Genomic DNA, 102,569 nt, shown 5'->3' on the forward strand with positions numbered 1-102,569 from the left:
TTGTTAAGGGTGACGGTGTTCATGGGGTTTCCTTTTCGTGGGATTATCGGTTGGCTTGGGCGTGCGCGGTTTCGTAGTCTTGGTCGCTGACGGGTTCAAGCCACGTGGCGCTCTCCCCGTTGTCGTGCTCCACCAAAGCCAGGTGGCACATCATGTTGTCTTGGGTGGCTCCGTGCCAGTGTTCCTCGCCTGGCGGCGTGTGGACCGTGTCTCCTGCGCGCATGTGGATCACGCTGCCGTCCCGGCTAGCAACGAATCCGTTGCCGTCGGTGCAGTGCAGGGTCTGGCCAAGGGGGTGGGAATGCCAGTTCGTACGGGCGCCGGGGGTGAAGCGGACCATCGCCGCCACGAGACGCGAGGGCGCCTCGCCGTTGTGGAGGGAGTTGAGGTAGACGTCTCCCGTGAACCGCTCCTGCGGGGCCTTGGCCGTGGGGGTAGGGGGTACGAGTTTCATGGTGGCCTTCCAAACGGAGAAACGGGGACTGATTCAAGAGAACCAGTCCCCGCGTCCGCGTGGGAGTGCCTGTTATACCGTGTACTGTCAGTGCCTGTTTCAGCTGCCCTGGACGCCTTGGATGGTGATCGCGATTTTCCCCCGCACTTTGCCGGCGTCGAAATAGCGCATGGCATCCGGAACCTGCTCCAGCGGATAGCTGCGGTCGACAGTCGGGGTGAGGGTCCCGGAGTCGATGAGCCCGGCTAGGTATTCGAGGTCTGCAGCGCCTTGGGTCGCCATGACCATCGTCAGCCGCTGGCTGATGAACGGGGACAGCGCCAGGGCCCTGAATTGCCTGTCGATACTGCCCGTCCAAGAGCCGCCTTCTTCGCCGCCGGTGATAACGGCCGTGCCGGTAGGGGTGAGTGCCCGGCGGAGGCGTGCCAGGGTGGGGTTCCCGGCGATATCCAGGATCATATCGTAGTGTTCCGTGCCGTCGGCGAAGTCCCGCGTGGTGTAGTCGAGGACGCGGTCAGCGCCGAGCGAACGCACCAGGTCCAATTTGGCTGTACTGCAAACGCCTGTGACATAGGCCCCGGCTGCTTTGGCGAGCTGAACAGCGTAACTGCCCACTCCTCCTGAGGCACCAAGGATCAGCACCTTGTGTCCCGGCGCTATCTGGCCCGCAGCGCGCAGGGCCTGCAGCGCGGTGCAAGCGGAAACGGGGACCACCGAGGCCTGTTCAAAACTGATGTTCGCCGGTTTGAGCGCGAGCTGGCTTTCGCGGGCCGTCGCGTACTCAGCGAAAGAGCCCTTCCCGACGCCGAAGACGTCGTCCCCGACGGCGAACCGGGTCACCGCCGCTCCGACCGCCATGACCGTGCCGGCCAGGTCCAGCCCGGGGACGGGGTTTTTCGGGGCTCGGATGCCGAAGGCCAGGCGCAACGCGTAGGGCAGGCCCCTGGTTACGTGCCAGGTCCCCCGGTCCAGGCCTGCAGCATGGACCCGAACCAGCACCTCGTTTTCGGCAATCTCCGGCGTGGGGATCTGCGCCACGTGCAGGACGTCGGCGGAACCGTAAGCCTCCTGCACGATGGCCCGCATCGTGACCGACGCATGCGGCTGCGCCGCGGGCGAGCCGCCCGAAATCGGAGTCTCCGCAGCATGCTGGGCAGAGGTCATGGCCGTTCCTTTCCACACAATTGGGGTGCGCAGCTTTTCGTACGCTGTACTAAAAAGATTATCGTACAATGTACTAAATCGCTAGAGGCCAAGGAGTCACGATGCCCGACACTGCACAGCCCCTCCCCCAGCGGCGCCTTCCGCTGAGCCGCGAAAGGGTGCTCGGCTGCGCTGTGGATCTCGCCGACGAGTCCGGAATCGCGGCGCTGACCATCCGCTCGCTCGCCCAGAGCATGGGAACCAAGCCCATGTCGCTCTATTACTATGTGGCCAATAAGGATGAGATTCTGGACGGCATCGTGGACATGGTCTTCAGCGAAATCGAATCACCCTCTCCCGCGGGCGACTGGCGGGAGGAAATGTACCGACGGGCGCACGCAGTGCGCAGCGCGCTCAAACGCCATCCGTGGGCGGTCGGTCTGTTGGAGAGCCGTTCATCCCCGGGCGAAGCGAACCTGCGCCATCACGAAGCGACGCTGGCGACTTTGAGGGCAGCAGGCTTTTCCGTTCAGATGACAGCCCATGCCTACGCCCTGCTCGACAGTTACATCTACGGATTCGCGCTACAGGAAGCCGCCCTGCCATTTGACGGCCGGGACACCGCCTCGGAGATCACAGCGCCGATCGTTGAACGCTTTTCGACTGGGCAGTACCCCCACATGATCGAGATTGCCACCGAACACGTCCTCAAGCCCGGCTACGACTTCGGGGACGAATTCGACTTCGGGCTAAACCTCATCCTTGACGGCCTCAGCCGGTCGATGAGGTGAGCTAGAGATGCCCCGCGAAACCGCTCCCGCTCCCGGCCGCGGTCCACGATCTTGGGAAACCCGTTGTTGTGTGGTAGGTGGTGGACCGGCCGGCATGATGCTCGGCTACCTGCTCGCCCGCGCCGGGGTCGAGGTGACCGTACTGGAGAAGCACGCCGACTTCTTCCGTGACTTCCGGGGCGACACCATCCATCCGGCGACCACCGACGTACTGGCCGAGCTGGGTTTGTTGGAAGAGTTCCTGCGATTGCCGCACACAGAGATACCAGAACTGCGCCTCGGCATTGACGGGCAGACCTTCGGGCTGGTGGACTTCCGGCACCTGCCCACCCGGTGCAAGTTCATGGCGTTCATGCCGCAGTGGGACTTCTTGAACTTCCTGGCCGCCCAGGCCAGGAAGTTCCCTGGCTTCCGACTCGAAATGAGCACCGAGGCCACCGGCCTGCTCCGCCGCGGCGAGCAAGTGATCGGCGTACGGGCGCACACGAACGACGGCGAAGTAGAGATCCGCGCGGATCTCACGGTGGCGTGTGACGGCCGGTTCTCCCTTATCCGGGATCACACGGCCTTGCCGCTAAGGGAGTTTGCGATGCCGATCGACGTGCTGTGGTTCCGCGTGCCACGCAGCCAGGATGCGCCGCCGACGCTGGGCTACCTCGGCGGCGGGCAGATAGTCCTCGCGATCGACCGCGGCGACTACTGGCAGTGCGGCACGATCATCGGGAAAGGAGCACTCCTGCAGGTTCAGGCCGCGGGCCTGCCCGCCTTCCGAGATCGGGTGGCACATGCCGCACCATTCCTGGCCACCGGACTGGCCGAGCTGACCGACTGGGACCAGATCAAGCTGCTCTCGGTGCGCTCCAATCGGCTCCGCCGCTGGTACCAGCTCGGGCTGTTATGTATCGGCGACGCAGCGCACGCCATGTCACCGGCCGGAGCCGCCGGCGTGAATTATGCGATCGCCGACGCCGTCGCCACGGCCAATCACCTCGCAGTACCGCTGCGAAGCGGCACCGTCGCCGTTGCGGACCTCCAGCGCCTGCAACGGCGACGCGAACCCGCGGTACGTCTTGCACAGGCCTTGCAACGACAGCAGACCCGCCAACTCGCACGCCTCGCCCAAACAAGCCCCCCGATCCAACTCATGCGGCTCATCAGCCACATGCCACCGATCAAACGCCTCCTGGGCCGCATCGTCGGCCTCGGCTTCCGTCGCGAACATATCCGCAGCCCCCATCACGCGAACCACCGGTAATCCAACAGGGAATCCCCGCTCCGCAGGGGCTCATGAAACCACGGGGGTGGATGTGACGTGGGTGACAAGAGTGGTGTTTGGTGCGAAGCTTGGCACGCCGAGTTGACTGTTGTGTCAACTCGGATCTTATTGATCCTCAGGGAGGTTTCGTGAAGAAGATTCTTAGCGTTTCCGGGACGTTGGTGCTAATGCTGAGTGCGGTCTCAGCCACGGCGCCGGCCGCAGTCGCCCAACCATCTCCGTCCGCCAATTGGCATGCGGAGAGGGTCTGCGCCGATGTCCCAAGCGGCGCTGCGTCGTGTTTTGCCCTCAAATACGTCGATGATTCAACGGCCTCCGCCACGGCGCTGGCGCAAGGAGGACAAGCCAAGCCCGCTTCGAGCACGCCGCCCGCCACCGGCAAGACCCCTGCGGATATACAGAGCGCCTACAACATCACAGGCCTCACGTCCGGCGGCCGAACCGTCGCAATCGTAGATGCCTATGGGTATCCGAACCTAGAACGCGATCTCGGCGTTTACCGCTCACAGTTCGGCCTTCCCGCGTGCACGGTCAGCAACGGCTGCCTCACTATCAAGGACCAAAACGGCGGCAACAAGCTTCCCAGATTCAATTCCGGATGGGCCGACGAAACCGCCCTCGACGTCGACGCCGTCTCGGCAGCCTGCCCGGACTGCAAGATCCTCGTGGTGCAAGCGACAACAGCCAGCATCACCAATCTTGGTACAGCCGTGGCAACGGCCGCCAAACAGCCGGGGGTCGTCGCGATTTCCAACAGTTACGGCGGCGGGGATTCCGCAGACTCCAGCTACGGAGCGTACTACAACCACCCGGGCATCGCCGTGACAGCGTCAACCGGTGACAACGGCTACTCCGGCTCGTCCTACCCCGCTTCCTCGAGTTATGTCACCGCGGTGGGAGGCACATCGTTGGTCAAGAACACCAGCACACGCGGATGGGGCGAGTCTGCCTGGTCCGGCTCGGGATCCGGATGCTCAAGTGTCAATGCCGCCTTGCCGGCTGCTGCCACGTTCGGCACAGGGTGCGGCAAGCGCGCCTCTGCAGACGTCGCCGCCGTCGCAGATCCGCAGACCGGATTGGCAGTGTACGCGCCGAGTAGCAGCACCACTTCGTCATGGGCGCAGTATGGAGGCACTAGCCTGTCCTCACCCCTGGTCGCAGCCATGTATGCGCTTTCCGGGAACTCCGGCAGTTCCACGGCGCTGGCCAACTCCCTCCCGTACACAAACCCCGGGGGATTCAATGACGTCGCCTCGGGTTCAACAGGCAGCTGTTCCACGAGCCAATGGTGCCTCTCCGGCACCGGATGGGACGGCCCTACAGGCGTCGGCACTCCGAACGGGGTCGCCGGACTCTAACGTGCAGTAATTGCCTGGAGGGTGGCCGGCGTCCAGGACGGCCGGCCACCCCGCAACTCTGAATGGGCAGCGTCACGCCGAGCAGGTTTTCAGCGTCCCGAACGGACCGCAAGCCCGGGATTCCGGGGCCGGGGAGGAGTCCGGGCGACAAAAAAGTGCGTGGCGTGACGCGGGCCCCCAAGCGCTAGTGCTTCAGGTTCGTCAGCTCCTGCAGAACCTCGTCCGACGTGGTGATGATGCGGGCGTTCGCCTGGAAGCCGCGCTGGGCCACGATGAGGTTGGTGAATTCCTGGGAGAGGTCCACGTTGGACATTTCGAGGGCCCCGGCAGTCAAAGTTCCGAGTCCGGCGTCGCCCGGGGCGCCCAACTGGGCCGCGCCGGAGTTGGCGGTGGCCACGTATGTCGAGCTACCTGCTTTCTCAAGGCCACCGGGGTTGGTGAAGCGCGCAAGGGCCACGCGTGCCAGAACCTGCTTGGCACCGTTGCTGAACGAGCCGATGAGTGAGCCGTCCCCGCCGAGGGTGAAGGACTCCAGCTTGCCTGCCTCGGATCCGTTCTGGCTGCCGACCGTGAGTGTGCTCATGGCGGCGAAGCCGGTAACAGTGGACATGTCCACCGTGATGCCGCCGACGGTCATGGCGCCGCCCGAGGTCAGCGCACCATTCGCGAACGTGAGCGTCGAGTTGCCTGTGGCGCCGTTGGCGTCTGTCCCGGCCACATCCCAGCCGCCCGCAGAGCGGCTGAACGTCAGGGTCAGGCTGCGGGAGGCGCCGTCGGCGTCGTAGACCTTGACCTGGCGCTCGACACTTGTCCCCACGGCCGCGTCGGACGGGAGGTTGCCGTCAAGCGAGGCCTTGGTGGTGGCAACGGCTGCCGACGTCGTGTTGGGCGAGAGGGCAATCGGGCCAACGGGACCTCCCAGGTTCACCGCGCCGTTGGCCGCGGACCAGCCCTGCAGGATGCCGCCGTCGGGGCTCACGAGGCGGCCGGCCGCGTCCATGTCGAAGGCACCGGCGCGGGTATAGAGCTGCTGGCCGGCCTTGCTGGTGATGAAGAACCCGTCGCCGGAGATCATCATGTCAGTGGCTCGCCCGGTGTTCTGCGATGAACCTTGGCTGAAGTTGGTGCTGACTCCCGCCACGCGCACGCCGAGGCCGATCTGGGCGGGGTTGGTGCCACCGGTTTCGGCTTGCGGGGCGCCGGCACCCTGGGTCATCTGCGAGAGCGTGTCCTGGAACTGGGTCGAGGAGGCCTTGAAGCCGGCCGTGTTCACGTTGGCGATGTTGTTTCCCGTGACGTCCAGCATGGCCTGGTGGGCACGGAGGCCGGAGATTCCGGAGTACAGCGAACGAAGCATGGTGTTGCCTTTCTTCGGGTGGTTCGGGGGGTGGAGCGTCAGGCGGTGGGCGTAGCAGTGGCGGGCGATGGCGCGGCCGTCATCCCGCTGATCGAATCGAGCGGAACGCTCACTCCGCCGACCGCCACCGTGGGGGTTCCGGCCGCAAACGAAACCGAGCTCGCGACGCCGGAGCCCTTCGTCCCGTCCGCGAGCGCGTAGCTGACGTTGTGGCCGATGATCTGCGCCGCGGCGCTGCGCATCTGGAGCGAAAAGCTCTCCTTGGCGTCGGCCGTGAGCTCCGTCATTTTCTCCATCATGGACAGCTGGACGGTCTGGCTCATCATCTGGTTGGTGTCCATGGGTGCGCTCGGGTCCTGGTTTTTCAGTTGTGTCACCAGCAAGCTCATGAACATGCTCGAGTCCATGGTCTGCGCGGGTCTGGGCGCGGTGGTGCCAGCGGTGGTTCCAGGCTGGACTCCGCTGCTTGCCGCGATGGCTTGGATGGTCACTATTTGCTCTCCTTCATCAGACGAGAATGTCCAGGCTGCTGGTACTGCTTCGGGGAAGTACGACGGCGGTCCGCGGCAGGCGGACCGGCTCGCCGTCGCTGCCCCATGGGAAGGCGGGGCTCTCCATCGGGCGCCGGTCCCGGGGGTCCGAGCCGCCCCCACCAGCATCGGCCGGAGCGTTGTGTTCGGACAGGTGGAGGCTGGCGCCGAAGCCTGATTCGCCGAGGTCCCGACGCAGTTCCGGCAGGATGCTGCGCACTGCCTCACGGCCGGCGTCTCCGGGGGCGAACAATTCGATCCGCACCCCTGCGCCTTCGATATGCGCCCGGACAGTCAGCGGACCGAGGTCTTCCGGGGACAGCTTCAAGGTCATCACGTGCGCGCCGGGCGCCGCCGATGCCAGGGAGAACAGGGGTCCAGACACTTGGGGCAGCAGTTTCGCCGGGTCTGCCTGGGGTGTGGGTGTTGCCATGCCGAGAGGGGCTGCCGAAGGGGCTTGCTGGAGTGGCGACCCTGCCTGCACCACCACCGGAACTCCGGCCTGAATCCCCGCGGGAAGCCCGGGTGCCGCGGCGATGGGTGCGTCCTGCCTGAGGATCCGCTGCGGGTCCTGCTGCGTCGAGGGTCTCCCGGCGGGAAGTACGACGGCGGTGCCGGACTCGCGGGACCGGGCTGCGGTCGGGTTGACCCCGCGTTCGAGGCCAACGGGCAGGGGGCTGGTGGGCCGGGCGGCGGCGGGCAGCGGGCCGGTGGGCGGGGCGGCGGCCGGCTGGTTGGAAGACGGTTTGCCGGGCAGCGGGCCGGTGGGCGGGGCAGCGGCCGGCTGGTTGGAAGACGGTTTGCCGGGCAGTGGGCTGGTGGGCAGGGTGCCGGACGGTGGACTGGTGGGCAGGGCGGCGGCCGGCTGCGGGCCGGTGGGCAGGGTGCCAGTGGGCTGCGGGCTGTTCGGAATCGGACCAGGCTGGGTTGAGCTTTGACCAGGGCTCCCGAGCGGCAGAGCTGCTGACACAGCAGCGCCCACCCGCGTTCCAGCCGGCGTCGCCTGAGTGTTGCCCGCAGGCATGATCGGCACAGCAACGCCCGACCCCTGCGGAGCCGTGTCCCCCGTAGCGACTCCGGCCATCGCGAGCCCGCCCGCGACAGCGGCCACCGCACCCGCTGCGCCCATCGCATCGGGCAGACCCGCCGCACTCGCCGCATCCGCCGCATCAACCGTGTCCTTGGCGACCTTCGAAGCTTCCGGCTTGTCGGCTCGGGTGACCGTCCGGGGACCGTCGGCGGCAGGCTTTCCCTGCGCGCCGCCGTCGGGCGCTTGCTGTGCGGTCCCGTCGGAGGTCTCCGAGTCGGACGCCAGCACGCCGTTCATCACGGCCTCAAAACCGGCGGCGGCGCCAGGCTGCGGCACAGGCGAGGAGCCGGGAGCGGCGAGACGGGGTGAGGCCGCACCGGCGGGGGGCAACTGCATCACGAGCCTCCCGCGGGAACAATCCGGCGGATTGCCGTCAGGTTGGACTGCTGTTCCCACGCATCGCGGATCTGGATGGTCTGGCCGGGCACGGGCGCGTCGATCGCTTTGCCGTTGCCGAGGTAGATGGAGATGTGTTCGCCGCCGAAACTGACAAGCAGGTCGCCTGGCTTGGCCTGGGCCAAGGACGCTACGGGGGTGCCTTGCCGCATCTGGTCGCTGACGACGCGCGGCAGGTCGACACCGAGATCCTTGAAGACTCGCTGCACGAAGCCGGAGCAATCCATGCCCACGGCCGGGTTGGTGCCGCCCCAGACGTAGGGCACACCTACGTATTTCTTGGCGTCGGCAACCACTGCATCGCCGGTGACAGCGCCGGTGGCTGTGCCAGCAGCACTGCTGAGGCCCGCAATGCCGGAGAGGGCGCCCGTGCCATCGAGCCCCAAGGAAGAAGCAAGCTGGCTCACGTCCGGCGTCGTCGAGCCCCCGACGGCGGTGCTCAGGGCTTGCGCGAAGGACGCCGCGTCCGCGGAAGTGGCTGTGCCCGCGGAAGGGTCCGCTGTCCCGGCGGCGGTGGCCTGCGGACGGACCCCTTGGCTCAATTGCCGCAGCATCGATTCGATGCTCTGGATGCGCCCGATGGCCTCGGTCATGCTCATGAGGTGGCCTTTCGGTGCCACGCGGAGGACGCGATCTCGTCCAGGACCCCTTGCTCGGCGTGCAGCTCGAAAGCCTCGAAGGCGGCCCCGTGTCGAGTTTCGAGCTTCTCGAGCCCGACGGCGCGACGCTTTGCTTCTGTGTATTCCGCGCGGGCCTCTGCGGCTTCAGCCTCCGCGCCGGCGGCCAAGGCGTCAAGTTCTGCCAACATGCTTTGCGCGGAAGCGCGGGAAGCCGCGATGGCCAAGAGCGACGCGGAGCTTCCAGCAGCTCCGGCGGACTCTGCCAGCTCCTCCCGGGCCGTAGCCCGGCGGGATCGCAAGGATGCGGTCCGGGAGTTGGCGCGGGCCAGTCCACTGGCGGCGGCGTCCTGCTGTGTCTGGCGCAGGCGCAACAGCCCGGCCAGGGAGAATTGACGGTTCACGCAGCTCCTTCGAGGCTTGCTGAAAGGCGGAAGAGTTCCGGCCAGGACTCGCTGTACGGGGTGGATTCGTCGATGCTTTGCCGTAGGAATCCGTTGATGGCGGCTTCGTGGTCCAGTGCCGCGTCGACCAAGGGATTGCTGCCACGATGGTAGGCGCCAACGTCGATCAGGTCTTGGGCGCTGCGCCGCGCGGCGAGGACCCTGCGCAGGGAAGCCGCGAGCGCCGTGCGATCGGCGGAATTGACCTTGGAGGCCACGCGGGACACCGAGCCCAGCACCTCCACCGAGGGAAAGTGCCCCGTGACGGCGAGCCTCCGGTCCAGGACCACGTGTCCGTCAAGGATCGAGCGGGCGGCGTCGGCGATCGGTTCGTTGTGGTCGTCGCCGTCCACCAGCACCGTGTAGATACCGGTCACGGATCCGGTTTCGGCGGTCCCGGCGCGTTCCAGGAGCCGAGCCAGCACGGAAAAGGTCGACGGCGGGTAGCCGCGGGTGGCGGGTGGCTCACCGGCGGACAGGCCTATTTCGCGCTGGGCCATGGCCACGCGGGTGAGCGAATCCATCATGAGCACCACATCCTGCCCGGCTTCGCGGAACGATTCGGCAATCCGGGTGGCCGTGACGGCCGCGCGCAGGCGCATGAGTGCAGGCTCATCGGACGTGGCAACAACCACCACGGAGCGGGACAGGCCTTCGGGGCCGAGGTCGTCTTCGAGGAACTCGCGCACTTCACGCCCGCGCTCCCCCACCAAGGCGATCACGGACACTTCGGCATCCGTGCCGCGGGCAATCATGGACAGCAGCGAGGACTTTCCGACCCCCGAGCCTGCGAACAAGCCCATGCGCTGGCCGCGGCCCAGAGTGGCCATGGTGTCCAGGACGCGGACGCCGGTCTGCAGCGGGGTGTCCACCCGGGCGCGGTGCATGGCCGACGGCGCTTCGTTGTCCAGGGGGACCATGGGGCTGGCAGGCAACGGGCCTTTGCCGTCGATCGGACGTCCGAGCGCATCCAATACCCGTCCGAAGAGGCCGCGGCCGGTAGGGACCAGGATGGGAGCGCCCTTCGAACGTGCCGGATCTCCCGCGGCCACCCCGGTCAACCGTCCGAGCGGCATGCACCGCACGGCGCCACTGACCGAGGCGACCACTTCGACGTCGAGCCCGGGTGCCTGGCCTACGGTCACCAGATCCCCCACCGCGCAGTCCAACCCGGAGACCTCCAGGCCAAGGCCGAGCACGGACGTCACGGTACCCACGCGCTGCGGTGCCGCGGCCGCGAGGGCTGCGCGGAAACGGCCGGCGTGCGGCCTGTATACGGTAGTGCTCATGCGTCGTTCCCCAGCAGGGCTGCCTTGGCCCTGTCCACAGCGGTCCTGAGCCGGGCGTCGAGCCAACCTTGCGGATATTCCGCGATCGCATCGCCGGGGTCCAGTGCGGGATCGGCCTTGAGTTCGACGCCGGCCACGTTCCCGACGTCGACTGCGGCCAGCGCGGCAAGGTCCGCCGGGTGAAGGCGGACGGCGGTTACCGTTTGCACGTCGGAGACCGTTGCCAGGGCTCGGGCCAACGCGGCGCGGGCGGTGTTCCCGCCGTCGTTGAGTTCGTAGCCCAGGATGGCTTCGGCAAGCTCCATTGCGCTGGCCGCCAACACGTCCTGCGCTTCCTCCAACACAGCGCCGCGGCGCTGCCGGGACGCGGCAGCGGCGGCTTCGAGCACGCCGACGGCTTGCGCGACAGCCAGGCGCCCGGCGTCGAGCATTGCGCGGTGTTCGGCTTGAAACTGTTCGCGAAGACGCAACTGTTCCGCGGCCGCGGCCCGGGTGCCGGCCGCGTAGCCTGCCGCGTGCCCCTGGGTGTACCCCCGGTCTTCCATGCGTGTCCTCGCGGCCGGCTGGATGTCCGGGAAGACCACCCTCTGGAGTTCAGCCTCAGTAGACATAATCGTCTTCTTCCCCGCGCCGGACCACGATGGCGCCTTCGGCTTCCAGCTCACGGATGGAACGGACGATCTCTGCCCGGGCCTCTTCGACCTGGGAGGCGCGCACCGGCCCGGCAGAAGCCATCTCGGCTTCCAGGATTTCGAGGTTCCGGCCGGACACGTTGGTGCGTACGGCCTCAAGCACGGCGGCAGGGGCACCTTTCATGGCGACAGCGAGCACTTCGGCATTGACGCCGCGCAGGATCTGCTGGATGTCGCGGCGTTCCAATTTCACGATGTCCACGAAGGTCAGCATCCGGGCGCGCACTTCCGTGGCCAGCTCCGGATCGAGGGACTCCAAGCCCTCCAGCACGGAGCGTTCGGTGTTGATGTCGGAGCGGTTGATGATGTCAACGAGGGGCTGGATCCCGCCGACAATTTCGCTCGACTTCCTTTGCGACATGACGGCCCCAGCGCGAACCTTGAGGGTCTCGGCCACGATGCCCACGGCTTCCGGCGAAGCCATTCCCATCGTGGCGATGCAACGGGCCACCTCACTCCGCTGCACGTCGCCCAGGCCCGCCATGACCGCGGAAGCCTTGCCCGGCCGCAAATGCGCCAGGATCAAGGCAATGGTCTGTGGCATCTCGCTGTCGATGAGGGCCAGGAGCTGGCCGGAATCCATCATTTCCAGGAATTCGAAGGACTTCCCGGCCATGGTGGACGCGAGACGGTCCATGAAACCGGCCGCTTTGTCCGCGCCGAAGGACGCTTCCAGGAGCCCGACGGCGAATTCCTGGCCGCCGCGGGCCGTGCGGCGTCCGCTGACTGCAAGGTCGTGGAACTCGGTCATGACGTCGTCCGCAACGGATGAGGAAACGCGGCGCAAGCGTACGATCTCGGCGGCGATGTCCTCGGCCTCGGACTCGGAGAACTGGGTCATGACGGAAGCCGCGCTGCCAGGGCTCATCTGCATCAGCACCACGGCCACCTTCTGGGCACCGGTCAAGCCGCTTACGTCCAACTCCCCGGCCCTCATACCGATTGCCTTTCATCCATGAGCCCACGCAGGTAATCGGCGGTCCGGGCCGGGTTCTCGGCAACCATTGCCTCAATCCGGGCCCGCCGCCGCTCGCCGTCGAGGGCCTCGGCGCCTGGTATCGGCAAGCCGGAGATCGGCAACGCCGGAACGGGATGCGCAGGCGGCAGTTCGATCGCCGTCGTGGCGGGCGGTCCTTCGAGCGCCGGGGTGGAAACGGCTTGGGGCAGCATCTCGTAGTCAATCCGTTCGCCAAGGTCAACCGGTTCGCGGCTCTGCCGGCGCCGCAGGAGGATCAGCACAACCACAATCAGCGCTACCACTGCCAGCAGGATGCTGCCGGCCAGGATGAGCGTATTCATTAAGTCCGACTGTTGCTTGGCGTCGGCTTGTGCTTTCGCCGCGCCCAATGCCTGAGCTGCCGCGTCTGCAGCCGAGGTACTGAAGGGCAGCACTTCGACCGTCACTACGTCGCCGCGGGTGGGATCGACGCCGGCCGCGGAAGTGACGAGTGCCTTGACCGAGTTCACGTTGAGTCCGGCCGCCGCCGACTGGTTGATGGCGACTGAGATGGTCTGGCGTTTCACGGCGCCTTGCGGAATGGTGCGGTCTTCCGTGACCTTGTTGACGGCGTTGTTCTTGGTGGTGTCGCTGGAGTCGAAGGTTCCATTGCCATTGGTTCCGCCCGGCACGGCAATGTTGTCCGGACCAAGGACACCGGAGGCGCCGCCGCCGGTTCCCGTGTACTTCTCGGTTTTGGTGGTCTCGCTGAGCGGAGCGGCATCCTTGGCTGTGGAGAACGTCTCGCTGCGCTGTTGCGCGGACTCGGCGGTCACGTCGGCGGCGACGGCGACGGTGGCGTTGCCCGGTCCCACTACCCTGTCCAGCACGGCCTTCACCGAATCGGACGTGCGCTGTTGGTAGTCGGCGGCTTGCTTGGACGAGGAACCCGTGGCTCCCCCTCCCACCGTGGAGAGGACGTTGCCTTGGGAATCCACCACGGTCACGTTCGTTGGCTTCAGGTTTTCGATCGCCGCGGACGTCAAGTGCACGATCGCCTGGACCTTATCGGCGGACAGGGTGATGCCGGGCTGCGTTTCCACGAACACGGATGCCGTGGCGTCCGGAGCCTTGTCCACGAAGACTGTCTTGGCCGGAATGGCCAACTGCACGGCGGCTGTCTTCACGCCGTCCATGGCCTGGATGGTAGTGGCGAGTTCGCCCTCAAGCGCGCGCTTGTAAGTCACGGACTGCTGGAACTCGGACGAGGTCACCCCAAGCTTGTCGAGCAGTGAATAGCCGGTGGCCGCAGCCGCCGGAAGGCCCGCGGCGGCCGCTTTCAGCCGTTCATCGTTGACCTTGTCATCGGGAACCAGGATGGTGGAGCCGCCGTTGCTGAGCTCGTACGGGACGTTGTCCTTGCGCAGCTGCTCCACGATGCCGTTGGCGTCCGTGTCCTTCAATCCGGAAAACAGCGGCGAGTAGGACGGCTTGCCCAACCATGCGGACAGGGCCACCCCGCCGAGCACCAGAACGGCGATGCCGATGATGGCGATGGTGCGCTGCCCGGCGGTGAACCCCTTGAATCCATCGCCCATCTTGCGGAAGAAGGCGGCAATCTGTGGAGGCATCAGGCCTGCATCCTCATGATCTCGTTGAACGCGTCAACGCCCTTGTTCCGTACCGTGGAGACAAGCTCCATGGTGATCTGGGCGCGGGTGGCAGCGATCGTCGCTTTGTGGATGTCGTCAAGGTTGCCCGTCACCGCCGATACTGCCAGCTGGTTCGACGTCGATTGCAGGGACTGGAGGTTGTCCACGGCACCTGTCAGCGCCGTAGCAAAGCTGTTGCTTCCCGCCGCCCCAGCAGTTCCGCCTACGTTGTCAGTGCCGCCCAGGTAGCCGGTGCCGGTGACGCCCTGCACGGAAAGCCCCCCGCCTCCTTGAATTGCGCCGATCGGGTCCAAAGCCATCAGGATTTTCCTATCTCAAGCGCTGCCTGGTAAGTCTCACGGGCACGGTCCACCACTTGGGCGTTGGCCTGGTAGCCGCGTTGCGCCACAATCAGGGCACCCATCTGTTCGGCGAGGTCGATGTCCGGGTAACGGACATAGCCTTGGGCGTCAGCAAGCGGATGGTCAGGTTGGTACACGAGCCTGCCGGTGGCGCTGCCTTGGGGGGTGCTCTTGACGTACACGCCGTTTCCGTCCCTGCCCTCGGCTGCTTCGATGTAGCGGGCCTGGAAGACCTTGCCGCTGGTGCGCGTGACGGTATTCATGTTTGCCAGGTTGTCAGAAACGGCGTCGAGCCATTTGCGGTGGACAGTCAGCGCGGAGCCGGCAATCCCGATCGCGTCGAAAGTCATCAGCTGGTCCTCATGGCCGTGCGGAGTGCAGTGAATTGCTCGCCGATGGCGCGGGAGGCGAACTGGTAGCGCAAGACAGTGTCCACATTCGAGAGGGTTTCGGTGTCCAGGTTCACGTTGTTGCCGTTGAGCTGGGTGGGTTCCTCGGAGGTAGTCACGGTAGCCGCGGCCTGCCCGTCTCCGGCGCTCACCGAGGCCGCAAGTGCGTCTTCGAACTGGACCCTTTTGGCGTGGTAGTTCGGCGTGTTGATGTTGGCGATGTTGTTGGCGATGGTGCGCTGGCGCAATGAGAGCCCATCCAGGGCGCTGCCAAGGGCAACAGAAGTCACTGACTCGAACACGACGGCCTGCCTTCGCGAATAGTATGAAGAGGCCGATCCGTGGCCGTGCATCGAGCATCCCTGCTCAACTTCCACCATCGGCAAGCACGGGGCATCCGTTAGCCGATTAGGGGATTGTTTTCGATACTTTCGCTTCAGCCCTGGACGTCGAGGAACAGCGGGCGCGCTGAACTTTGGCTGTCCGGGACGGCACTGAGGACGTCCAGGTGCGCGAGAGCGTCGTTGCGGACCTTGCCGAGCATGGCCATGGACTCCAGCTGCGCGTCCAGGATCCGGCGTGCCCGGTTCGCCAGCTCTTCAGGAAGTGGTCCGGTCCCGGCCTCGGCAGGCGGATTCCATGGCTCGGGCTCGCCGCCGGAGACTGCCAAGGCGATGTCTGCTTCAAGCCGGTCCAGGATTCCGGACCATTCCTGAACCCGATCAGCCGACACCGAGAGTGCCGCTCGTCCTTGCCGTGCCGGATACCGTGGCCTGGACAGGCAGCTGCGAAGCGGCGTCGTGCCAGCCTTGCCGGAGCGGTTCCAAGAGCACAATGCATTCCGTGGTCCGGTTGACGTCACGGTAGATGTTTGCGCCGATCATGGCTTCCATCGCGTACTGGTAGATGCTCAGCAGCCCGGATGCCCCGTCCCACACATCGGTCTTCAGGGTGGAGGACAGCTCCGTGACGATCGACTGGGCATGCAGCAGGTTTTCGCTGGCGACACCCCAGTTGGCGTTCTCCTGCGCGAACTGGGCGCGGTTCAAGTCGAGGAGCAGCCGGTCATAGAGCATCGTGAGGAGCCTGGCCGGCGGGGCCGAAAGGACGGCGTCGTCGTTGTAGCGGGAAAGCTGGCTGGCGCGGAGGGCTGTGGAGGTCATGCTTTACGCTCCTTACTTCGTCGAGGTCGAAAGGCCGGCAATCTGGCCGGTGAGCCATGATTGCTGGGCGTTGAGTTGGCCAAGGGCCACTTCCATGGCGTTGTACGTGGTTTGCAGGGTCTGCCGTCTGGTGGCCAAGCGCTGGTCCCAGTCCGAGATCTGGCTGCCCAGGTCAGCCACTTCGGATTGTTGCCCCTTGATCAGGGCGGTTAGCGAACCAGTGAACGGATCGGTAGCGCTCGTGGCAGCGTCGGACACCCGGGACGCAATCGTCTGGAGCGCTGACTGCGTCCCGGCGGGATCCGAGGCCAAGGACGATTGGAGCTTGGCCGCGTCAAAGGTGAAGTTGCCGTCCCTCGTGACGTTGATTCCGTATTCGGAGGGAGACTTCCCGTTCACGGGCATCGACATGGCGGAGAAGACTTGGTCGTTGACCGAGCGGACACCACTGTTGCCGCTGAAGATCCCGCCGCTGGCCGCTGAGGCGCCATTGGAGTCGGTCGTCTGGGTCACCGCACTGTAGATCGACACGAAGCCGAGGACGTCGTTGACCGCGTTCACCAAATCCCCTGCCTTTTTGGTGATTCCTGCGGAGTCGCTCGCAATGTTGACGCTCACCGGTGTGGCAGTGACGGCGGAGGCCGTCACTGCCACACCGGGAAGCAAATCGGTGAAGGTGTTGGTTCCGGACGTGATTGTCTGTGCTGCCGGGGTCCCCGCATACAGCGTCGCTTTGGCATCCTGGGCGCCTTTGACGACGGCGGCGGAAGGGTCAGCCATCAGGTCGGTCGCGGTGCCGCCGCTCACCTGCGCTGCCGTACCCTGGTAGACGCTGAAGGCTCCAGCCGCACCTGAGGTGGTTGCGGTCAGTTGAAGGCGATAGGCTCCGTTGCCTGCCGGGACCTTCACGGCGCGAGCCGGGCCGGACGTCGCGTTGATTGCCGTCACAACGTCGTCAAGGGAGGTGGATGCGGGCGTGATCTCGGTCTGGTTTCCCGTGGAGTCGACAAGTGTCAGGTGTGCGGGAGCACCCGAGCCGTCGGTGGGCCAGCTGCTCATGGCGGCGGTGACGTCCACTTGGCTCTGGGCCAGCTGGGTGACTGTGACGTCGATGGAGCCCGCGGTCGCAGAGGTGGTCGCCGTCGCACTGAGCGACGGCGAACTCGTGGTGGCGCTAAACAAGTTCAACGCGTTCACAGCCGAATCGCCGCTCGCGAGGTCCTTCAGTGAAGACAATTTCGAATTGAGCGACTGAAGCGTCGAAATCATTGTCTGGTCTGACGCAAGCTTCGTCTTCAGTTGTGTCTGCGGTTGTGCTTCCACAGCCATGAGCGAATCAATGATGGAGGTGGTGTTCAAGCCGCTGGCGAGGCCGTCGATCGAGCTTCCCACGTTGGTCCTTCCGGATGTGTTGGTTATGTCAGCGGGATCCGGACGCGAATGGCGGCCAAGGGGTATTCCCGCCTGGCCGCCATTCGCTTATTGCCGGTCTGTTGCCGGAAGGTCCTAGCGCAGGAGCGAGAGAACGCCCTGGCCGGACTGGTTGGCCTGCGCCAGCATTGCGGTGCCGGCCTGGGACATGATGTTGGCCTTGGTGTACTTGACCATTTCCGAAGCCATGTCCGTGTCCGTGATGCGGGACTCGGCTGCCTGCAGGTTTTCGCCGGAGACCTGGAGGGTCTTCGTGGCGTGCTCCAAACGGTTCTGGGTTGCACCCAGGTCGGCGCGCTGAGCCGAAACTGCCGCGATGGCGGTGTCAACGGCGGCGATGGTGAGCTGGGCGTTGGCGCTCGTGTCCACCTTGAAGCCTGCAGCACCTGCGGCGCCGGAGAGGCCCGTGGCGCCGGTTCCGACGGCGGTTGCGACGTCACCGAGGTTGACGGCGATTTTGTCGTTGGCGCTGCCGCCGGTGCCGACCTGGATGTTCAGGGCCGCGCCGCTGTTTCCCGCAGCACCCTTGAGCAGATCGATACCGTTGAACTGGGTGGACTGCGTGAGGCGGTCCAGTTCCTTGCCGAGCGAGTCACCTTCACCCTTGATCGCCGAGCGGGATGCGGCGTTGTTGGTGTCGTTCGAGCCTTGGACAGCGAGGTCACGCATGCGCTGGAGGATCGAGTGGACTTCAGTCAGTGCGCCTTCAGTGGTCTGGATGACCGAGATGCCGTCCTGGGCGTTACGGGCAGCCACTGCCGAACCGCTCACCTGGGACTTCAGGCCTTCCGAAATTGCCAAGCCTGCCGCGTCGTCAGCTGCGCGGTTGATGCGCAGGCCGCTGGAGAGCTTCTCCATCGACTTCGACACGTCGTTCTGCGTGCGGTTGAGGTTGCCGTAAGCGTTGTTCGCCATCAGGTTTGTGTTGATTGCCATACCCATGTTGTATTCCTCCGTGATTGGGTCTGCTGGTACTCCCAGGCCGTCCGTGGCCTGTCACTTCTGGTTATCGGAACAACGGTCCCCTTTGGTTAGCAAAAGGCCGCAGGAAAATTTGCCACGGACCACAAGATCCACCCCACGTCGCTTGACTGGACAAAGCGAACAAATCATGCATAAACAACGCCTAACGCATCGGCCGCGGCGGCCGATAGTTGTTTTCAGCGCGGCGAAGGCACAGGGGAAGTGCTTTCCCGCGGCGACGCACCCGAGAAACAAACCCGGAACTGGAGTTGACCCGACATGGCCATCCATGAACTGTCGGCCCTGCTGTGGCGAGAACGTGAGCTACTGGATCTCTTGACATTCAAGCTGGAGGAAGAGCAACTGCTCCTGACGGCGGGCAAATCCCGGTGGTTGCCGCATGGCACCCGGGAAGTGGAACAGGTCCTGGGACACTTGTCCAAGGCCGGGCTTGCAAGGGCGGTGGAAGTGGCGGCGGTGGCCGAGCAATGGGGCTTGCCTGCCAAGTCTTCACTGGGCGAGCTGGCCTCGTCCGCCCCGGAAGAAGCCTGGGCTGATGTCCTGTCCTCGCACCTGAACGCGATGCAGCAACAGACCGCCACCATCAAGGAACTGCGTGATTCAAACGAGCACTTCCTTCGCGCTGCCGTCCGTTCCACCCAGGAAACGATGGCGGACCTGAAGCCGGCGGCCGGGACCTACGACTCCCACGGGCGGACGGGTTCCCAGGGCAGGACCGCAGGCGCAACCCCGTCCCGCCTTTTCGACCAGCAATTCTGACCGGAACACGGCCGGACACCCAAAGTCCGGACCACCAAGGGCCCGGACCACCAGGGCCCGACCACCAAAAGGACAAAGCAGTGAGCACATTCGGCGGACTCAACACGGCCTACCTGGGCCTCACCGCGGCGCAGCAAGGCATCAACGTTGCCGGACAGAACATCGCCAACGCCGGCACTGACGGGTACACCAGGCAGCGGATCGAGCAATCGGCCGTCGGCGCACCGGCTCGCACCGGCCTCTTCTCAGCGGGCGCCCAGGCCGGTCAAGGCGTGTCGGTGGACGGGATCGCCCGCCTGGGCAACAGCTTCCTCGATGCCGGGGTGCGCTCCGGCGCCGCCCAGGCCGGTTACGCCGGGTACCGCTCCACCGAACTCCAGCAACTCGAAGGCTCCCTCAACGAGCCCGGGCCTGCCGGAATATCGACGGCGCTCCAGACTTTCTGGTCCTCGTGGCAGGGAGTCTCCAACCACCCGGGCGAAGCAGCCCCTGCCGGCGTGCTGCTGCAAGCCGGTACAAGCCTCGCCAATACCGTGTCGGCTGGCTACAAGGCGTTGGATTCACAGTGGACGCGGATTCGCGGAGAAGCCCAAACTACCGTCGCCACCCTGAATGATGCCGCAGCCCGGGTGGCCGGTTTCAACGCAACCATCCGTTCCGTCACAGCCTCAGGTGGCTCCGCCAATGAGATCATCGACGCACGTAACAAGGTGAGTGAAAGCATCGCCTCCCTGGCTGGTGGAACTGTCCGGGACAACGCCGACGGCACGGTGGATGTCTTCGTGGGCGGCAACGCCATCGTCTCGGGTACTTCCCACCGCGACCTCACCTTGAGCGGCCAGGCAAGTATGGGCGGGCCGGGCTACGCGGTGCAGTTGGAATGGGCCGATCGCCCCGGCGTGGCGGTTCCTGTCGACGGCGGAAAGCTCGCCGGCGCCGTATCCCTCCTTGCTCCCGCCGCGGCCGGAGGCGCGGGGGGCACCATCTCCGAGGCCGCCGATTCCTACAACGCCTTCGCCGCCAAACTCATGAACGACGTCAATGCCGTGCATCGCACCGGGCAGTCCACCGCGGGCGCCTCAAACCTCGATTTCTTCGCAACCACCCCTGGTGCCCCAGCAGCCCTGTCCCTCAGCGTTGTCCCGACGAGCGCCGCGGGAATCGCGACCGGCAACCCCGGCTCCGGCGCCCTCGACGGCAAAATCGCGGACGCAGTTGCCCAAATCGGCATCGGGCAAGGATCCCCTGACGCCTTGTGGTCCGGAATCGTCACAAGAATCGGCACCGCGTCCCAGTCGGCACAGCAGCACCAGCAGCTCGCCGACGCGGCGAGCACTGCCGCCGTCGGGCAGCGTTCCTCCGGCGCGTCCGTCAGCCTCGACGAGGAGAACATCAGCCTCCTGAGCAACCAGCACGCTTACCAAGCGGCTGCACGGGCCATGACGGCCGTGGATGAAGCCCTCGACGTCCTGATCAACCACACCGGATTGGTGGGAAGGTAAGCCATGCTGAACCGTGTCACGAACCAAACGATGGCCGCGGCCGCGCAACTGAACCTGCAGGCGGGGCAGGCCAAGCTCGCCGCACTGCAGGACAAGGCCAGCAACCTCAAGAACATCACCAGGCCCTCGGACGATCCCGCGGCCACGGCGAACCTCCTCGCCACGAAGAGCCAGCTCAGCGCCGCCGGACAGTATTCGAACAACATCAACGACGGCAATGGCTGGCTGACGACCGCGGACGCGGCCCTCGGTCAAGCCACCAACATCCTCAACCGGGTCCGAGACCTCACAGTCCAAGCTGCCAACGGTTCGCTGAACAGCACCGCCAAGGAGGCGATCGCCGTCGAAATCGAAGGCCTCAACAAGGACCTTCTCGCCCAGGCGAACACCCAGTACCTGGGCCGCAACGTCTTCGCTGGAAGTTCCGATTCAGCCGGCGCGTTCAGCAGCGCCACGCCGCCTGCGTACAACGGAACACAGGGCAGCACGGTAGAACGGCGGATTGACGCAACGCAGACAGTGCGGGTAGACGCCGACGGCGGTGCGATCTTCGGTGACGGCGCCGGCTCCGTTTTCGCTCTGGTGAGCAACGTCGTCGCCGATATCCGCTCCGGTGCGGATGTCAGCGGCCGTTTGACGGCGATCGGTGACAAGATCAAGTCGGTCGTCAACGGACGCGCGGACGTCGGTGCCAGGCAGACCAAGCTCATGCGCGCCCAGGACTCGGTCGATGGGCTGAAGGCGTCGCTCGACGCACAGCGCTCCGGAATTGAAGACACAGACATCGGAAAGGTTGTCATGGACTTGAAGCTGCAGGAAACCAACTACCAGGTTGCCCTCGCGGTCACCGCCAAGACGCTCCAGCCCACGCTTATGGATTTCCTCAAATGAGCACGGCACAGGCTTCCCGGGAGCTGAGCTTCACCGCGCCCATGCCAGGGCTTGAAGCCTCTGACGGCTTCGCTTTGCGGGGAATCGACGGAGCCCCCGGGCTCTACGCGATGGAGTCGGCAAGCCCGCGCATCCGCATGTTCCTGGCCGAGGCCGCGGTTTACGTTCCTGGCTACGCGCCAGCCATCCCCCGCACAACATTGGAGGATCTGGGCCTGGACCGGGCTGAGCTCGCAACCACCCTGGTAGTGGTCAACCCGACCCCGGAAAGGACCACGGTCAATCTCGCGGCCCCCATCGTGCTGAACCCGGAAACCGGACGTTGCACGCAGCTTCTCCTCGACAGCAAGGAATACCCCCTCCGGGCCGAGCTGAGCGCCTAAGCAACACCCGCTCTGTTAAGACCCCGACGCTCGCTCACCTTTGGGCAGTTTCGGGCAGACGCCCGCTCAGATGATCTGAGCGAGCGTCGCCGCTTTTGGCCGCATATGTGAGCGAGCGTCCCTCCCCCTTTTGTTGAGACACCGACGCTCGCTCACCTTTGGGCCGTTTCCGGCAGACGCTCGCTCACCTTTGGGCCGTTTCGGGCATACGCTCGCTCGGATGTTCCACCCCGAACCAAAATTGTTTGGTCAAACCACTTGCGTCAAGGCTTCTCCGCGTCCATACTAAATGAACGTCATTCATTTAGTGACTCCCGTCTCACCGGAGAACAGCCATCATGATCTGCACCACCTACCCGGGCGTCCCAACCTCCCCCGCCCGCCATCAGCTTCGATGACCCCACAGACGGCTTTCACTGCATGACCCAGCAACAACCTTCGGCCCATCTAGAAAGAGCCAAGCACATGACTCAAATAACTCGCCCAAGCGCAAGGAAGTCCGTGGAGGCCCACGATCCCGCCGGCACCGAACACGGCATCAGCGGCAAAGGACTCAAGACGGGGCAGCTGGGGCTCCTCGCCGTCGTCGTCCTTGGTATTTCCTCCGTGGCGCCCGCCTACAGCCTGACCAGCTCACTGGGCCCGGCGGTCAACGCGGTGGGCCTGCAACTGCCTGCAATCTTCATTGTCGCCTTCATCCCGATGATCCTCGTCGCATTCGCCTACCGGGAGCTCAACGCAGACTCTCCCGACAGCGGCACCACCTTCACATGGGCCACGAAGGCCTTCGGCCCGTTCATCGGATGGATGGGCGGCTGGGGGCTGCTGGCCGCGAACATCATCGTCCTTTCCAACCTGGCAGGCGTCGCGGTGGACTTCTTCTACCTCTTCCTCGCCCAGGTTTTCGGCAATCCCGATCTTGCCGACCTCACCACCAACAAGGCCTTGAACATCGCCACATGCCTGGCCTTCGTGGCGCTGGCTGTCTGGGTCAGCTACCGAGGCCTCCACGCCACCAAGCTGGTGCAGTACGCCATGGTGGGATTCCAGGTAGTGGTCTTGGGCGTGTTCATCGTCATGGCCCTCACCCATGCTTCCTCCGGCGACACCCCCACGGCGATCGCCTTCAGCTGGGACTGGTTCGACCCGACGAAAATCAGCAGCTTCGAACAGTTCGCTGCCGGCATGTCCCTGGCGGTCTTCGTCTACTGGGGCTGGGATGTCTGCTTGACGGTCAATGAAGAGACCAAGGGCGGCAAAGGCACTGCCGGCAAGGCCGGAACCACGACGGCGATCGCCGTCCTGGGACTCTACGTCGCAGTGATCGTCGCAACGATGATGGTCGCAGGCGTCGGTGGCGACGGCATCGGCCTCAACAACCCGGACAACCAGTCCAATATCTTCGCCGCGTTGGCTTCCCCCGTGATGGGTCCCTTGGCCATCTTGATGTCTTTGGCCGTACTCGCAGGCACAGCGTCGTCCCTGCAGTCCACCATGGCTTCCCCCGCCCGAAGCCTCCTCGCCATGGGTCACTACGGCGCCCTTCCGCAGAAGTTCTCCACCGTGAGCAAGCGGTTCGGTTCCCCGGGCTATGCAACCATCATTGCCGGGGCTATCTCCGGCGGGTTCTACGCCATCATGAAGGTGGTCAGCGAGAACGTCCTCAACGACACCATCCTGGCCCTGGGCTTGATGATCTGCTTCTACTACGGAATGACCGCTTTTGCCTGCGCTTGGTACTTCCGGCACAGCGTGTTCAACAGCGTCCGCAACTTCTTCATGCGTCTGCTCTTCCCGGTGATCGGTGGCGTCGTTCTGACACTCGTCTTCATCCAGACGGCAGTGGACAGCTGGTCTCCGGACTTCGGCAGCGGTTCCGAGATCTTCGGCGTCGGCCTCGTGTTCATCATCGGCGTGGGCATTCTGGCCCTCGGAGCAGTCGTCATGGTGATCATGGCCCGCGTCCGCCCCGGCTTCTTCCGCGGCGAGACCCTCCGGAAAGACACTCCGGCACTCGTGGTTCCCGAGTAGACCCCCACGCGGCAAATGCCTTCAGTGCGGCAGAAGCCCTGTCCCGGAATCACCCGGAGCAGGGCTTCTGTTGTGTTTAAGGTGGCTTGCGTTCCGGCGGGCCGCTCACCACATGTGGGCAACATCGATCACCAGGCGCGAACCCGTTCCCGGACCAGCCAACGTGAAGACCCTGAAGGGAAGCCGGGCGCGAAGACCCAGGCCGAGGCTCGTGTATCCCTCGAAGCTGCCCGCGTAAGCCACCTGCCGGAAGGTCTTGTAGTCCGAGACGTTCGTCAGCTCGTTCTTGTCGGCCGGGTTGTACGTGGCGTTGCCGCCGGAGTTGTAGGCCGGGGCGTTGACCGTGACTTGGAGGAACGCGTTGCCCCTCAGCTCGACCGGAAGTCCCGAGCCGTCGTGCAGTACCTGTGGAACGTAGCGGATTGAATAGCCGGCAACTGCACCGTTCAGGTCGATCACCAGGCGGTCGAAGCAGCTTTGCTGGCCCGTCCTGACATTCACCACTTGTGCCTGGGTCAGCGCCGGGTTGGACTTCGCCAACGATCCCCACACGATCCCGCAGTACGGCTCCGCGGACGCCGCCCCTGGAGCCACGAGCCCGAGCCCGGCGGCCACTACCAAAGCCGCCAACCACGCATGAAACTTTCTCATCTGGGCCCACTCCCCTCGAATACTGAGCGATCCGATACCTCAAGCGTAGGAGCGTCGGGGCCCTTTAAGGAGCTTCGTATCCGCTTCGGCGCCCAACTGTTAGTGAACCTCGCGAAGGGTCACGAGGACGTGATTCTGCCGCCTGGTTTCCGCGGTTTTACAGGGTTTCGGGGCCGTTTCGCGCCTCGGTTCGTTATCACGGATAACGACGCCGGATACGTGACCGAGGAGGGGTCGCGAGGTGCGGGTGAAGGGGCCGGTGGCCTGCGTCACGCACGGCAACTTTTTAGGGGTCTGCAGCGTGCCAAACCCCGGGATTCCGGGAGTCCGGCGGGCATGATCTGCCAAAAGTCTGCTGGGCGTGACATGCAAAAGCCCCGCCCGGCTGGTTTGTTGCTGGATTCCAGTCGGGCGGGGCTGCTTTGCGTAGGGGGTTTAGCCTTCGCAGTCGCGGCAGTACTTGAGGCCGTTCTTTTCCAGTGCGATCTGCGACCGGTGACGGACCAGGAAGCACGATGAACACGTAAATTCATCGGACTGCTCCGGGACAACGATGACGGTCAGTTCTTCGCCGGACAGATCGGCGCCCGGAAGGTCAATGCCCTCGGCTGTGTCGTTCTCGTCGATGTCGATGACAGCAGTCTGGGCACCGGAGCCGCGCGACGCCTGAAGGGCCTCAAGCGATTCGGCGGGAGACTCTTCTTCGGTCTTGCGTGGGGCGTCGTAATCGGTAGCCATTGTTGTGGTTCACTTTCGTTGCTGCATAGTGCCATTTCAGGCACCTCAGTGAAGCAGTTTAGGGCATAGTACACGCCATCAACGAATAGTGTGTTCAACAAGACATTTGGCCACGTTAAAACCCCGGAATCCCGGGGGTTTTAACTACTCAGCTGCACGGATTTTCCGCGCCTGGGCGTCGGCGATGGCTACACCGCTGAGGGCCGGGAGCCAGCCGTACCGGGTGGTTTCAGTGGCTCCGGAGGCCCCCAGCTCGGCGGCGTCGTAGAAGTAGGCAGCTTCGATCCAGGCGCTCACCTTGGACATGATGGATACGATCATGCGGACACGCTATCGAGGCCGCGTTCAGGACCCGTTTCCGGTCTGTCACGGCTGTGTTAAATGATCCTGTACCCCAGTATCCGCGTGCCGCCGTCGTCGTCGCCGTCATCCGGCGCCGCGTGAATCAACACCCCGGATTCATCCGCCGTGACGGCGACCGGGTTCCGTGTGATGACATGGCCGGCACCGCTGAACACGCCGATCGGCACGTCCCACCTGATCCTTTGCCGTAACGGTTCCACCAGGGCCAGTCCCCCGAGTTCAAGGGCAGTGCCATCGGCCTGCGGCAACAGGGAAATCCCGCTGCACAGCAGGAGGCCCGGCCCCAGGAGCTGGGCATCCTGGTAGTCGACGAAGTGGCCGGGATTCTCCCACTGATCCACCAGGCGGCCTTCCGTATCCCAGGTGAAGAGCTGCCGGGAACCCCAGCTTCCGCCGAACACCAGGTCCAATCCAGGGTCGCGGAGGATCCAACCGATGTGGTCATCCACGCGGAACCGCTCGCGGACCTCGAAGCTGTGCGGATCGATCGTATAGACGATGCTTCTGCTCGCGGCGCGGTACTCAGCGACGGAAACCCACACGTGGTCGCCGTCGAAATCGATACCGCCCGGGTGGTAGACGCTGCCTGCGCCGACCGGGATATCGCGGATCAATTCGCCGCCCTCGCCGAGGACGAAGACGTGCCCGCTCCCCCGCCCGGGAGTGCGCAGCGCAGGATCCGCCGCTGGGCGCGGCGCTTCGAGGATCTCAACCGACGACAAGAACGTCAGCCCTTTGGCGAAGGCCATTCCCTGCGGGTGGTGCGTCGGAAAGTCGAGGGAGATCTCCTCAACCAGTTCGAAGCGGCTCCGCCGGTCAAGGCCGGAAATAGTGTCGGCGAGCGGAGTTAGGGGAGATGTCTCATTTGCCGGCGTCGGCATGTGCCTGGCTCCACAGTTCGTAAAGTTCGGCGGAGTATTCCGGACGGGCAGCAAGCACCCCACCCTGTTCCGGGAACGTGTCCATCTCACCTTCTGAATTGAGGACGACGCCACCGGCCTCTTGAACAACGAGTGTCGCAGCCAGGTGGTCGATCGGGCTGAAACTCCCGATGATTGCCCCCGCACCACGCCCGGCAGCCACGCCCACCACCGTCATGGTCGCCGAACCCATGATCCGCATGATGCTGTGCCGTTCGCCGAGTTCGGCGAGCAGTTCCAGCATTCCGGGCCACGGCACATGCCCCGCGAGTTCGGTCGCCACAACGGTTCCGGCCAAAGCCGCCGTCGAGACTCCCGCACGAGCAAGCGAAAGCGGCTTCCCGTTCAGCCAGGCACCATGACCGGCCCACCCCTCGAAAATCTCGCCACGCCAAGGATCTGCGACGACGGCCACCGCGGGCTTGCGGTCCACCGCCAAGGCAAGCGAGAACGCCGTCCAAGGAATGTGGTTCACGTAATTGGTGGTCCCGTCGACGGGATCAAGGTACCAACACGGTGCGCCGGGCACGGCGACTCCGCCCATTTCCTCGCCTACCACCGTGTGGCCGGGAAGGCGGTCGGCAATCACTTGCCGGACATGGCGCTCGACGGCGACATCGACTTCCGTGACGAGATCAGCAGGGTGCGCCTTGGTCGAGACCTGGCCGCGATCGGCGTCGCGCATGTACCCGACGGCCCATTCGGCCAGTTCCAACGCGACTTTCCGGGACTCAAGTACCTCATCTCCGGCAAGTCCCCCGGGAGCCTGGGCCGAAGCCCATGCCTGCGGGTCTTCAGCGATGGCGCTTTGCAACAGATCCAGTTGGTTGCTCGTGATCGAATCCACGCCAAGTCCCAAGGCCCAGCGCATGGATTCCAAGTCGTCCACAGTCCAGCATGCAACCTTGGCTCCCGCCGCGTGGATCTGTTCGACCATGTGCTTGCTGAGAACCACGTGCTCGGAATTGACGAACTCGGGACTTAGTTCGGTAAACAGCTCTTCCGGTGGGGCGATCCTTTTGCTCCACGGCAGCCAGATCCGGGCCGCGGGGTCGAGGGCACGGATGGTCCGCATTCCGTCCAGGTTCCCGCACCAGGCCACTTCGACGCCGCTTTCGCGTACGACGGCGGCAGCCGCCTCCGCGGGGCCGGGCTCGTCCATGTCGATGAGCAAGGTTGACCGGCTGCCGCGGAAAAGTTCGAGGGCTTCGGAAAGCAGCGGAATTCGTTCCTCGCCCGCGCCCAGTTGCCTGATGCGGTCATAGTCGGCGTCTGCCGCGTCGGCGTCGAGGCTCCAGATCCTGAGCAACGAGGCATCGTGGAGCAGGATCACCTGCCCGTCCTTCGTTACCCGGACGTCCACCTCCACGAGGTCCGCACCCGCGTCTATGGCCGAGGCGATGGCAGGCAGGGTGTTCTCCAGGTATTTGCTGGAGTCACCCCGATGGGCCGTGGCACGGGTCCTTTTGGTGTCAATGATGTTGCTCAAAGTGCGGCACCCGCCTCTGCTACGAGGCGTCCGTCCCGGAAGGTCATGGCCTTGCGGATCCCCGCATACGTCTGCCGGCCTGGCTGCATGAGGGCGCCGCTCACAAAGCTGCGGAGCTGGGCATCGGCCCTGCGCACGTACACTTCCTGGAAATGTCCGCGAGGGACGACCCTCTCGACGGTCGCCGGGACCGCACCTGGGAAGGGCGTGTCTGCCAGGATGACGTCCTCGGGCCGGATCCCGAGAATGTCCGGGCCCTCGGTGATGAGTCCGTTGTTGAGTGAGCCTTCAATGCGGTTCATGCTGCCGATGAAGGTGGCCACAAACTCCGTTTCCGGGCGGGCATAGAGCGCTTCCGGAGTACTGTATTGCTCGATCTTGCCCGCATTCATGACGGCGATGCGGTCGGACATCGACATCGCCTCTTCCTGGTCATGGGTGACGATGACCGTCGTGATGCCCAGTTCCTGCTGGATCTTGCGGATATCTTCACGCACTTTGACACGCAGTTTCGCGTCCAGGTTGCTCAGCGGCTCGTCAAGGAGCAAGAGCTTCGGCTCCTGGACGAGTGCCCTGGCCAAAGCCACGCGTTGCTGCTCGCCGCCGGAAATGCGGGCGGGCTTGGAATCCTTGTGGTGCAAAAGGCTGACCAACTCCAGGACGGATTCCACCCTCTCCTTGATCTCGGCCTTGGACATCTTGCGGAGCTTCAGCGGGAAGCCGACGTTCTTGGCCACCGTCATGTGGGGCCATAGGGCGTAGTTCTGGAACACCATGGCGCTGGGGCGATTCTCCGCGCCGAGGTGGGACACCTCCTGGCCTTCCACCTCGATGGAACCGGAATCCGGTTCCAGGAAGCCGGCAATCATGCGCAGCGTCGTCGTCTTGCCGCAGCCGGAGGGCCCTAGCAGGGACACCAGTTCGCCCTCTTTTACCGAGAGATCGAGGTTGTCGATGATGGTGCGGCCGCCGAGGACCTTGCGGAGGCCGCGGACGGTCAGGCCACCGCCCGACGCCGCGGTCCCCGGCTTCGTTGTGTTGGTCAGTGGTCCAGTCAATGGTTCATGAATAGTCATGGGTTCTCTGTCTGACGTTGAGCGCGGGGCGCTATTTGATCTGGAAGCCTTCGGCGAGCTGACCGCCGAGGATGTGCTTGTGCGCCGCGAGCATGAGGGCAACGGAAGGGATGGCGAGCAGGATCGAGAAGACGGCAGCCACCTGGGTGGGGTAGTTCAGCACCAGGCTGTACATCTGGGTAGGCATGGTCATGAAGGCGGGCGCACCCACCAAGTACGTTCCTTGTGCTTCGTCGAAGGACGCCAGGAAGGACATCACGGCCGCGACGATAATCCCGGGCAATGCCATGGGGAGCGTCACTGAAGCGAACACGCGCAATTTGGAGGCTCCGGCGTCGCGGGCTGCTTCCTCGAGGTTGCGCGGCACGGCAGCGAACGCTGCCGCCGGAATCCACGTCATGAAGACCACTGTGCCCAGCACGTGCACCACGAGGATTCCCAAAATGGTGTTCATGAGGTTCAACGCGTAGAAGAGTGCCGCGAGGGTAACGAACAGGCCCATTTTTGGAAAGGCGTTGGTCGCGAACAGGCTGATCAGGAAGAAGCGGCGTCCGGGAAAATCAAAGCGGGCGAAGGCGTAGGCGGCGGGCAAACAAATGATCGCGGATACCAGAACCGTCAGCGGGGCGAAGAACAAGGAGTTCTGCACTGCGATGCCGAGCGCGCCGTCGTTGACGACAACCTGCCACCAGCGCAAAGTCCAGTCGTCGGGAAGGAGATTGGGATAGGTCCAGTTACCGGCGAAGGCGCGGACACCCAGCCAGAGGAGGGGCCCCAGGATGAAAACGACCATGAGCACGACGAACAGGCCCACCAGCACACGGCGGAAAATCGAGTCCGGCGTGAGGGGCCGGCGGGTGCGGGAAGCAATGGGGGAACCGGTGGAGATAGCCATCAGACTTTCCCCTGTTCCTTGGCGGAACGGAAGTTAGCCCACACGTAGAGCGCGGCGATTCCGGAGGCAATCAGGAAGACAGTGAAGGCCATGACCGCCGACTGCTGGGGTTGGTTGAAGGCGGAGAAGTAGTTGGACATGTCCACTCCGAGCATGTTCGGCGAATTGGGCCCGGTGAAGTACGGGACCGTGAACGATCCAACGATTCCAATGGCCGTAAACGTCGTCGCGATGATGATAGGAACGGCCGCCATGGGAACGATCACTGAGACGATCGTGCGCAAGGAACCGGCACCGGCGTCGCGGGCTGCTTCGATCATAGCGTTCGGCACGGACTGCAGGCCGGAGGAGACCATGAGCACGGCGAATGGCAGGGACGTCCAGACCGAGCCGATGATGACCGTGACCATGGTGAAGGCCCATACGGGGAAGTCAAGCCCGAAGAGGGCAAAGACGCTCCGCAGGAAACCTGTGCCGGAGTAGAACGTCAGGATCGCCCACGAGGCGATGACCACCGGGATGAAGAGCGGCACGATAGCCAGTCCGGAGAGAAGTCGGGCCATTCGACCACCCTTGAGCTTGAGATAGAGGCCAATGCCCAAGGCCAGGAAGATCACCGTTGCTGTGCTGACCAGCGTCACGATGACGGTGACGAGAAGGTCGCCGAGGAAACGCTTGTTCGTGAACATCTCCTGATACGCGGCCAGGGTTCCCCACCAGGCGTCTGCCTCGTGGACGTTCTGGCCAATGGTGGCGATGGTGTGGTTCAAGCCGCCGGTCAGGCCGATGCTGAAACCGAAGGCGAGCACGATCGGGAAGCCGACGAAGAGTGCGATCAGCAGGATCGGCGGGAGGGCCATGAAGAATCCGACGGCGCGCTGGCCCAGACGCTTAGGGCGCGTGGCACCAGCCGGCGGAACTGTTTGTTGCAGTTCCGCCGGCTTTTGAAGCGTGGTTGTCACTGGCCGGGAACCTTCTGGTCCCAGAGGTTGTTCAGGTCTTTGCCCATCTGGTCGAAGTAGCCCTTACGCAGGTTGTTGGTGTCTGCGTCCTTGAACTTGTCCTTCACATCAGCCGGCAATTTGTCCAGGCTGATCGCCGGGAAACCGGACATTACCTTGATGATCATGGTCTGCGCGTCCGGCGAGAGGACGAAGTTGGCAAGCTTCAACGCGGCTTCCTGGCGGGGCGAGGACTTGGGAATGCCGAGGTAGGCAGCACCGCCGGTGAAGGACGGGTTGCTGATCTGGGTGGCCTTCACGGTGGAAGGAATCTGTCCGTTGGTCAAGCCGGTGATGAACTGGTCGGACCACACCGGAGCCATGGAGATCTGTCCCTTGGCGAGCAGGTCAAGTGTCTGCTGGTTGCCGTTGGGGTAGACACCGCTCTGGAAAACGGACGAGTTGAGGTCCTTCAACGTCGCGAAGCCCTGGTCCCAGTACTTCTCGAGGTCCTTCTCGTAGCCCACCGCCATCTTGGCCCGGGCGTCGGCGGGAACGAACTTGTCCAAAACGGTGGCAACGAATGCACCGCCGGACCCTCCCGACTTGGGCGAGTTGTAGGTGAACTTGCCCGGGTTTGCCTTGATCCAGGCGAGCAAATCGTCAAGGGTCTTCGGCGGAGTGGCAACGGTCTTCGTGTCATATGCGAGGAGCACCGCGGAGCCGCGGTAGGGGATGCCACCCGTGCCGCCGGCTTTGATGACATCCTGCGGGACATCGTTCAGGGCGGAAATCGTCTGCGAGCTCACGGAGGTCAGCAGATTGGCTGCGGAGGCCTTGGGAACGAAGCCACCATCCACGAGGTCGAAATCAGGTTCCTTGTTCTGCTCCGTGGCGCTGGTCAGTTTCGCCAGGGTCTGGGCATCGTGCTCGCCGTGCAGATCGAGGGTGACCTTCACGTTGTAGCCGGGGTTGGCCTTCTCGAAGGCGGGAACGAGGCTCTTTTCCCACAGGTTCTGGACGTTCGTATCCCCGCTGATGAAGACGGTGATCGTCTTGTCCGGGGATGCGCTCGAGCCATTGTTCTGGGCCGAAGCGGTACTGCTTTGAGCGCAGCCGGTCACAGCGGTGGCTGCAACAACGGCGACGGCGGCCGCTGCTAGAAAGCGGTTGGTCATGGTGTTCCTTCATCTTGAACCGAAAAGTCCCCCCAAGGGCAGGAACTACCATCCAAGGGCAAGGTGAAGGAGCGGGTCACGGCCCATGAATCCGGGGTTAACCAGAAACAGAATTAACGCGAATATGTCAGGACATAAGAACAACAGCATGGGATCCCGAGCGGCAACGGACTGCGCTACTTGAGGGCCCGCTTCCATTTAATCGTCAGGAACGTGACCAGGACGGCTATCGCTGCGGCCAGCGCCAGGCTGACGGGGCCGGTGCCCCAGTCGAGTCCCCCTCGTTCGGGGGAAACGGCGGTCCAGTCAGAGAAGGACGCCCCCAATGGCCGGGTCAGGATGTACGCGAACCAGAAGGCGGGGACCGCTGCAAGCAGGCGACGCCAGTGGGCCAGTGCGGGGACAGCGATGACAACTGCGAACATGATGCCTGAGGCGAGGTAGCCCAGGCCGAGCGAGTAGGCGGTCAGGTCCCCGGTAGCTGTGCCAAGTGCGAACGTAGTCAGCACCGCAGCCCAATAGAAGGACTCCCGACGCCGGGTGGTGATGCTGTGGATGGAGAGGGTCTTCTCGCTCCGGTGCCAGAGCAGGAAAACGACGGCGAGCGCCACGGTGAAGAACAGCGTCGACGCCAGATAGGGGACGCCAAGCCCGACGTGAACGGCGTCCGCAGCCATGGTCCCAAACACACTGACCATCGCGACGGCGGTCCAGTACACCCAGGGGATGTACCGGCGGACACGGAACTGCAGGACCAATGAAATCACCAATGCCGCGAACCCGAGGCCCAAAGCGATCTCGGGTTCGAATCGGTGGACAAGAAAATCGGACGTAGTTTCGCCCATCCCTGTTGTAAGGATCTTCACCACCCAGAACAGGACGGTCACCTCGGGTACTTTCGACGCGGCGGCTCGGGAGACGGCGTTCTGCAGTTGCTCGCCGACAACTGCGGTGTCCTTGAGCCGCGGGCTAGCGATGAGTTCTTCGGGCATCATGGCCCCCATTGTTCAGGGCTTTCCCGAGCGTTTCCCGAATATGACATTCGGACGCCGCTGCCTGACACGGCAACGAGCCCTCAAGCAGCCGGCCCGATTCGCGGGATAATGGAACTATGGCCGATCAGGATCAGGATCCTTGGGACGAGTTCGACAGGCTCAAGCCCGCGGGACACGATCGCGTGCAGGGCTATCCGGGCGGGGAACCCTTGGGTTTTGGCTTCCAGACGGGAGTGCGGAGCGCACGAGTGGCCTTCGGTTTCGCCGTCTACGCGCTGGTCCTCGGAACCGTACTCGTCCTGGTCGGGATCATCGACTTTATCGGCACGGGCGAGTTGCTGTGGCTGGGATTGATGGTGCTCATCGAGGCCGCCTTCATCTACGGCTTCATCCAGCTGGCGCACCAAGCGCGCAACCGACGCTCAAGCTAGTGGCCCCGCCGCCGAAGAATCACAACCCCTCCGCGATCTGCTTGATCGCGGCCAGGCGGCGATCCCACTCCGCGCCGATGCGGTCGAGGCTGCGTGCCGTTTCGCTCAGCTGCGAGCCGAGCACCCTGTAGCGCAGTTCGCGGCCCACGCGGACTGATTCAACGAGTCCGGCCTCCTGCAGCACCGCGAGGTGCTTGGCGATCGCTTGTCGGGTGACCGGGAGCCGCCCGGCGAGGGCCGACGCCGATGCGTCGCCCTCGCCGAGGGCAGCCAGGATGCTCCACCTCGTCTCGTCGCCGAGCGCGGCGAACACTGGAACCAGGGTGCTCGTGGTCACGACCCACCCTCGACATAAGCGGCCAGTTCGTCCAGCTCAGAGTCCCAGCCCTGGCGGTGACTCTCCATGTTGAACGCCGGATCGCTCGTCGTGTCGAAGCCGGTCTCGACGACGGTGAGCTGCGTTCCGCCGTCGAGCGCTTCAAGCGTGAAGCGGAACACAGTCGAATGGTCAGGGTCAACCTCGGCCGGCTGGGTGCCGCGCGCGTCGTCGTTGCTCCAGCGGTAGGCGATCATTCGCGGTGGGTCGAGCTCCTCGATCAGCACCGGGAAGGCGCCGTATCCTTCGAAAGAGAAGACACCGCTGGCGCCGACGGCGACCTTGTCGAGGACGGCGGTTTGTCCGAACCAGCGCGCAATGTGCTCGGCCTCGGTGATCGCGGCCCAAACCTTCTCAATTGGCGCTGCGATGGTGATGGTGCGCCTCACGGTGAATTCGCCGGCGTCGACGACGGAGGCCTGGTTTGCAGTCATAGTCATGATTCTGTTCCTTTCAGTCAGTTACTGCAACTACAGGGTTGCATTAACTCAAAGAAAGAGCAACCCTTAGGTTGCAGATCGGATTCCTCAACCCTTGCGCGGCAAATACGTGTTCACGGGGCGCCCCGTCGAACCGTAGGCCAAATGCAGGTCAACGAGTCCCTTGCGTTCGAGTTCGCTGAGATAGCGCTGGGCGGTGGGGCGGCTGATGCCGACGCTGCCCGCAATCTCCGATGCGCCCAAGGGTTCCGTGGAGTGAACCACCATATCGAGGACTTTTTGCATGGTGGGTGGCAGGCGCCGGGGTCCTTTGGCGGGCGGAGCCGTCCGGCGCAGGCTGAAGAGCTGGTCCACGGTCGCCTGGTCGGCCACGGTCCGGGACTCCGCTTCCTGCCGCCAGCGCCGATAGGCCTCGAGCTGGGTTTGCAGCTGCTCGAAGCCAAACGGTTTGACGAGGTAGTACACCGCTCCCCCACGCATGGCGGCCCGTACAGTCTCGAGATCCCGGGCGGCGGTGATCATGACGGCGTCGAGCTTTTCGCCGGCTCCCTGAAGGGACCTCAACAGACTGATTCCGTCTTCATCGGGAAGGTAGACATCGAGGAGAAGCAGGTCTGGTTTGAGCCGCTGCACGGCTTCCCTGGCCTCCGCCGCGGTGTGGGCCTCACCGACGCATTCGTATCCCTCGATCTTAGCCACGCGGCTGGCGTGGATGCGCGCTACGCGGAAGTCGTCGTCGACCACCAAGGTCCGGATCATTCGATTGATTTTCCTGTCATGACCGGGGTGTCGGATTCCATGTGCGGTTCCGGCAACCAGATTTCAAAGCGTCCCCCAGGGCCAGGGAAAACATCCATGGTGCCCCCTGCACGGCGAACGATCCTGCTCACCAGCGCAAGGCCTATCCCCCGACGCATTCCCGGCCGCGGTTCCTTGGTGGTGAACCCGTCGGCGGTGATCGTGCCCACCAATTCTGCAGGAACGCCGGGCCCATTGTCGGTCACGCAAATGAAAATGCCCGAGGAATCGTCCAGCTGGATGGTCACCTCACGGGGCGCAGCTTGCTCGGCGAGGATCTCGACGGCGTTGTCCAGGAGGTTCCCGACGATCGTGAGCAGCGCTTGCGTTTCGAGGAACGGTTGGCGCAGCTGCGAGTCGTCCGTCACCGAGATTCCGACATCCTGCTCGGCAGCCACGGTGATTTTCGCGAGCAGCAGGGCCGCGAGCTCCGGCGGCTCGATCCGCGAGCGCAAGCCCTCGCCGAGCGAGCGCGAGGTGTCCGAAATCCGCGATACGAAATTCCGCGCCTGGTCCACGTCTCCGAGTTCCAGGAGTCCGTCCACCACGTGGAGGCGGTTGGCGTACTCGTGCTCCTGGGCGCGCAAGGCCTCCATCAGGCCTTCGACGGAGCGAAGGTCACGCACCAGGCCCTCAACCTCGGTGCGGTCCCGCAGCGTGACCACGGAACCTATGCTCCTCCCGGCCAAGGCGACGGACATCCGGTTCACCACGAGCAGGGCGTCCTCGGTGATGACGATCTGGTCGGTACCGCTGATCTGCCCGGTCAGCAGGGAACGAAGCCTCCCGGCGGGCAGGAGATCCTCGATCTTCTCTCCGAGCACGTTTTCCTCCAGGTGCAGCAGGGTGCGCGCCTCGGAGTTGATGACGGTGACCCGGCCGTCGTCGTCGAAACCTATCATCGCTTCGCGGATGCCGTGCAGCAGGGCTTCGCGCTCCTGCAGCAGGGACGCAATCTCCACCGGTTCGAGATCGAAGGTGACCCGCTTGATTCTGCGCGCCAGGAGGGCGGAACCCATGGCGCTGATCACGAGCACGACGGCTGAATAGCCGGCAATCAGCAACACCTGTTTGGCGAGCTCGCTGCTTTCCGTGGTCTCCAGGATTCCCACCGAGACCTGCCCGACGACGGTCCCGTCCGCTGCGCGCACCGGTGCCTTGGCGTTGACTGAGTCACCGAGGCTGCCTTTGTCGATTCCGACATGGGTCTGCCCGTCAAGGACCGCAACGGGTTCTTCCAGGGTCTGTCCGATGAGGTTTGGATTCGGATGGGAGTACCGGACACCTTTCCGGTCGGTGACGACGACGTAGTCCGGCTGCGCCTGGGACTGGACTTTGCTCGCAATCGCCTGGATCGTGTGCGTCGGATCTCCGTTCCCCAGCGACGTCACGATTTCCGGCATTTGCGCCACCGTCGTTGCGATCCCCAGCGCCCGGAGCCGGTATTGGTCTTCAAGGGTCTGGTTGCTGATCTGGGTGTAGAGAAGCGCGCCCAAAGTGACTGTCACAAAGAGGATGCAGAGCAACCACACCAGGATCTGGGAGGCAAGGGGCCGCGCCTTCCAACGCGCTCCGAAAAACCGCAAGCCACGCAACCCTGGATGCACCGCCAACCTCTTCCTACTCCCTTAGTAGCTTATGTGACAAAGTTCACGGCCACTACGGCTCAGGCGCCGACGGGCACTTTGGCGTGCCACGAGGTGTGTTGCTCATAGACGTGGGCGATGCCCAAGAGATCTGGCTCCGCGAATTCCCGCCCCAGGAAATGCATCCCCACCGGTTGTCCTCCCGCAAATCCGCAAGGGATGCTCAGTCCGGGCATGCCGGTGAGGTTGGCCGGCGAGAGCATCATAAGCGCGCTGGAGAGGGAGTCCTTCCCTGTTGAGCCGGTCAGCGAGTGGGACATGTCCGCTTCGATCGGCGCGACGGACGGAAGCGTCGGGGACACCAATGCCTGGACACCGGCGACGTCCATGGCAGTCCGCAGGGAAGCGCGCAGATATGAGCGCACTTTACGTGCCAGCCGGACATCCTCGCACGGCACCAAGGCACCTGTTTCGATCATCACGCGAGTGCCGGGCAGATACTTGTCAGCGCTTCGGGCGAGCAGTTCGCGATGGTGCTCCACCGATTCGGATAGCGATATCGCCAAGCTCGCCGGCAGGGCCATCTTCAGTTCGGGGAGGGACACCTCGACAACTTCCGCCCCCAGCTCCTGCAACGCGATCACAGCCTGCTCGAGGACCGCGGCCACTTCCGGCGTGACCTCCCACCCGGCCCAGGCGCCACGATCCACCGCCACGCGGGTCAGGGCGGGCATCGCCTCGGGGAGCACCATCTCCTGCAGCCGGGCCGCCGTCTCAGGGCCCACCATGCCTTGGAGCATCGCCGCGCAGTCCGCCACGCTTCGAGTGATCGGCCCGATGTGGTCGAGGGTATGGCTGACGTTGAGCACGCCTGATCCGTCGATCATCCCGGCCGTCGCTTTGAGGCCCACCAGTCCGTTCACCGATGCCGGATTCCGCACGGATCCGCCGGTATCCGTGCCCAGGGCGCCCGGTGCGCTCCCGACGGCCACGGCCACTCCCGAGCCGATGCTGGAACCGCCCGCGTAGCGCTCGGCTCCCCAGGGATTTTTCGACGGCGGGGTCCCTTGTCCGAAGGCGAATTCATGGGTCACCGTCTTGCCCAGAATCACTGCCCCGTTCCGCCGCAGGTGCCGGACTACGCCGGCGTCGTCCGAAGCAACGCGGCCCCGGAGTGCCAGGGACCCGCCTTCAGCAGGCATCCCCCGCACGTCGATGACGTCCTTCACTCCGAGCGGAATCCCGTGGAGCGGTCCGAGGAACTCGCCGCGCCGTCCGCGATTGTCGGCGGCGCGTGCCTCGTTTCGGGCGCCCTGATGGTCGACGTAGGCCCAGGCATGCACTGAATCTTCAGTCGCTTCGAGGCGCCCGATGACGGATTCCACGAGTTCGGCTGCTGAGAGTTCGCCGCGGCGCAGGAGCCCGGACGCCTCCGCGATTCCCAGTTCCCATGCTTCAGTCATTCGCGCCACCTCCCGGGGCTTCGGGGAAACTTTGGGGGTCGAAATCGGTCCTCAACGCGGCCATGCCGCGCTGAAAGTCATTGAATGAGCGTTCGACGGCGGCGGCGTCCTCCTGCTGGATGGTCTCGCCCACCAGCTCGATGAGTCGCGCGCGCTGCTCCGGGGTCAGCTGCCCGCTCACCGGCGCGCCGCCGGAGTCAGGCGGCCGTCCCGCACCACGCAGACGCCATTGACGAAGACGAAGCGTACGTCCCGGAAGTCTTCGGCGCTGGCCACGACAACATCGGCTTCCCGTCCTGCTTCAATCCGGCCACCATTGGGCGCAATCCCCGGAATCAATCCGGTCACTGCCGACGTCGCCATGCCCACTGCTCCTGCCAAGGATCGATAGCCGTGTTCGGCGACATCCTGCACGGCCGAGATCAATTCATCGTGGTGGCCCTCGTGGCCGTAGTCGGTGGCGAGGACGTCCACGAGCCCGGGCTCCTGCAGCAAGACATCCCAGTGCTCGCGCGTTGTCACGGTCTGTTTGCGGTGCAGGAGGTCGAAAACGGAAACTTCGGCCGACCAGCCGTGGTCCCTGCCGAGCTTGGCCAGCGCGAGAGCCTCCGCGGGAGTGTGCGAGGGATGGTTGGCGTGGGAGGCAATGACACGCGCCTTCGTCCGGTGTGGATTGGGTCCGCCTGTCTTGTGCCCAGGTGTCCCGTCCATGAGATTGCGCATGACCCGTGCCGTTGCGGCTGCACTGTGCAGGATCGCCGGCACGCCAAATAGAGCCGCGGCCTGGACCCCCTCCCGGATGCCGTTGAGTGCCGGCTCGACGGAAGGCAACACGGAATCCGCGATGATTTTCCGCAATTCGACGAGGTCGATTTGTCCTTCGAGCCCGGCTTCAGCGGCGGCGGCGCGCAGCTCCGCCATGTCGCAAGCGTCCGGGTCGATGAACCGGCCAAGCACGGCCTCCTTCATGCGCCGGGCCTGCACCGGGTGCACCCGCACGCCGCTCGCACTTTCGATGGCTCGAGGGATGTAGCTCAGGTCCTGCCCTCCGCCGCCGAGGGTCTGCCCGCCGCCGAGCTCACCGATGGCGATCGCGCCGTCGTTGAGCATCTTCTCCACCGTGCTGTGGCATGACTGCGCGGGCAGTCCCCGTCCGTCAGCCATTCGTGCGGCCCGCTCAGCCTCGGGCAAGTACGTCGTGGCTCCCCGGACATGGACCGCATGGCGGCGGTCTGCTTCGCGGACATGGTCCATGGTGCAAAAACCGCAAAGGTTCAGCACCGTGGTGGTTCCCGCAAGAAGGTGGCGGTCAAGATTCGCCAGCCACTCGTCGTCAGGCGGCGCGGGGGCGCCGCTGGGCATGAGCGGGCCCGGAGTCACCCCGTGGACGTGGCTATTAATGAGACCGGGCATCACGACGCATCCGCTCGCATCGATCATCTCGCCGTCGAAGGCCTGTTCGCGATCCCAACGCTCGAGAACATCGGAGACGCGCCCGCGGCGCAGGATGACTGCTCCTGATTCGACCACCGTATTGCCTGTGCCTGGCACTACGGTGCCACCGTGGATGAGCGTAGACATTCGACTCCCTATCGATTACGTTCATGATATCGAAGTATCTTCACTATAACCACAGAGGAGATTCCACAGTGTCCGTCCCTTCCACCACCCGGGATTTCGTGGGCTACGGCGAGCACCCCCCGGAGTTCCGCTGGCCCGGAGGTGCCCGCGTTGCGGTGTCCCTGGTGATCAATGTCGAAGACGGAGCGGAGCGCAGCATCGCGCGCGGAGGCCCTGCGGACGATCTTGGAGCGCACTGGATCAGGCACCCCGCCCATCCCACGGCCCGGAATCTCACACTGGAGTCGGCTTTCGAATACGGGTCAAGGGCAGGCATCTGGCGGGTGTTGCGGATTCTGAGGCGCCACGACGTGAGGGCAACTGCCTTCTGCTGCGCCACGGCACTCGAACAAAACCCCCGGATCGCGGCTGCGCTGGTCAGGGATGGCCACGAAATTGCCGACCACGGTTACAACTGGGACACCCACGCCGGGCTCACTCCCGACGAGGAACGCGCGCTGATAACCGCATCCCGCGACTCCATCGCCAAGAGCACCGGAGGTCCGCCCACGAGTTGGTACTCCCGCGACGGACTCAACCCGGGTACGCGGGACATCCTCGCCGCCGCTGGATTCATGTACGAGTCCAACAGCTTCAACGATGACGTGCCGCATTTTGGAACCGGGATAGACAACGCGGGGAAGGACGGAACAGGGTTGCCAGTCTTGCCCTACGCAGGCGACACCAACGACTCGGGCCTCTTCACACAGTTCCCCACGGCTACCGCGTTCGCCCGCCAATTGTGCGGCACGCTGGACATGATGCTTACTGACAGCCGGTCCGGACCGTCCGTCATGAACGTGGGCCTCCACCCGCGCCTCATTGGCCGGCCTGCCTACGCAACCGCCCTGGACGCATTCTTGTCCCACGCGGGCAAGAATGCGGCGTGGATCGCGACTCGTTCGCAGATCATCGAGGCTTGGCTGCTGAATACGCGGCGACAGCCCTAAGCGGTAGCGAGCAGCGCGCCCCATCCCGGGATCGGGCGCGCAGTTCGGGCCAAGCGGAGGAGATGCCACAGCGTGGCTGTTGCGCTGTCGACGACGGGCACGCCGAACTCGGATTCGAATCCGGCCGCCAGATAGGCCGAGCGAAGGTTCGTCCCAATGCAGACGACGGCGTCGACCCCGGCCCCAAAAGCGGGCTTCATCAGCGCGCCGATATCCGCGCCCGACATTCGCGAGATTTCCGGGTTCGACATTGACGTCGCGGGCACCGAAGAGCGCACCACTTCCAGGCCGCTGGCGGCGTACTCACGTTCAATCAGCGACATGATGCCCCGGGGGCCGGGAAAAACGACGGCGACCCGGCCGGCGTCGAGCGCCTTCAGTGCGGCCACGAGCGCCAGGGATGCGGTGGTGGCCGGCGCGCCCGTGGCCTCCGTCAAAGATTCGGCGAGCGCCCGGTCGCCTTCGAGGCCGGTCCACGAACCCGACGTTCCGTGGAATGCGATGGCATCCAACTCAGCATCACTGAGCAGCGACGGCGCGTCGCCGAGAACCTTCGCGTCGATGCGGTCATCGAGGTCCGCCGGAAGCCGGAAGCGGCTGTAGTGCACGCCGACGTCCGGCGATCCGGCCAGAATGTCAGCCGTCAGCGACTCAGCGTTGGAGTTCGACGACGGCACGAGCATTCCCAAGCGGGAAGACGGTCCGGGCGGGTGGCTCGTCAATGGGATTTACCCAGCGACGGCGGCGTCGAGATCGCCACCATGACCGCTGCAGTGTCCGTGAGGTTGCTCCACCAATGCGGCAGGGTGGCGTCATAGGTCAGGCTGTCGCCCTCGCCCAAGGTGAATTCCTGTCCGCCGACACTGGCCACGAGCGTGCCGGTCTGGACCACAACGCACTCCTCGCCCTCGTGCGAATGCGGAACCTCCGCGCCGTCGAAACGCGCAGGGATCGTCATGTTGATGACGCCAAGCTTCCGGTCCGCATCGGGCACGATCAATTCCATGACGATTCCTTGGGACGGAATCTCAATGCGGCGGCGATCGGCCCGGCGCACCAGCATGTGGTTATGCGTCTCGCTGGGGTCGGTAAACATGCTCGCCAGCGGCACACCAAGGGAATTGGCCAGGCGAAGGAGCGTGGCGAATGACGGATTACCGATGCCGCGCTCGATCTGGCTGATTAGTCCGGCGCTCACACCGGCCCGGTCCGCCAATTCCTCAACAGTGAACCGCCCGGCACGCTGTTCCTTGAGCATGGCGCCCAAATGGGTGATCCACAGGTTGCGGTGCAGAGTGTCATCGTCGTCGACTTTAACAACTTCCGTGCTTCCCAATACAGCTCCTCAGTGTTCCAGCACTCATCAGTATATCGAAGACTCGTCAACTAAACGAAGAAATCCCGGTGGGATCCTCCGGCGTCGAGCCTTGCCTTCATCGTCACAGCATGCCAGCATCGGCACCGCCGCAGAAGAACCACGCGGCTCATTTTCACGGGGAGTCACACCTCTTCCAGTGCGTCTCCGGAGCGGCGGCCGCAGCCAGCTGCGCGATCATCGAGGCGAGTTCCCGTTCCCAGTACACCGCGGCGCGATCGGCGCCCCGGGCGTGGACATCGCCGGCCCTGGCAATGTCGGCCGCGGGAAGGCCCACGCTTTGGCCGGCAGCTCCGAGGACGTCGACCACGCGCTGTACGGATTCCTCAAGCGCGACTGCTCCTGGCCTCCCCTGTTTCAGCAGTTCACCGGCAAGGTCCGTGGGGCCCACCCAGCCGCCATCGAAATGCTCCAAAGCCACGAAGTCTTCGACGGCGTCAACGGCTTCCACCGTCTCAAAGAGGACCGTCAGCCGGGGCTCCAGCGAATAGTCCGCACCAAACGCCGAGGCGAACGAGGCCTGTTTCGGCCTGGACCCCGGAGGACCAAACCTTGTCGCCCTGTGGGCCCGTTCAAGTTCTTTCGGATGCCGCACCTTGGGGAGCACAATCTCATCCACCCCCGTGTTGGCGAACGCCACCAAGGTCATGTCATCAAGGTCAGGGACACGGACGGCGACCCGGGTGTGGGCGCCTGATAGCCGCTGGACCGCATCTGCGCATTGCTGCAGCGTCAACGTTGTCTGCTCTGCGTCGAGGACCACGAAATCCAGGTTTCGGTAGGCGACCACCGACAACAGCGTGGGGGTCGGCTCGGCCGTGATGAGTCCAACCTGTCGAACGAGCGACGACGTCGCCATCACTCGTCCGCCACGAACTGCCAGTCGGCGGGCTTGCTGACGCCGACAACCAGATTGACGTCTTCGTCGCCGTCGTTGGTGATGCCATGGGTTGTGCCCCGTGGGATGTAGATGCCATCGCCTGGCTTGGCCCTGTACTCTGCGTCGCCCAGATGAACGAGGGGCTCGCCCGAAATGACCACGTAGAACTCAGAGGCATCCGGATGATGATGGCATAGGTGATGTTGTCCGGGGAGAATCCTGCCCCAGCTGACACATAGGTCGTCGGATCCGCTCAGGTCACGCGAGATGAGCGTGGAGACGAGCCCTTGGTCCCGTTGTCCGCGAAGGCCCGTCTTCTCCAGCGCCGTGAAGCCCTGTTCATTGACGTTATGGACCAACCGCGAAATATCCGTGGCCATTGGCGTCCCTCCTCCAGGCATTGACGTAGTCACGCGCGGCCTTCGTACGCCGCTTCGAGGTGGCCGGCCGCAGGCGGATTGGCGATCCACCACCGGGCAATTTCCTCCCTTGTAGCGAACCAAACGTCGTTCCGCGCGAGGGCATACTCCAGGAAGCGCCTGACCCCCAAGGCGACGCTGGGCCTCCCGCCGATGCGCAAATGAACTCCTACGGACATCATCCTGGGCACCGTTTCCCCTTCGAGCAGAAGGCAGTCGAGGCTGTCCTTCAGTACGTTGAAGAAGTCATCCGCTGTCCCGAAGCTTCCGGGGCCCCAAAACCTCGCGTCGTTCGTGTCGCCCGAGTACGGGACCACGAGGTGGCGGGATTCTCCGGCGGCCACGAAATACGGCAGGTCGTCCGCATAGGAATTGGAGTCATAGAGAAAGCCCTCGTCCTTGAGGATCGCGCGGGTGTTCTCGGTGATTCCTTCTCGGACGTACCAACCCACCGGCCGGACACCCGAGACTGCCTCGATCGCCGCGACGCAGGCCCTGATTTCGGCCAGTTCTTCGGCCGGAGTCATTCCGACAGTTCCGCGCCATTTGTAGCCATGCGCGCAAACCTCGTGTCCGTCGCGAACGATCGCCTGGGCGGCCTCGGGGTTTCGTTCCAGGGCAACACCGCATGCCATGAATGTCGCGGGCACGTTGTAGTCCCGGAGCAAAGCCAAAAAGCGCCAGATTCCCACCCTGCTGCCGTACTCGAAGAAAGATTCCTTCATCAAGCTCCGCCGGCCCGGATCCGAAGACCAACCACCGAAAATCGTGACGTCTTCGTCACTTTCATCACCGGCTTCTATGGAGCTCTCCGCGCCTTCCTCGTAGTTGATGACCATGGAGATGGCCACCTTGGCACCATTGGGCCAAGTCACGACCGGGGGGTTTTCCCCGTATCCAATGAGGTCTCGCATTGACTCACTCCTTGCCGTTCGTCGCTATGAATTGAAGCGTCGCATTCTTTCATTATATTGAATCAAACTTCACTATACAATTAGCGGCCTTCCGCGTAGACCTTCCTGTGCGCGGCCAGTGACGTCCTGAGCATTCCGTCGACGTCGTTGATCACATTGCCGTGGGCGGGGCCGATCAGCGTCGTGGGAAGCATGTCCAGGACCGCTTCAATGCCGTCGAAGGCATCGCTGACGTCCACGAACTTCGTCCAGTAGAGAGCCCGACCGGTTCCATACGCCGCTTGGTCCACGGTGGGAGGTTCCGGCATCTCGCCGGACAACAAACGGCATTGGCCAGGGAGGTGGACCGGTTCGTCGTCGTCCTCTGACGCTGCCCCGCCCGCTGCGGGAACGTCGTGGATGAAGGAGAAGCCGTCCGAAACAAACATCATCCGGGCGCCGTCGTCGTGGCCCCACAGCGTGTTCTCCAGGTCCCGGATGAAGGCCGGGAGGAAGCGGAACTCCCGGCCGCCTAGATCGATCCGGCTTCCGGCCGCCTGGGTCCTGAGCCTGGAGCGGTATTCAGGGAAATGCAGATGGTAATCACGGACGTCACCCACCACGAGCGCCCCGGGATACTTGTCCAGCAGGGCAGGCAGGTTCCCGGCGTGGGGGATCTCGGGATGGGTCGGGAAGACATAATCCAGGGGGCGTTCACCGAGAACCAATTCCAGCTGGGCGAGAAGGAGGGCACGGTGGGCCGGATCCCCTGTATCTACCAAGAGCGTCGCTTCGGAGCCCACCACCAGATAGGAGGAGACGTGATAGTGGACTTCCTGTCCCTGGGCGCTGGCCGACAGGCAGCCACCCAGCCAGTAGGTTCCGTCGGCAAGCCACCGGAGTTCGACTGCATCGTGCTTCACTGGATTCTCATTCACTGGATCCCCATTTCCTCGATTGCGCGCGCCAGCTCCCCTGCCTGCTCAAGGCACATGTCCCTTCCAATAAAGGGAGTTCCGTAGCCGGGGCCGACGGCGCGGACATCGCGGTCCCGGAAGATGTCTCCAATGTTCCGCGCGATCGGACTGGTATCTGCCCCTGTGAACCAGCGAAATTTCCGGAGTCCCTCCCGGGTCTCCGGGCCGGCGCTGCCGCCGTGCGTGAATGCATCCGAGGTCAGCAGCCCGCCCGATTCCGGATCGAAAACCCAGAGCGTCGGCAGGAGCCGGAGGAGCGGTGAAACGAGTTCGACGACGATGCCGTCCAGCACTTCTACCCGCATCGATGTCCCCGGATCCACGGCAATCCGCTTGGATTCGGCCTTGGAACGAGGCACGGTGATTCCGCCGGTGTACCAGACCGAGCCAACCGGGAAGCGCTCCTCGATGGCGGGGATGTTGAGACAGCATTCCATTTCGGTCCGGGTGAGGACAATGGATAGCGGCTCTCCGGGTGACAGCAGCCGGTCAAGCTGTTCGATGATTCCTTCCTGATGAAGGCGAACCCCGGTGTCCACCACCACTGAACCAGACGGCCCCTTGATCAAGTAACAGTTCACCGCTTGCGTACGCCGTACGCCGGGCGGGCACCAGCTCACGCGCTCATCCAGTTCGATGTCCCCGCCGAGCCGGTAGATCCGGCCGCTCAGCAAACCGCTCATCCTCACTCCTTCCCTTGGATCCGGATGGTTCAGGAGTTGCTGGCCGTCTCCCAGACAGCAATAGCTTCATCCAGGGTGCAGACGTCATGCCGGGCCCGCATGACGGTCAACGCGGCGTCGTGCACCACCGTGTCATAGGCTCCCACCGCGTCCTCGAGCAGCACGGCATAGAAGTCGTTGTGCACGGCGTCGCGCAGGGTTGCTTCGACACAGCCACCGGTGGAAACGCCCACGAGGGCCACCGCCTCGATCCCCTGGCTGCGGAGCAGCAAGGCGAGTTCCGTGGCGATGAAGGCGCTGGGGCGTCGCTTGGTGATCACGACTTCCCCGTCTTCGGGCATGCAGGGTTCGCAGAACTCTGTCGCGGGGTCGCCTTTGGCACTGAGCTTGCCGAGATCAATGGGGCGACCGTTCGCTGCTGTATACAGGGCACGCAGCCAGGCCGCCGGCGAGCTGGCGCCGTCAGGAAGGTTCTCGACGCGAATGTGGAAAACCGGCACCCCATTGGCACGCGCCGCAGTGATGGCGCGACCGCACTTTTCGACAACGGACGGCATCATGCTCATGTCATGTCCGGAATCTCCTATTGCGCCACCGGACGAAACAGCCCCCACCTGCATGTCGATGACAACCAAGGCTGTGGTGGCGGGATCGAGCAGTTCCTGGAGGGTGTGGCGGACAGGTTTGCCGCAGATTTCAATCATGGTTTTCTTCCTTCACGGGGATGCAGGGTCGCAGGGAATCCGGGGTCGGGTGAATTCTGGCCGACGGTCACCCGCCGGCCAGAACTACGTGCTTCACAGGGTTTGTTATTTGCCTAGACCAGCGAAATAGACCTGGTCGTTGGTGAGCGGCACGGCCCCCGTCAAGGTGTCCTGCTTGACGATCAGGTTCCTGACCTCCACCAGGGAGAGAATCGGGGCGCCCTGGTCCACCAATCCGGCCATCTTCTTGAGCAAGGCTGCCCTCTGGTCCGTGTTCGCGGTCGGGGTGGCCGCCAACTGAGTCCGGGTGGCATCGAATTCAGGATTGGACCATCCGGTGCTGTTGCTCGGAGCTCCGGTGGAGTAGAACGCGTAGGTGTAGAACGCGGGGTCGGCGATGACAATCGGCTCGGAGTACAGGACCGCTTGGAAGCGGCCGTCGATAAGTGCCGAGGAGAAGTCCGTCGGGCTCGCCACGTTCAACAACTGCACCGTGATACCCACCTTCGCCAACATGGATTGGATAAGGACGGCTGAACTCTTCGCGACAGGGCCCGGGCGGCTCACGCTGTAGCTAAGTGTCAGGGGGAACCCGTTCGCGTACTGGGTCTGCGCCAGCAGCTTCTTGGCCCCGTCGGGGTCGTATTTGTAGGTGGGTGAATCCTTCACGGTGGGAAAGATCGAGCCCGCCGGGTCCGCGAGGCCGGCATAGGCGCCCTTGGCCAGGGCAGCTCGGTCGATCGCCATGGAAACTGCCTGGCGAACCTTCGCATCTGCCAAAGGACCGGTCTTCGTGTTGAACATCATGGTGTCGCGGGTCTGGCTGGTGCACTTAAGGACACTGACTCCATTGACACCGGTCATCGAGCTGTATTGGTCATATTCGAAGCCGTTGGCAATCTGGGCCTCGCCGGTCTTCACCAATTGGGTCCGGGTCGCGGTGTCGGGAACCGCTTTGACCACAACCCGCTTCACCGAGCCTCGATCGCCTCCCCAGTTCGGGTCCGCGGTCACCGTCAGGGACGTGCCGGGAGTAAACTCCTCGAGCTTCCAACCGCTGTAGTCGGCCAGATTCTTCGAGAGCCACTTGTTGGCCGTGGGGTCATCCGGCGTGACGTGAAGTTTCGCTTCCTTGCTGTCGTGGATGTAGAAGAGATTGTTCTGCAGTGACTCGAGCGTGTATGACGTCATCCCCACGGTGTTGAGTTCAACAGTTCGGTCATCGATCACGGTGACGAGGTTGTCCACGTTGAATCCGCTGCTCTTGAGCGTGCCCTTCATGACGGGCTGCCGCACCATGCCGATCGCCAGGCTCCATTTCACGTCGTCGGCCGAGAGGGTGTTTCCAAACTGGCTTGTCAGCTTCCGTAGCTTGACGATGACCCCCTTGCCATCCGGGGCGGCTACCGCGCTCTCGGCGAGCCGACCGGTGACCGCGGTAGACGGCGTCGAGCATGATTGGTCATCGCTCGCGCCGGTTTTGTACTCCAGCAACTGGGAACCGAGGCCGCTGAGCACCACATGCGATGCACTGCCGCCCCACGGGGCCGGGGTGAGACTATCCGGGAGGGCGCCGACGGCGATGACGACCGACTCCGGCTTGGCCACCGCTGCGGTGGGAGTGGCTCCCCCGCATCCGGTAAGCGACACAGCTGCCGCGGCTGCAAACCAGCCGAGCAATAAACGCGAATTCTTCATAAGCCTGGTTCCAATTTCTGTACAGAGGGAAAGGACGTGTTACGAGTAGTGCGCTGCTGATGTGGCAGTGGATTAGTAACGGTAGGCGTGCTTGTGGCCGGCCCGGATGATGGGCGCCACCTCCGGAATATTGGTGATCACGTTGCCGTGGGTGGGCGCTACGATCTTGACCCCAAGGTCATCCATCAGCTTGCCGACTCGGTCGTAAACCTGGTCGGCGTCGTTGGCGAATCTGGCCCAGTACAACGCGCTGCCGGTAAAGAAGGCAGCATTCTCGACCGCAATGGGTGCCGAGAGTTCATCTGTTGTCAGGCCACATTCGCCGGGGAGGTGCACCGGATCCTCATCATCGAGTTCCGGGCGGTGCATGTAGCAAAAGCCGTCGGCCGTGAAAAGCACGCCCGACTTCGGTACGAAGCCCCATTGGGTATTTGGCAGGTCCCTGATCATCGCCTCGACGATCACGAATTCATATCCGCCGCCCAGATCCACCTTGTCTCCGGGAACCCGGGCGTGAAGGTTGGGCACGATCTGGGGGTAAAAAAGGTGGTAGTCCCGAATGTCGCCAACAACCTTGATGTCGGGGTACTTCTCGACGAGGCGGGGAAGGTTTCCCGTGTGCGGCAGCTCCGGATGCGTCGGGAAGACGTAGCCCAGAGGCTTGTCCCCGAGCAACCCGTCAAGGGTTTCCGAAATGATGTTCCAGCTGGAGGGGTTGCCCGTATCAATGAGAATTGACGATTCGGTCCCTTGTGCCAGATAGGTGGAGGTGTGCCCGTGGATAACGCGGTCCTGGAGGTGGAACGGCAGGCACGAACTCATCCAGGTGACGCCGTCGGCTACCTCACGCGGAAGGTCGCGGCTCATAGTTTCTACTAGTTCTTCCATCGGGATTCTCCTATGCCTTTTCCGGTGCCAACGCGGCGAGCATGAAATCAAGGTGCCGGCGGACGAGCTCACGCCCGCGGATCACGCAGCCGCGGGAAGGGGCGATGGTCTCGGGAGCGAGAGTCTCGAACTTGTCAGAGAGCCATTCCCGAAGCGGCTCGCACGTGGCCCGCGGGATCCACTCGTATTTCGCGTAGAGGTGCTCCGCGACCTGCTTGGCGGTGGTGGTGTCCTCGGCGAGGGAGTCAATGATGCGGGAACCGTCCGGGCTCGTCATGGTGCCGTGGGTGAAGGTATCGGAGGTGAAGATGGTTCCGGTATTCGCGTCCCAACCCCAGAAGGTCGGGAGGAGCCGCAGGAGCGGCGACTCGATGGTCAAGTACCTGCCCGGCGCCACCTCGATCTCGGGAGTGCGGGCCATGGAATCCCCGCCCTCTCCCTTCTGGTCGATCTGCTGCCGACGGCCTCGGAGCGCGAGGCGGCTGAGGTCATCGAATGCATCGAAGGGGTTGATGGCGCCACCGGTGAAGAGGCGCTCGATGTCGAATTTCCCGGCAATAGGTTCCAGGTTCGAAACGCAGTCCATCTCGCTCCGCGTGAAAAACATGGAGAGCCGGCCGTCGTCGTCAAGCAGCTCAACCAAGTCATCGAGGATCTCCTGACTGTGGACTGCGAGTCCGGTGTCGACCATCAGCCGGCCGGAGCCCTCACTGAGGAGATAGCAATTCGACGGTTGGAAGCCGGTCGCTCCGGCCGGTACCCAGCTCACGCGGCCGTCGAGCGGAATGGTTCCACCGAGGGCGATAACTTTATCTTCATGAACTTTAGTGAACATATCTTCAATCTATTGAAGTCGGAGGATGTCTGTCAAGACTTCCCGGGAGGCGGCTAAGGGCTTCTTAGGAGATGGCTGCCGGCGTCGCGCCCAGGCGCCGCTGACGGCGTCCGGCTACGGCTACGGCTTTGCTGCGTGTGCGTGGGTCCAGAAGGGTTATCAAGGTGTCGAGAATGACATAGCCGAGCAAGCTTGTGGATCCCATGATGAGGACAAAGCCTTGAATGACGGGCACGTCGCCTTTGAGCACGCCGTCGAGAGACCAACCGCCCACTCCAGGCCAGGAAAAAACACTTTCCACAATGGCCGCTCCGCTGAGGGAGGCGGCAAAAAGAAGTACCAAGTAGGTCATGAGTGACCCGCGAATGTCACTGAGGGCATACCGGAACACTTGGGCAGGACGCAGGCCGCAGGCCCTCGCAAACTCGATTTGTGGTGATTGGAGCACCTGCAACAGTCCCGAGCGCACTGTCTTTCCGAACGGGGCAGCGAAGAACAAGCCCATAGTCACGATAGGAAGGACGGCGCGGCCGAGGATTGACGAAAACGTTCCCCACTGGCCGGCAATTATCGCGTCAAGAGGGATTGACCCCGTGACGTGCGGTGGAGTGATTTGCGCGCTCGAGAGCATGCCGATCGGTGCGGGCGCGATGCGCAGTTGTTGATAGAAGACAAACAGCAACAAGAGGGCCAACACGAATTCCGGCATGGCCATAAGGATGGATATCCAGAAGGTGAAGGCCTTGTCCGCAAAGCGTCGGTAGCGGTAGGCCGCGAACGTTCCGCTCGCCATGCCGATAATGAGGGCCAAGGCGAGCCCTGGCACCAGGTAGATCAAGGTATTGGGGAGCCGGGTCAGGATTTCGCTGGATACCGAACTGCCGGTGAAGAGCGAATGGCCAAGGTCACCGCTCAGCGTTCTGGACATGTAGCCGAGGTAGCGTTCCCAGAAAGGCAGGTCCAGGCCAAGTTCCGCGTGGATTCGGGCGATGTCTGCCGGAGTTGCGTATTCACCCAGGAGGGCCACCGCGGGGTCGCCGGGGAGAAGGGAAACCAGGCCAAAACTGAGGGTGATGAGGCCACACAGCAGTAAGGCTGCGATCAGGAGTCTTGAAATGATGTAGCGGATCATGAAATCTGCCCCTGGGAATTCGTGGTGCCAACGACGGCGGAATAGGGAACCACCGGCAACGCGGCGGAAATGAGCGACTGGGTATAAGGGTGCTGCGGCGCCATCAAGACGTCCCGGGTGGGGCCAACCTCCACGATTTTGCCGCGATGCATGACAGCCACCGTGGAACAGAAATGCCGCACCGTTTCGATGTCGTGCGAAATGAATACATATGTGAGGCCCCGCGAAGCCCTGAGGCGCGCGAGGGTGCGCAGGATCGAGGCCCGGATGGTCAGGTCCAGCGAGGACGTTGGTTCGTCCAGGACCACCAGGCCTGGATTCGTGACCAGGGCGCGTGCGATGCCTACGCGCTGTTGTTGTCCCCCGCTCAGGTTCGCCGGACGCCGGTCCATGAAATCAGCCGAGAGGCCGACTTCCTCCAAGGTCGCCAAGACCCGCAACCGTCGCTCGGCCCGGCTCCCCATCCGGGCGACGATGAGCGGCTCCTCGACGATCTGCCGGATCGTCAGGCGCGGGTTCAATGACGCGAAGGGTTCCTGGAAGACAATCTGCCAATGGCGCCGCTTGCGGCGGAGTTCGCCACGGCCGAGGGCCAACACGTCCTGCCCTTCGATGACGACGGATCCGGAATCCGGCTCGGTCAGCCTCAGGACCAAGCGGCCGAGCGTTGACTTGCCGGAACCACTTTCGCCGATGATGCCGAGCGTCTCGCCGGCTTCCACGGACAGGGTAATTCCATCTACGGCGCGCGCTTCTCCATGGGGGGTTCGGAAGATCTTCGTGACATCCACGAGTTCAAGTAGCGGCATTCTCAAGACCTCCGGGCTTCGGACAATTGGACCTTAGAGGGGTCCGGCGTTTCCGGCTCCGTCGTATTCGGTGCCTCAGCGCTCCCTGGCACGTAGGGCGTCTCGTCTTCGGGACGCACCACCGAGTTGAGCAGGGAGATCGTGTAGGGATGCTGTGGACGGACGAAAACGTCGTCGACGAGTCCTTGTTCCACGATATTTCCGTGGTACATGACCAGCACGCGGTTGCAGTATGCGGCCACCACCCCGAGGTCATGGGTCACAATCAGCATCGAGCGGCCACTCTCTACCGTCAGGCGGCGAAGAGTATCGAGGACCTGGCGCTGGACGGTGAGGTCGAGCGCCGTCGTCGGCTCGTCGGCGATCACCAGCTGCGGGTTGAGGTAAAGCGCCATGGCGATGACGACGCGCTGGGCCATGCCGCCGCTGAGTTCGTGCGCATAACCGCGCATGACGCGTTCCGGATCGCGGACTCCAGTCGATTCCAACAGCTGCAGTGCACGGCTGCGCTCGGAGGCATCAACCTTCACTCCATGCGCCTTGGCGATATTGGCAAACTGCTTCTCGATGCGGGTCACCGGATTCAGGGCGCTGAATGGATTCTGGGCAATGAATCCGATGTCCTTTCCCCTGATTTGGCGCATCTCCCGTTCGGGCAGTTCCAAGAGGCTTCGGCCAGCGAAGGTCACGTTGCCGGCGGACACCTTGCCCGGCGGCATCAACAACTTCGTGATGGAACGGACCACCGTCGATTTGCCCGATCCGGATTCGCCGACGATCCCGACGATCTCGTTGTCCTGCACCTCGAAGGAAACGCCGTGCAATGCCCGGACCACACCCCGGGGGGTGTGGAACTCGGTTTCGAGTTCCCGGACTTGGAGGGTCTTGTTCATCGGGTGTGCTCCACTCGTTCCATCGTGTTCTCAATCGCACCGGCAATGATGTTGAGCGAGCCAATGACCAGGAGGAGGGCCAGCGCGGGAAAGGCCACGGCCCACCACTGGCCACGGATCAGCATGCTGACGCCGTCTTCGATCATCGCGCCCCAGCTTGGCTGGGGCGGTTTGACCCCGACGCCGAGGAAGTTCAAGGCAGCAATCGTGCTCAAGGCGCCGGCAGTGGTCAGCGTGGCCTGCACCAGGATCACACCGTAGGCGTTCCTGAAGATGTGGTTGAAGGCCACACGGATCGGCGAACATCCGATGGCCACTGCCGCCTCGACGTACCTTGACGAGCGGAGCGAAATCGCCGCTGCACGGGACAAGCGAACAAAGCGTGGAGCCGCAACCAGGGCGATGGCGAGGATGACATCGGTGGCTCCGCCGCCCATGAGCTGGATGGACACCACAGCAATCACGATGATGGGGAGCGCGGCGAAAGCGTCAACTATCCGCATGATCGCTTCCCCGGCCAAGCCGGTAGTGGCGAACAGGCCCAAGGGAACGCCGATGACAAGGGCAATGGCCGTCGCCGCCAGCGAAATGGGAAGGTCTAGCCTCGCCGATTCAATCGTCCGGGAGAACACATCCATTCCGTTGCCGTCCGTGCCGAACCAATGAACGGAGTTGGGGGCCAGGGCCATGGATTCCACGTCCGGCTGCAGGGGGTTTTGGGGAAGGTGGAGAAAGATCGCCGCAAGCGGGAGTCCCACAATGATGCCGGCGGCGAGGACGGCGAGGACCGTCCCTGATCGCTTGTACACCCAAGCCCTGCCTTGCTTGGCCCAGCTCGACGCACGTCCGCCCAGGGACCTCACTGGAGTCCGGGACTCGACTGTCGTAGTTTCACTCAATTGGCACTCGATCCGGTTGACGGGTGTAGGTGAAAGTCTTTTTTTGACTGGCGCATCCGGGCTCCAGCCACTCGACATCCTGCCGAGAATTTACATATCGAAGTTTCATCACTTTATTGAAGTCTTTCATCGAGTGTCAATGGTCACTGTTGACAGGACCATCAAGCATCTTCATTATGGTGACAACGCCGACAGTAAGATGAAGACGGATGTCAACCTTGGTGTGAAGCCGAGCCCCTGATCTGTTTTCCGAACACGATTTGGAGACAACAATGACCAATCTGAGTGAATCCGCAACTGCGACCGACACCAATGCGCCCGCATTCGGGCCCAGTGTTCGCTACCTGCTCCGTGACGGCGAACTGGTGGAGTACGCAGATGCCAAGCTCCACGTCCTGAGCACCACGTTGAAGTACGGAGTCGGCGTTTTCGAAGGGTTCCGCGCCTACTGGAGCGATGAGGACCAGCAGCTCTACGCCTTCCGGGTGGCCGACCACATGCGCCGGCTGATTGACTCGATGCGGGTGGTGGAGATCGATGGGCCGCGCGACATCGGCGTCTTGAGTGAACAATTGCTCGGCCTGGTGCGTGCGAACGGTCTGCGCGGGAACCTCCACATGCGCGCACAAGTATTCGTCGACTCAAGCGATGGCAAGCCGGAGGACACTGGTCCGGTCACTGTCTTCATGGCGGCCATCCCGATGGGCAACTATTTCGGGGCCAGCGGACTGGACGTTCAGATCAGCAGTTGGGCCCGTTTGTCCGATCGCTCCATGCCGCCCCGGGTCAAATCGATCGCCAATTACCAAAACGGGCGGCTTGCCATGCTGGAGGCCCGGCGCAACGGGTACGATGCAGCGCTGCTGTTGACCGAAGACGGCCATGTTGCCGAAGGTGCTGGCTACAACGTGTTCATGGTTCGCCAGGGGCGGCTGTGCACGCCCCCCGCAACGGACAGCATCCTGGAGGGCATAACCCGGGACAGCGTCCTCCATCTGGCACGAAACGTCCTCGGCGTCGACGTCGACATCCGGGCCATCGACCGCACGGAACTCTACTCGGCTGATGAAATCTTCGTGTGCGGCAGCGCCGCCGAAATCAACCACGTCTCCTCCGTGGACCGCACGCCGATCGGCGAGGGAACTGCCGGCGAACTAACCCGCCAGCTTCAACAGGCCTACCGGCAGGCCGTCGTCGGACGCGTAGCCGCCGATCAAAAGTGGGCCTTGCCCGTCTACCCCACCGCGTAGCTTCACCGCACCGCCTCAACGAAAGGGGCAGCATGCTGAACATGCTCCACGCAAGCCATGAATCGGCGTCGGGATCCTTTGACCGCGACGCCACACCCGTGATTGAAGTAGGCCAGGGCGAGCTGTTCTCCCTTGGCGCCCGGAGCCTGCTGACCGGCGGCCTGTTCGAACGCACCGGGGAATACGAGAAGTTATCGATCCCCGTGACCGGGCCGGTCTCGGTGCGCGGCGTCAATCCAGGGGACACACTCCGGATAGACGTCCACGAGATCCGGATAGCGGACCGGGGCGCCATGGTCACCCTTCCCGGGCGCGGCGGTTTCACCGGCGGGCTGGGGCGATACGGCCGGGTTGTCGACATTGTGGACGGGAGCGTCCGGTTCGACGACGACATCCGGATCCCCATCCGGCCGATGATCGGCAAGATCGGCGTGGCACCGGCCGACGGGAATCCCAACTCAAGCACGGTCGGGACGCACGGCGGCAACATGGACTGCAAGGACGTGACCGCCGGTTCCGCCGTCATCTTGCCCGTGCAGAGCGCGAACGCCTTGCTCTATGCCGGCGACCTTCATGCAGTACAGGGCGACGGCGAGTGCTCCCTCACCGCCGTCGAGGTCGAGGGCAATGTTGTCCTCTCCTGCCACGTTCTGGCCGGGGTCACCGTCAAGCGGCCAGTGGTCTTGTCCGGGGGTTCCGTCATCACGATAGGCGACGGCGAGACTCTCGACGACGCCGCGCGGCTGGCGCTCGACGACATGCTCGAGCTCCTGCAGGCGGACCGGAAGTGGACCCGTGAGAAGACGGCGATGCTGATGAGCGCGGCTGCGGACGTTTCCGTGTCCCAGCTCGTCAACGCCCGCGCCTCGGTCAAAGTCTCCCTCGCCGCCCGCTACTTCACGTCCGCACCGTTTTCCATCAACCCTCAGCAACACTGAAAGGCGCGACCCCCTGATGCTTGATCTCGTTCTCACCAACGGCCTGGTTGTTACCCCGTCCGGCGCCAAAACCCTGGACATCGGCATAGCGGGGGGCAAGATTGTGTCCCTTCGCGAGACGGGCCTCGGTCCCACGGAGGAGGCGACGCGTACAGTCGATCTCCGCGGCCAATTGCTTGTCCCTGGAGGCGTGGACCCGCATGTCCACACCAACTCCGTCCTTCCAACGGCGGCCGAAAGCGGAATCAAGTGTTTTGGCCCTGACCGCGTGAGCGAGGGCGCCATCCACGGTGGCACCACCACCCTGGTGGACTTCGCGCATTGGCAACCCGGCGATGAGCTCTCGGAGTCGTTTGCCCGCAAATCGGCCGAGTGGGCAGGGTCGAGCTACACCGATTACGCCTTGCACGGGACGTTCAAGGAACCGGAAATTCCGTTCGAAGTACTCGAACAGATTCCCGACGCCGTCGCGGCCGGCCATGGAAGCTACAAAGTCTGGATGACCAACACCACCCCGACGCGCCCCAAGCAGAAGACGGACCTGGGCAATATGTGGGGACTCATGCAACAAACCGCCCAGGCCGGGGCGATGCTGGCGGTGCACGCCGAGGACGACGACATCGTCATGTACGCCTACAAGCAATTGCAGCGCGAGGGCAGGATCGGGCTAGAGAACATGCACCACGCCCACAACAACCTTTCGGAAAAGTTGTCCTTCCAGCGAGTCATTACGCTCGCCGAGCACGTCGGTGCACCCATTTACCTCATGCACGTCAGCGCCCGCGAAGGCGTGGATGCCATCCGCGAGGCACGCGGGCGCGGTCAAGCGGTCTACGGCGAGATCCTCCCCCACTACGCGTACTTCACGGCCGAGGACTACAAGCAGAAGAACGGCGCGATCTATCACACCTACCCTTCCTTGAAATCGGAAACCGACCGCGACTCCATGTGGGAATCGCTGCTCGAAGGATCGCTCAGCACCCTGGCAACCGACGGCGTGTGCACCGACCTAGAGGTGAAGACCCGTGGCAAGACCATTCTTGACGCCACGGGCGGTCATGCCGGCGTCGAGATGCGCATGGCTGTCGCCTACACCGAAGGCGTGGCCAAGCGCGGGCTCGATCTCACCCGCTTCGTGGACATCACCTCAGCCAACGCCGCGAAAATCCTCGGACTGTACCCGCAGAAAGGCGTGATCGCGGTGGGCAGCGATGCCGACTTGGCGGTCCTGGACACCACGGTGAAGCGGACCATCCACGCTGAGGACCTGCACGAAGCCGACTACACTCCGTGGGACGGCTACGAGGTGGCCGCGTGGCCCAGCATGACGATCCTGCGCGGGCAGGTCATGGTTGAAAACCGCGAACTGAAGGCAGAAGCCGGAGGTTCGCTCCTCAAGCAGCATGTCTCGAGCGACGTTCGGAACCGGCCAGCCTGCTGACAAGCAGCGCCCGACGGCGGCGGACCGCCGTCGTCGGGAGCCCCCTCCTGAGACAGGTACTGACAGGGACTCCCTGCCAGTACCGAGCTATCCCTAGGCTTGACAGCAAGGCTGGACCTTGTTTCACGACGCGGGAGGACGAACGATGGAAAAGCGCACACTGGGCACCAACGGTTTGGAGGTCTCCGCCGTCGGACTGGGCTGCATGAGCATGACCGGTGGATACAGCGAAAAGCCGGACCGGCAGGAAATGATCTCGCTGATCCGCGCCGCCGTAGACCGGGGCGTGACCTTCTTCGACACCGCCGAAATCTATGGCCCGTACGCCAACGAGGAGCTCGTGGGCCAAGCCCTCGCCCCCTACAAGGGCCAAGTGGTGATTGCTACCAAGTTCGGGTGGGACATCGATCCCGCCGAACGCAAACCGAGCGGTCGCGTGAGCAGCCGCCCCGAGGTCATCAAGGAGGTCGTGGACGGCTCCCTGCGCCGGCTCCGCGTCGACGCCATCGACCTCTACTACCAGCACCGGGTGGACCCCGACGTTCCCATCGAAGACGTCGCGGGTGCGGTCAAGGAACTGATCGAGGCCGGCAAAGTGAAGCACTTCGGCATGTCCGAAGCGTCCGCAGGAACAATTCGCCGGGCGCATGCCGCCCAGCCCGTGAGCGCCGTTCAAAGTGAATACTCCCTCTGGTGGCGCCGTCCCGAGGAGGAAGTGCTTGCCGCGTGCGAGGAACTGGGCATCGGTTTTGTCCCCTACAGCCCGCTCGGCAAAGGCTTCCTGACAGGCACCATTACCGCCGCCACCAGCTTCGATGCCGGCAATGACATCCGCAGTACCATCCCCCGGTTCGCGCCGGATGCGCTCCAGCACAATGCCGCCGTCGTCGAGCTGCTCGCGAACATCGCACAACGCAAGGGTGCTACGCCCGGTCAGGTCGCCTTGGCCTGGCTCCTGGCGCAGAAGCCCTGGATCGTCCCCATCCCCGGCACACGCAAGCTGCACCGCTTGGAGGAAAACATCGGTGCCTCCGTCGTCGAATTATCCGCCGCGGAACTGGGCGAAATCGAGGACGCCGCCTCCAGGATCGAGGTTCAGGGTGGTCGCTACAACGACGCCGCAGAACGGATGACCAACCTCTAGGCGTCCGCGTGGTGCCACGCTTCCGGATCCTGTGAGCCAGGCGGAATTGTCACAGTTCAGGCACAGCACAGGTATACAGGGGCCAAAGTGTGGGGTTCGAGGATGGGTATAGCTTCGAACCCCTCGGAGTTGAACCTCTAAGGAGCAACATCGTGAACAAAGTCCGGAAAATCGCAGTGGGCGCCGCGTTGATTGGCGCGGTCGCAGGCGGCGGCGCCCTCACCGCCATGGCCCTCCCGGCCGATGCCGCAACCACTGACACCTCGACCGCCAGCCCATCCGCCCCCGCCACGGGCGGCGGCACGCACGGAACGGAAACGGCCCTGACCGGTGACACCGCAAGCAAGGTCAAGGCCGCCGTACTGGCCGCCAACTCCGGCGCCACGGTGGAGAACATGACCACCGAAGACGACGGCAGCGCCGCCTACGAAGCCCACATCACCAAGTCGGACGGCACGCGCGCCACCGTCAAGCTCGACGCAAGTTTCAAGGTCACCGCAACCGAAACCGGCGGCCCGGGCGGCGGGAAGGGCGGCCACGGCAACCACGGAAACGAAACCGATCTCAGCGGTGACACCGCAAGCAAGGTCAAGGCCGCCGTACTGGCCGCCAACTCCGGCGCCACGGTGGAGAACATGACCACCGAAGACGACGGCAGCGCCGCCTACGAAGCCCACATCACCAAGTCGGACGGCACGCACGCCACCGTCAAGCTCGACGCAAGCTTCAAGGTCACCGCAACCGAAACCGGCGGCCCCGGTCACTAACTCCCAATCCAAGTAACCATTGTGGGCGGATACGGCACCCAGCCGCGTCCGCCCACAGCGCTTGAACCGTGTACTGACAGGACCTCCCGCACCTCCGTTGCCCGAAGTAGCCTGAATCCATGGACAGTCGAAACGATGTGAGTGAGTTCCTGCGCTCCCGCCGGGCCAAAGTGACACCCGAGCAAGTGAATCTCATTGTGGGTGCCAACCGCCGGGTGCCTGGGCTGCGGCGGGAAGAAGTCGCAACCTTGGCTTCAGTCAGCGTGGACTACTACGCGCGGCTGGAACGCGGCAACCTCACAGGCGTCTCCGACGAAGTGCTCGAATCGATTGCCCACGCCCTCAGGCTGGACGAAGCCGAAACCGCCCACTTGTTCGATCTCGCCCGTGCCGCGCAACCCGGGCCGGCCCGCCGCCGTCGGGCAGCCACGCCTGTGCAGCAGGTCCGTCCGAGCCTCCAGAGATTCATGGACGCGATTACGGGTGCCCCGACGTGGGTGCGGAACGAGCGCATGGATCTCATCACCGCCAACCCGCTCGGCCGCGCCCTTTACTCGCCCCTTTTTGCCGATCACGTCCGGCCCGTGAACAACGCCCGGTTCGTGTTCCTCAACCCCGAGTCCCGCAACTTCTACCCCGACTGGGAGCAAGGCGCGAATGACATTGTCGCCACCCTCCGCAGCTACGCCGGAAGGCAACCGCACAACAAGGGCCTAAGCGATCTGGTGGGCGAGCTCGCCACCCGAAGCGAGGAATTCCGCACACGTTGGGCCGCCCACAACGTCCGCTTCCACCGAACCGGCACCAAGCGCCTCCACCACCCGGTGGTCGGAGATCTCGAACTCAGCTACGAGGCAATGGAACTGCCGGCCAACCCCGGGTGGACGATGTTCGCCTACACCGCCGAGCCCGGGTCAGCGAGCGACGAACGCCTGAAACTGCTCGCGAGCTGGGCGGCCACCACCGCAAGCGAACTGGCTGCGCCGGCGTCGATCTCCGACTAAGCGCGGTGAGGGTGGGACCGTCAGTCCTAGGAAAAGCAGGGAGCGGCACATCTGCTGACATCGTCTTCCGGAGCGCTTAGCGTCTTTAACAGAACCTCGAACGACGGCGGTTCCGCCTTTGAGTCTTCGGGTTTCTTCCAGCCGCAAACTGATTTACCAGTTCGGGCCTCCACGTTTAGATAAGAAGAAGATGACTATGGAATTTTCGTTGATGATGGCTTGCGCAGTCATCGGCATCGTAAACAATGACAGCCGCAGTGCCTTGCCGGGGGCCCCGGTTGTTCCAGCACGTCCGGCAAGACGCCTGCGGCTGGCTCGACTGCGGGGTTGGATCGCGACAGCTTTGCACCGGGCCGCGTGGGGAATTGAACCTGAGCCGCAGCCTGTTATGGAGACTTGCCGGTGAGTTGCGCGGATTGACCGAACGTCAGGCGGGATCCTGCGGACTGAACATCACTGCGTTCCATTCCCGGATCTCGCCGGGTACCGCCAATCCTTCCAGGACGAAAGGATCGCCCGCGATGAACTGCTCCGCCCTTTCCTTGCTGGTGAAGATGCCCATCGAACCGTTCACTGCGGGGTTGTTGAAAGTCCCGATGCCGATCAGTCCGCCCTCGGCGGCGAACGCCCGCATATATTCAACGTGCCTGGGGTAGGCAGCCTGAAGCCCAGGAAGTGCTGAAGGATCCGAGCTGTAGAAGACGACGAATTGCATTGTTTGCCCTAGTTTTCGGGTCCGGCGCTGTCGAGTCCGGCGAGGGTCTGACCGAGCCGCGGGAGCACGTGGTTTCGCCATCCGCCGCTCATGATGCAGTGCGATGCAATGTGCGTCGGTTCGGCGGGATTGAACCCTTCGTGGACGAGGACCAACCGTGTTCCGTCGTCCTCCGGCGAGATGGACCATGTCACCGTGCTGTCGAGATTGTTCCCGGAGTTCGCGTCCCGCCACGAAATGCGCAGCCGCTTCCCGGCGTCCAGGTCAAGGACTTCGCTAGCCACCAAGCCACTGAAACCGACTGCCGGAACGGGAATCCCGCGCATCTGGAACTGGTGCCCGACGATTGCTTTGAAGTCGTTTTCCATCAACCAGCGGGCGATCAGTGCCGGATCCGTCAGCGCCTGCCAAACCTTGGCAGGCGCATGCGGCAGGAATTCTTCGACCTCGATGGTCGTAAGTTGTTCACTCATTTAGTGTCCTCAATCTCGTTCACGACCATCCTAAGTTCCGAGGGGGCCGTTGGCGGAGCGATCGAGCATCCCCGGGCGGCGTCGCCGCCAGGCTCGCGCAAAATACAGGTCTTGTTTAACGACAGTCAGCGATATATCGTTAACTATCGCAGAACAAGCTGCGAGCCTCAGGGCAACCCACACACAACATTGAAGGGACGATGCCGTCATGAAAGGCATTCACGACAACAAACACACAGATTGCGGTCCGGATATGGAACGCTTCGGACGCGGCCGGAGCCGTCGCGGACCCCACGGACACGGCGGATTCGGGCCAGGCCGCGGGTTTGGGCCAGGCCGCGGTTTCGGACCGGGCTTCGGGCCGGGGTTTGGCCCAGGCTTTGGTCCCGGCGGCCAGCGCCGGGCCAACAAGGGCGACGTTCGTTTCGCGATCCTCTCCCTGCTGGCCGAAGCACCATCCAACGGATACGGACTCATCAAGACAATCGCCGAGAAGACGTCCGGATCGTGGCGCCCAAGCCCGGGTTCCGTCTATCCGACGCTGCAGCAGCTCGTTGACGAGGAGCTCATTGCACCCGTCGGCGAAGGCCGACGCACCGAATTCACACTCACCGACGCCGGGAAGGCATACGTCGCGGAGCACGCCGAGGAGCTGGAAAATGCGTGGAACATCGATCCAGAAGGATCAGGACCCGCGTTTCACCAGAGCGTGGCAAAGCTCATGGGGGTTATCCACCAATTCCGCTTCGCCGCAACCGACGAACAACGCACGGCCGCCATGGAAAGAATCGACGAAACCCGGCGAGCGCTCTACCACATCCTCGCTGACTAGCACCGCACCTTCCGAAGCCGCGACGCGGAGTCGACCTGCTCGCGGCTTCGGAAACGTCTGCCTGAGTTTCCCCGCGCCCTGGCCGTCGTGCGCATGGACTTGAGCTCGCCCTGCTTCCCTGAGCCAAGTGGGGAATCGATGAGTTTGAGCGCGCACTCCCCTGGTTCGGTTTCCGGTCTATGCTGGGTTTCGCGGTTGCGCCGGGCTCGACCAAGCGCTCCGAACTGCTACTGAGAGCGATGGTCCATGAGCGGTTGCGAAGCAGTCTTGGCAGGCCTTGAAGCAGAGCTCGGTTGGATCCGTGATACCTACATCGATCTGCATAGGCACCCCGAGCTGAGCCTCGAGGAGCATAGAACTTCGAAGCTCGTCGAGGGAAAACTCGCGGCATTCGGCTATAACGTAACCCGCATCGGGGGCACCGGCGTCGTCGGTATCCTCGCAAACGGAGACGGCCCGACGGTGCTTGCCCGCGCAGACACGGACGCGCTACCCGTCGCCGAGGCTACCGGGCTGCCTTATGCGTCGACCGTGGACGGGGTCATGCACGCGTGCGGGCACGACCTGCACGTCGCTGCGCTGCTCGGCGCCGCCAAGCTCATGGCCGACGGGCGAAGAGCCTGGTCCGGGACCTACATCGCGCTGTTCCAACCCGGCGAAGAGATCGGGGCCGGAGCCCAAGCAATGGTCGACGACGGACTCGTCGCCAAAGTGCCGCCGCCCGACGTTGCCTTCGCCCAGCATGTGATGCCGATCCCGGCGGGGAGGATCGCCACCACGGCGGGCCCAGTCCTCTCAGCCGCGGACTCGCTCAAGATCACCGTGTACGGGAAGGGCGCGCACGGCTCGATGCCGCACATGTCCGTTGACCCGGTGGTGCTGGCCTCCTCGATCGTGCTCAGACTTCAGTCCATCGTCTCGCGGGAGACCAAGCCGGGCGACTTCGCGGTTGTCACGGTGGGGGCGCTCAACGCCGGAGCGACCTCGAACATCATCCCCGACCGGGCCACCCTCCTGCTCAACGTCCGCACTTACGACGCCCAGGTCCGTGCATCCGTCCTCGCGGCCATTGAGCGGATAGTCAAGGGCGAGTGCTACGCCGCCGGATCACCGCAAGACCCTGATTTCGAGTACTACGACCAATTCCCGCTCACCAGCAACGACGCGGCCGTGACGGAGAAGGTGCGGGCCGCATTCTCCGCCCGCTTCGGGGCGGACTCCGTGCGCCACGCCACACCACAGACCGCGTCGGAGGACTTCAGCCGCATTCCGGACGCTTTCGGCGTACCGTACACGTTCTGGTTCCTGGGCGGTGTGGATCCCGAAACCTACCGCGCCGCCGCCGAACGCGGGACAGTAGCCCAGGACATAGCGGCCAACCACTCCCCGCTCTTCGCGCCAGTGATGGACCCGGCTCTATCCATAGGTGTCCAGACCCACGTGGTCGCAGCACTGTCTTACCTGTCCACGGAAGGCGCAACACCATGAGCCCGGACGACGGCGGGACCTCCCGCCGTCGTGCCATGCGTTAAGCGACGCGATTCAGGAGTACCACTGCCACTCAGGCGGTGCCCAGCCTGAGGGAACCTGATGGTTGTCCTTAGTACCGCATCTTGCACAGCTGTAGCTTGCCGACGGTGGCCGCAATCCGCTGCCATCGGCCGCATAGACAGCGGGAACATACTCATGGAAGGTCAAAGGAAACCCTGGACCGCACTGCCCACAGGCCGGCACCCGGGGCGGCGCTGCGGGAACACAGGGACGATAAGTGGCCATTCGATGTCCAGCACGGGCAACCGTCATGTTTCTCCCTCACGTCTTCATCGGTCGGGAATCGGCGTTGGCCAGATCCCGCGTTCAAAGTTCATGCCCGAACGCCCACATCGTTCATATGAACCCAATGGGGCAGCCAGCGGGTAGTGGGTCAAACCCTATGTCAGGATTCCCTTAAGGGCCATGGGCAAGCCGGAAAAGATGGTTCGCAATCAGTTAAGCCGCTAACGGAGGCATCTGTTGCCTGCGTCACATCCTCCGTTTAGTCTTTGTTCCGGGCCGCAGCGTCGCGGTTCATGATCGGAAGAGGACTCATGACCGAAAAAATCCGGCTTCTCGTAAAAATGGACATCGATGGTGCCCAGGTCCGCATCTCAGCCCACGGGCATCTAACCTCCCGCAGCCTCCACGCCCTCTACGTCGTCGCGAGGCGGGCCAACGCCCTCATGCATGGTCTGGCCCTTGAAATCGACGTTAGCGGAGCAAACGTCGACCGCGCCGCCATGGAAGCGCTCCTAGGCTGCTCGCAATCCCGCCGTCTTCCGGCCCTGATCGATCCCCAACAGTCAGATGTCAACATCTCGGTCCGGTCATCCGCCGACGCTGTGATGGCCGCCTGAATCCGGGCGGCGCTGGGGCCGCACATAGTCTCCAAAGCATCACTGCTGGCCTTCGCAACGGGCTGGGTCTACGACGCAGTAACAGAAGCAAATGGCGTGGCCGCCCTGGACCACCCCGTCCTGGACGCAGCGAAGACCATGCGCAGCCCCGCACTGGACGCTGCAGCCACTGCCTACACCGATTTGGGTGGAGGCATCGGGATGCCGATCCTGGCGGCGATCGCCACCGCAGTACTGGTCCTCCGGGCCCGCTCCTGGACCCCGGCGATCCTCATTGTGACTGCAGCAGCCGGCTCCCTGTTCATGACAATCGCCGGCAAGCAGCTCACCGGTCGCGCCCGGCCCCTGCTCAGCGATGCGGTGCCGCCCTACGAGTATTCCCCCTCGTTTCCCAGCGGGCATTCGCTGAACTCGTTCGTTCTCGCCGGAATCATCGCCTACCTGGTCGTCCTGCGTTGCCGCAGGTGAAGGGAAGGAGCCGAACAAAAGGTAGCGTGATGGGGCAGACATGCTCCGCCTGCCCCATCACGTCGTTGGATTGCCGCTAATTGATCGGTGCGGGCGGTTGTTCGCCACTGAGCACGGCGAGGGCGTTGTCGGCGGCGAGCATCGCCATCGCCGTGCGCGTCTCCACTGTGGCGGAGCCCAGATGCGGCACTAGCACCACGTTCTCCAGGTCCAGCAATGCGGGATGGACCTGGGGCTCACGCTCGAAGACGTCCAGCCCGGCACCGGCGATGACGCCGTCGCTGAGCGCGGCAGCAAGCGCCGCTTCGTCGATGATCGGTCCGCGCGCGGTATTGACGAGGTATGCCGAGCTCTTCATCGCCGCGAGTTGTTCCGCGCCGATCAGATGGTGCGTGGCGGGGCCGTAAGGGCAGTGCAGCGAGACGACATCGGAAACTGCCAGCAACTCGTCGAGATCGACCCGCCGGGCGCCCAGTTCCGCGGCGATTGCGGGGTCGATCTCGCTGCGCGACTGGTAGACGATTTCCATGCCGAAGGCCTTGGCCCGACGTGCGGTCGCCTGGCCGATGCCGCCCATGCCGACGACGCCTAGGGTCTTGCTTTGCAGGCTGGACCCGAGCAGGAAGAACATGCCCCACTTCCACGGCTGACCGGCGCGGATAAGCCGTTCGCCCTCACCCAGCCGGCGGGTTGCCATGAGGATGAGCCCGAAGGCGATGTCGGCGGTTGCCTCGGTGAGTACACCGGGCGTGTTGGTGGCGACGATGCGGCGTTCGGTGCAGGCCGGCACGTCGATGTTGTCATAGCCCACGGCGACGTTCGCGACGACCTTGAGCCGCGGGCCGGCAGCGTCGAGCAGCTCGGCGTCGATGCGTTCGGTGAGCAGGCTTACGACGGCGTCCGCCCCGGCCACGCGGCGCAGGAGCTCCTCGCGGCCAATCGACTCCGAACCCGTCCAGGCATCGACTTCGTGCTCGGCACGAAGCTTTTCGATCGCGGCGTCGGGCACCCGCCCCGTGACGACTACCCGGCTCATGCCGTCTCGATCCACTTGCGCAGGCGGCCGAGACCGTCGTTGATGTCTGGCACCTCGATGCCCGAATAGGCGAGCCGGATGTACTGCCGCTCCTCACCGGGCAGGCGCCGGCCGAAGTGTTCACGAGTGCAGAAGGAGACGCCCGTCTGGTACAGGGCATCTGTGGCGAAATCTCCGACTGCCGTGTAACCCAAGCGCTCCATAACCTCGGTGACATCGGGGAACAGGTAGAACGTCGACTGCGGCACGGCGACATGCATGCCGGGGATGTCATTCACGAGCTCGCATGCGGCATCCCGGCGCTCGCGCAGCACGTCGAGCATCCGCTGCACAGGTTCCTGGGGACCTCGGAGCGCTTCGATTCCGGCCCACTGCACATAATGCGTCGTGCAGGACTCATCGTTGGTGTTGAGCGTGCTGAGCACCTTGGCGATCTCGAGCGGGGCAACGGCGCAGCCGAGGCGTGAGCCGGTCATCGCGAACTTCTTACTGAACGTGTAGAGGATGACGGTCCGCTCAGCCATGCCGGGAAGCGATGCGATCGAGCTCGAGACCCCCTCATAGCGGGTCTCGAAGTAGGCCTCGTCGGAGAGCACCCAGAGGTCGTGTTCCATTGCGAGCTGTGCGATGGCCTCCCGCTCGGCCGCCGTCGACTCCGCCGAGATGGGGTTCTGCAGGTCGTTGTAGATGATGGCGACCGTGTTCGGGGTGATTGACGCGCGGATCTGGTCGAGGTCGATCGCGAAGCCCGTGCTCGTGGGCACGTAACGGTAGGGCACGGCGGTTCCGCCGAGGTACTCGATCTGCGATTCGTAGATCGGGAAGCCGGGGTTGGGGTAGAGCACGTCCTGGCCGGGGTTCATGACCGCCTGCAGGAATTTCGTGATGACGGGCTTGCCACCTGTCATCACCACCACGTTGTCGGGGGAGAACGTGATCCCGCGGCGCGAGCCGAGGTCCTCGGCGAGGGCTTCGCGCAGTTGCGGGATGCCGGGACCGGGGCAGTATCCCGTGTAGCCGTCGGCAATCGCCCTGTTCATCGCCTCCACGATGTGCGGGGCCGTCGGGATGTTGATGTCGCCAAGATGAAAGGGGTACACACTGTTCCCCTTCGCTTTCCAGGCGGCTGCGGCCTGGGCGACGCTGAAGGCGGTTTCGGTGCCCAGACGTTCAAGCCGGTGCGCGAGTTGCTGCATACTGTTCCACTCCTCGTTGAGTTGACGATCGATTCTCCGGCGAATTCAGATCAAGTTCGGGACTAATATATCAAACCACGAATTAAGATATACGAATAGTGCCAAGGGGAACAAGGGTTCTTCCTTACGAGTCAACCCGTCCTCTGGCGTGAGGTCTAAGACGGGCGTACCGTCGGTTAAACCCACGCGGTAGCAGCGAAAGGCAGCCCGCGCCCCGCGCGGCACATAAATGCGCTCGTTTGAAGGAGCCGGCAGTGGCTGGATGGAATGCTGACACGGCGGCTGGACCCCTGGGGTCAGGCACAGTGACTTTGGTCGAAGGATCATCCTTCTGCATTTCATCGGCCAACGGAGACATCCATCCCGAACTCCCGCACGGGGTCTTCCACCTGGATACTCGCATCCTGTCCCGCTGGAATCTAACCATCAACGGCAAGCCCCTCGAACCCCTGGCTGCCGAGACGAAGGAACCGTATCGGGCCATATTCGCTGGCCGCCTGCAGCTCTCGGATGGGTATGCGGACAGTCCATTGATCGTGGAACGGCTGCGTGAGGTGGGGGCAGGGATCCGGGAGCGGATCACCATCCGCAATTACTCGGCGGAGCCTGCTGAGTGCAAGATTGTGCTTGCCGTCGAAGCGGATTTCGCCGATTTGTTCGAAGTGAAAGAGGCACGAATCCAACGACGATGGACTGAGACACGCGATCAGGACGGCGACTCGCTGGAAATCCAAGCCACGTGGCACGACGTCCGGAAGGGCGTCGTCGTCACGGCGGATGGGGCCAAAGCCGCAGGTGAGGGGCTGACATTCGAGATAGTGGTCCCTCCCTACGGGTACTGGAGTACCCGATTGAATGTTGTACCCACGGACAATGGTGCTCGTCCCGACGCGCCATTTGTCCATCCGGCTCCTGGCGAAATGTCTCCTAGTGACCGGCGCCGTCAAGAGTGGGTGGCGAAGATTCCGGCACTGCAAATGGGCAACCTTTCCATCCAGCGGACGCTGCGGCGAAGCTACGACGACTTGGGAGCGCTTAGAATCGAGGACCCTGGGCATCCAGAGCGCGTGGTCGTCGCTGCCGGAGCGCCGTGGTTCATGACTCTGTTCGGTCGCGATTCGCTGTGGGCTTCGGAAATGTCGCTTCCAGTGGACCCTTCCCTGGCCCTGGGCACTCTGAAGACCCTGGCTGACCACCAGGGCAGCGTCGTGGACGTGATGAGCGAAGAGGAGCCCGGCAAGATCCTGCACGAGGTACGGCTCGATGTCTCCAGCGGGCTGGCGCTTGGCGGCAAATCCACCTACTACGGAAGCGTCGACGCAACTCCGCTGTTCGTGGTCGTGCTGGGTTCCGTCAGTCGCTGGGGTTTTGACAAAGCGACCATCGCCGCCCTGTTGCCCAACGCGGACCGCGCCTTGGAGTGGATCCGGGAATACGGGGACCGGGATGGGGACGGATTTGTCGAGTATGAGCGCCTCAACGATCACGGGTTGGTCAACCAAGGATGGAAGGACTCCTGGGACGGCATCAACTTCGCCGACGGAACCCTCGCGGAACCGCCGATCGCCCTGTGCGAGGTCCAGGCCTACGTCCACGGCGCATACGTGGCGCGCTCCTGGATGGCGTACGACGCCGGCGATCTCGCCTTGGCAGCCGAGCTTCGAGACCGGGCCGCGAAACTGAAGCAGCAGTTCAACGAACAGTTCTGGCTGCCCGACAAAGGCTACTACGCCGTTGCGCTCGACCGCGATAAGCGGCCGGTGGACGCCTGCGCGTCCAATATGGGCCACTGCCTCTGGTTCGGCCTTGTGGATGAGGACAAGGCGCCACAAATGGTCGAGCGTCTGATGTCCCCGGAGATGTTCAGCGGATGGGGAGTGCGGACCTTGGCCAGCGACATGCGGGCCTATAACCCTGCCAGCTATCACAACGGGTCGGTCTGGCCCCACGACAATGCGCTCATTGTGGCTGGGCTGCTCCGATATGGGTTTGTGGAAGAAGCACAGCGGATAGCCACTGCACTGCTGGAGGCGGCCGAATACTCGGGCGGCCGACTGCCCGAGCTATTCTGCGGCTTCAGCCGCGACCAGTTTGCCGAACCCGTGCCCTACCCCACGGCTTGTTCTCCACAGGCTTGGGCCGCGACCACACCAATCCTGCTGGTGACCAGCCTGATGCGCTACGACGCACACATTTCCCAAGGGGGGCTATGGCTGGACCCTGTCCTGCCGGATTCCTACGGCGAACTGCACATCACGAACGCGCCTATGGGCTCCGGCCGGATCACCATCGACATATCCGGTTCAGCCGCCTCCGTTCAGGGCGTGCCGGAGGGCTTGGTGCTCCACCGCGGGCAACGGCCGTGGATAACCGATCTCGTGGAGCAAGCCAAACTGCGTCCGGAAAAATAGGCCGCGGGAGACCTAACGACGGCGGCGGCACGCTGGGCCGGAGTGGTCTTCTTTACGCAGCAAACAGCGCTGAACGGACGGCCTTTTCGAAGCCGTCGACGTGAATTCGCGCCAGTTCTGCAGCCCTGGCCTCGTCGCCGTCGATCACCGCACCGAGAAGATCAAGGTGTTCATGAACGTGGCGGGAAAGATCAGGCAGGCGATCGAGGACCATGCACCAGATCCGCGTCGCCAGGTTGTCGTAGCGGATCAGCACATCCTCCAAGTGCGGATTTGCCGCTGCCGCATAGATCCCCTGGTGCACGCGGGCATCAAGACGGAGCGTCTCCACCACGGAGGCGCCGTTGACCTCGAATGACTCCACCGCACGCATCACAGAGCGCAGGCGCTCCCTGGTTGCCGGCGTCGCAACCCGCGCCGCCCGCGCAGCCGCCAGGGGCTCGAGCTGGGCGCGAATCTCCGATATAAACGCCAGATCTGTCACCTCAACGCGGGTGGCGAAGGTTCCCCTTCGCGGATAGCTGATGACCAAGCGGTCCAATTCGAGGCGCTTCAATGCTTCCCTCACGGGAGTGCGCCCTATGCCAAGGTCCCTCGCCAGCGCGTCGTCGTTCAACAAGTCGCCCGGCTTGATGTCCAGCGTCAGGAGCCTGTCGCGTATCCGCTCGTAGGCCACCTCAGCCAGGGACCTCGGACCGGCGGCATCCACTACTACTTCCAGCGCTTCAAATACCACGGTACCGACCTTTCGCGTCCAGCCAAGCGGACTATTGACCTTACTCGAACTCCAGTATACGCTAGTTCCCAGTCTGATATATCAGTAACTGACTTGAAAATATATCTTAAGGAGGAGACATGACGCTCGTGGAGACGACTCCAACAAAAAGCACACTTCCGCAGGCGAGTGCCTCTGAAGACGACCGTTCCCGGAGGTTCGTGCTCACCCTGTCGTGTATTGAACGCGCCGGCATCGTGCAGGCGGTCACCACCTTCCTGTTCGAGCGTGGTTTCAACATCGAAGAGCACCAGCAGTTCGACGACGGACTCCGCCAGACACTGCACCTGCGCACAGCGTTTTCCGGATCCCCGGAGTACTCACCGGAAGCGCTCGAAGAAGAGTTCCGGGCAATCGCTGGGCGTTTCGACATGAAGTTCAGCTTCCATGACCAGACCAAGCAGCGCGTCCTGGTCATGGTGTCCAAGTTCGGGCACTGCCTGAACGACTTGATTTTCCGCTGGCGTGGGGGCAGCCTGGGCGGGGACCTGGTTCTGGTAGTTTCCAATCACGAAACCCACCGGGCCATGGCCGAAGCCGCTGGTCTGCCCTTCATGCACATTCCGGTGACCCCGGACACCAAGGCGGACGCGGAGCGGCGCCTGCTCGAACTGGTTGACGAGTGCAACATCGATTTGGTGGTGCTCGCCCGGTACATGCAGGTTCTGTCCGACGAACTGAGCCGCGCCCTGGAGGGCCGAGCGATCAACATCCACCACTCATTCCTGCCCGGCTTCAAAGGTGCGCGTCCTTACCACCAGGCCTACGACCGCGGCGTCAAGCTGGTGGGTGCCACGGCACACTATGTCACCGCGGATCTTGATGAGGGCCCGATCATCGAACAGGAAGTCATCCGCGTAGACCACAGCTACGGGCCGACTGCACTCTCCACGGTCGGACAGGACGCCGAAGCACTCGCGCTGTCCCGCGCCGTCCGGTGGCACTGTGAACACCGCGTGCTGCTGAACCAAACCAGCACCGTCGTCTTCCGCTAGCCAACGCCCAACAACAAGCAGCAGCAGTAGCCCACCCACGAGAAATAGCAGGAGAAAACACATGGCATCGACGCCACGCATAGTCATCATCGGAGCTGGGATCGTCGGCACCAACCTGGCAGATGAACTGGTCACCCGCGGCTGGAGCAACATCACCGTCCTGGACCAGGGACCGTTGAACATGCCCGGGGGCTCCACGTCACACGCCCCGGGACTGGTCTTCCAGACCAACCCCTCCAAGACCATGGCAACGTTCGCCAAATACACGGTCGAAAAGCTCCTGTCCATCACCGAGGACGGCGTCAGCTGCTTCAACCAGGTGGGCGGACTGGAAGTCGCCACCACCGAGACCCGCCTGGCCGACCTCAAGCGCAAGCTCGGCTACGCTGCATCCTGGGGAATCGAAGGCAAGATCCTTTCCCGCGAAGAGTGCAAGGAGCTCTACCCGCTCATCAACGAGGAAGACATCCTGGGAGGTCTCCACGTCCCCAGCGACGGGTTGGCCCTCGCCGCCCGCGCAGTCCAACTGCTCATCAAGCGTACAGAGGCAGCCGGGGTGGAGTACCGTGGCTCCACGACCGTGACCGGGATCGAGCAGTCCGGCCGCCGCGTCACCGGAGTCCGCACCTCCGAGGGCGTCATCCCTGCGGACATCGTTGTCTCTTGCGCCGGCTTCTGGGGTGCCAAGATCGGCGAAATGATCGGCATGTCCGTTCCTCTCCTGCCCTTGGCCCACCAATACGTCAGGACAACTCCGGTTCCGGCACAGGAGGGCCGCAACGAACTACCCAACGGCGCTTCCCTGCCGATCCTGCGCCACCAGGACCAGGACCTTTACTACCGCGAGCACGGCGACCGCTACGGCATCGGCTCCTACGCCCACCGCCCCATGCCGGTGGACGTCGAGGAACTCGGCAGCTACGCACCGGACAGCATCAGTGAACACCACATGCCTTCCCGCCTGGACTTCACCCTGGAGGACTTCCTCCCGGCGTGGGAGGCGACCAAGCAATTGCTTCCGGCCCTGGCGGAAAGCGACATCGAAGACGGCTTCAATGGCATCTTCTCCTTCACCCCCGACGGCGGCCCGCTGGTGGGCGAATCCAAGGAGCTCGATGGCTTCTTCGTCGCCGAAGCCGTGTGGGTGACCCACTCGGCCGGCGTTGCCCGCGCTGTCGCCGAACTGCTGACCACGGGCAAGTCCCAGATCGACCTGGGCGAATGCGACATCCACCGCTTCGAGGAAGTCCAGCTCACCCCCGAATACGTCAGCGAAACGTCCCAGCAGAACTTCGTGGAAATCTACGACGTCCTGCACCCGCTCCAGCCCAAGCTCTCCCCCCGCAACCTCCGCGTCAGCCCTTTCCATGCCCGCCACAAGCAGCTGGGAGGGTACTTCCTGGAGGCCGGCGGCTGGGAACGCCCCTACTGGTTCGAGGCCAACGCCGAACTACTGAAGGAAATGCCGGCCGAATGGCAGCCCCCGGCCCGTGATGCCTGGTCCGGAATGTTCAGCTCGCCCATCGCCGCCGCCGAAGCATGGAAGACCCGCACCGCGGTGGCAATGTACGACATGACACCGCTCAAGCGCCTCGAGGTCTCCGGCCCCGGTGCGCTGAAGCTGCTCCAGGAACTGACCACCGCGGACCTGGACAAGAAGCCAGGCGCAGTGACCTACACCCTTCTGCTGGACCACACAGGCGGGATCCGAAGCGACATCACGGTGGCCCGCCTGAGCGAAGACAGGTTCCAGCTCGGCGCCAACGGAAACATCGACACCGCCTACTTTGACCGGGCCGCGCGCCACCAGACCGAAAGCGGCTCCGCCAGCGACTGGGTCCAGGTGCGCGACACGACGGGCGGCACCTGCTGCATCGGACTCTGGGGCCCCCTCGCCCGGGACCTCGTCAGCACGGTCAGCAGCGACGATTTCTCCAACGACGGCCTGCGCTACTTCCGGGCCAAGAATGTCGTCATCGGCGGAGTCAACGTCACCGCCATGCGCCTGTCGTACGTCGGCGAACTCGGTTGGGAGCTTTACACCAGCGCGGACAATGGCCAGCGCCTGTGGGACGCGCTGTGGAAGGCGGGGCAGCCGTTCGGCGTGATCGCGGCCGGCCGGGCCGCCTTCAGCTCGCTTCGGCTTGAAAAGGGTTACCGTTCCTGGGGCACCGACATGACCACCGAGCACGATCCCCTCGAAGCAGGCCTCGGATTCGCCGTAAAGATGGCCAAGGACAACTTCGTCGGAAAAGCCGCTTTGGAAGGCCGCACCGAGGAAAACTCCGCCCGCCGCTTGCGCTGCCTGACCGTCGACGACGAACGCAGCATTGTCCTGGGCAAGGAACCGGTCTTCTACAAGGACCAGGCAGTCGGCTACGTGACCAGCGCCGCCTACGGCTACACCGTCGCCAAGCCGATCGCCTATGCGTACCTCCCGGCCGCGGTCTCCCTCGGTGACTCCGTCGAGATCGAGTACTTCGGACGGCGCATCCGGGCCACGGTCACGGCCGATCCGCTGTACGACCCGACGATGACCAGGCTCCGCGGCTAGCACCACGGGCCATCCAAAGGCATGCGGCCCGGACTCATCCTCGCAACCAGAGTCCGGGCCGCTGCTTTTCCCTCGACTCTTCTACCGCCCCAGCTCTCCAAGCCCAGCCTCGGAAGACACAGCCCAGGAAAACCCATGATCAGTTCAGAAACAATCAACAATTACCTCACCAGGCTTGCTTCACGTCAGCCCACCCCCGGCGGAGGCGCAGCCGCTGCGCTTCACGCCGCCCAAGGTGCCGCCCTCGTTGCCATGGTCGCCAGGTACACCACGGGCGCCAAATACGAGCAACACGCCGCACTGGTCTCAAGGATCATCGCGGCCGCCGACGCACTCGTGGACGAAGCCCTGCGACTTGCGGACGCCGACGAACTAGCCTTCCAGGGTGTCATCGATTCCTACAAGCTGTCCTCCGGGACCGAGGCCCTCAACGAAGCGCGGTCGGCCGCCATCCAGGATGCCCTCGTTCACGCTGCACAGACCCCGGCACAGCTGGTCACGGTCTCAGGAGCCATCGTCGAACTGGCCACGGAACTGTTCGACGCCGCAAACGCCAACGTGATCAGCGACGTCGCCGCCGCCGCGGACGCCGCCCGCGCGGCCGCCACCACCGCGCGGGTCAACATCGACATCAACATTGTGGCCATCAAGGACACCGAAGCCCGTTCCCGGCTTGCCCAGCAGACCGACGGGATCGAAGAGAAGGTCGTCCTGGCAGCAGACTCGCTCGCGAAGCGCGTACGCGAAAGGATCCTCGGTTGAGCGCCACCCTGCTTTCCGGCAAACCGCTGGCCGCACTCATCCAGCAAAGGGCCCGGGATGAGGCACGGAACCTCGAAAACGACGGACTGCGCCCGGTCCTCGCGGTGGTCGTAGCAACCGACGACGACTCCACGCATTGGTACGTCCGCTCCATCGAGCGCGCGGCCGAACGAGCGGGAATCGGCTGCCGGATTCTCGACCTTGGCCACGACGCCACCGAGCAAGTCCTGGCCGGCGTCCTGAAACACCTCAGCACGGAACCCTCCGTCAACGGAATCATCCTGCAGACACCCCTGCCCGCCGGGGTCAGGACCGACGCCCTGGTCAGCCACATCGCACCGGAAAAGGACATCGACGGCGCGAACCCGCTCAGCCTCGGCCGGCTGGCCGTGGGGCAACCCGCCTTCGCACCCGCCACCGCCCGGGCCGTCGTCGAGATCCTCGACCACTACGACATCCCGGTGGCGGGCCAAAACGTCGTCGTCATCGGCCGTTCCGCCGTGGTGGGCAAACCGCTTTCACTGCTCCTGCTGGAACGCGACGCCGCCATCACCGTCTGCCATTCCAAGTCGGGTCCGCTCGAGAGATACACAGAGACTGCCGACATCGTCGTCGTCGCAGCCGGGCGGACCGGCCTGCTCACCGGCACCCATGTTTCCTCCCGATCGGTAGTGATCGACGTCGGCACGAACGTCCTTCCCGACGGATCCCTCGTGGGGGACGTGGAAGAAGCCAGCGTCCTGGGCATCGCCGCAGCACTGACGCCCGTTCCCGGCGGCGTCGGCACGGTCACCACATCGCTGCTGCTCCTGCACACTGCCGAGGCCGCCCGTGAACAGTCCCGCTCTTTGGTTCCCGGACCCGTCGGCTGACGCAAGGGCAAAACCATGCCCGGCTCCGAGGGAAACGGTGCCGGGCATCCGGGACACTCAGTTTTGCTAGAGGACCGCCCGGATCAGGTTCTCGAAGTCGGTCACGTGCTTGGCGGTCAGGTCTGCAGCCGCTTCTGCCTCGCCATCCGCAATGCGTTCAAGCAGTTCCACGTGCTGGGCAATGTGTTCGGAAACCGGGGGGAGCTTCTCCAGCACGAGACTCCAGATACGCGTCGCCAGGTTGTCGCAGCGAATCAGGACATCCTCCAAATGCCGGCTGCCAGTGGCCCGGTAGATGCTGCGGTGCACTCTCATGTCCAAGCGCATGAGGTCCCGCTGTGCCAGGTGGCCCGCCAAGAGCTGCCGAATCTCACGGGCAAGCTCCCTTAGCTCCTGCCGCGTCCGGTCCGAAGCCATTCGAGCGGCACGTGCAGATGCCGCAGGCTCCAAAAGCTGGCGAATCTCGGAGATTTCAGCAAGGTCCGTGATATCCACTCCCGCGGCAAAGGTTCCCCTGCGTGGATAGGCCACCACCAGGTGGTCGCTCTCCAGCCTCTTCATGGCTTCCCGGATAGGCGTTCTTCCAACACCAAGCCGACGCGAGATCAGATCATCATTCAAAGGCTCGCCAGGCTTGATATCAAGAACGATGAGCTCATCACATAGCACCCGATACGCATACTCGGCATAGGACTCGTCATCCTGCCTCGCAGGCAGCTCCGACTCCCCCATGATCGATAACTTGCCGCTGCTCTCCACGTCTGATCCTTCCCGTTCGGTGACGGCGCCTTGACTCACCGGCCCCGTGAACATATTATCCCTACAACTGATATATCAATACGCGTGGGATAAGAATGTCAAGAACTTCACGCTCCCGACAAGGGTTGGACACCGTCGCCCGCCACAGGGCCGAGAGGTCCGGCCCCGAGGCATCCGATCCTCCGTTCGCCGGATTCCCGCGAGACCTCTACATCCGGCCAAGATCTGAAGGAAAGCCCATGGCCTCAAAAGCCCCCCGTGAAAATATCGACGAGTCAAAGCTGACTGTCACCAAACCCAAGTCAAAGGCCGTGGGCCTCCCTGCCGTCACCAACGCCCTGAAAATCTCCCTCGAGCAGATGGGCCCACTGCGCAGCGTCCAAACATTGCTGGCGGTCAACCAAATCGACGGGTTCGACTGCATGGGCTGCGCCTGGCCGGAACACGACAAACGCCATACGGCCGAGTTCTGCGAGAACGGTGCCAAGGCCGTCGCAGAAGAAGCCACACGCCGCCGCGTCACGCCGGAGTTTTTCGCATCGCATTCCGTAGCTGAGCTGAAGAGACGGGACGACTACTGGCTCGGACAGCAGGGGCGGCTGACGCATCCGATGCTCCTGGACGAGGGCGCAACGCACTACAGGCCCATCGATTGGGATGATGCCTTGGAGCTGATCGCACAGGAGATCAGGGACATGGACAACCCGGATCAGGCAGTGTTTTACACCTCCGGCCGGACGTCAAACGAGGCGGCCTTCGCCTACCAGCTCCTTGTGCGCGGCGTGGGGACCAACAATCTTCCGGACTGTTCCAACATGTGCCACGAGTCCTCCGGTTCGGCCCTCGTGGAGACCATCGGCATCGGTAAGGGCTCCGTGAGCCTCAAAGACGTGGAAACAGCGTCGCTGATCTTCGTTGTGGGCCAAAATCCCGGCACGAACCACCCGCGCATGCTCAGCTCACTGGAGAAGGCCAAGAAGAACGGCGCTGTCATCGTGTCCGTGAATCCGCTGCCCGAAGCCGGGCTGCTCAGATTCGAAAACCCGCAGAACGTCGTTGGCATGGTGGTTGGCACCGAACTGACCGACGACTTCCTGCAGATCAGGGCCGGAGGCGATCAGGCGCTCTTCCAGGGGGTGGGCAAATACCTGCTGGAGGCCGAAGATGCGGGAAGGACCAGCCCGGGCCTGCCCACCGTGCTCGACCATGACTTCATCAACAAACACACCGTCGGCCTCGATGCCTACGTGAAGCAACTGAAAGATGTGGCGTGGGAGGACATCCTCGAAGCGACCGGGCTGTCGATGGACCAGATCAAGGCTACCGGTGACCGTCTCCTGACCTCGAAAGCAACCATTGTCTGCTGGGCCATGGGGCTGACACAGCACAAGCATTCCGTGCCCACGCTCCGCGACGTCGTCAATGTCCTCCTTCTTCAGGGCAACATCGGCAAGCCCGGGGCCGGAGTCTGCCCCGTCCGCGGACATTCCAATGTCCAGGGTGACCGCACCATGGGCATTTTCGAGCAAATGCCGGAGAAGTTCCACGACAGGCTGGACCAGGAGTTCCAGTTCCTCTCGCCCCGGTCCCATGGCTACGATACCGTCGCGGCCATCCGGGCGATGCGGGACGGCAAGGTCCGGGTTTTCGTCGGGATGGGCGGCAACTTTGTACGGGCGGCCCCCGACTCTGAAACCACGGAGCAATCCCTGGCCAACACTCGTCTTACGGTCCAGATCTCCACCAAATTGAACCATTCACACCTAGCAACAGGGCGGCGCGCCCTGATCCTTCCCACGCTCGGACGCACCGAGAAGGACACACAGCGTACAGGCGACCAAAGGGTAACCGTGGAGGACTCCATGAGTGCCGTCCACGCGTCCCGTGGACGCCTCAAGCCCGCAAGTGAGCACTTGATGTCCGAAGTGGCAATCGTCTGCAACCTGGCCCACCGGCTCTTCACGGACAGCGACGGCCACCTCCTGCCCAACACGCCCAAGGCCGCCTGGCTCGCGCTCAGGGACGACTATTCACTGATCAGGAAACACATCGAAGCGGTACTCGACGGATTCGAAAATTTTGAGGAGAAGATCCAGAACCCGGGAGGCTTCGTTCTCCCCCACCGGCCCCGGGATGCCAGGGAATTCGACACCGCTTCCGGCAAGGCCCACTTCACGGCGAACGACTTGGAGTACCTCCGCGTCCCGGAAGGCCGCCTCATCCTCCAGACGCTGCGCTCCCACGACCAGTACAACACCACTATCTACGGCAAGGACGACCGCTACCGTGGCATTCACGGCGGTCGCAGAGTGGTCCTCGTGAACGAATCCGATGTGGCCGAACTTGGTTTCGAGAACGGCGACATGGTTCACCTGGTGTCCGAATTCCGGGGCACCGAGCGACGGGCCGAGAATTTCCGCATCGTTTCCTATTCGACGCCAAAGGGCTGCGCCGCCGCCTACTACCCGGAGACCAACGTCCTCGTGCCGCTGGACTCGGTAGCCGACGTCAGCGGCACCCCGACGTCAAAGTCAGTCATTGTCCGCCTCGAGCCGGCAGGCGCAGGCAGCCATGAGTGACAGCCGGGGCGCGGTTGCGGTGTCCTCCCCAGGGGTTGATCGTCCGCGGGTGGAACGGGCCGTCCGGGAATTCCTCCTGGCCGTTGGCGAAGACCCGGACAGGCCCGGCCTGGTTGAGACCCCCGCGCGCGTCGCCCGCGCTACGGCGGAAATGTACGGCGGCCTCCACGAAGACCCCCTCTCCGTGCTGGACAAGACGTTTGACCTTGGCCATGAAGAACTCGTCATCGTCAAGGACATACCCTTCTACTCGACCTGCGAGCATCATCTGGTCCCGTTCCACGGCCTTGCCCACGTCGGATACATCCCCTCCCCGGATGGATTCGTCACGGGGCTGAGCAAACTTGCCCGGCTGGTGGACATCTTCGCTCGAAGGGCCCAAGTTCAGGAGCGGCTCACGACGCAGGTCGTTGATGCCCTGGTCACTTCGCTTCGACCCCTCGGCGCGATCGTCGTCGTCGAGTGTGAACATCTGTGCATGTCTATGCGCGGGGTCAGAAAACCAGGGGCAAAGACCATCACCTCCGCGGTGCGGGGCGAGCTCCGGCTGCCGGCCGCGCGCGCAGAAGCACTAAGCCTGATACTCGGCCGCTGAAAAACCTCTGGACACGACCGTTCGGCTGACGTAACATATTTCTGATATATCTTTAATGCTAGATCGACATATCAGCGTAGCCCTTGAACCGGGCTTGAGAAATCGCGTTGCCCGTAAGCGGTGCTTCGGTGGCCTGAATGCCTGGGGAGGTAAGCGCCGAAGCACCGCTTACGGGCAACGGGCAAGCCGTTGGCAACTGTTTCAGCGAACGTCCAACCACTGAATCAAAACACCATGAAATGGCCCTTAGGAGTGTCCATGTCAGGAAACAGAGCAGTCGCATACAAGGAACCTGGCGTAGTCGAGATCATTGACACCGACTACCCGACGTTCGAGCTCAAGGACGGCCCCGGCGTCAACCCCGCCAACGTCGGCCGGAAGGTGCCCCACGGAGCGATCCTGCGCACCGTGACCACAAACATCTGCGGCTCCGACCAGCACATGGTGCGCGGCCGCACCACCGCACCGCGGGACCTGGTCCTCGGGCACGAGATCACCGGCGAAGTGGTGGAAGTTGGCCCGGATGTGGAATTCATCAAGGTCGGCGACATCGTATCGGTGCCTTTCAACATCTCCTGCGGCCGTTGCCGGAACTGCAAGGAACGCAAGACCGGCATCTGCCTGAACGTCAACCCCGACCGGCCAGGCAGCGCCTACGGCTACGTCGACATGGGCGGATGGGTCGGCGGGCAGGCCGAATATGTTCTGGTGCCGTATGCGGACTGGAACTTGCTGAAGTTCCCGGACCGGGACCAGGCCTTGGAGAAGATCATGGACTTGACCATGCTCTCGGACATTTTCCCCACCGGCTTCCACGGAGCAGTCACGGCCGGGGTCGATGTCGGCTCTACCGTTTACATTGCAGGCGCAGGTCCGGTCGGCCTGGCGGCGGCCGCCGGCGCGCAACTGCTCGGCGCAGCCGTCGTCATTGTCGGTGACATCAACGAAGACCGCCTCGTCCAGGCCAGGTCATTCGGTTGCGAAACCGTCAATGTCTCCAAGGGTGATCCCAAGGATCAAATCGAGCAGATCCTCGGCGTGCCCGCAGTGGACTGCGGCGTGGACGCCGTCGGATTCGAAGCCCGCGGACACGGCAAGGACGCGTCGCACGAAGCGCCGGCCACCGTGCTGAATTCCCTCATGGACATCACAGCGGCTGGAGGCGCCCTGGGCATCCCCGGCCTGTACGTCACCGGCGATCCAGGTGGAATCGACGAGGCTGCCCAGCACGGTTCCCTCTCGCTCTCCCTAGGCACGGGATGGGCCAAATCCCTGTCCTTCACCACCGGCCAGTGCCCCGTGATGAAGTACAACCGGCAACTGATGATGGCGATCCTGCATGACAAAGTCCACATCGCGAAAGCCGTCAACGCCAAGGCCATCGCGTTGGAGGACGCTCCCCGCGGGTACGCCGAGTTCGATGCGGGAGCCGCCACGAAGTACGTACTGAACCCGAACGGCTACGTCAAGGCCTAGCCGCCACGACTACGAGCCGGACCTAATCTGGCTCGCTCGCTCCCGGATGGGACGGCGATAAGGCCCAACAAGGGGTGCTTTATCGCCGTCCCGGGGAACAACACCTCATTCGGGGAAGCCTTCAGATAAGGGGGCAAGCCTTGCCTGCTCACGATTTAACCGATTGCGGCGGTCAACCGCGTCAGCCTTCGGACCCACCGGCCACTCGAAAGTCCGCAACGAGCTGGTCTGAGGCCCGCCAATTGGCATTCGATTGCGCCGCCCGCATCCCGGCGGCGCCCATGCCCCTCGCGGAAACCATTGGACGCACCCTCGCCCAAACGGTCACGACCCGGCAAGACCTCCCGCACTACGCATCGTCAGCCATGGACGGCTGGGCGGTCAGCGGCAGCGGCCCCTGGGTCTTGGGCAAGCCGGGCCAACCGCTGGCACCGCACCATGCCAGCCTCATCGCCACCGGCGGACTGGTGCCTCTCGGTGCCGACGCCGTACTTCGCCGCGAAAGTGGCCGGATCGCCGAAGACATAGCGGGGCGGCCCATGCTGACCCTCGGCTCCGAAGCGAGGCCCGGCGAACCGCGAAGCGGCCAGCATATCCGCAAGGCAGGCGAAGAAGCCGCTGCAGGCGAAGTACTGATCCCCGCGGGCACCGTGCTCAATCCCGCGCATATCGCCCTTGCCGCGGTCGCCGGCCACGACGAGCTTCACGTGTTTGGCAAGCCGCGAGTCACGATCCTGCTGACGGGCTCCGAAGTGGCCACCTCCGGGATGCCCGCGCCGGGACAGGTAAGGGACGCCTTCGGCCCGCAGTTGGGCACGGTCCTTGCAATGCTGGGAGGCGTCCCGGGGGGACAGCGAAGAATCGGGGACTCATATCAGGAGTGGCTCACCACCCTCAGCGATACGGGCACAGACCCGGCTGAGCGGCCCGACGTCGTTATCACCACAGGCGGAACCGGCCGCTCCGGGACGGATCACTTCCGCAACGCCATAGCCGCGCTAGGCGGGCGGCTGCTGCTGGACGGCATCGCCATGCGTCCCGGACATCCCGCGGTACTGGCCGAACTGCCGGACGGGCGCTTCGTCATCGGACTGCCAGGAAACCCGCTGGCCGCCATGATGGCTCTGATTACCATTGGGGCGCCCCTGATCGCGGCACTAGGACACCGTCCGCTCGCCAACCTCAGCCGAGTAACCTCCGCTACCGCGATTGACCCTGATCCGGGACGCACCCGCCTCATGCCCTTCCGCCTTGACAACGGGCTGGCATCCCCCGCCCATCACACTGGCCCGGGAATGATGAGGGGCCTCGCCTGGGCCGATGGTGTCCTGGCTGTGCCTCCACGCGGCGCCCAGCCAGGGGACCTCGTTCCCGCGTTGCCGCTTCCGTGGACCCAAACCCTGACCGCCGCCGTGTGCGGTGGATCCAATGGCTAAGCCCGGCGGGAAGCCACCTGTTTAATGCCCCTACGGTTCCGGTCTAGGATTTAGAGAAACAAGAGGGAGGTTTCAGCCTCTTGTTTCGCCGCAGAAAGACGTAGGTATGGCTCATGGCCACAATTGACTTTGACTCCGAAAAAGGCGGAAACGGGCAGCCCGGTGGTGTGCAATCTGTTGACCGCGCCCTCCAGATCCTCGAAATCCTTTCCCGTGACGGACACGCGGGTGTGAGTGAAATCGCCGAGGAAATTGGCATCCACAAATCCTCGGTCTCTCGACTGCTGGGCTCATTGGTGAGCAGGGAGATGGTCCACCAGAACAGCGATCGGGGAAAGTACCAGCTGGGATTCGGCATCCTGCGGCTGGCCAGCTCGATTCCCGGCCGGCTCAGCTTGGTCCGCGAGGCCCGGCCCGTGTTGGAGAGCCTTGCGGAGGAGTTCAAGGAGACGGTGAACCTTGCTGTCCTGCGCTCGAACTATGCCGTTAACGTGGATCAGGCCATGGGACCGTCTTCGTTGGCCACCTATGACTGGGTGGGCGGTTTGACGCCGCTCCACGCAACCTCGAGTGGCAAGGTTTTGTTGGCAGCACTGTCGGCCGACGAACGGGACCGCATCCTGAAGGAGGCAGGATTTCATGCCAGGACTCCCCGCACGATCACCAATCGGGAAGACTTGGAGAAGCAGCTGATCGATGTTGCCCACGACGGATACGCAGAGACACGTGAGGAACTCGAAATCGGCCTGAACGCGATTGCGGTCCCGGTGTACAACCACTTGGGAGCCGTCATTGGAGCCGTAAGCATCTCCGGACCCGCGTTCCGGTTTGACCCGCAAAAGATCCCCGGCCTTATTGATGCCCTGCGTCAGGCCGGAATCCGGATCAGCGTGCAAATGGGCTACACACACCGGTGACCCCGGGCCCTGGAGGCACGGGGTCACCGGTAATGGTCAGAGCTCAGGAGGACGAAATGACGTCTCCGACTTTTTCCTGGATCCAGTCGTGGAAGGCGCTGATATGGTGCTCACTAGGAACGAGCACGCCGCCCTTGGCGTAGATCTTGGAGCCCATGGCCGGCTGGCACCGTTCGCAGGCGTCGAAGTCCTGCTGGTTGACGCGGTGGAAAAGCTCTACAGAAGCGCTCACGTCCTTGCCGGATTCCACGACGCTGGGCAGGTACAGCCAATCGCATTCGACGATGGTGTGGTCCGCGGCCAGCGGGAACATGCGATGGATGATGACGTGGTCCGGGACCAGGTTCACGAACACCGTGGGCTTGATGGTGATGGCGTAGTACCGCCGGTCCTGTTCCTCGCTTACGCCGGGGATGTGGTCCAGGCCCTCGGAACCGTCGATCGTGAAGCCCTTGATGTCCTCACCGAACTCGGCGCCGTGGCCCACGAAGTACTGGGCTGCCAGGCCATCGGCGAACTCGGGCAGGACTTCGGTGAGTTCGGGGTGGATGGTGGCGCAGTGGTAGCACTCCATGAAGTTCTCGATGATGAGCTTCCAGTTGGCCTTCACGTCGTACTTGATGCGGCGGCCGACGCTGAGGTTGGCGACGTCATAGCCGTCGATGGCGTGAACATCGCCCAAGCGTTCCTCGATCGCCCCCATGACGTCTTCCTCGAACGACGGCGGCTCATCCGCGAGGCATACCCAGACGTAGCCCAGGTACTCACGGATGGGCACCTTGACTAAGCCGTATTCGTCACGGTCGATGTCCGGCATTTTGGTGAGGTTGGGGGCGGCGATGAGCTTTCCCTCGAAGTCATAGGTCCAGGCGTGGTACGGGCACTGGAAGTTGCGGGCGGCTTCGCCCTGCTCTTCCATGCACAGCTTCACGCCGCGGTGCCGGCAGATGTTGTAGAACGCGCGGATCTCCCCCTTGCGGGTGCGGGATATGAGTACGCTCTCCCGTCCGACCTGCACAGTACGCCAGGCACCGGGTTTGTCCAGATCAGCCGATCGGATGGCACAGAACCACATCTGCTCAAAAATGCGCTCCTGCTCGGCGCGGAATATGGCCTCGTCCACGTACGTGGAGCCCGGCAGGGTCGGGATCAGGCTCGGGGTTGTTACCTCAGTGGTCAACGTTCCTCCTAAGAAGCACCAGGAAGTGCGTACAAAAAGCGGTTGTGAAATGCAGGACGGCTGGGCGATTACGGTACAACCGCAACGAGCCCGGTTGATTCAGGCTTGCTGGCCGGAACTGCGATAGCGCGGCGCCATTTAGTGAACAACCTCGGCTGGTTCATGCCAAGAACCGCAACCGGGGTCTCGCCCCGGTAGTACACCGCCAAAAAGCTGTGGTCTTCGGTGTCCCCGGCCTCGATCTCCAGCCGGTCGTGCCCGATAGCGTGCCCGGCGAACTGGATTTTGACAGCTTGCTGGTCCGACCAGAAATATGGCGGCTTGAGCGGTTGCTGCGGCGCGTTTTCGTCGAGCAGCGCCTGAACGGCGAGGGCAGCGCGCTCCAGGGCTCCTGTCCAGTGTTCGATCCGGCGGTGCGCTCCAATAGTGTCGTCGAACCACGCGGCGCAGTCTCCGACAGCGACGATCCCGGGGGCGTTGGTCCGGCCCATGGAGTCGCAAAGCACGCCTCCCCCTAGCTGTACGCCCGAGCCTTCCAGCCATTCAATGTTCGGTTCGGCGCCGATGCCCACGACCACGACATCCGTGGCCAGCCGACGCCCATCGGCAAGGCGGATTCCCTTGATGTTGTCTTCTTCGCTGTAAAACTCTTCGATGGCCGCCCCTGAAATCAGGTCCACGCCGTTGGCCACATGAAGCTTGCCAACAACGGCTCCCATATCCTGCCCAAGCTGCGCGGTGAACGGTACGGGGGTGTTGTTGATAATGGTGACATCCATGCCGCGGGATGCGGCCGCGGAGGCGACTTCAGCGCCGATAAAGCCGGCGCCAACGACTGTCATCCGTGCCCCGGCCACCAACTTCGGGGCCAGTCTCTGGGCGTCTGCCACTGTCCTTAAATAGAAGACGTTGGCCATGCCTGCCAGGACCGGGAGCCGCCTGGCCCGGGCTCCCGTGGCGATGACGATCCCATCAGCGGTGACGCTCTGTCCATCTTTGAGCCGGATGGTGCGCGTTGCCGCGTCCAGACTTATGGCACCTCCCCCAAGTATCCATTCCGCATCCAGTCCGTCGTCATCCGACTCCAGGGACAGGTCCTCGGCAGTGATGGACCCCAGGAGGAAGTCCTTGGACAGGGGCGGCCTGTCATAAGGACGGTGATGTTCATCGCCTATGATGACGAGTCGACCTGCGAAGCCTTGAGCGCGGGCAGCCCGGGCGGCCGAAAGGCCCGCCAAGGAGGCTCCCACGATCGCAAGCGTGTCCATGCCACTCACTTTTGATCACTCACTTCGATCGCCTCAGTTGTTCTAGATCATTCGCACTAATTCGCTCAGTACGCAACTGTAATCGTTATACGCAACAGCGTGACTCATGACACTTTTCATGTCAAGAGGAGCGGGGTTACAAAGTCCCTTGACACCGGGTGTGAGCTGGCGCACGCTGTTGCTTATTACGAACACTGTTGATTGTGGCGGAACGCGGCCTGCCCGCTTGGTAACCATGCCTAGGAGCCACACGTGACAGCCAAGCACTGCAGATGCATCATCAATAGAGGGGGCAGCGACAGCGGAAAGAGCAGAGCATCATGAGTACGCACACCGCGACAGAAAAGACCCTCGGTTCCGACGTGACGGAGGCCGCGCTCAAGATCGATGGACTGTGGAAGATCTTCGGCCAGAAGTCTGACGAGATCATCGGCACCCCGGACGAGCACCTCTCGCGCAAGGAGCTCCAAAGCAAGACCGGCTGCGTCGCAGCCGTCAAAAACGTCTCGTTTGAGGTGGCCCCGGGGGAGGTCTTCGTGGTGATGGGCCTCTCCGGATCCGGTAAATCGACGCTCGTACGCCTGCTCACCCGGCTGATCGAGCCGACGGCGGGAAGCGTCACGATCGGCGGGGAGGACGTCATCCGCGCGAGCAAGGCCCGCCTCCGGGCGATGCGCCGGAACCACATGGCGATGGTGTTCCAGCAGTTCGGCCTTCTCCCGCACCGCAAGGTGATCGACAACGTCGCCTACGGCCTCGAAGTCCGTGGCGAGGGCAAGTCCCAGCGCCGCGCCCGAGCCCAGGACATGGTCGACCTCGTCGGCCTGACCGGGTACGAGAATTCGTTCCCCGACCAGCTCTCGGGCGGCATGCAGCAGCGCGTCGGCCTTGCCCGGGCACTCGCCGTTGACCCGCAGGTCCTGCTCTTCGACGAACCGTTTTCCGCCCTTGACCCGCTGATCCGCCGCGACATGCAGAACGAGGTCTGCCGTCTGCACGAGGAGGTGGGGAAGACGATGGTCTTCATCACCCACGACCTCCAGGAGGCCCTCAAACTCGGTGACCGAATCCTTATCATGCGCGATGGCGAAGTCGTCCAGATCGGCACCCCCGCCGACATCGTAGCCAACCCCGCTGACGACTACGTGCGCGACTTCGTCTCGGATGTCCCTCGCTCGCACGTGCTCACGCTGCGCTATGTGGTGCGACCCCCGCGCGATGGCGAGGCCCTCGACGGGCCGGTGATGCAGGCCGACCGCATCGTGCGTGAAGCCGCCCGGCAGGTCCTCCACTCGGAGCTCCCAGTGAGGGTTTACGACGGCGAGAAGTTCCTCGGCATCGTCGACGATGAGGATATCCTCCGGGTCGTCGTCGCCGAAGAGCCATCCTCAACTTCCCACCAAGGCGGCGCCTCGTGAGCATCGCCACAGAGCGGGCCGACCGTCGACGGCGGGCTGGAGGCGAGCGTCCCGACTCACCTGGAGGACGAACCCCCGCCACCCCGTCCGCAGGCCCTGGTGGGCCTCCTGTCCTTGGATTCTGCCGACGTCATTGGCGCCCAGTCTCGCTTGTGGGCATCGTCGTCGCCTGGCTCGTACTCTGGGCCACGCTCAAGGGTCTGGACACCCTCGAGCTTGGCGGGGCAGATAAGACGGACTTCCAACTCTGGCTGAACAGCGTCCGGGACACGTTTGACACCGCCCGCACCAACTCCTTCGTGTTCCAGCACATCGTCCAGCCGATCACGGACGGAGTCAACGGGCTCGTTACCTCTCTCCAAGGCATCTTCAGCCAGGCCTCGGCTGGACGTCCGGTGCCGGAGATCGGCTGGCTCGGCGTCGTCGCGCTGCTCGCCTGGCTTGCCCTGGCGTTCGCCGGCGTGCGCTCGATGCTCCTCGTCGGCGCGTGCGTGTTGCTCTTCGGGTTCTTCGGTTACTGGGCACAGAGCATCGACACGCTCATCGTGACGTTCTTTGCAGTCGGCATCTGTACCGTCGTGGGACTCCCGCTAGGCATTGTCATGGCCCGAAGCCGCCGAGTCTCCGCCGCGGTCTCACCCGTGCTTGACCTCATGCAGACCCTGCCGTCGTTCGCCTACCTTGCTCCGCTCGCACTGATCTTCGGCATCGGCCCGGCCGCCGCGATTGTCACGACGATCATCTACTCGCTCCCGCCGCTCGTGCGCATCACGGAGCACGGCATCCGGGGGGTCTCACCGGCTACTCTCGAGGCCGTCACGTCCATGGGCAGCACGCCCTGGCAGGCCCTCGTAAAGGTGCAACTTCCCATGGCCCGGCGCACGATCGTGGTCGGCATCAACCAGTGCACGATGGCAGCGCTCTCGATGGCCACCATAGCCGCGCTCATCAACGGCCCGGGCCTGGGCACCCCGGTGCTCCAGGCGCTCCAGTCGCTCGACGTCGGCTCGGCGTTTGTCTCCGGCCTTGCCATCGTGCTCATGGCGATCATGCTCGACCGCACGACGACGAGAGCCTCCGAACGCTCAGGCATCGAAGCCCGCATACAGCGCGGGTCCGGAGCCGGCCGGGCCGGCGCCCTCAGGGGCCCGCGGCTGCGCCGAACCAGCGTCGTCGCAGGCGCTGTCGTGGCCGCCGTGGCCATCTACCTCTCGCACAACTATCTTGCACTCGCGAAGTTCCCGGCTTCGCCCGACCTCGGCACCCCACTGGCAAAGGCCGTTTCTGCCGCCGCCGACTGGACCGTCGGCACGTTCTCGGGCTTCACGGAATGGCTTAAGAACACCGTCACGGCGCTTCTCGTCGACCCACTCCAGTCGGTGCTGGCACAGCCGCCGTGGTGGGCCATGGCGCTCGTGCTGCTCGGAATCGCGTTCGTGCTCGCCGGCCGTCGGGCCGTTATAGTCACGATCGTGTGCGAGGCCGTAATCCTCGGAACCGGGCTTTGGAACGAGAGCATGAAGACGCTCGCCACCACGCTCGTAGCCGCGTTCGTCGTGGTCTTCGTCGCCGTCTGCCTGGGCGTCTGGATGGGGCGGAGCAAGCCCGCCGACTCAGTCATCCGACCCGTGCTCGACGCCTTCCAGACCATCCCGTCCTTCGTGTACCTCGTACCTGCCCTCGCTCTCTTCGGTCCCACACGATTCACGGCGATCGTCGCCGCATTCGCGTACGGTGTGCCCATCGCCACGAAGCTAGTCGCCGACGGGATCCGAGGTGTCTCCCCGGTTGCCGTCGAGGCGGCGGAATCGCTCGGGACAACGTCGTGGCAGATGGTCGCGAAGGTCCAGCTCCCCATGGCCCGCGCGGCAGTAGTCCTCGCCGCCAACCAGGGCCTGCTCTACGTCCTGTCCATGGTCGTCGTCGGCGGACTCGTCGGCGGCGGAGGACTCGGCTATCTCGTGGTCGCCGGATTCTCCCAAAGCCAGCTCTTCGGAAAGGGTCTTGCCGCCGGCATCGCCATCACCGCACTCGGAGTCATGCTCGACCGCATCACCCAACACGCCGCTGCGCGCTTCGGCAGCACCCGATAGAGGAAAAACCGTGAAGAAATCACTGAGGGGCCTTGCTCCAAAGACGAGGAAGAGAGCGTCTGCCGCAATTGTCCTCACTGCGGTCCTCGCGCTCACGGCCTGCGCCGGGGATATTCCTAGCGCAACCCAGCCAAGCGGAAAGAGTGCATGCGGCGCATTCAACGTCGCCGTAAACCCTTGGGTCGGCTACGAGGCGGACGCCTACGTCGTAGGCACCGTTGCCAAGGAAAAGCTCGGCTGCACCGTAAACTACAAGACCCTCAAGGAAGAGGTGTCCTGGCAGGGCTTCGGCAGCGGCGAGGTGGACACCGTCCTTGAGAACTGGGGCCACCCCGAGCTCGCGGACAAGTACATCAAGCAGCAAAAGACTGCGGTCGACGCCGGGCCGACCGGTAATACCGGCGTGATCGGCTGGTACGTGCCGCCGTGGATGGCCAAGCAGTACCCGGACATCACGGACTCCAAGAACCTCAACAAGTACGCTGACTTGTTCAAGACCTCCGAGTCCGGAGGACAGGGCCAACTCCTCGACGGCGACCCCTCCTTTGTCACCAACGACGCAGCCCTCGTGAAGAACCTTGGCCTCAACTTCAAGGTTGTGTACGCAGGCAGCGAACCGGCGCTCATCCAGGCCTTCCGGCAAGCCGAGCAGAGCAAGACCCCGCTGATCGGCTACTTCTACGAGCCTCAATGGTTCATGGCAGAGGTCCCGCTCGTCAAAGTCAACCTCCCGGCCTACACGCCTGGCTGCGACGCCGATGCGGCCAAGGTCGCTTGCGACTACCCGAAGTACGACCTCAACAAGGTCGTCTCCACCAAGTTCGCCACCTCCGGCAGCCCCGCGTATTCCCTCGTCAAAGAATTCACGTGGACGAATCAGGACCAGAACACAGTTGCCGAGTACATCGCCAAGGACAACATGAGCCCGGATACCGCCGCCCAGAAGTGGATCGACGCGAACTCAGACAAGGTTGCCGTCTGGCTCAAGTAGACCCGTAGTCATCGTTGTTGCCGTCGGGTCGGCAGTGGTTGAAGAACACCCCGATATTTCTTCTTTGCGCAACAAAAAGCACGATAAGCACCAGCTTGGGGCGCGGTGTGTATACCGTCATGCGTTGGCCGGGCCGCGAAAAGTCCTTGACAATCACTGTGATCTGACGCACTCTGTTGCTTATGGCGAATTCTGTTGTTTCATGCGGAACGATCAAGAATTGGCGCCCTACAGGTATTTGCGAATCCCTTCCTAAGGGCCACATATGAGCCAATTGCAACATTGAGCAAAAGGAACAACTATGACCCAGCAACCGAAGCTCCTCAGACACAGGCGGCTAGAGGTGTCAGACGTCAACGTCGTCAACCAGCCGATGCTCAAGAAGGCACTCGGCGGCACGATTGTCGGCAACACCATGGAATGGTACGACGTCGGCGTGTTCGGCTACCTGATAACCACCATGGGCCCCGTCTTCCTCCCGGAAGCTGACAGGTCCGTCCAAACCCTGTTCCTGCTCGGCACCTTCGCCGCAACATTCATCGCCCGCCCGCTGGGCGGTGTCATCTTCGGTTGGCTCGGCGACAAGATAGGCCGCCAGAAGGTGCTGGCAGCGACGCTCCTGCTGATGGCGGCAAGCACCTTCGCCGTCGGGCTCCTTCCCGGATACGCCCAGATCGGCGTATGGGCCGCCGCCCTGTTGGTGATCCTGAAACTCGTCCAAGGCTTTTCCACCGGCGGCGAGTACGCAGGCGCCACTACCTTCGTCTGCGAATATGCCCCCGACAAGCGGCGCGGCTTCTTCGCTAGCTTCCTGGACATGGGCTCGTATCTCGGCTTCGCGTTGGGAGCTGCAATCGTGTCCGTGCTGCAACTGTCTCTGGGCCAAGCGGCCATGGAGGAATGGGGCTGGAGGCTGCCCTTCCTGATCGCCGGGCCGCTCGGTGCGATCGCCGTCTACTTCCGGAACAAGATCGAGGAATCCCCCCAGTTCCAGGCAACCCTCGACGCCCAGCAAGCACATTCTGCAGATGCTGCCGCAGCCGACAAAACCGTGGCCAACGGACCCCTGCCCATCATCAAGGCTTACTGGCGTCAAATTATCCTTGCCATGATCCTCGCCGCTGCTGCCAACACAGTAGGTTATGTCTTGACGTCCTACATGCCGACGTACCTGACCGAATCCAAAGGCTACGACCCCATCCACGGCACGTTGCTAACCATCCCCGTGATGGTGATCATGGCAGGCTGCATCCCGCTGACCGGGAAACTATCCGACCGCATCGGCCGCCGCCCCGTCCTCTGGATCGGTGCCGGAAGCACCATCGTGTTCGCTGTCCCGGCATTCCTGCTGATCGGCGTCGGCAACGTCTGGTCCACGCTGGCTGGCCTTGCCCTTGTCGCCTTCCCTGTGACGTTCTATGTCGCCAACCTCGCATCGGCGCTCCCCGCGCAGTTCCCGACGTCGGGCCGCTATACCAGCATGGGCATTGCCTACAACTTCTCCATGGCGCTCTTCGGCGGCACAACGCCATTCATCGTCCAAGGCCTGATCGAGGCTACGCACAATGACATGGCCCCGGCCTACTACCTCATGGGCACTTCCATCGTCGGTGCAATCGGCATCTCTTTCCTACGAGAATCCGCCCGGCGGCCGCTGCCCGGCTCCATGCCGAGCGTTGATACTGAGGACGAGGCCCGTGAGCTGGTGGCTACCCAGGACAACAACCCGCTGATCGACCTGGATGGAATGCCATTCCTGGAGGATCTGGCATTCGAAAATGCGGCCAGACCTTCACTGCGATGATTCCCCGAAGACCGGACTAATGCCCCGGAGCTCGGCTGACGGTGTGAGTTCTCCGATCGGCTGACCAGGCCGGACCGCACGCACGGTCCGGCCTGGTCAGCGCCCACCCCCAGTCAGACTGCCCCCAAAAGAAAGAAACCAAAATGAATGATTCCCAGCCACAGGAAAACGTACTTCGTATCTCAGGTGCTGGCAGCGATCCGATAGTCGTCAACTTCGAAGCTTCCGAATCCGTCACGGTCCGGCTACAAATCGACGCCACGTGCAACTGCCAAGACGACGGTCGTGCCGCCAATCGCCCGGGTTCCTACGTCTACAGTGATCCGGCGGGCCGAAAGAAGCCAAGCAACACTATCGAAGCTCCATCGTGGCCTGAAAACATGAGTGTCTAGCTGGACATGCCCCGGTCAGCAGTTGAGGCAGGGCTTGCTGCCCGTGGCGGGAGCGATGGTCACTGCAGCGGTAGCAACAGTCTCGGGCATCTGACCGGCCAGTGCGCCGCGAACGGTCGCGAAGGAGTGGGCAGGCAGGCGAAGTACCAACTGGCCGTCGCGTTCCTTCACGGCCAGCGGACGGGGTGCGACGGCGTAGGGGTGCGCCGGCGCGTTGAACGCTGCGACGCTGTCACCACCGAGCACCAGGGCCTCCACCTGCTCCAGCCGGCCGCCGCGCAGATCCAAGACCACCTCGCTCTCATCCTCCAGCCCAAGATTGGCCACTGAGATGAGCACCTGGCCGTCCTTGGTGCTGGCAGACGCAGTAAATGTCGGGAACTGGGCACCATCCAGCTCATGCGGGGCGCCGGAGTCCACGTGCGTGTGCAGCACCGCGGCGTCCTGGTGACCGGCGTTCATGGCGAAGACGTGGAAGGTGGGGGTCTTGACCAAGGCGCCGCTCTCCGGGTCGGTGAGCAGCATGGCCTGAACGACGTTGACGGTTTGGGCGATGTTGGCCATGACCAGGCGGTCCGCGTGGCGGTGGAAGGAGTCAAAGTGGATGGCCGCCACCAGGGCGTCCCGCATGGTGTTCTGCTGATACAGGAAGCCGGGGTTGGTGCCGGGCTCCACGTCCCACCACGTACCCCACTCATCCAGGACCAGACCCACTGCTTTGTGCGGGTCGTAGACGTCCATCATGGTGGAGTGGGCACTCAGCAGGGTCTCGATCTGCTGGGCTGCCTTGACGGTCTTCCAGTACTCTTCCTCGCTGAATTCGGTGGCAGAGCCCTTCGCGTCCCAGTGGCCGGACATTGTGTAGTAGTGCAGGGAAATCCCTTGGTATGGGAACGCCTTGCGGTCCACACCGCCCTTGTCATGCAGCGCCTCCATCAGGGCCTTGGTCCAGGCCACGTCATCGGCGTTGGCACCGGCTGCGATCCGGTACACCTCGTTTCCATTGTGGGAACGGACGAACGTGCTGTACTGCCGGGCCACATCTGCATACGCCTCCGCGCGGAAGTGGCCACCACACCCCCAGGGCTCGTTGCCGATGCCGAAGAAAGGGACCTTCCAGGGCTCGTCCTGGCCGTTCTGCCGTCGGAGGGCGGCCATGGGTGAGTCATCGGCGCGGGTGAGGTATTCGATCCACTCGCTCATCTCCTGGACTGTGCCGGAACCCACATTGCCGTTGACGTAAGCGTCCGCGCCGAGCATTTCGCAGAGGTCCATGAACTCATGAGTACCGAAGGAGTTATCCTCAACAACGTCGCCCCAATGGGAATTGACCATGCGCGGGCGGTGCTCGCGGGGGCCGACGCCCATCCTGGTGAGCAAGCGTAATCGCGGCGTTTTCGTGCTGGAGCTTTCAACCGGAGACATCAAAGAGATCTACGCCGTACGCGAGGCAGTGGAACTGGCCGCCGCCAACACCCTCCTCGACTCTGGTCCCGACCAGATCACGGACACCTGCCGAGAGCTCAAGGGCATCATCAAGAGCATGGCGAAGCAGGTTGCGGCGTCGGACTGGCAGGCGATCGCCAGGCTCGACATGCAATTCCACACCGCTTTCGTTTCAGGCACGGGGAACACGCGACTGATCCGGATTTACGAGACACTCGCAGCGGAATCCCGCATGTGCATCCTCAGCCTGGAAGTCGCGTATCCCCGCATTGATGTGCTGGTACAGGAACACCAAAACATCCTGGACCTTCTTGAGGCGCGCGACCAGAGCGGACTTCAACAAGCCATAAAGCGGCACATGCAGAAAGCCGTCGAGGACCTCACTTCGACACGGCACCCAAGTGGTGTTACGGCGTAGATTTCGCTGGCTCCATGCGTACTACGGGCCCAGTTCACGCGAACTGGGCCCGTAGTTTTGTGGCCCGGCTGCCTATTCATTCCCGGCGGGCACTGGCAGCTCGACGACGGGTTGCAGCCAGGCGTTGTGGTTGCGGACGTGACGGTCTGAGGGACGCACATACCGGTAGCTTCCATTGTCGGGAGCGAGGCGCAGGCCTTCGTTGGCCAGTGCGTCTTCGATGGCCAGGATGCTTCCGGCTCCGATGCCGGCGACGTCTTCCCTCAGGTTCTTGGCTGAGAGGGCGATCAACTGGCCCACCGTCTGCACGCCTGACCTCAGCAGCGCGTTCACAGTCATCCTGGGAAGCTTGATTTCCCTCAGGGATAGGTTTCTTTTCATCTATCCGCCGGTCCTTTCTCCGGCAAAGTTTGCGCGTCCGCGCGGGAGCGGCGAATGTGCGTGGACGCAGGCTCAGGGACCGTGCCGGCGGCTATTGAATCGCTTGGAGCCAGGTCAGTTCCGAGCCGTCGCCCTCGATGAGGCCCGCGAGTTCTTCGTTGAACTTCCGTCCGTAGTCGGCGCCGATGTGCGCCTCGAAGGCGGCCTGGTCGCGGTAGACCTCGAAGACGAAGTACTCGTTGGGCCGGGATTCCCTGGTGTAGGGCCAGAAGACCACGTTTCCCGGCTCGGCACGGACGTGTTCGGTGAGCTCGCGCATCATTTCCGCGACCCTGGCTTCGCATCCGGGCTTGACCGTGAATTCTGCATACAACGTTTTAGTCATGGTGGGTTCCTTCTTTCAGACGAAATTGTTTGAGTGGTCAGTTGCGTCAGTCAAATGGTGGGAGTTCGCCCGAGCCGCGCACTATCAGCTCCGAGGGGACAACCCAGGTACCGGGCAGACTTTGGTCACCGTCGATCCTGGCCAGGATCCGTTCGGCGGCGAGTTTTCCGATGCGTTCGGGGTGTTGAGCGATGAGAGTGATGCCCGGTTCCATCATGTCCGCAAGGGCGAAGTCGTCGAAACCGACCAGAGCCACCTTGTTGCTCGCGCCCGCTTCCTTCAGTGCCCGCATGGCGCCGAAGGTGACCAGGTTCTGGCTGGAAAAGATGGCGGTGGGCGGATTCCGGGAGGCGAGCAGTTCGTGTGTTGCCAGGCGGGCCGCCTCCTCATCGTGAAGGCCCTCGATGGCAGGGACCGCGGACACAGGGATCCCGGAGCGGCCGAGTTCCTCCAGGAACCCCCTGCGTCGCTCCCGCGCGGTCTGGATGTCGGTCCGGTCTCCCAGGTATGCCAGCCTCGTATGGCCGTGGCTGAGCAGGTGGGCGGCCGCCCGCGCTCCGCCGGTGGCGTTGTCGCTCACGACGGCGTCCGCGTCGAGCCCATTTGGTTCCCGGTCAATGAAAACGATCGGCAGGTCCCGGGAATGTTCCGGGATGACGTGGGCCTGGCTCTTGGCAATCGGGGTGAGGATGAGCCCGTCGACGCGACGGCGGAGAAACGCGGCGACGAGGGCTTTCTCCCGCTCGGGATCATCGTCCAGGCTTGCGGCAAACACGGCAATGCCACGCGCCGCCAGGGCGTCTTCAATGGCGCGGTGGATTTCCCCGCTGAACGGGTTGGCCACGCTCGGAAGAAGCAATCCGATGGAAAGGGTCCGGCGGCCGGTGCGGCGAAGACTGCCCGCAGCCATGTCCACTTGGTAGTTCAGCTGTTCCACGGCCCGGAGCACCCGCACCCTTTTGGCCTCTGAAACCCCAGGTTCGTCGTTGACGACCCGGGAGACTGTCTTGATTCCGACGCCGGCCAATGCCGCGACATCGCGCATCGTCGGGCGCTGTTTCGAGGCTTCGGCTTGGTAACGGTTAGACAACGTTGTCAACGACCTGCTCCTTCTTATTCGGAGAACTATTGACTCCCCTTTGTGATCCGGGTTACACCTTACATGACATCGTTGTCAGGCACGGCAAGTGCCGAATACAAAACAGGAGATTCAATGTTGAGTTCCAAAGCCTTCGGGCCGGCCGTCAACCGCTTCCTCGCCGTCGGTGCTGTGCTGACGCTGGGCGCCATCAGCCTGACGGCCTGTGGCGGTTCTTCCGCTCCTGCCGCCAGCGGCGGTTCCGCAGGCGCCAAGATCGGTGTTTCGTTGATCGTGAAGACGACCACCAACCCGTACTTCGTGGCCATGGAGGACGGCGCAAAGAAGGCGGCCGAGGGCGGAAACATCGACCTGAAGCTTGCCGCGGGCAAGTCCGACGGCGACGAGGACACCCAGATCCAGGCCATCGAGAACGCCATCTCCAAGGGCGACAAGGGCATCCTGATCACTCCGAACGGGCCGGCAGTCGTCGACGCGATCAAGAAGGCCCGTGATGCCGGGCTGTTCGTGATCGCCCTTGACACCCCGCCGGACCCGGCCAGTGCCGTGGACATTACTTTCGCGACCGACAACTTCGCCGCGGGCAAACAGATCGGCCAGTGGACCGCGGCGCAGCTGGACGGCAAGAAGGCCACCATCGCCTTGATCGACCTGTTCAGCGACAAGGTCGTGTCCGTTGACTACAACCGCGACCAGGGGTTCCTGACCGGCCTGGGAATCGACACCGCGGACAAGACGAAGAACGGCGACGAGGCCAAGACCGGCAAGTACACCGGCGGCAAGGGCGGCGACTACGAGATCGTCGGCAACCAGGCCTCCCAGGGCGCCGAAGACGGCGGCCGCACGGCGATGGAAACCCTGCTGTCCAAGAACCCGAACGTCAACGTCGTCTACACGATCAATGAACCGGCCGCAGCAGGCGCCTATGAGGCGCTGAAGGCCGCGGGCAAGGAAAAGGGCGTGCTGGTGGTCTCCATCGACGGCGGCTGCACCGGCGTGAACAACGTCAAGTCCGGCATCATCGGTGCCACCGCCCAGCAGTACCCGGTGAAGATGGCCCAGCTCGGTGTCCAGGCCATCCAGGACCTGGCCACGTCAGGCAAGAAGCCCACGGTCTCCGCGGGACTGGACTTCTTCAACACCGGCTCCGCGCTCGTCACCGACAAGGCAGTTTCCGGCCTGACGAGCATCGACACCACCGCTGCTTCCCAGATCTGCTGGGGCAAGTAAGCCGACCCGTGCCGGTTCCGGGGCCAATAGGCCCCGGAACCGGACCCGGATACACCCCTCAATGCTTAATGCAGGAGCTAATGTGACCCAGCAACAAACCGCGGGACCGCCGCCGGCCCACGCGGACCTTGCCGAAGAATTCCTTGACCGGAGCACCCCGCTGAGCCGGATCCGGAATGTTCTCCACCGCTACCCGGCCCTGAGCCCGGCCATCGTGCTGCTCGTGGCGGTCATCGTTTTCGGGATCCTCAACGAACGGTTCCTCCGCCCCGAGAACCTCTCGCTCATCACCCAGCAGGTCGCCGTCATCGGCACCCTGGCGATCGCCCAGACCCTCATCATCCTGACCGCAGGCATCGACCTGTCGGTGGGCGCCGTGATGGTCCTGGCCTCCATGGTGGTTGCACAGACCGCCGTCAACAACGGTTTCCCCGCCATTCTGGCCCTCCTCGCAGGACTCGCCACGAGCCTGGTCGCCGGCGCCCTGAACGGCCTTCTGGTCACCCGGCTCAAGCTCCCCCCGTTCATCGTCACCTTGGGAACCTTGAACATCTTCATCGCGCTGACCCTGCTCTACTCCAACGGAGCCACCGTGCGCGGATCAAAAATGCCGGACCTGCTCACCTGGACCGGCACCACCTTCCCCATCGGCGGGGTCCGCATCTCCACGGGCGTGGTGATGATGCTCCTGCTCTACGGCGTCGTCGCCTTCATCCTGGGCAAGACCGCCTGGGGACGCCACGTCTACGCCGTCGGCGATGACAAGGAAGCCGCCCGGTTGGCCGGCATTCCCGTCAGCCGCGTGCTGATGAGCGTCTACTTGGCAGCCGGAGCAGTGCTGGCGGTGGGTGCGTGGGTCCAGATCGGCCGGACGAACGCAGCCAGCCCGAACGCAGGGGTGGACCTGAACCTCGACTCCATCACCGCCGTCGTCATCGGCGGTACCAGCCTCTTCGGCGGGCGCGGCTCCATCTGGGGATCACTGCTCGGTGCCCTCATCGTCGGCGTCTTCCGCAATGGCCTGTCCCTCGCCGGCCTGGACGTCCTCTACCAGACGCTTGCGGTGGGCATCCTCGTCATCGTCGCCGTGTCCGTGGACCAGTGGATCCGAAAGGTGAAGTCATGACCGTCACAGAAGCCTCAGTCCCTCCAGTGCCGCCCCAGGACCCGAACAGGACGCCGATCCTTCAAGCCAGGAACCTCGTCAAGACCTTCGGCCGGGTCGTGGGCTTGGACGGGGTCAGCCTGGACCTTTACCCGGGGGAAGTGCTGGCGATCATCGGCGACAACGGCGCCGGGAAGTCGACCCTCATCAAATGCCTCACGGGAGCGGAAGTTCCAGACACGGGAGAACTCTATGTTTCAGGACAGCGGGTGCATTTCAAGCGACCGCAGGACGCCCGGGCCCACGGCATTGAAACCGTGTACCAGAACCTTGCGGTCTCACCGGCGCTCGATGTCGCCTCGAACCTGTTCCTCGGCCGCGAAGAACGCCTCCCCGGCCCTCTGGGGAGCCTGTTCCGGATGCTCGACATCAAAGGCATGCGCAGGAAAGCCAAGGAAGAACTGACGCGCCTCGGGATCTCCACCCTGCAGGACGTAACGGTGGCCGTCGAAAACCTCTCCGGCGGACAACGGCAAGCGGTCGCCGTCGCCCGGGCGGCTGCCTTCGGTTCCAAGGTCGTCGTCCTTGACGAACCGACCGCTGCCCTCGGTGTGCGCGAATCGAACCAGGTGCTGCAACTCGTCAGGGACCTGCGCGACCGTGGCCTGCCCGTCATCCTGATCAGCCACAACATGCCGCACGTATTCGACGTCGCAGACCGGATCCACATCCAACGCCTCGGCAAATGCGCAGCCACCATCACCCCGGAGTCGCACAACATGACCGATGCGGTCGCCATCATGACCGGCGCTGCCACCGCATAAGAACCCGATTCTTATCGCGTTGCCGGGCAGGCACTGTCCGGCAACCCTCCGTCGGGACTTCACGGACAGTGCCTGCCCCGCTGCTCTCAAGCATGAACCACGCCCAAAACCAGGCACGGAAACGTCCTGCCTGGACACGTGAAGAAAGAAGATTATGAACAACCTTGAACCGGATCCAGCGCCCTCGCGGGTCCTGGACGTCATCGTCGTCGGCGAGGCCCTCATCGACGTCGTCAAGTCCGGCACCGGCACGGTCGAACATCCAGGTGGATCGCCGGCGAATGTCGCCTACGGGCTCGGCCGCCTCGGCGTCGGCGCAGGCCTGCTGACCGCGATCGGCGAGGACCTGCACGGCCAGATGATCAGGGAACACCTGAGCAGCGCCGGGGTGCAGTTGCTGCCAGGATCCGCCTCGCTGGACAGGACAGCCACCGCGACGGCGACCCTCGCCGTCGACGGCTCCGCCAGCTATGAATTCGACATCCGCTGGGACCTGGCCCCGGCCGTTCCGAGCTTCCTCCCGAAGGTCTTCCACACCGGCTCCATCGCAACATTCCTCGCTCCTGGAGCAGCCGCCGTCCGGTCCCTGATGCTGCAATGCCATGACTCGTGCCTCGTCACCTATGACCCCAACATCAGACCCGCGCTGCTGGGCAGCCACCACGAAGCCAAGACAATCTTCGAAGAACTCGTGCCGTTGACCGACGTCGTCAAACTCAGCGATGACGATGCACTCTGGCTGTACCCCGGAACACCGCTGGAGGACATCGCGGCCCGGATCCTCGCCCTGGGCGCCGGACTGGCCGTCGTCACGACAGGTTCTGGCGGTTCCCTGCTGTCCACCGCCGCCACTCAACTCAGCATCCCCGCAGTGGCAACACAGGTAGCCGACACCATCGGCGCCGGCGACTCCTACATGTCCGCACTGATCCATGGGCTCCTGAACCGCACCGGCGAAGGCCTCGCCCCGTCCGTGCTCGAAAGGATAGGCCGCAGCGCCTCCATGGCAGCCGCGATCACCGTGAGCCGTCCCGGCGCCAACCCGCCGTCCTGGATCGAGCTCGACGCAGAACTCACCCAACGGCGGTCCGGTGATCCCTCCGCGGCCATCGCCCAACCTGCCTGAGCACCTCCGTGTGGTCGGTTCCCAAAGCCATTGGCTTTGAGTGAATCCTGGTAGTGGGTTTCCATCGCGGAACATGCGCCACCGCCGCCCCTCCAGGAGATCCTGGGTCTGGCCGCGATGTTCCGGGCCCGGTTGGGCAGGCTGTCAAGAAAGATGACCGGCCCCAACTGGCTGCCTGCCTCAAAACCCTGCGCCGTGGCGACACTCTCGTCCTGTGGAAACTCGACCGGCTAGGAAGGGACCTGCGTCACCTGGTCAACGTCGTCCACGACCTTACCGAACGCGGCCTCGGACTCAAGGTTCTCACGGGCCAGGGCGTTGCCATCGACACCACGACCGCCTCCCAGAAGCTGGTCTCCGGGATCTTCAGGGAGTGAAGGTGCGCCCGGATAGTCGATCCCTCCCGAGGAAAGCGCTCCATCGGCGGCGGATTGAGACTTCGTCTGCGCGGACCCGGGCTCCTGCGCCCGACTTTCGGGTTACCTGTTGCGATGGAGTATGCAGGGTCTGGTGTCCGATGCGGTTTTGTCGGGGCCCGCGAAGGCAGCTGTTGGGCGGGTCAGGCTCCAGCCCTGGGCAGTCACCTGGCTCGTCATGGGCTCTCTCTCAGTGGGCCAGGGCTGGTTCCGTGAGCTGGTGCTTTTCCGCTTCGGCGGGCACGAAGCCAGCTTTGAGTTCGGATTGGAGCTTGTCGGTGTCGAGCGCGTGCTGCCACTTGGCGATGGCGACGCACGAGACGATGTTGGCCACGGTGCTGGTGAGGGCGCGGGCTTCGCTCATGAAGCGGTCGATGCCGACGATGAGGGCCACACCGGCAACCGGCAGCGTGGGCATGATCGTCAGGGTCGCGACGAGGGCGACGAAGCCGCTGCCCGTGACGCCGGCCGCGCCCTTGGAGGTCAGGAGCATCATTCCGAGCATGAGGAGGATCTGGTCCCAGCCGAGACGGATGTCGCAGGCCTGGGCGATGAACATCGACGAGAGCGTGAGATAGACCGCGGTGCCGGTGAGGTTGAAGGAGTAGCCGGTCGGGACCACAAGGCCGACCACGCCGCGGTCACAGCCGAGGCGCTCAAGCTTGGAGAGCAGGCGCGGAAGGACGGGTTCGCTTGAGGACGTGGCGAGGACGATGAGGAACTCATCGCGGAAGTAGCGCAGGATCCGCCAGAGGCTGAAACCGGTCAGTTTCGCCAGGATGCCGAGGGCAAGGACCACGAAGACGATGCACGCGGCGTAGAAAGCGAGGATCAGCATCCCGAGGTTGCCGATCGAGTGGGCTCCGTACTTGCCGACCGTGAACGCCATGGCGCCGAACGCCCCGATCGGGGCGACCTTCATGAGGAAACCGAACACGACGAACAGCAGCTTGTTGAAGCTGTTGACCACGTTCAGGGCCAGCTGGCCGGGTGCGCCGAGCTTGCTGAAGGCGAAGCCGCAGAGCAGCGCGATGACGAGCACGGGCAGGACTTCGCCGTCGGCGAAGGCCCCGATGAAGCTGGTGGGGATGATGCTCAGCAGGAAGTCCGCCGGGTTGCTGCTGGGCAGCTGGCTTGTGTACTTCGAGGCGACAGAGGTATCGAGGTGGGCCGGGTTGATATGCATGCCCGCGCCCGGCTGGAACAGCATGACCGCGCCCAGGCCGATGGCCAGTGCCACCAACGTGAGCGCGTAGAACAAGCCCAGCGAACGCACCAGGGTCGGACCGA

The 102,569-nt window shown here is 63.7% G+C and carries 105 protein-coding genes (1 of these 105 cut by a window edge); 41 read left to right on the top strand and 64 right to left on the bottom strand.

The features are described 5' to 3' along the window. The 3 genes from QRN59_RS08370 to QRN59_RS08380 form a co-directional block, all read right to left on the bottom strand. On the bottom strand, positions 1-23 hold the 5' portion of the coding sequence (locus QRN59_RS08370) for an aldo/keto reductase (protein WP_284982060.1). Its footprint begins 835 nt before the window's first position; 23 of the gene's 858 nt are visible here — the first part of the coding sequence; its start codon is at positions 21-23; the stop codon falls past the left edge of the window. A gap of 20 nt (positions 24-43) precedes the next feature. Continuing rightward, positions 44-454, bottom strand: coding sequence for a (R)-mandelonitrile lyase (locus QRN59_RS08375; protein WP_284982061.1), 411 nt, complete (start codon positions 452-454; stop codon positions 44-46). A 99-nt stretch (positions 455-553) separates the two neighbouring features. Continuing rightward, positions 554-1,618, bottom strand: coding sequence for an NAD(P)-dependent alcohol dehydrogenase (locus QRN59_RS08380; protein ID WP_284982062.1), 1,065 nt, complete (start codon positions 1,616-1,618; stop codon positions 554-556). Positions 1,619-1,719: 101 nt separating this feature from the next. Between QRN59_RS08380 and QRN59_RS08385 the strand changes: the two genes are divergently transcribed. The 3 genes from QRN59_RS08385 to QRN59_RS08395 all read left to right on the top strand — a co-directional run bounded on the left by QRN59_RS08385 (position 1,720) and on the right by QRN59_RS08395 (position 5,022). Further along, positions 1,720-2,388: a TetR/AcrR family transcriptional regulator gene (locus tag QRN59_RS08385; RefSeq protein ID WP_284982063.1), complete on the top strand. Its 669-nt coding sequence runs from the start codon at positions 1,720-1,722 to the stop codon at positions 2,386-2,388. A gap of 7 nt (positions 2,389-2,395) precedes the next feature. Further along, on the top strand, positions 2,396-3,643 hold the full coding sequence (locus tag QRN59_RS08390) for an FAD-dependent oxidoreductase (RefSeq protein ID WP_284982064.1): 1,248 nt from the start codon (positions 2,396-2,398) through the stop codon (positions 3,641-3,643). 149 nt (positions 3,644-3,792) lie between these two features. Next, complete coding sequence (locus tag QRN59_RS08395) at positions 3,793-5,022, top strand: S53 family peptidase (protein ID WP_284982065.1); 1,230 nt, start codon at positions 3,793-3,795, stop codon at positions 5,020-5,022. A 184-nt stretch (positions 5,023-5,206) separates the two neighbouring features. On the opposite strand, the gene QRN59_RS08400 is transcribed toward QRN59_RS08395, so the two are convergent. The 16 genes from QRN59_RS08400 to QRN59_RS08475 all read right to left on the bottom strand — a co-directional run bounded on the left by QRN59_RS08400 (position 5,207) and on the right by QRN59_RS08475 (position 18,312). Further along, positions 5,207-6,379, bottom strand: a complete 1,173-nt coding sequence (locus QRN59_RS08400; protein WP_284982066.1) for a flagellar hook protein FlgE — start codon at positions 6,377-6,379, stop codon at positions 5,207-5,209. A gap of 38 nt (positions 6,380-6,417) precedes the next feature. Then, on the bottom strand, positions 6,418-6,870 hold the full coding sequence (locus QRN59_RS08405) for a flagellar hook assembly protein FlgD (RefSeq protein ID WP_284982067.1): 453 nt from the start codon (positions 6,868-6,870) through the stop codon (positions 6,418-6,420). A gap of 16 nt (positions 6,871-6,886) precedes the next feature. After that, positions 6,887-8,335 carry a flagellar hook-length control protein FliK gene (locus tag QRN59_RS08410; protein ID WP_284982068.1) on the bottom strand — a complete coding sequence of 483 codons (1,449 nt, stop codon included), beginning with the start codon at positions 8,333-8,335 and terminating at the stop codon, positions 6,887-6,889. Then, the gene (locus QRN59_RS08415) at positions 8,335-8,994 is read right to left on the bottom strand and encodes a C40 family peptidase (RefSeq protein WP_284982069.1); all 660 of its coding nucleotides are present in this window, start codon (positions 8,992-8,994) and stop codon (positions 8,335-8,337) included. The genes QRN59_RS08410 and QRN59_RS08415 overlap by 1 nt, the downstream gene beginning before the upstream one ends. Continuing rightward, the gene (locus QRN59_RS08420) at positions 8,991-9,416 is read right to left on the bottom strand and encodes a flagellar FliJ family protein (protein WP_284982070.1); all 426 of its coding nucleotides are present in this window, start codon (positions 9,414-9,416) and stop codon (positions 8,991-8,993) included. Before QRN59_RS08420 ends, QRN59_RS08415 begins: the two co-directional genes overlap by 4 nt. After that, positions 9,413-10,744, bottom strand: a complete 1,332-nt coding sequence (locus tag QRN59_RS08425; RefSeq protein WP_284982071.1) for a FliI/YscN family ATPase — start codon at positions 10,742-10,744, stop codon at positions 9,413-9,415. The genes QRN59_RS08420 and QRN59_RS08425 overlap by 4 nt, the downstream gene beginning before the upstream one ends. After that, positions 10,741-11,355, bottom strand: a complete 615-nt coding sequence (locus QRN59_RS08430; protein ID WP_284982072.1) for a FliH/SctL family protein — start codon at positions 11,353-11,355, stop codon at positions 10,741-10,743. Before QRN59_RS08430 ends, QRN59_RS08425 begins: the two co-directional genes overlap by 4 nt. After that, positions 11,345-12,373, bottom strand: a complete 1,029-nt coding sequence (gene fliG / locus QRN59_RS08435) for a flagellar motor switch protein FliG (protein WP_284982073.1) — start codon at positions 12,371-12,373, stop codon at positions 11,345-11,347. Before fliG ends, QRN59_RS08430 begins: the two co-directional genes overlap by 11 nt. Continuing rightward, positions 12,370-14,004 (bottom strand): flagellar basal-body MS-ring/collar protein FliF, encoded by a 1,635-nt coding sequence (gene fliF, locus QRN59_RS08440; protein WP_284982074.1) that lies wholly within the window; start codon positions 14,002-14,004, stop codon positions 12,370-12,372. The genes fliG and fliF overlap by 4 nt, the downstream gene beginning before the upstream one ends. Continuing rightward, positions 14,004-14,345 carry a flagellar hook-basal body complex protein FliE gene (gene fliE, locus QRN59_RS08445; RefSeq protein WP_284982075.1) on the bottom strand — a complete coding sequence of 114 codons (342 nt, stop codon included), beginning with the start codon at positions 14,343-14,345 and terminating at the stop codon, positions 14,004-14,006. The genes fliF and fliE overlap by 1 nt, the downstream gene beginning before the upstream one ends. Further along, positions 14,345-14,737: a flagellar basal body rod protein FlgC gene (locus tag QRN59_RS08450; RefSeq protein ID WP_284982076.1), complete on the bottom strand. Its 393-nt coding sequence runs from the start codon at positions 14,735-14,737 to the stop codon at positions 14,345-14,347. The genes fliE and QRN59_RS08450 overlap by 1 nt, the downstream gene beginning before the upstream one ends. Continuing rightward, positions 14,737-15,078 carry a flagellar basal body rod protein FlgB gene (locus QRN59_RS08455; protein WP_284982077.1) on the bottom strand — a complete coding sequence of 114 codons (342 nt, stop codon included), beginning with the start codon at positions 15,076-15,078 and terminating at the stop codon, positions 14,737-14,739. The genes QRN59_RS08450 and QRN59_RS08455 overlap by 1 nt, the downstream gene beginning before the upstream one ends. A 134-nt stretch (positions 15,079-15,212) precedes the next feature. Then, on the bottom strand, positions 15,213-15,509 hold the full coding sequence (locus QRN59_RS08460) for a hypothetical protein (protein ID WP_284982078.1): 297 nt from the start codon (positions 15,507-15,509) through the stop codon (positions 15,213-15,215). Further along, a complete protein-coding gene (fliS, locus tag QRN59_RS08465; RefSeq protein WP_284982079.1) occupies positions 15,499-15,939 on the bottom strand; it encodes a flagellar export chaperone FliS in 441 nt (146 codons plus the stop codon). The genes QRN59_RS08460 and fliS overlap by 11 nt, the downstream gene beginning before the upstream one ends. Positions 15,940-15,951: 12 nt before the next feature. Next, positions 15,952-17,331, bottom strand: a complete 1,380-nt coding sequence (gene fliD / locus QRN59_RS08470; RefSeq protein ID WP_284982080.1) for a flagellar filament capping protein FliD — start codon at positions 17,329-17,331, stop codon at positions 15,952-15,954. A gap of 114 nt (positions 17,332-17,445) precedes the next feature. Next, positions 17,446-18,312, bottom strand: a complete 867-nt coding sequence (locus QRN59_RS08475; protein WP_284982081.1) for a flagellin N-terminal helical domain-containing protein — start codon at positions 18,310-18,312, stop codon at positions 17,446-17,448. A gap of 300 nt (positions 18,313-18,612) precedes the next feature. On the opposite strand from QRN59_RS08475, the gene flgN reads away from it, so the two are divergent. The 5 genes from flgN to QRN59_RS08500 all read left to right on the top strand — a co-directional run bounded on the left by flgN (position 18,613) and on the right by QRN59_RS08500 (position 23,920). Next, entirely contained in the window at positions 18,613-19,113 is a 501-nt protein-coding gene (gene flgN / locus QRN59_RS08480) for a flagellar export chaperone FlgN (RefSeq protein WP_284982082.1), read from the top strand. Positions 19,114-19,193: 80 nt separating this feature from the next. After that, on the top strand, positions 19,194-20,615 hold the full coding sequence (gene flgK / locus QRN59_RS08485) for a flagellar hook-associated protein FlgK (RefSeq protein WP_284982083.1): 1,422 nt from the start codon (positions 19,194-19,196) through the stop codon (positions 20,613-20,615). Between the two features lie 3 nt (positions 20,616-20,618). Then, positions 20,619-21,506: a flagellar hook-associated protein FlgL gene (flgL, locus tag QRN59_RS08490; RefSeq protein ID WP_284982084.1), complete on the top strand. Its 888-nt coding sequence runs from the start codon at positions 20,619-20,621 to the stop codon at positions 21,504-21,506. After that, the gene (locus QRN59_RS08495; protein WP_284982085.1) at positions 21,503-21,889 is read left to right on the top strand and encodes a flagellar assembly protein FliW; all 387 of its coding nucleotides are present in this window, start codon (positions 21,503-21,505) and stop codon (positions 21,887-21,889) included. Before flgL ends, QRN59_RS08495 begins: the two co-directional genes overlap by 4 nt. 465 nt (positions 21,890-22,354) lie before the next feature. After that, a complete protein-coding gene (locus QRN59_RS08500; protein WP_284982086.1) occupies positions 22,355-23,920 on the top strand; it encodes an APC family permease in 1,566 nt (521 codons plus the stop codon). Between the two features lie 105 nt (positions 23,921-24,025). Here QRN59_RS08500 and QRN59_RS08505 read toward each other — a convergent pair whose 3' ends face one another. The 10 genes from QRN59_RS08505 to QRN59_RS08550 form a co-directional block, all read right to left on the bottom strand. Next, complete coding sequence (locus QRN59_RS08505) at positions 24,026-24,571, bottom strand: AMIN-like domain-containing (lipo)protein (protein ID WP_284982087.1); 546 nt, start codon at positions 24,569-24,571, stop codon at positions 24,026-24,028. 435 nt (positions 24,572-25,006) lie between these two features. After that, positions 25,007-25,309 carry a DUF4193 domain-containing protein gene (locus tag QRN59_RS08510; protein WP_059388261.1) on the bottom strand — a complete coding sequence of 101 codons (303 nt, stop codon included), beginning with the start codon at positions 25,307-25,309 and terminating at the stop codon, positions 25,007-25,009. Positions 25,310-25,453: 144 nt separating this feature from the next. Then, positions 25,454-25,630 carry a hypothetical protein gene (locus QRN59_RS08515; RefSeq protein WP_236815494.1) on the bottom strand — a complete coding sequence of 59 codons (177 nt, stop codon included), beginning with the start codon at positions 25,628-25,630 and terminating at the stop codon, positions 25,454-25,456. 56 nt (positions 25,631-25,686) lie between these two features. Further along, positions 25,687-26,553, bottom strand: coding sequence for a DUF6454 family protein (locus QRN59_RS08520; RefSeq protein WP_284982088.1), 867 nt, complete (start codon positions 26,551-26,553; stop codon positions 25,687-25,689). Further along, positions 26,534-28,081 carry an inositol monophosphatase family protein gene (locus QRN59_RS08525; protein WP_284982089.1) on the bottom strand — a complete coding sequence of 516 codons (1,548 nt, stop codon included), beginning with the start codon at positions 28,079-28,081 and terminating at the stop codon, positions 26,534-26,536. Before QRN59_RS08525 ends, QRN59_RS08520 begins: the two co-directional genes overlap by 20 nt. Then, positions 28,078-29,157 carry an ABC transporter ATP-binding protein gene (locus QRN59_RS08530; RefSeq protein WP_284982090.1) on the bottom strand — a complete coding sequence of 360 codons (1,080 nt, stop codon included), beginning with the start codon at positions 29,155-29,157 and terminating at the stop codon, positions 28,078-28,080. The genes QRN59_RS08525 and QRN59_RS08530 overlap by 4 nt, the downstream gene beginning before the upstream one ends. A 31-nt stretch (positions 29,158-29,188) precedes the next feature. Next, positions 29,189-30,052 carry an ABC transporter permease gene (locus tag QRN59_RS08535; protein ID WP_284982091.1) on the bottom strand — a complete coding sequence of 288 codons (864 nt, stop codon included), beginning with the start codon at positions 30,050-30,052 and terminating at the stop codon, positions 29,189-29,191. After that, on the bottom strand, positions 30,052-31,014 hold the full coding sequence (locus QRN59_RS08540; protein ID WP_284982092.1) for an ABC transporter permease: 963 nt from the start codon (positions 31,012-31,014) through the stop codon (positions 30,052-30,054). The genes QRN59_RS08535 and QRN59_RS08540 overlap by 1 nt, the downstream gene beginning before the upstream one ends. After that, positions 31,011-32,171, bottom strand: a complete 1,161-nt coding sequence (locus QRN59_RS08545) for an extracellular solute-binding protein (protein ID WP_284982093.1) — start codon at positions 32,169-32,171, stop codon at positions 31,011-31,013. Before QRN59_RS08545 ends, QRN59_RS08540 begins: the two co-directional genes overlap by 4 nt. 176 nt (positions 32,172-32,347) lie before the next feature. Next, complete coding sequence (locus tag QRN59_RS08550; RefSeq protein WP_284982094.1) at positions 32,348-33,166, bottom strand: COG4705 family protein; 819 nt, start codon at positions 33,164-33,166, stop codon at positions 32,348-32,350. A 116-nt stretch (positions 33,167-33,282) separates the two neighbouring features. Here QRN59_RS08550 and QRN59_RS08555 point away from each other — a divergent pair, with 116 nt between their 5' ends. Beyond that, positions 33,283-33,597: a hypothetical protein gene (locus tag QRN59_RS08555; protein WP_284982095.1), complete on the top strand. Its 315-nt coding sequence runs from the start codon at positions 33,283-33,285 to the stop codon at positions 33,595-33,597. 19 nt (positions 33,598-33,616) lie between these two features. On the opposite strand, the gene QRN59_RS08560 is transcribed toward QRN59_RS08555, so the two are convergent. From QRN59_RS08560 to QRN59_RS08590, 7 genes are all read right to left on the bottom strand, one after another. Then, entirely contained in the window at positions 33,617-33,934 is a 318-nt protein-coding gene (locus QRN59_RS08560) for an ArsR/SmtB family transcription factor (protein ID WP_284982096.1), read from the bottom strand. Continuing rightward, complete coding sequence (locus QRN59_RS08565; RefSeq protein WP_284982097.1) at positions 33,931-34,413, bottom strand: SRPBCC family protein; 483 nt, start codon at positions 34,411-34,413, stop codon at positions 33,931-33,933. The genes QRN59_RS08560 and QRN59_RS08565 overlap by 4 nt, the downstream gene beginning before the upstream one ends. An 87-nt stretch (positions 34,414-34,500) precedes the next feature. Continuing rightward, a complete protein-coding gene (locus QRN59_RS08570) occupies positions 34,501-35,172 on the bottom strand; it encodes a response regulator (protein WP_284982098.1) in 672 nt (223 codons plus the stop codon). Next, a complete protein-coding gene (locus QRN59_RS08575) occupies positions 35,169-36,719 on the bottom strand; it encodes an ATP-binding protein (protein WP_284982099.1) in 1,551 nt (516 codons plus the stop codon). Before QRN59_RS08575 ends, QRN59_RS08570 begins: the two co-directional genes overlap by 4 nt. 158 nt (positions 36,720-36,877) lie before the next feature. Continuing rightward, positions 36,878-38,260, bottom strand: a complete 1,383-nt coding sequence (locus QRN59_RS08580) for an amidase (RefSeq protein WP_284982100.1) — start codon at positions 38,258-38,260, stop codon at positions 36,878-36,880. Further along, positions 38,253-38,441, bottom strand: a complete 189-nt coding sequence (locus QRN59_RS08585; RefSeq protein ID WP_284982101.1) for a hypothetical protein — start codon at positions 38,439-38,441, stop codon at positions 38,253-38,255. The genes QRN59_RS08580 and QRN59_RS08585 overlap by 8 nt, the downstream gene beginning before the upstream one ends. After that, a complete protein-coding gene (locus QRN59_RS08590) occupies positions 38,438-39,841 on the bottom strand; it encodes an amidohydrolase family protein (RefSeq protein WP_284982102.1) in 1,404 nt (467 codons plus the stop codon). The genes QRN59_RS08585 and QRN59_RS08590 overlap by 4 nt, the downstream gene beginning before the upstream one ends. Before the next feature lie 68 nt (positions 39,842-39,909). Between QRN59_RS08590 and QRN59_RS08595 the strand changes: the two genes are divergently transcribed. Further along, on the top strand, positions 39,910-40,830 hold the full coding sequence (locus QRN59_RS08595; protein WP_284982103.1) for a polysaccharide deacetylase family protein: 921 nt from the start codon (positions 39,910-39,912) through the stop codon (positions 40,828-40,830). On the opposite strand, the gene QRN59_RS08600 is transcribed toward QRN59_RS08595, so the two are convergent. From QRN59_RS08600 to QRN59_RS08670, 15 genes are all read right to left on the bottom strand, one after another. Continuing rightward, the gene (locus tag QRN59_RS08600; RefSeq protein WP_284982104.1) at positions 40,827-41,507 is read right to left on the bottom strand and encodes a maleate cis-trans isomerase family protein; all 681 of its coding nucleotides are present in this window, start codon (positions 41,505-41,507) and stop codon (positions 40,827-40,829) included. The genes QRN59_RS08595 and QRN59_RS08600 overlap by 4 nt on opposite strands. A 41-nt stretch (positions 41,508-41,548) precedes the next feature. Further along, positions 41,549-42,166, bottom strand: coding sequence for a helix-turn-helix domain-containing protein (locus QRN59_RS08605; RefSeq protein ID WP_284982105.1), 618 nt, complete (start codon positions 42,164-42,166; stop codon positions 41,549-41,551). Positions 42,167-42,320: 154 nt separating this feature from the next. Continuing rightward, complete coding sequence (locus QRN59_RS08610; RefSeq protein WP_284982106.1) at positions 42,321-43,064, bottom strand: aldolase/citrate lyase family protein; 744 nt, start codon at positions 43,062-43,064, stop codon at positions 42,321-42,323. After that, entirely contained in the window at positions 43,064-43,465 is a 402-nt protein-coding gene (locus tag QRN59_RS08615; protein WP_284982107.1) for a cupin domain-containing protein, read from the bottom strand. The genes QRN59_RS08610 and QRN59_RS08615 overlap by 1 nt, the downstream gene beginning before the upstream one ends. 29 nt (positions 43,466-43,494) lie before the next feature. Then, positions 43,495-44,418 carry a polysaccharide deacetylase family protein gene (locus tag QRN59_RS08620; RefSeq protein WP_284982108.1) on the bottom strand — a complete coding sequence of 308 codons (924 nt, stop codon included), beginning with the start codon at positions 44,416-44,418 and terminating at the stop codon, positions 43,495-43,497. An 80-nt stretch (positions 44,419-44,498) separates the two neighbouring features. Beyond that, the gene (locus tag QRN59_RS08625; RefSeq protein ID WP_284982109.1) at positions 44,499-45,335 is read right to left on the bottom strand and encodes an MBL fold metallo-hydrolase; all 837 of its coding nucleotides are present in this window, start codon (positions 45,333-45,335) and stop codon (positions 44,499-44,501) included. Further along, on the bottom strand, positions 45,332-46,057 hold the full coding sequence (locus QRN59_RS08630) for an MBL fold metallo-hydrolase (RefSeq protein WP_284982110.1): 726 nt from the start codon (positions 46,055-46,057) through the stop codon (positions 45,332-45,334). The genes QRN59_RS08625 and QRN59_RS08630 overlap by 4 nt, the downstream gene beginning before the upstream one ends. A gap of 29 nt (positions 46,058-46,086) precedes the next feature. Then, a complete protein-coding gene (locus tag QRN59_RS08635) occupies positions 46,087-46,761 on the bottom strand; it encodes a cysteine hydrolase family protein (RefSeq protein WP_284982111.1) in 675 nt (224 codons plus the stop codon). A 105-nt stretch (positions 46,762-46,866) separates the two neighbouring features. Next, positions 46,867-48,459 (bottom strand): ABC transporter substrate-binding protein, encoded by a 1,593-nt coding sequence (locus tag QRN59_RS08640; RefSeq protein WP_284982112.1) that lies wholly within the window; start codon positions 48,457-48,459, stop codon positions 46,867-46,869. A gap of 72 nt (positions 48,460-48,531) precedes the next feature. Next, positions 48,532-49,347, bottom strand: a complete 816-nt coding sequence (locus tag QRN59_RS08645; protein ID WP_284982113.1) for an MBL fold metallo-hydrolase — start codon at positions 49,345-49,347, stop codon at positions 48,532-48,534. A gap of 10 nt (positions 49,348-49,357) precedes the next feature. After that, complete coding sequence (locus QRN59_RS08650; RefSeq protein WP_284982114.1) at positions 49,358-50,182, bottom strand: MBL fold metallo-hydrolase; 825 nt, start codon at positions 50,180-50,182, stop codon at positions 49,358-49,360. A 64-nt stretch (positions 50,183-50,246) separates the two neighbouring features. Beyond that, positions 50,247-51,314 carry an ABC transporter permease gene (locus tag QRN59_RS08655; RefSeq protein WP_284982115.1) on the bottom strand — a complete coding sequence of 356 codons (1,068 nt, stop codon included), beginning with the start codon at positions 51,312-51,314 and terminating at the stop codon, positions 50,247-50,249. Further along, positions 51,311-52,123 carry an ATP-binding cassette domain-containing protein gene (locus QRN59_RS08660; RefSeq protein ID WP_284982116.1) on the bottom strand — a complete coding sequence of 271 codons (813 nt, stop codon included), beginning with the start codon at positions 52,121-52,123 and terminating at the stop codon, positions 51,311-51,313. Before QRN59_RS08660 ends, QRN59_RS08655 begins: the two co-directional genes overlap by 4 nt. Before the next feature lie 2 nt (positions 52,124-52,125). Beyond that, positions 52,126-53,016: an ABC transporter ATP-binding protein gene (locus QRN59_RS08665; RefSeq protein ID WP_284982117.1), complete on the bottom strand. Its 891-nt coding sequence runs from the start codon at positions 53,014-53,016 to the stop codon at positions 52,126-52,128. Beyond that, the gene (locus QRN59_RS08670) at positions 53,013-53,825 is read right to left on the bottom strand and encodes an ABC transporter permease (protein WP_284982118.1); all 813 of its coding nucleotides are present in this window, start codon (positions 53,823-53,825) and stop codon (positions 53,013-53,015) included. Before QRN59_RS08670 ends, QRN59_RS08665 begins: the two co-directional genes overlap by 4 nt. Before the next feature lie 362 nt (positions 53,826-54,187). On the opposite strand from QRN59_RS08670, the gene QRN59_RS08675 reads away from it, so the two are divergent. The 6 genes from QRN59_RS08675 (at position 54,188) to QRN59_RS08700 (ending at position 60,459) form a co-directional block, all read left to right on the top strand. Next, positions 54,188-55,165 carry a branched-chain amino acid transaminase gene (locus tag QRN59_RS08675; protein ID WP_284982119.1) on the top strand — a complete coding sequence of 326 codons (978 nt, stop codon included), beginning with the start codon at positions 54,188-54,190 and terminating at the stop codon, positions 55,163-55,165. Positions 55,166-55,197: 32 nt separating this feature from the next. Beyond that, the gene (locus QRN59_RS08680; RefSeq protein WP_284982120.1) at positions 55,198-56,103 is read left to right on the top strand and encodes an acetamidase/formamidase family protein; all 906 of its coding nucleotides are present in this window, start codon (positions 55,198-55,200) and stop codon (positions 56,101-56,103) included. A gap of 16 nt (positions 56,104-56,119) precedes the next feature. Then, the gene (locus QRN59_RS08685; RefSeq protein ID WP_284982121.1) at positions 56,120-57,544 is read left to right on the top strand and encodes a dihydroorotase; all 1,425 of its coding nucleotides are present in this window, start codon (positions 56,120-56,122) and stop codon (positions 57,542-57,544) included. Between the two features lie 145 nt (positions 57,545-57,689). Continuing rightward, positions 57,690-58,688, top strand: coding sequence for an aldo/keto reductase (locus QRN59_RS08690; RefSeq protein ID WP_284982122.1), 999 nt, complete (start codon positions 57,690-57,692; stop codon positions 58,686-58,688). Between the two features lie 152 nt (positions 58,689-58,840). Next, positions 58,841-59,455, top strand: coding sequence for a PepSY domain-containing protein (locus QRN59_RS08695; protein WP_284982123.1), 615 nt, complete (start codon positions 58,841-58,843; stop codon positions 59,453-59,455). 119 nt (positions 59,456-59,574) lie between these two features. Further along, the gene (locus QRN59_RS08700; protein WP_284982124.1) at positions 59,575-60,459 is read left to right on the top strand and encodes a helix-turn-helix transcriptional regulator; all 885 of its coding nucleotides are present in this window, start codon (positions 59,575-59,577) and stop codon (positions 60,457-60,459) included. Positions 60,460-60,886: 427 nt separating this feature from the next. Here the strand turns inward: QRN59_RS08700 and QRN59_RS08705 are convergent, their stop codons facing one another. Together QRN59_RS08705 and QRN59_RS08710 are read right to left on the bottom strand one after the other, a co-directional pair. Further along, positions 60,887-61,174, bottom strand: a complete 288-nt coding sequence (locus tag QRN59_RS08705) for a YciI family protein (RefSeq protein WP_284982125.1) — start codon at positions 61,172-61,174, stop codon at positions 60,887-60,889. Between the two features lie 8 nt (positions 61,175-61,182). After that, a complete protein-coding gene (locus QRN59_RS08710) occupies positions 61,183-61,647 on the bottom strand; it encodes an SRPBCC family protein (RefSeq protein ID WP_284982126.1) in 465 nt (154 codons plus the stop codon). Positions 61,648-61,855: 208 nt separating this feature from the next. On the opposite strand from QRN59_RS08710, the gene QRN59_RS08715 reads away from it, so the two are divergent. From QRN59_RS08715 to QRN59_RS08730, 4 genes are all read left to right on the top strand, one after another. Then, positions 61,856-62,479, top strand: a complete 624-nt coding sequence (locus QRN59_RS08715; protein ID WP_284982127.1) for a PadR family transcriptional regulator — start codon at positions 61,856-61,858, stop codon at positions 62,477-62,479. A gap of 246 nt (positions 62,480-62,725) precedes the next feature. After that, positions 62,726-63,967: an amidohydrolase gene (locus tag QRN59_RS08720; protein WP_284982128.1), complete on the top strand. Its 1,242-nt coding sequence runs from the start codon at positions 62,726-62,728 to the stop codon at positions 63,965-63,967. 599 nt (positions 63,968-64,566) lie between these two features. Beyond that, the gene (locus QRN59_RS08725) at positions 64,567-64,872 is read left to right on the top strand and encodes a hypothetical protein (protein WP_284982129.1); all 306 of its coding nucleotides are present in this window, start codon (positions 64,567-64,569) and stop codon (positions 64,870-64,872) included. Between the two features lie 96 nt (positions 64,873-64,968). Then, the gene (locus tag QRN59_RS08730; protein ID WP_284982130.1) at positions 64,969-65,340 is read left to right on the top strand and encodes a phosphatase PAP2 family protein; all 372 of its coding nucleotides are present in this window, start codon (positions 64,969-64,971) and stop codon (positions 65,338-65,340) included. Between the two features lie 76 nt (positions 65,341-65,416). On the opposite strand, the gene QRN59_RS08735 is transcribed toward QRN59_RS08730, so the two are convergent. Beyond that, positions 65,417-66,376, bottom strand: a complete 960-nt coding sequence (locus QRN59_RS08735; protein ID WP_284982131.1) for a 2-hydroxyacid dehydrogenase — start codon at positions 66,374-66,376, stop codon at positions 65,417-65,419. Further along, the gene (locus QRN59_RS08740) at positions 66,373-67,572 is read right to left on the bottom strand and encodes a pyridoxal phosphate-dependent aminotransferase (protein WP_284982132.1); all 1,200 of its coding nucleotides are present in this window, start codon (positions 67,570-67,572) and stop codon (positions 66,373-66,375) included. Before QRN59_RS08740 ends, QRN59_RS08735 begins: the two co-directional genes overlap by 4 nt. 254 nt (positions 67,573-67,826) lie before the next feature. Here QRN59_RS08740 and QRN59_RS08745 point away from each other — a divergent pair, with 254 nt between their 5' ends. Then, positions 67,827-69,983, top strand: a complete 2,157-nt coding sequence (locus tag QRN59_RS08745; protein WP_284982133.1) for an amylo-alpha-1,6-glucosidase — start codon at positions 67,827-67,829, stop codon at positions 69,981-69,983. Positions 69,984-70,035: 52 nt separating this feature from the next. Here the strand turns inward: QRN59_RS08745 and QRN59_RS08750 are convergent, their stop codons facing one another. Then, entirely contained in the window at positions 70,036-70,719 is a 684-nt protein-coding gene (locus QRN59_RS08750; protein ID WP_284982134.1) for a GntR family transcriptional regulator, read from the bottom strand. A gap of 119 nt (positions 70,720-70,838) precedes the next feature. On the opposite strand from QRN59_RS08750, the gene purU reads away from it, so the two are divergent. The 4 genes from purU (at position 70,839) to QRN59_RS08770 (ending at position 75,941) form a co-directional block, all read left to right on the top strand. After that, a complete protein-coding gene (gene purU, locus QRN59_RS08755) occupies positions 70,839-71,753 on the top strand; it encodes a formyltetrahydrofolate deformylase (RefSeq protein WP_284982135.1) in 915 nt (304 codons plus the stop codon). A 61-nt stretch (positions 71,754-71,814) separates the two neighbouring features. Next, positions 71,815-74,307: a GcvT family protein gene (locus QRN59_RS08760; protein WP_284982136.1), complete on the top strand. Its 2,493-nt coding sequence runs from the start codon at positions 71,815-71,817 to the stop codon at positions 74,305-74,307. A gap of 135 nt (positions 74,308-74,442) precedes the next feature. Further along, positions 74,443-75,069 carry a cyclodeaminase/cyclohydrolase family protein gene (locus tag QRN59_RS08765; RefSeq protein WP_284982137.1) on the top strand — a complete coding sequence of 209 codons (627 nt, stop codon included), beginning with the start codon at positions 74,443-74,445 and terminating at the stop codon, positions 75,067-75,069. Then, entirely contained in the window at positions 75,066-75,941 is an 876-nt protein-coding gene (locus QRN59_RS08770) for a bifunctional 5,10-methylenetetrahydrofolate dehydrogenase/5,10-methenyltetrahydrofolate cyclohydrolase (protein ID WP_284982138.1), read from the top strand. Before QRN59_RS08765 ends, QRN59_RS08770 begins: the two co-directional genes overlap by 4 nt. 66 nt (positions 75,942-76,007) lie before the next feature. On the opposite strand, the gene QRN59_RS08775 is transcribed toward QRN59_RS08770, so the two are convergent. After that, positions 76,008-76,673, bottom strand: a complete 666-nt coding sequence (locus tag QRN59_RS08775; RefSeq protein WP_284982161.1) for a GntR family transcriptional regulator — start codon at positions 76,671-76,673, stop codon at positions 76,008-76,010. 266 nt (positions 76,674-76,939) lie between these two features. Between QRN59_RS08775 and QRN59_RS08780 the strand changes: the two genes are divergently transcribed. The 5 genes from QRN59_RS08780 (at position 76,940) to QRN59_RS08800 (ending at position 83,703) form a co-directional block, all read left to right on the top strand. After that, positions 76,940-79,279 (top strand): FdhF/YdeP family oxidoreductase, encoded by a 2,340-nt coding sequence (locus QRN59_RS08780; RefSeq protein WP_284982139.1) that lies wholly within the window; start codon positions 76,940-76,942, stop codon positions 79,277-79,279. Next, positions 79,272-79,874 carry a GTP cyclohydrolase I FolE gene (folE, locus tag QRN59_RS08785; protein WP_284982140.1) on the top strand — a complete coding sequence of 201 codons (603 nt, stop codon included), beginning with the start codon at positions 79,272-79,274 and terminating at the stop codon, positions 79,872-79,874. The genes QRN59_RS08780 and folE overlap by 8 nt, the downstream gene beginning before the upstream one ends. A 258-nt stretch (positions 79,875-80,132) precedes the next feature. After that, a complete protein-coding gene (gene fdhA, locus QRN59_RS08790) occupies positions 80,133-81,350 on the top strand; it encodes a formaldehyde dehydrogenase, glutathione-independent (RefSeq protein ID WP_284982141.1) in 1,218 nt (405 codons plus the stop codon). A 281-nt stretch (positions 81,351-81,631) separates the two neighbouring features. Then, entirely contained in the window at positions 81,632-82,786 is a 1,155-nt protein-coding gene (locus QRN59_RS08795; RefSeq protein ID WP_502871040.1) for a molybdopterin molybdotransferase MoeA, read from the top strand. Positions 82,787-82,899: 113 nt separating this feature from the next. Beyond that, positions 82,900-83,703: an IclR family transcriptional regulator gene (locus QRN59_RS08800; protein WP_284982143.1), complete on the top strand. Its 804-nt coding sequence runs from the start codon at positions 82,900-82,902 to the stop codon at positions 83,701-83,703. Positions 83,704-83,746: 43 nt separating this feature from the next. Here the strand turns inward: QRN59_RS08800 and QRN59_RS08805 are convergent, their stop codons facing one another. Continuing rightward, complete coding sequence (locus tag QRN59_RS08805) at positions 83,747-84,883, bottom strand: aromatic ring-hydroxylating oxygenase subunit alpha (protein WP_284982144.1); 1,137 nt, start codon at positions 84,881-84,883, stop codon at positions 83,747-83,749. Between the two features lie 68 nt (positions 84,884-84,951). After that, complete coding sequence (locus QRN59_RS08810; RefSeq protein ID WP_284982145.1) at positions 84,952-86,151, bottom strand: NAD(P)/FAD-dependent oxidoreductase; 1,200 nt, start codon at positions 86,149-86,151, stop codon at positions 84,952-84,954. 320 nt (positions 86,152-86,471) lie between these two features. On the opposite strand from QRN59_RS08810, the gene QRN59_RS08815 reads away from it, so the two are divergent. The 5 genes from QRN59_RS08815 to QRN59_RS08835 all read left to right on the top strand — a co-directional run bounded on the left by QRN59_RS08815 (position 86,472) and on the right by QRN59_RS08835 (position 92,849). Next, on the top strand, positions 86,472-87,569 hold the full coding sequence (locus tag QRN59_RS08815) for a quaternary amine ABC transporter ATP-binding protein (protein ID WP_284982146.1): 1,098 nt from the start codon (positions 86,472-86,474) through the stop codon (positions 87,567-87,569). Continuing rightward, positions 87,566-89,662 carry an ABC transporter permease gene (locus tag QRN59_RS08820; RefSeq protein ID WP_284982147.1) on the top strand — a complete coding sequence of 699 codons (2,097 nt, stop codon included), beginning with the start codon at positions 87,566-87,568 and terminating at the stop codon, positions 89,660-89,662. Before QRN59_RS08815 ends, QRN59_RS08820 begins: the two co-directional genes overlap by 4 nt. Before the next feature lie 10 nt (positions 89,663-89,672). Further along, a complete protein-coding gene (locus QRN59_RS08825) occupies positions 89,673-90,653 on the top strand; it encodes an ABC transporter substrate-binding protein (protein ID WP_284982148.1) in 981 nt (326 codons plus the stop codon). 301 nt (positions 90,654-90,954) lie between these two features. Beyond that, positions 90,955-92,457, top strand: a complete 1,503-nt coding sequence (locus QRN59_RS08830) for an MFS transporter (RefSeq protein WP_284982149.1) — start codon at positions 90,955-90,957, stop codon at positions 92,455-92,457. Between the two features lie 143 nt (positions 92,458-92,600). Beyond that, positions 92,601-92,849, top strand: coding sequence for a hypothetical protein (locus QRN59_RS08835; RefSeq protein ID WP_284982150.1), 249 nt, complete (start codon positions 92,601-92,603; stop codon positions 92,847-92,849). 15 nt (positions 92,850-92,864) lie between these two features. On the opposite strand, the gene QRN59_RS08840 is transcribed toward QRN59_RS08835, so the two are convergent. Next, complete coding sequence (locus QRN59_RS08840) at positions 92,865-94,184, bottom strand: alpha-N-arabinofuranosidase (RefSeq protein WP_350225225.1); 1,320 nt, start codon at positions 94,182-94,184, stop codon at positions 92,865-92,867. Positions 94,185-94,221: 37 nt separating this feature from the next. Between QRN59_RS08840 and QRN59_RS08845 the strand changes: the two genes are divergently transcribed. Next, complete coding sequence (locus tag QRN59_RS08845) at positions 94,222-94,713, top strand: GntR family transcriptional regulator (RefSeq protein ID WP_284982151.1); 492 nt, start codon at positions 94,222-94,224, stop codon at positions 94,711-94,713. A 72-nt stretch (positions 94,714-94,785) separates the two neighbouring features. Here the strand turns inward: QRN59_RS08845 and QRN59_RS08850 are convergent, their stop codons facing one another. The 3 genes from QRN59_RS08850 to QRN59_RS08860 form a co-directional block, all read right to left on the bottom strand. Then, positions 94,786-95,094, bottom strand: coding sequence for a hypothetical protein (locus tag QRN59_RS08850; protein WP_284982152.1), 309 nt, complete (start codon positions 95,092-95,094; stop codon positions 94,786-94,788). Between the two features lie 91 nt (positions 95,095-95,185). Continuing rightward, complete coding sequence (locus QRN59_RS08855; protein ID WP_284982153.1) at positions 95,186-95,479, bottom strand: putative quinol monooxygenase; 294 nt, start codon at positions 95,477-95,479, stop codon at positions 95,186-95,188. Positions 95,480-95,525: 46 nt separating this feature from the next. Beyond that, the gene (locus QRN59_RS08860; RefSeq protein ID WP_284982162.1) at positions 95,526-96,524 is read right to left on the bottom strand and encodes a LacI family DNA-binding transcriptional regulator; all 999 of its coding nucleotides are present in this window, start codon (positions 96,522-96,524) and stop codon (positions 95,526-95,528) included. A gap of 168 nt (positions 96,525-96,692) precedes the next feature. On the opposite strand from QRN59_RS08860, the gene QRN59_RS08865 reads away from it, so the two are divergent. From QRN59_RS08865 to QRN59_RS08885, 5 genes are all read left to right on the top strand, one after another. Then, entirely contained in the window at positions 96,693-97,808 is a 1,116-nt protein-coding gene (locus tag QRN59_RS08865) for a substrate-binding domain-containing protein (RefSeq protein ID WP_284982154.1), read from the top strand. 82 nt (positions 97,809-97,890) lie between these two features. Next, positions 97,891-98,934, top strand: coding sequence for an ABC transporter permease (locus QRN59_RS08870; protein ID WP_284982155.1), 1,044 nt, complete (start codon positions 97,891-97,893; stop codon positions 98,932-98,934). Then, positions 98,931-99,737, top strand: coding sequence for an ATP-binding cassette domain-containing protein (locus QRN59_RS08875; RefSeq protein ID WP_284982156.1), 807 nt, complete (start codon positions 98,931-98,933; stop codon positions 99,735-99,737). Before QRN59_RS08870 ends, QRN59_RS08875 begins: the two co-directional genes overlap by 4 nt. Positions 99,738-99,891: 154 nt before the next feature. Then, positions 99,892-100,863 carry a carbohydrate kinase family protein gene (locus tag QRN59_RS08880; protein WP_284982157.1) on the top strand — a complete coding sequence of 324 codons (972 nt, stop codon included), beginning with the start codon at positions 99,892-99,894 and terminating at the stop codon, positions 100,861-100,863. A 53-nt stretch (positions 100,864-100,916) separates the two neighbouring features. Then, positions 100,917-101,240 (top strand): recombinase family protein, encoded by a 324-nt coding sequence (locus tag QRN59_RS08885; protein ID WP_502871039.1) that lies wholly within the window; start codon positions 100,917-100,919, stop codon positions 101,238-101,240. 229 nt (positions 101,241-101,469) lie between these two features. Here the strand turns inward: QRN59_RS08885 and QRN59_RS08890 are convergent. Beyond that, positions 101,470-102,569: cation:dicarboxylate symporter family transporter (locus QRN59_RS08890; protein ID WP_284982158.1), on the bottom strand; the 1,100-nt coding region annotated here is incomplete at its 5' end.

The organism is Arthrobacter sp. efr-133-TYG-118 (genome assembly GCF_030209755.1).
In the GTDB taxonomy this organism is placed as follows: Bacteria; Actinomycetota; Actinomycetes; order Actinomycetales; family Micrococcaceae; genus Arthrobacter.

Bases quoted from the DNA above. Each gene is read 5' to 3' on its own strand.
- QRN59_RS08835 (WP_284982150.1), top strand. From the start codon at position 92,601: ATGAATGATTCCCAGCCACAGGAAAACGTACTTCGTATCTCAGGTGCT.
- QRN59_RS08830 (WP_284982149.1), top strand. From the start codon at position 90,955: ATGACCCAGCAACCGAAGCTCCTCAGACACAGGCGGCTAGAGGTGTCA.
- QRN59_RS08510 (WP_059388261.1), bottom strand. From the start codon at position 25,309: ATGGCTACCGATTACGACGCCCCACGCAAGACCGAAGAAGAGTCTCCC.
- QRN59_RS08620 (WP_284982108.1), bottom strand. From the start codon at position 44,418: ATGCGAGACCTCATTGGATACGGGGAAAACCCCCCGGTCGTGACTTGG.
- QRN59_RS08430 (WP_284982072.1), bottom strand. From the start codon at position 11,355: ATGTCTACTGAGGCTGAACTCCAGAGGGTGGTCTTCCCGGACATCCAG.
- QRN59_RS08860 (WP_284982162.1), bottom strand. From the start codon at position 96,524: ATGCGCGATGTCGCGGCATTGGCCGGCGTCGGAATCAAGACAGTCTCC.
- QRN59_RS08530 (WP_284982090.1), bottom strand. From the start codon at position 29,157: ATGACTATTCATGAACCATTGACTGGACCACTGACCAACACAACGAAG.
- QRN59_RS08705 (WP_284982125.1), bottom strand. From the start codon at position 61,174: ATGCAATTCGTCGTCTTCTACAGCTCGGATCCTTCAGCACTTCCTGGG.
- QRN59_RS08655 (WP_284982115.1), bottom strand. From the start codon at position 51,314: ATGATCCGCTACATCATTTCAAGACTCCTGATCGCAGCCTTACTGCTG.
- QRN59_RS08850 (WP_284982152.1), bottom strand. From the start codon at position 95,094: ATGAAAAGAAACCTATCCCTGAGGGAAATCAAGCTTCCCAGGATGACT.
- QRN59_RS08535 (WP_284982091.1), bottom strand. From the start codon at position 30,052: ATGGCTATCTCCACCGGTTCCCCCATTGCTTCCCGCACCCGCCGGCCC.
- QRN59_RS08840 (WP_350225225.1), bottom strand. From the start codon at position 94,184: ATGGTCAATTCCCATTGGGGCGACGTTGTTGAGGATAACTCCTTCGGT.
- QRN59_RS08520 (WP_284982088.1), bottom strand. From the start codon at position 26,553: ATGCCGACGCCGGCAAATGAGACATCTCCCCTAACTCCGCTCGCCGAC.
- fliE (WP_284982075.1), bottom strand. From the start codon at position 14,345: ATGGCTTTGGACCCGATCGGCGCAATTCAAGGAGGCGGGGGGCTTTCC.
- QRN59_RS08715 (WP_284982127.1), top strand. From the start codon at position 61,856: ATGAAAGGCATTCACGACAACAAACACACAGATTGCGGTCCGGATATG.
- QRN59_RS08550 (WP_284982094.1), bottom strand. From the start codon at position 33,166: ATGATGCCCGAAGAACTCATCGCTAGCCCGCGGCTCAAGGACACCGCA.
- QRN59_RS08795 (WP_502871040.1), top strand. From the start codon at position 81,632: ATGCCCCTCGCGGAAACCATTGGACGCACCCTCGCCCAAACGGTCACG.
- QRN59_RS08650 (WP_284982114.1), bottom strand. From the start codon at position 50,182: ATGTTCACTAAAGTTCATGAAGATAAAGTTATCGCCCTCGGTGGAACC.
- QRN59_RS08635 (WP_284982111.1), bottom strand. From the start codon at position 46,761: ATGATTGAAATCTGCGGCAAACCTGTCCGCCACACCCTCCAGGAACTG.
- folE (WP_284982140.1), top strand. From the start codon at position 79,272: ATGAGTGACAGCCGGGGCGCGGTTGCGGTGTCCTCCCCAGGGGTTGAT.
- fliS (WP_284982079.1), bottom strand. From the start codon at position 15,939: ATGACCTCCACAGCCCTCCGCGCCAGCCAGCTTTCCCGCTACAACGAC.
- QRN59_RS08665 (WP_284982117.1), bottom strand. From the start codon at position 53,016: ATGAACAAGACCCTCCAAGTCCGGGAACTCGAAACCGAGTTCCACACC.
- QRN59_RS08660 (WP_284982116.1), bottom strand. From the start codon at position 52,123: ATGCCGCTACTTGAACTCGTGGATGTCACGAAGATCTTCCGAACCCCC.
- QRN59_RS08515 (WP_236815494.1), bottom strand. From the start codon at position 25,630: ATGATCGTATCCATCATGTCCAAGGTGAGCGCCTGGATCGAAGCTGCC.
- QRN59_RS08855 (WP_284982153.1), bottom strand. From the start codon at position 95,479: ATGACTAAAACGTTGTATGCAGAATTCACGGTCAAGCCCGGATGCGAA.
- QRN59_RS08570 (WP_284982098.1), bottom strand. From the start codon at position 35,172: ATGATCCGGACCTTGGTGGTCGACGACGACTTCCGCGTAGCGCGCATC.
- fliG (WP_284982073.1), bottom strand. From the start codon at position 12,373: ATGAGGGCCGGGGAGTTGGACGTAAGCGGCTTGACCGGTGCCCAGAAG.
- purU (WP_284982135.1), top strand. From the start codon at position 70,839: ATGACGCTCGTGGAGACGACTCCAACAAAAAGCACACTTCCGCAGGCG.
- QRN59_RS08475 (WP_284982081.1), bottom strand. From the start codon at position 18,312: ATGGGTATGGCAATCAACACAAACCTGATGGCGAACAACGCTTACGGC.
- QRN59_RS08615 (WP_284982107.1), bottom strand. From the start codon at position 43,465: ATGGCCACGGATATTTCGCGGTTGGTCCATAACGTCAATGAACAGGGC.
- QRN59_RS08385 (WP_284982063.1), top strand. From the start codon at position 1,720: ATGCCCGACACTGCACAGCCCCTCCCCCAGCGGCGCCTTCCGCTGAGC.
- QRN59_RS08740 (WP_284982132.1), bottom strand. From the start codon at position 67,572: ATGCAGCAACTCGCGCACCGGCTTGAACGTCTGGGCACCGAAACCGCC.
- QRN59_RS08645 (WP_284982113.1), bottom strand. From the start codon at position 49,347: ATGGAAGAACTAGTAGAAACTATGAGCCGCGACCTTCCGCGTGAGGTA.
- QRN59_RS08495 (WP_284982085.1), top strand. From the start codon at position 21,503: ATGAGCACGGCACAGGCTTCCCGGGAGCTGAGCTTCACCGCGCCCATG.
- QRN59_RS08610 (WP_284982106.1), bottom strand. From the start codon at position 43,064: ATGGCGACGTCGTCGCTCGTTCGACAGGTTGGACTCATCACGGCCGAG.
- QRN59_RS08390 (WP_284982064.1), top strand. From the start codon at position 2,396: ATGCCCCGCGAAACCGCTCCCGCTCCCGGCCGCGGTCCACGATCTTGG.
- QRN59_RS08815 (WP_284982146.1), top strand. From the start codon at position 86,472: ATGAGTACGCACACCGCGACAGAAAAGACCCTCGGTTCCGACGTGACG.
- QRN59_RS08680 (WP_284982120.1), top strand. From the start codon at position 55,198: ATGCTGAACATGCTCCACGCAAGCCATGAATCGGCGTCGGGATCCTTT.
- QRN59_RS08700 (WP_284982124.1), top strand. From the start codon at position 59,575: ATGGACAGTCGAAACGATGTGAGTGAGTTCCTGCGCTCCCGCCGGGCC.
- QRN59_RS08725 (WP_284982129.1), top strand. From the start codon at position 64,567: ATGACCGAAAAAATCCGGCTTCTCGTAAAAATGGACATCGATGGTGCC.
- QRN59_RS08765 (WP_284982137.1), top strand. From the start codon at position 74,443: ATGATCAGTTCAGAAACAATCAACAATTACCTCACCAGGCTTGCTTCA.
- QRN59_RS08425 (WP_284982071.1), bottom strand. From the start codon at position 10,744: ATGAGCACTACCGTATACAGGCCGCACGCCGGCCGTTTCCGCGCAGCC.
- fliF (WP_284982074.1), bottom strand. From the start codon at position 14,004: ATGCCTCCACAGATTGCCGCCTTCTTCCGCAAGATGGGCGATGGATTC.
- QRN59_RS08780 (WP_284982139.1), top strand. From the start codon at position 76,940: ATGGCCTCAAAAGCCCCCCGTGAAAATATCGACGAGTCAAAGCTGACT.
- QRN59_RS08415 (WP_284982069.1), bottom strand. From the start codon at position 8,994: ATGAGCATGACCGAGGCCATCGGGCGCATCCAGAGCATCGAATCGATG.
- QRN59_RS08630 (WP_284982110.1), bottom strand. From the start codon at position 46,057: ATGAGCGGTTTGCTGAGCGGCCGGATCTACCGGCTCGGCGGGGACATC.
- QRN59_RS08875 (WP_284982156.1), top strand. From the start codon at position 98,931: ATGACCGTCACAGAAGCCTCAGTCCCTCCAGTGCCGCCCCAGGACCCG.
- QRN59_RS08760 (WP_284982136.1), top strand. From the start codon at position 71,815: ATGGCATCGACGCCACGCATAGTCATCATCGGAGCTGGGATCGTCGGC.
- flgL (WP_284982084.1), top strand. From the start codon at position 20,619: ATGCTGAACCGTGTCACGAACCAAACGATGGCCGCGGCCGCGCAACTG.
- QRN59_RS08880 (WP_284982157.1), top strand. From the start codon at position 99,892: ATGAACAACCTTGAACCGGATCCAGCGCCCTCGCGGGTCCTGGACGTC.
- QRN59_RS08710 (WP_284982126.1), bottom strand. From the start codon at position 61,647: ATGAGTGAACAACTTACGACCATCGAGGTCGAAGAATTCCTGCCGCAT.
- QRN59_RS08810 (WP_284982145.1), bottom strand. From the start codon at position 86,151: ATGGACACGCTTGCGATCGTGGGAGCCTCCTTGGCGGGCCTTTCGGCC.
- QRN59_RS08640 (WP_284982112.1), bottom strand. From the start codon at position 48,459: ATGAAGAATTCGCGTTTATTGCTCGGCTGGTTTGCAGCCGCGGCAGCT.
- QRN59_RS08720 (WP_284982128.1), top strand. From the start codon at position 62,726: ATGAGCGGTTGCGAAGCAGTCTTGGCAGGCCTTGAAGCAGAGCTCGGT.
- QRN59_RS08380 (WP_284982062.1), bottom strand. From the start codon at position 1,618: ATGACCTCTGCCCAGCATGCTGCGGAGACTCCGATTTCGGGCGGCTCG.
- QRN59_RS08775 (WP_284982161.1), bottom strand. From the start codon at position 76,673: ATGGGGGAGTCGGAGCTGCCTGCGAGGCAGGATGACGAGTCCTATGCC.
- QRN59_RS08450 (WP_284982076.1), bottom strand. From the start codon at position 14,737: ATGACTTTCGACGCGATCGGGATTGCCGGCTCCGCGCTGACTGTCCAC.
- fdhA (WP_284982141.1), top strand. From the start codon at position 80,133: ATGTCAGGAAACAGAGCAGTCGCATACAAGGAACCTGGCGTAGTCGAG.
- QRN59_RS08400 (WP_284982066.1), bottom strand. From the start codon at position 6,379: ATGCTTCGTTCGCTGTACTCCGGAATCTCCGGCCTCCGTGCCCACCAG.
- QRN59_RS08375 (WP_284982061.1), bottom strand. From the start codon at position 454: ATGAAACTCGTACCCCCTACCCCCACGGCCAAGGCCCCGCAGGAGCGG.
- QRN59_RS08685 (WP_284982121.1), top strand. From the start codon at position 56,120: ATGCTTGATCTCGTTCTCACCAACGGCCTGGTTGTTACCCCGTCCGGC.
- QRN59_RS08590 (WP_284982102.1), bottom strand. From the start codon at position 39,841: ATGTCTACGCTCATCCACGGTGGCACCGTAGTGCCAGGCACAGGCAAT.
- QRN59_RS08410 (WP_284982068.1), bottom strand. From the start codon at position 8,335: ATGCAGTTGCCCCCCGCCGGTGCGGCCTCACCCCGTCTCGCCGCTCCC.
- QRN59_RS08555 (WP_284982095.1), top strand. From the start codon at position 33,283: ATGGCCGATCAGGATCAGGATCCTTGGGACGAGTTCGACAGGCTCAAG.
- QRN59_RS08565 (WP_284982097.1), bottom strand. From the start codon at position 34,413: ATGACTATGACTGCAAACCAGGCCTCCGTCGTCGACGCCGGCGAATTC.
- QRN59_RS08545 (WP_284982093.1), bottom strand. From the start codon at position 32,171: ATGACCAACCGCTTTCTAGCAGCGGCCGCCGTCGCCGTTGTTGCAGCC.
- QRN59_RS08500 (WP_284982086.1), top strand. From the start codon at position 22,355: ATGACTCAAATAACTCGCCCAAGCGCAAGGAAGTCCGTGGAGGCCCAC.
- QRN59_RS08580 (WP_284982100.1), bottom strand. From the start codon at position 38,260: ATGACTGAAGCATGGGAACTGGGAATCGCGGAGGCGTCCGGGCTCCTG.
- QRN59_RS08675 (WP_284982119.1), top strand. From the start codon at position 54,188: ATGACCAATCTGAGTGAATCCGCAACTGCGACCGACACCAATGCGCCC.
- QRN59_RS08735 (WP_284982131.1), bottom strand. From the start codon at position 66,376: ATGAGCCGGGTAGTCGTCACGGGGCGGGTGCCCGACGCCGCGATCGAA.
- QRN59_RS08865 (WP_284982154.1), top strand. From the start codon at position 96,693: ATGTTGAGTTCCAAAGCCTTCGGGCCGGCCGTCAACCGCTTCCTCGCC.
- QRN59_RS08505 (WP_284982087.1), bottom strand. From the start codon at position 24,571: ATGAGAAAGTTTCATGCGTGGTTGGCGGCTTTGGTAGTGGCCGCCGGG.
- QRN59_RS08800 (WP_284982143.1), top strand. From the start codon at position 82,900: ATGGCCACAATTGACTTTGACTCCGAAAAAGGCGGAAACGGGCAGCCC.
- flgN (WP_284982082.1), top strand. From the start codon at position 18,613: ATGGCCATCCATGAACTGTCGGCCCTGCTGTGGCGAGAACGTGAGCTA.
- QRN59_RS08690 (WP_284982122.1), top strand. From the start codon at position 57,690: ATGGAAAAGCGCACACTGGGCACCAACGGTTTGGAGGTCTCCGCCGTC.